The following is a 94,579-nucleotide window of genomic DNA, read 5'->3' on the forward strand; positions in this document are numbered from 1 at the left end:
AATAGGCTGAACCCAGGCCCACGACATTTCAACTTCATCCCAATGCGCAAAAAACGTAGGGTTGCCGTTCAAAGCATCGTGAATCAAATTTTCATAAGCTTCTGGAAGCTCTTCCTTGTTCGGGTGAAAATCGATTTGAATCGGCTTGAATTCACCATTTTGCTGCGAATCCTTGGAATTGAGCTGAAGCGTAATGCTTTCATTAGGGCTCATTTCAATGACGAGCAGATTCGGAGCCACCCCTTCTTCGTTTACGGAAGGAGCTTGTTTTAACGGCTCTTTAAATTCAATGACGATTCGCGTCGATTTTTCCTTCATTCTTTTGCCGGTACGAATGTAGAAAGGAACGCCCCGCCAAAAGAAATCATCAATCTGCAATTTTGCTGCGATAAAGGTGTCATTCATCGAAGTTTCGGCAATCCCCGGCTCAGACTTATAGCCGACAACCGGCTTGCCCTGAATGCTGCCAGCGCTGTATTGTCCGCGAACGATGCTGAGGGCAACATCTTTCTTTTGCAGCGGTTCAAGAGCTTCCATCACCTGTTTCTTCTTAGAACGAACCTTTTCAGGGTCGCTCTTCTGAGGAAGCTGGATCGCCGTCATCATAAGCAATTGCAGCAAATGGTTTTGGAACATGTCTCTTAGTGCGCCGACATGATCGTAATAACCGGCTCTTTCCTCTACGCCGACCGTTTCATTCGCTGTAATTTGCACATTGGCAATGTAATGATTGTTCCACAGCGCCTGAATGACCGGGTTCGTCTGCTGCAAAGCCTCAAGACGCTGCACCATCGGCTTGCCGAGATAATGATCGATCCGAAAAACTTCTTTTTCCTCAAAAGACCGGCTAAGGCTTTCATTTAAATCGCGTGCAGATTGCAAATCATGGCCGAAAGGCTTCTCAATGACGAGACGCTTCCAGCCCTGCGCAGAGCCAAGCCCGCTAGCCTGAATGTTGGAGGCAATCGTTTCGAAAAATTCAGGCCCAACCGATAAATAAAACAGGCGATTCGGGGCAAGATTTAAAGCTTCCTCCCGCTGTTCAATCATGTGAAGCAGCTTCTGGTAATCTTCCTTATGGTCTATGTTCAGAACTTGGTAACGGAAAGCTTTTAAAAAAGCTTTTACGCTCGCCTCGTCCTTTATTTCCCGTCTGGAAAAATCACGGAGAGATTGCTCGACATTTGCCTGAAAGGTTTCATGCGTCAGCTCTCTTCGTCCAAGGCCAATCAAGGAGAATGCTTGCGGCAGTTTCTGCTCGATGAACAAATTATACAAAGCGGGGTAGATTTTTCTTTTCGCTAAATCCCCTGTCGCTCCAAACAACACAAAAGTGGTTGGCTCCATCTTCCGTTCTCCTTCCAATTCGTTAGCTATGGTTTCTTTTTCTTAGTTACACTATAATACGTTTAAGAGCCATACAAGTAATTAATATATTTAAGAGGAGGTATAGACCACATCTATGATCAATAATTACGAATTATATAAGGTTTTTTATTGGGCCGCTAAAACAGGCAGCTTAACGAAAGCTGCTAATGCGCTGTACCTCACGCAACCGAGTGTCAGCCACGCCATTAAGCAGCTGGAAAACAGCTTCGGCATCACTTTGTTTTATCGAAATTCCAAAGGAGTTGCGCTAACGCAGGAAGGTACGATCTTGTACTCCTACATCGAGCAGTCGCAAATATTGATAACCCTTGCAGAGGAAAAAATGGCTGCACTGAAAAATCTAGAGAGCGGCGAGCTGCGTATTGGCGGCAGCGATTCGCTGTTCAAGCATTACTTGCTGCCGTATTTGGAAAACTTTCATTATATGTATCCCGAAATTAGGCTTCATCTTAATCACGGCACGACGCCGGAAGTGATTTCTTTCCTGAAGGAAGGCAAAATAGACCTTGGTGTCGTTCGCATGCCGATTGTCGATTCCCAGCTGGAAGTGCGTGAAAGCATTCAACTGAAGGATTGTTTTGTTGCAGGGGAGCGCTACGCGAAGCTGAAAAATGAAGTTTTGACGCTGGACCAATTGTTACAGCATCCCGTCATTCTTTTCTCCCGCAATAGCCGGGCGCGAATGGCCATTACAGAGCTTTTTCAAAGCTTCGGTTATATGCTGAAGCCTGAAATCGAGGTCGGCAGCGTCGATTTGCTGATCGAATTTGCCCGGAGAGGACTCGGCATTTCGTATGTAACGCGGGAATTTGTATCGAAGGAGCTAGAGGAAGGCTCGCTCTTCGAAATTCAATTGGATGTGCAGCTGCCTCCCTCCCATGTCGGCATAATGAAAATGCGGAATTTGCCGCTGTCGAGTACAGCTAGCCGATTTATTGAGCTTGTGCATTAAAGCTTTGTATATAAAATAAAAAGAGAAGAATTGAAAGTTAACTTTCGCTCCTTCTCTTTTTGAGTCCTCTTGCAAATTTAATTTGTTCCTTTTTTGCCTGATCATTTAAAAGCCCGATGGATTTATAAGATAACTCCCGCAGCGACTCTTCGTCCATTTTGGCAAGTACTCGCATAGCTGTGTCCATAATGTCGCTTTCCTCATGAGCAAGTTCGTTTTCTTTCATGAATTTTTCTAAATCATTGCGATTAATTGGATTTTCAAATTTCAGTCCAAAATGTTGGGCGGCGTATACAAAATCTTTATCGTTATTACTATAAAGCTGTGCATCTAAATCAATGCTTGTGGCTGCAATAATAGCGTCAGGCGATGGAAGCTTTTTGCCTTCTGACTCGAACCACAATATACGAATATCAGCTGCATTTTTAGCAACATTATCATTAATATGAACCATCAAACCCTCAGACCCTCAGACTTTGGGTATTCAATATATTCTTTAATAACATCCTTATACGATAAATCTTTTTGTGTTCTGGGAATGGACAATAGTTCTACTTGGACGATTGTAGGCATTAAAAGCTCTATATCATCATCAAAGCGAAGTTCGTTAATAAGTTGAACAGCAGGTTGATATCCCCATGAAGCATAGATATAAATATTCGTGTCACAAATAACCTTCTGCTTATTTGACATCAAGTTCCTCCATGTCCGCATCTTCATCACTGATAGGATAAAGATCCTCGTCTTTCTCGGCCGGTTTTACTTTACTAAGCGCTTCTTTGGTTCGACGTACTGCTTCAATTTGTTTTTGATATTTGGGCACAGCAAATTGAGAGCGCACAATTAAATTTTTGCTGCTTCCAGGTGTCTCAAGCTTCTCAGTATCTATCTTCCCAAGCTTGATCCATTTGTAAACACCTTGGACGCTAATTCCGAACATCTCGGCGACTTCATCGGCACTGACATATTTGCTATTCTTCTCTTGATGCTCTAACGGGACGGCTAGTACATTTCGAGCTTGAATATAATCTTGTGCCTTCCTGATTCGAATAATCGCAGCGGCTCTTCGTAACGTTTCAAGTTCTTCTTCAACTAAAGTAACACTCGTTGTGAATACTTCAATCTCTTGAGCCAGCTCTTCACTTGTTTTTGCCATGCTGTTCACCTCCCATTCATTTTACTATACTTTTCAATCAATATAAATATTAAACCAAACAAACGAATTAAACTTATTAAACCAGCACTTTAAAGATCAAATATACCGAATTTGGCTTTGTTTCTAATCTTCCCCTCGATTAATCGCCCAAATATCCTCCACCATTACTTTGTATTTCAAGCAATCCCGCCCTCTTAAGCTCCTCGGCGTGAATTTCTGACAATGCTTCCAATAAACCCATGCCACGCTCAGTCACCTTTATAAAAATGCTTCTTTTATCCTCAGAATTCGGGAACCGGCTTACGAGCTCTAAATCTTCACAGCGCTTAATGAGCTCCAGGCAGGCATGCGGCGTAATTTGCAAACGCTCGGCCAGCTCTTTCGGCGTCGCATAGTCCCTCTCTGGAAATCCCATGATAGCTAACATAAGTTGATGGTATTGGGGAGTTAAACCTTTGCTTCTCGCTGCCTCTTCACTAAACCGAATAAACTTGCGAATGCGATATCGAAATAAAGCCAATTCTTCATAAACCTGCTTGGACAAACGGTTATTGGTCATATAAGGGCTCCTGCTTTTCTTCTAGTCTATCCCATAGCTGTCATTCATTCAATCACAACGATGAAGTAAAAATCATACCCTGATAAAGTCAAGTTTCCTCACCCAATGTAGAGTCAAACAAACAAAATTAAAATAAAAACGTTTTCATGTTATATAACATAACACAAACTCATTGACTTAGATCGTAGTGCGATATATATTGAGCATATCTAGTTATAATCCGTTAAGTTTGAAATCAAAAACTCACTTCTTTATCACACTCCTATTAACTTCTAACGCTGGTGGTGAACCTGCTTGCCTACTGAAAAAATAAAAAGCGTCTGCCCTTATTGCGGTGTTGGATGCGGCATTATACTTGAGGTATCGGAAAATCGTGTCATTAAAGTAACGGGAGACAAAGAGCATCCTACCAATTTCGGGCGATTGTGCACGAAAGGCAACACGTGCGCCGAAGCGATTTCGGAGTCAGGACGAATGGAATACGCTTATGAACGCCTCTCGCGCAAGGGCGAGCTGCAAAAATTAGCTATTGACGAAGCGATAAGCAAAACAGCAGCACAGCTGCGTTCCATACTTGACGAGCATGGGCCAAATGCCCTTTCCTTTTATGTATCCGGCCAGATGTCACTGGAGTCGCAGTATTTAATTAATAAGCTCGCCAAAGGCTTCGTGGGCACGAACAATATTGAATCCAATTCCAGGCTCTGTATGGCAAGCGCCGGCAGCGGTTATAAGCTGTCTCTTGGAGCGGATGGTCCGCCAGGCTCCTATCAGGATTTTGACCAAAGCGATCTTTTTTTCGTCATTGGCGCAAATATGGCTGACTGCCACCCTATTTTGTTTCTGCGAATGATGGATCGAATAAAAGCGGGTGCGAGGCTCATTGTCGTTGACCCGCGCCGCAATGCTACGGCCGATAAAGCATCCCTATATATGCAAATAAAACCGGGAACCGACCTGGCTCTGCTAAACGGACTTTTGCATCTACTGGTGAAAAATAATGATATTGACGAAGCATTTATTGCTGACTTTACTTCCGGCTGGGAACCGATGATTGCGTTTTTAGACGATTACCCTCCGGATAAAGTAGCTGAAATAACGGGCATCCCGGAGGAACATATTCGCAAGGCCGCGGCTTGGATCGGCGAATCGCCGAATTGGATGAGCTGCTGGACGATGGGCCTCAATCAAAGCACACACGGTACTTGGCACACGAATGCAATTTGTAATTTGCATTTGGCTACCGGCAAAATATGCCGTCCAGGCAGCGGCCCCTTCTCCCTCACCGGTCAACCTAACGCAATGGGCGGCCGCGAGATGGGCTATATGGGACCCGGCTTGCCCGGCCAGCGTTCCGTCCTCGTAGAAAAGGAACGTGATTTTATCGAGAGCCTGTGGAGGCTGCCATCAGGAACCCTTACAACCGAGGTAGGTACAGGAACCGTCTCGATGTTTGAGCAAATGCAAGCTGGTCAAATTAAGGCATGCTGGATTATTTGCACGAATCCCGTAGTGACGGTTCCCAATCGAAGAAACGTCATTGCCGGTTTAGAGAAAGCCGAGCTTGTCATTACACAGGATGCTTTCCTTGAAACGGAAACGAATGCCTATGCGGATATTATGCTGCCCGGCGCGTTATGGTCTGAGGCTGAAGGCGTGATGATCAACTCCGAGCGTAATTTGACGTTGATGCAGAAGGCGGTAAAGCCGCCCGGCGACGTGCTGCCCGATTGGCAGATCATCGCTCGTGTAGCATGTGAAATGGGCTTTGCCGACGCTTTTTCATATAGCAGCTCCGAGGAGGTTTATCAGGAAATTCAACAGGCTTGGAATCCCAAGACCGGCTACGATATTCGCGGCGCATCCTATGAGCGGCTACGCAGTACACCGCTGCAATGGCCGTGCGCTCCTGAAAGCGAAGCGGATCGCAACCCTATCCGCTATATCAACAATGGAATCAGCCAAACGTTGAAGCTCAAGGAAGATGGCAGTTTGCCGAGACTTGTATTTCCGACCGAAAGCGGCAAAGGCATCTTTCTCGCCCGCCCCTTTTTGCCTCCGGCTGAGCTTCCCGATATGGAATTCCCCTTTATCTTGAACACGGGACGCGTACAGCATCAATGGCACACAATGACGAAAACCGGTAAAATAGCCAAGCTGAATAAACTGAACCCAGGTCCCTTCGTGGAAATTCATCCCGAGGATGCGGCCACTCTTGGCATTACAGCTGATAATCAAGTCGAGATTCGCTCTAAGCGGGGGGTTGCTATTTTACCAGCTGTCATAACCGATCGGGTTCGTCCCGGCAATTGCTTTGCCCCGTTTCATTGGAATGATATTTTCGGCAAAAATCTGGCTATTAATGATGTGACCAACGATGCTATTGATCCGATCTCCTTTCAACCTGAATTTAAATTTTGCGCAGTGTCTCTTATTCGAGTCGCCGCTTCCGCAGAGGCTGCGCCGATTATTCATTCTGATGAGGAAACAACAGCCTCCCACTCGGCATTCCGCAGTGCGAGCAACGTTTATGAGGAGGAGATTTACATGTCTAAAGTCGATACGCTCGCCAGTATGCTTGGCATTGAATCAACATCTGTTATGACGCTGGAAAACCATGAAAAAACGTATGTGACCGGTTTTATTGCCAGCCTAAAAACGAGCGAGCTCCAGAGCGCGCCTGGCATCCCTGTTCTTCCTCCATCCGCGCCGCTGGAAGCCTCCAAAAAGCTATTTCTCGATGGGCTGCTCGCAGGCATGTTCTCCCGCACTTACTTGTCGGAATCCGGCGCAGCCTTGAGCGCTGCGGCAAGTACCGGGCAAGCGACGCTAGAACCGCCTGCACCTTTTGTCCACATAAAAGATGCAGAAGCTTTGCGGATTACGATTGTATGGGCGTCTCAAACCGGAAATGCCGAGGAAGCCGCTCAAGCTTGCGCCAAGCAATTACTGGCAGCGGGTCATCATGTCCAGCTGTTAAACATGAATGACTACGATATAAAGAATCTTGCTAATGAACAGTATGTGCTATGCATCGCGAGTACATTTGGGGCAGGCGACCCGCCTGACAATGGCACCGGCTTCTGGCACTCCCTTCAAGCTGACGATGCACCTAAGCTGCCGGGAGTGACATTCGCTGTACTCGGCTTTGGCGATTCCAGCTATGATTTATTTTGCGGGTTTGGACAACAACTGGATGCCCGATTCGAGCATTTAGGAGCCAAGCGCCTAATGCCGCGAACAGATTGCGATACGAATTTTCAAGAGCAGGTATCCGCATGGATCCTATCGCTCGAAACAGCTTTGCAAAAAGCTCAGAAGGGCACCAGAACAAATGGCGCTGCGTCTTCTTCTGCACACGAGACTGCCATAAAGGTTCACTATGATCGGAACCAGCCGCTTACAACCGCCTTGCTGGCCAACAAGCCGTTAAGCAAGGAAGGCTCTGAGAAAGATACCCGCCATTATATTTTTGATTTGAAAAATACGGGGCTGCACTACGAGTCCGGTGACGCTTTAGGCGTTTGGCCAACTAATGCTCCTGCACTTGTGGATGAGGTATTGGAAGCTGTAAAGCTGAGCCCTTCCGAGAAAGTGTCCATAAAAGATATCGGAGAAATTTCATTGAGCCTCGCCCTTACCCAGCATTACGATATTACCCGAATCACTCCGAGCATTTTGCAAGCTGTACATGAACGCACAAATAACGATGTTTTATCCCGGCTTTTAAGGAAGGAAAATCAGGAAGAATTAAAGCAATGGCTGTGGGGACGTCAGCTCGCCGATCTGCTGCAGGAATTCCCTTTCCCGATTCAAGCAGCTGAGCTTGTTCAACTGCTGAAGCCGTTGCAGCCGCGACTCTATTCCATTTCTTCCAGTTCAAAAATGAATCCGGATGAAGTTCATATTACCGTATCCACCGTTCGTTATCCGTTCAATGGCAAGCAGCGAAATGGCTTATGCTCCACCTTTCTGGCTGACCATGCGGAGAAAGCAGCTGGCGTACCCATCTTTGTTCAGAAAACCTCCCATTTCCGCCTGCCAAGCGATACTGATAAACCCGTCATCATGGTTGGCCCCGGAACAGGCATCGGCCCCTTCCGCGGTTTTTTGCAGGAGCGTCAAGCGACAGGCGCCAAAGGGAAAAACTGGCTGATCTTCGGAGAACAGCGCGCGGAATGCGACTTTTATTATAAGGAGGAGCTGGAAGCGATGCAGCAACGCGGCATTCTCCATCGTTTGGATACCGCCTTCTCACGAGATCAAGCAGAAAAAATATATGTACAGCATCGCATGATTGAGCACGGCGCTGAATTATGGTCCTGGCTGCAGGCAGGTGCCTATTTCTATGTATGTGGGGATGCCAGCAAAATGGCAAAGGACGTAGACACCGCACTGAAACAAGTCATTGAGCAGCACGGCGGAAAATCGGCGGCTGAAGCGGAGCAATATGTGAAGGAAATGGCCAAAGAGCAACGATATGCCCGCGATGTTTATTGAGCTAGTGCATACAGGGAGAGACGACCGCAACTATTGGCGGTCGTCTTTATTTTTCACACCTCCTATACTCTATCAAAATTACAAAAACTAGAATACTTGAATTAGAGTATAAATTTCTGGTATATTTGTAAATAACAATGGTAATTTGAATTGACCTGATGACTCTCTATTCCAGCAGCCTTACTATTGCGATGAATCAAAATCGTACGACAGGCTTCACCGCAGCGACTAAAGGAGGAATATGCAATGAATAACCATGTCATTTCTTTAGCTGATATTACGAGCTTTCAGTCTAAAGAAGAAGAGTTCAGCCCTTATAGTTGGTATCGCCGCATGTTGAATCAAGACCCGGTCATTTTTAATGAAGGATCAAATGCCTACCATGTATTCAAGTACGATTATGTGAAAACGGTGCTTAGTGATTTCAAAAACTTTTCCAGCGTTAGAACACGCAGCATCGTCCAGGTCGGTTATCAGAGCAATGACGACAAAGATAAAGAAATGGTCAAAACGTTTCCCGATCAGCTTGATATTCACAATGTTGATCCGCCAGAGCATCGCAAACGGAGATCCCTGCTCGCCGCTGCTTTCACACCAAGAAGCCTGCGGTTATGGGAACCGCGCATTCAAGCTGCTGTCGATGAATTAGTGGCCCAATTTGCCGATCAATCACAGGTGGATATCGTTGAAGCCTACACAAGCGTATTGCCAGTTGTCGTCATGTCCGACCTGCTTGGCGTCCCTTCCAAGGACCGCCTCTTATTCAAAGCATGGGTAGACAAGCTGTTTTTGCCGACAACTCATGAAAACTTCGATGAGATTAATGAATTGAAAAAGAAGGCCGGCGACGAATATTATCAATACCTTTATCCGCTCGTTGTAGCGAAGAGATCCCATTTAGAAGACGATATTATATCTGACTTAATTAGAGTAGAAGTAGATGGCGGGCATTTTACAGATGATGAGATTGTACGCACGACGATGTTTTTACTTGGGGCGGGGATTGAAACAACGAGTAATTTGCTGGCTAATTCCTTTTATGCTTTTTTATACGACCAGCCCGAGCTGTATCAGGAACTCAGAAATAATCCCGAGCTCGTTCCAGACGCGGTTGAAGAGCTGCTCCGGTTTCGGTTTCACATTAGCAAAATGGACCGGACTGTGAAGGAGGATAATGATGTGCTAGGGGTTCCGCTCAAAAAAGGGGATACCATCGTGGCTTGGATGAGCGCAGCGAATATGGATGAAAGCATGTTTGAAGATCCTTTTACATTGAACATTCACCGGGAAAATAGCAATAAGCAGCTCGCATTTGGCTATGGCGCCCACTTTTGTCTAGGAGCACCTCTAGCAAGGCTGGAAGCCACTCTCGTTCTTACTACCTTTTTAAAAACATTTTCCAAAATTGAGCCCGATACAACCTTTATTTTGGAAGACAGCCTTGTTCCTAGTGCTGCCGGACAAAGCTTGACTCGATTGCCTATCCAGCTTTTTAAATAAAAAATACCGTTTGATGCTGCTTCATTCGTTTCATGCAAAAAAAACTGCCTAAGCAAGCTGCCTTCGATATGGAATCGGAGTCAGCTTGTCCCCGCAAACCTATACATAAACCTCATCTTCGAGTGAAGATAAAATGCCTTCATTAAATAATTCAATTAAAACATTAGCAATTTGTGGATCAAAATGCATGCCGCTTTGCTTTTTCACTTCTTCAATCGTCTCCTGAATCGTCCAGGCTCTCTTATAGGGACGTTCATGTGTGAGCGCATCATAAAAATCGGCAAGCGCTACAATTCGTGCTTCCAGAGGTATTTCTTCCCCTTTCAGACCAAGCGGATAGCCGGAACCATCCCATTTTTCGTGATGGGATTTCGCTATAATCCCCGCCAGCTTCAGGATGGAAAATGTGCTTCCTTCCAAAATGCTGGACCCAATAATCGTATGAGCCTTCATTTGCTCAAATTCATGAGGCTCAAAACGCCCGGGCTTCAGCAAAATCTCATCAGGAATACCGATTTTTCCGATATCATGCAGCGGTGCCGCTTTGCGAATACGATCAGCGTCCTCTTCCGAAAGCCCCAAACGGCTGGCAATAAGCTCCGCAAGCCGTCCGACCCGCAGCGTATGCCTGCCCGTCATATCATCGCGATATTCTCCCGCGCGCCCAAGCAGCAGCAACATTTCCAGCTTTGCCTTTTGCAGCTCCTCCGTCCGCTCCAACACTCTCATTTCCAACGTATTTTTATGCTGTTGAATCTGATTGTGCAGCTGACGGGTTTTGAGCAAATTATTAATTCGCAAAATGACCTCGGTCCGGTCATACGGTTTAGTCAAAAAGTCATTCACTCCCGCCTCCAGGCAGCGCCTCTTCACTTCAGGAGTGACATCAGCGGTAAGCATCAAAACGGGCAAATAACTGTCGGCCGAAAGCTGCTCACGAATGAGTGTCAATACCTGCAGTCCATCCATGCCCGGCATATGCATGTCCAACAGGATAATGTCCGGCTCAATTTCCAATAGCTTTTGCTGAATCTGGAGAGGATCCATTATACTATATATATGAGTAAACCCTGAGCGGACCAGAATCCGTTCTAAAAGCGTAATGTTGAGCTCCTGGTCGTCCACGATTAATATTTTTGCGCGTGAAATGTCCTCCATCGTTCTTCTCCATTCTGTATTCGTGAAATGCCTGCTTACGCTTTTTCTTTCTCCAAAGCAGCCTTCATCTTCTCTAGCAGCCGCTCAAGCACAACCGGTTTCGTATCAAAATCGTCACAGCCCGCCTGATAGGCCTTATCCTCATCGTTCGTCATCGCATGAGCGGTCAAGGCGATAACGGGAATATGCTTCGTAAGAGCTGAGCTTTTGAGCATGCGGGTTGCCTCCCATCCATCAAGCACCGGCAAGCTCAAATCCATCAATATTAAATCCGGAAGCACCTCTTCAGCGAGATCTACCCCTTGCCTGCCGTCTTCAGCCGTTATGATGCGATACCCTTTGCGCTCCAGCCGCCGGGATAACATATCGCGATTCATCTCATTATCTTCAATCAGCAGAACGGTGTTCATCGTTTAGCAGCCTCCCCATTACACCATTTGATTGAGCACTTTAGCCTGCCCTTCCAGCTTGCCTGCCGCCTCGCTAATTCCTGTAAAGTCCCCTACAGCCTGCTGGATTTCATGCTTGCTGCTTATAATTGCGTCTCTGGAGCTTTTTGAGCTACCGCTAACCTTGTCCACCTGCTTTGATATTCCTTCCAGCGAATTTTGAATTTCGCTAGCAGCCCCTTGAACATGCTGGGCAAGCTTTTTGACTTCCATCGCTACAATATTAAACCCGCGGCCATGCTCCCCTGCGTGTGCAGCTTCAATCGCTGCATTCAAGGCAAGCAAATTCGTCTGTGACGCAAAATCCCGAATCGTCTGGACAATCCCTCGCACGGCTTGCGTTTGCTGCTCCAGCGTTTGCAGAAAATCGATTTGAATCGCATTATCGCTCACAACATGCTCAATAACCGAGGCGACTTGCTCGCTGCGATTGATGCCTCTTTGGGTCCGCTCCAGCAAATCCGCTGCCATCTGCTGCAATTCGTCGGTCATTTTGACTACGGCCTGCTCGCGCGCAGAAATATCTGTTGCAACCTTTACGACGGCAAATGGAACGCCCTCTTCATCACAAACAGGCATATAGGTCGCTTCAAGCCAAATACTCGCTCCGTCCTTTGCCAACCGAACAATTTTCTCTTGAAAGGCTGTGCCTTTGCGCAAATTTTCCCAGAACTGCTTGTATTCAGCACTATTGGCAAACTCGGGCCTGCAAAACTGCCGATGATTTTTCCCTGGCAATTCATGAGCTGCATAACCCATCGCCTTGGCAAACTGCTCATTTGCCCACAGCACCTCTCCTTGCAAATTAAATTCGATCATCGCCAGCGACTGCTCTAATGCGGATAGAACCGCCTTCCCATCAAGCACCTGCGTACTTTGGGAAACTAATTTCACAACGTCATTCACTTGCTATTCCTCCTATTAAAATTATCTATCAGGTTGATTCATGATTCGCTTGCGGTGCAGCCTCTGTTTTATTCTCCTTGGCAAGAGCCATCAATCGGCGAATTTCCGAAAGCAGCGAATGGTATTCGAGTTTTTCTTTTTGGATAATATTTTTGGCATAGCTGTTTAATTTTTGCCGTTCTTCCTGTGTAATCGACTTAGCTGTCACAACGACAACCGGAATCTCGTTCCATTCCCCGTGCTTGCGCAGCTCCGAAATAAATTGAAAACCATCCATTTCCGGCATCATAAGATCTAGTAAAATAAGGGAAGGCATTTCTCTTGCCATATGCTCTAGTGCGAGCCTCCCATTACGGGCTTGCGCAACGACATATCCTTCTCTCTGTAAAAGCTTGGTCATCAGCTCGCTTGTCGTCGCATCATCCTCAATGACGAGAATTTGGTGATCGTCGCTTTGCTTAATATATTTGTCCATCACCCGGATCATCCGTTCCCGTTCAACCGGCTTGGTTAAATACTCGGAAACGCCCAGCGTGTAGCCCTGCTGTCTGTCGCTAGTCATCGACCAGATAACGACGGGTATATCGGCAAGTTCGGCATCATTTTTAAGGGCATTAAGCACACTCCAGCCATCCATATTGGGCATAAGAATATCTAAGCAAATGACTTTTGGCCGCAGTTTTTTGGCCAGCCGCAGCCCCTCTGAACCATTATTCGCAAATGCTAGCGTCCACCCTGTTTTGGCTAGGTAACGCTCCATCAGCTCCCGATTAAACACCTCGTCATCAATTAGCAAAATGCTCGTTTGTCCATGCTCATCTACCGTATGTACAGGTAGTTCAGCTATAGGATAAGACAAATGAACGAGGGTATCCTCCATCGTATTCGGCAGCCAGCAAATAAACGTTGTCCCTACGCCAAAGCTGCTTTCTACCTGAATATCGCCGCCCATAATTTGGCTAAACCGCTGGCTTATAGCTAGTCCAAGCCCTGTGCCGCCATATTTGCGGGTAGTAGAAGCATCGGCTTGGGTGAAGGGTTGAAACAGCTTTTTCAGTTGATCTGGGGTCATGCCTATTCCCGTATCCTGAACGATAAAGCTGTAGCCTTCTCGCTGATTGCGCGTTTCCTTCCGCACCTCAAAGGTAATAAACCCCGATTCCGTAAACTTGTTGGCATTGCTCAGCAAATTAAAGAGAATTTGCCGCAGCTTTGTAATGTCGGCGGTAATGTCGCCATTTTCTCCGCAATTCATTTGCAGCTTATTTCCCTTCCCAATCGCAAGCGGACGTATCGTAGTCAGTACATCCTGCATTAAGCTCGGCAGGCTGCAGGTCTCCGGGTGCAGTTCCATTTTGCCGGCTTCAATTTTAGAAATATCTAAAATATCGTTAATGAGCGCCAGCAGATGGTTACCAGCCTTGCTGATTTTAGAGAGGTCCTCGACGAAAACAGACTCGCCAAGCTCCTCCGCTTCTTCCTGAAGCATCTCGCTGTAGCCAATGATCGCGTTCAGTGGAGTACGAAGCTCGTGACTCATATTGGCCAAAAACTGGCTTTTAATCAAGCTCGCTTCAATCGCCTCGTCATGCGCTTTGGCAAGCTGTTCCGTTCGTTCGGCAAGCGCAGTTTCTGCCTTGACCCGATCGGTAATATCGGTACGAATGGAGATGAACTGATGAGGAATGCCATCTTCACCGAGAAAAGGCACAATCGTCGTATTCATCCAATATTCACTGCCGTCCTTAGCGCGGTTTTTGACCTCGCCTTTCCATACATGGCCTTGTTTAATCGTTTCCCACATCACTTTGAAAAAAGCTTTCGGATGAAAACCCGAATTAATGACCCGATGCGTTTTCCCGATTAATTCTTCTCGTTCATACTTGGAAATGACACAAAACTTCTCATTTACGTAAGTAATAACTCCCTTATTGTCCGTAATGGCAACAATTGAGGATTCGTCCAATGCATTTTCAATATCGCGCAAGCTTTCCATGTTTTGCATTAATTTCAGTTCATTGTGTTTGCGTGTCGTGATATCGCTGCCAATCGCCATATATTTATAAACAATGCCGTCATCATCAGTGAACGGCAGAATCGTCATATTCACCCAATATACGCTGCCATCCTTGGCCCGATTTTTCACTTCTCCCTTCCACACTTGCCCGTCGCTGATCGTTGCCCACAGCTCTTTAAAAAACGCTTGTGAATGAAAGCCGGCATTTAAGACCTTATGGCTGGAGCCGATCATTTCATCTCTCGTATATTTTGAAATCTCACAAAAATAATCATTGGCAAAATGGATGATACCTTGTGCATCCGTTATCGAAACGATCGAGGATTGTTCTAGAGCAGATAAAGCGTAGTTTATATCTTTTATGTCTTTGAGTTCTTTTAACATCTGTGTTTCTCCCATCCTACGCAAGTAAGTCTACTCATTACTATACGACAATATTTTGAAACATTTTTGAAACATTTTTGAAAGATGAGAATTGCCCTGCTTTTTTAATAGGAGAGGCTTGATCAATAGAGCTTTTCCTGTCTCAGTCCATCTGTTCATACGCTTCTCCAACGATCAAACCACAACCGGATAGAGTCGTGCGGCTCCATATCCAGCTCCTGTAGCAGCATTTTTCGCAATAGCTCATACTGGGCTTCGACCGAACGCCGATCCTCAAGAGAATCATAAATGCGCATCAGCTCAAAATAAAGACTTTCTTCCGTTGGAAGCACACTTTGCATTTCTAAATAATGTTCGGCAGCCGCTGGGAGATTATTGCTTTCAATAAAATAATTCGCAATTTGTTTGGCATGCGACAGCCATTTCATCCGGAGCCGCTGCTTCTCGGTCTCTGCCCACAAGTAAGCATATTCTGCGAGATAATCGCCTTTATACTGGGCGGACAATTGCTTATGCTGCTCCAGCGATTCGCTCGTCAAAGGCGGAGCAGCATCCATTTGCCGCTCCCATTCCTCAATATCAAGCGGGAAGCCGTTTAAATCCAGCCGGTAGCCTTCATCGACGTTTTCAATGCGAATGTTCAACTGCTCATCCTGTAGCAATTTGCGAATTTGATAAATCGCCGTATATAATTGCGTAATTCCTTTTTTCCAATCAATATCCGACCATAATTGGTCGACCAGCGTCTGTTTGCGGATAGGCTTTCCGCGCAAATGCAGCAGCAAGCTGAATAGTTCCTGAGCCTTTAACGTCTTCCAGCGCAGCGTTGCCGAGCCGCCCGTCGCCCGCTCAAACTGCAAAGAACGAAAGCATTGAACCCGGACCCAGTCCTGACGGGGCGCAGCGGGCAGCTGACTGCCTGCTCTTTGCAGCAGCCGTTCGGTTGTTTGAGCTAGGCGCTTCAGCTGAATGGGCTTCAATAGATAGTCTACAGCGTTAAGATCAAATGCCTTAACCGCATATTCTTCATATACGGTTACAAATACAATTTGCGTATGCGGGCGCTGCTGCAAAATTTTCTCCGCCAGCGCTATGCCGCTCATCTCCGGCATTTCAATATCCAGAAAGACAGCATCCGGTGCCAGTCTGCTGATATCGGCAAGCGCCAGCCTTGGATTGCGATAGGAGCCGATCATTTCAAGCTCTGCAAAGCACGCAAGCTCCTCGGCCAAATGACTTAATGCTAGCGGTTCATCATCAACCAGTATAACTTTCATGTATACCTACCTTCTCCATGGGCAATCGGATGCATATTTCCGTACCTTCTCCCGGACGGCTGGAAATCGTTAATCCGTAACCAAATAATTGTTTCATCCTGCGGTCAATATTGGCCAGGCCAATTCCACCAGTTAGGGGCGCTGCTTCCGCATGGGGCGGCAACTCAGCTGGCATGCCAACCCCATTATCCTTCACCGTAATCAGGATGTCTCCGCCTTCCTGCCAGACACAAATTTCAAGATGCCCGCCATCCGCTCTGCGCATAATGCCATGCCGAACCGCATTTTCCACCAAAGGCTGAATCGTCAAGGGCGGAATCCAGAAAGACAGCTCTGTCATCACTTGAATATCAAACGTCAGCCAATCCTCGAAACGAACCTTCTCAATATGCAGGTATGATTTCACCAGCTTCAGCTCACGCTCAAAAGGCACCAGCGGCTCGGAGCTGTCAAAACGAAAGCTTTCCCGCAAATAATGCCCGAATTCCGTCAATAAATCCGTCATTTTCTCCGGCTGTTTTTTACTTAAAGCGGCAATCGAATTTAACGTATTAAATAAAAAATGAGGCTTGATTTGCGCCTGTAAAAAGGCCAGCTCCATCTGAATACGCGCGCCGACCGAGCGCTTCAATTGCACCAGCGTCAAAATCCGCACTCGAAGCTCTGACCACTCGACAGGCTTCACCAGAAAATCATTCGCTCCCGCTTGGCTCGCCGCTATCGCGTGATCGGAATAGCCAGCGGACGTCATGAGAAGAATGGGAAGCTCAAAGCTGGTAAAATGCTCACGGATATTCCGGCATACGTCAAGCCCCGACATATCCTGCAAGATGCGTTCTACAATTACGAGATCCGTATCCCGCATATGGTGAAGCCGCTTAAGCGCTTCTCTGCCTTTTTTAACAACGGTTACTCGGTATTGATCCATGGCAAGCAGCTTCACCAAAACATTGATGTTTAATGAATCGTCGCTAACGATCAGAATTTCAGTTCTTTCTGTTTCCTGACTCTGATATAGCTTGCGACTTCTTAATCGCTGATCCACTAGCCCCTGTGCCTGCAAGGACAGATCCACACTGTTTCCATGAAATTCAGGAAAGCTGCCGGCATTGGACCCTGCCAATAGCTCTATAGCAATCGGAAGCGATAGACCGATGATAACCTCCTGGGGCAAGCCAGAGGCGATGCTGATTCGCCCTTGATGCAGCTTAACGAGCGCATGGACAAGGAACAGTCCCAGATGCTCATCATAGGGCAGCGGTCTGCTCGCTTCGTCCTCCAGATGCAGCATGTTCACAAGAGTCGCGGCAGTATCGTCCGTTATTCCCGTTCCCTGCATGATGATTTCAAGTTCCATCCGATTGCTAACCACGCTTGCCTTCGTTGTAATCGCACCTTCAATGGTCAACTTCAGAGCAGACTGTATAAGTCCGGACAATATTTGCTGCAAACGCTGCTCATCCGCTACAATTGGCGGCAAGCCCTGTGGAATCGTATTCATTAATGTAATCGAATCGCTAAATACCAAGTCGCGGGTGCGTTCAATGACTTCACCTACAACAGATGGCAAATGAATCGGACGAACCGTAAGCGCAATGCCCGCTTCAAGTAAACGGGCAAAATCCATCATATCGTCTACCAGCCTTCTCATCGTCCAGCCTACTGAAGTAATCAGCCGCAAATCATGAATTTGCTCCTCAGACAAGCTCTCATCCGCATGCAGGCGTGCTTCTGCAACGCCAATCATGGCATTTAAAGGCGTAATCATCTGTTCGGAAATACCCTTCATAAATTCAGACTTAAAGCGATTCACCCGATGGAGTTCCAAAGTAAGCGCCTCATTTTTTTGATAAGCCCGAAAAAACTGGTGCAAAAACAAATACGAAATTGCGATGCTAAACCCGATCATTTGTACAAAATACCATAGGGTTAACTCACCAAAGCCAAACAGCACTAGCGAATTAAGCAAGGCTTGTGCCGAAAACAGGCAAAACGACCAAAACTCATAGCGATTTTGCTCGTCCCCGCTACGTAAGTTTCGTAAAACTACGAGAAGGATATATATATGTACAATAAAAGAGACCATTAGCCACAGAGGCAGCAAGCGGGTAGAAATAGCCGTCGGCATGACGAGTATACAGGCAGCCATTGCGGAGGAGATGACGAGCAGACCTCTCTTGAACAGGCGGTTGACGCGCTGCTCATGTCGTACAGCTAAGTACATGAACATGCCTACCAATATGGAGATTGAACATAGCCAATATACGGTGACCGTCATTCGGTAAGGCATTTCCGGCCAAATGGCCAGCAGCCACCTCGTCCCTTGAACAGAGTTTAATAGCGCCGTACATAAGAAAAAGAAGGATAAATAGATCCAGCCGCTGCCCCGGTCCTGTAGATGCAGCACACCAAAATAAAGGCCAAACACGATAAAAAAAGCAATGGTGCCAAATTCGAAAGCGGCAAATTGCTGCTGCTCCTGAACGATTAAATCCGGCGGCCCCATCCGAATCGCTTGAATGATACCCCCACTTGTTGCATGATCGAAATTAGCTACCTGTACGAAAATATCTATGCTATCCGTTCTAATTTGCGTATAGGCAATATACGGCTTGATTTTCCCCTTATACTGCTTTAAACCATCATCAAGGGCGCCGCTCGCTCCAATTTCTTCTCCATTGATCAACAACCGATGCGCGCTGCGGATAAGCGATACCTGAAAGGCTTGAAGCTCTGGCTGATGCTCGCCAAATTGTATGCGAAGATGATAGGTGCCATATCCGAAAGCTTGACTATCGTACATATTCAAGAGCATATTGCTCCAATTTCCAGGAACATGCGCCTGTTTGGATAACGGGCCTGTCTTTGCTTCTGCCATGTCCCCCCACAGCTGCTCCGGATAAAAGTCCCACTCCCCCTTCAGCTTAATGACCTTCTGACCGAACCCGTCCCATTTACTTAAGTCGAGCACGCCATTTCTAGCTTCCGGCTGATCATCCCACTTCAATTGAGAGGCAACATTAGCCCCAATAAGCAATAGCAGAATAAATCCTAACATGCCAAATAATGCTTTGTTTTTCATATTTCAATTTCTCCATATATAAAGTTCCTTGTTTATGTTTCATCATAACATGATTAATGTGATAACACACCGCCATACTATAGCATTAAAAAAGCATCTGATCCGCAGATCAAATGCTTGGATTCAACCATCGTTAAGGAAAGCTTCCATGCTTCATTGCAGCTTAAAAGCACTTCTCCAGCACAGCCCGATTTTTCCCGGCTTGCTTCGCTTTGTACAGCACAAACGTCCCGCCTTCCAGCCTTCCCGCAACGACTTCTCCCTGCCTTCCCATGACCGATAGCAAATCGGCTATATACTGAAGACAGGAGTCGCCAACGTTAAAGCCCTGCAGGGCATTATAAATACGCAGATCATCCATATCAACCATTAAAAGGGCCACCGAATAGCCGCGCTCTGCGCCTTCTCTCACATCGTCAGCCAGCTCCTTATAAAAGCTTGGCGATTAGGCAGTTCGGTTAAAGGATCCGTTGTCGTGAGCGATTGCAGCTGCGTTAACATGTCGGAATACACATTTTCCATATTGGCATCTGTTTGATATTCCCGGGCAATGGCCATGATGGAGTTCTCGCCTCCATACACGACTGATACGAGCATGAACTCAAGAACGATCATTTGACCATCCGACTTGTTTATCCGGCCGATAACGGTTGTTATGTTTAAAGGGTCCTGTTCCAATTCTTGAAACTGCGCCTCAAACTCGGCCTGGGAGCTGTCATGCACGAAGGACATAAACGGGCGTCCCATAAGCGTTTTGGCAGCGACTTCTCCGAGCAGTCTCGCCGCCTGGCTGTTCGCGTAAACAAATGCACGATTGGTTAAGGTGAAAAAGGGTACAGACGATGCTTCCATGAGCTGAATATAGCGTTGTTCGTTTTTGCGGACAATGGCGGAATTGTGCATAGCTAAATATTGGGCTTGACGAAGCTGCTCCTCCGTATGCCTCATGACGATGCTCTTAAGCTCAGGCAGCATTCGCAGCTCTTGATCCGACCAGGATAGCGCCGTTGACTCAACGACCTGTCTCCATTTCTCGAAAGATTTACGCGGTGACAGACGAATGCCGTCATCGCCTTGAATAACCGCTTTTGCCGGATCGCCAGCCCAGTGAACGACTTGTACTTGCTCGGGCCGGAACCACATAATAAAGTTTTCATGTCCTGGAGACAACGCCAAATATAGTACGCCCGAAGCAAGCTCTTTGTAGCTTTTCGCCAAATCAAGCACCACACTAAGACTTGAAGTCTGATACACATGATCTAACGATTGCTCGGCCAGCCATTGTGCCAGTTGCTCCACCTGCGCTTCCGTCGGCGTCTCCCCAAGCAGCAGCAGCTTTTCCTGGTAACAGACCGCCGCTCCTGTTGCGCTCATCAAATTCAGCAGGTTCGATTCCTCTTGCTTCAACTGGTCCATAAGGCGAATGGGATTATTATCCCCCACAAAAATACTGGCAAGATGGGAAGCCCATTTCCGCAATCTCGCTTCACGCTCATATTCGTCAAGCTGCTGCCGCTGAAACCATTCACTGGAGAAAAAAGAACCGAGAAAATTACACAAATTGCGGACCCGATGAGAAATATATTTACGCGAATAATGATGGCAAGTAATTAATCCCCACAGCTGATTATCATGAATCAACGATATGGTCATCGTTGCCCCACACCCATGTTTTGCAAATATTCAATATGCATGGGCGATACGCTGCGAAGCACCGACAGGCTAAGGTTAAGTGATTTGCCCGTGAGCGGTTGAACGGCAGGCACAATTTCTACTGGATTATAAGCTACATCTACGATGACGCGAAGCCAGTTGCGCAAATACAGCTCCCTCGCCTGCTTGGGAATATCCGATGCGGGATAATGGTGGCCGAAAAAAGATTCAAGTCCCTCATCCTTGGACTCGGCGATCACCTTGCCGTTCCATTCCTTATCGAACTCATAGACCATGACCCGGTTATAATCCAATATTTTGCGGATTTCCTCAGCAGCTACCTGGCTCGCTTCCGCCCGATTCTCTGCATGCTTTAGTTTTCCGAAAAAATGGCGGATCCAGCCAAAATCATCATGATCCGGCCCCTGATCTTCCGATACCGGCTCTAGTTCCACGATAATGAGCCCTTCGCTTTCGTGGACAACACAGAAAAAGTCGGACGGTTTCCCGCCGACTTCAATTGTAACATTCAAATAATTTAAGTCAGATGTGTTAGATGCTGCCAGTTCGCGATCCGAAATCTCCTTAACCGACTGCTTTGCACAATCTCGTTAGGAGCATCCATTCTAGCTGCCAGCAGCACGCCATGCGGTTGAATATAGCCTGGAATATGTATCGGTTCCTTATCGCAATTCGTCAGGTCAATGCTGTCTTGGGTGACAAAATTTTCACCTGTCAATAACGTGCGGTTTAAGGCAGGAATGTCTAGCTTTCGGTTAAACATTAAACCAAACCTCCAGAGTCAGAAACGTTTGCTTCGCCGTCTCAACGACCTGAGTAGCCTCTTCTTCCGTTAATACAGACTCGCTTACAAATTGGCTGAATTCCGCCCATTTCGCTCTCGTTTCGGTACCATAAGCGTTAAAATACGCCGTGCCTTCGCTTGCGTTGTCCGTAAGCGGCAGAAATTTGCGAACCTGCTTCGTAATAATTTGCCCACCCATTGTGGAGCCTTCAATGACATACATATAACCAAGCATCTGGGCCACTGTAGCTAGTTTAGGAAGCTGCTGGCATTCCGGTAGCTGCTGCAGCTGCTCTTCGCTTAAACCAAGTGCCAGCAAATCGCGTTCCAACAGCGGGGATTTGGCCCGGTTTTGAATAAACTCGCCAAGCTCGTGCACGTTTTGCGCTTCTGATAGAGCGGCAATATGGCGTTCTACCGGCTTAATAAAACCGTAAAACTTCTGTAAGTAAAGGGAATAGTCCGTTACGTTTAAAGTTTGATTCATAATGGCTTTGGCAAAGCGGTTGTCCTCGATCTGCTTGTGATTCACAGCAGTCTCTTCCTTCAATCGAGCCATGACGTTCATATGGGCGTTCACTCCTATCCATTTATAGGCTTTTCGCCTTAAAGAAGAAACACTTGTCTGCATAAACATCGCTGTGCTTCACGCTGAAAATATGATTTTTCACCTTATAATCAATACATAATTATAACTGAGAAAATTAATATAATCAAAGTGTTTCTCCATGGATTTTTGTAACAAGGCCTACTCGCTAGCCGTTATAACATCCTTTTTCGAACGGGTTAAATAGACAATCATGCCTAAGATGCAAACCAGGAAAATCGCGCTTGTTCCTACAGTTCCAAAGCCTAATCCGCCGTCATCCGTTGACTGGGACAAATAATCGCCAAGCGATGCTCCTAATGGCCGCGTAACAATATAGGCGATCCAAAATGCCAACACCGCATTGCATTGATAACGGTAATAGGCAGACGTTACAGCGCCAATAATGGCTGCGAATATAAGTGCCGAAGTCAAATAGCCAAGCTGCGTCCAAGCATTTTTTTCTTAGCATAGGTAAAGCTAATTAATTATTAGTTAACCGGTTATTAAATTTCTATATATTAAAAAATAAAAAAAGCCTGGAAAACCAGACTTTTTCGTCAAACATTTTTATACATTGGGGTGTGTATGCATACGTGAGTCGGCCAGTTGTTCCTGGCTTAGCGCTTATTCGCGGCCAATCTCTTCTGACGATTCAAGGCTTAAGGAACCACAGCATCCGGTTGTGGCTGGGACCACTGATGCTGAGGCTACTGTTGCTGAGACTGCTGATGAATCCACTGTTGCTGAAATCACACAGCTCCGGGCTTTCCCTCCTCCTTTGGAGGACTGAGGTTCCGCTATTTTGGCTTTTCCTTCGATTTCAGGCCGCACGCGGACAGGAAAGCCGCTATTGCCCTCATCATCCCCTCAAAATGGCGATGGGCAGTGTAATAGCGGCTCCTGTGTCCGCCGCCGGTGCCATAATCCACGATTCGGTGAAAATAGCGGCTGCTGTGTCCACCAAATCTGCCTTGGTGTCTTGGTGTCTTGGTGTCTTGGTGTCTTGGTGTCTTGGTGTCTTGGTGTCTTGGTGTCTTGGTGTCTTGGTGTCTTGGTGTCTTGGTAGGATTTGCTCACGGAGCAAACCCCTGAAACGAGGAGCACAACGTAACTTTTCGGGTAAGCAGGTTCACATTCTTGAGGAGAGATATTCCTTTTCACTCAGAATTTGGATCTGGATTTGGATCTGGAACTGGATTGTTTACTTTTGCACACACGCTCAAGTGGAATCCTATTACTTGAACACCGTTACACCTTATAAATATCTATCGTATGCAAAATGATACTGGCCAGAGCCCAGCTCCAGCGTAACGCTTCCCGCTTCTTCATGAATCGCGGTGATGCCCGCCGCTTGCGATAGTGCAATGCCATTTTCCAGCACATCGGCTGCCGCATGCGCTTCTGGAAGCTTTAGCGTCGCACGGGCATTGCCCGGCACCGTCACTTGAATTTCCATTCGCCCTGCTTCCATACGGCGCCAAGAGGAAACGACTACCCCATACATCGTTGTAAGCCTTGCTTCCGCCCATGTTAAACCTGGTCCCGGCTGCGGGCTGATTTTCACATGCTTGAATCCCGGCTCCTCCTCGTCTGGCTGAATGCCAGCCACGTAGCTGTACAGCCATTCTCCGATTGCACCGTAGGCATAATGATTGAAGGAATTCATATCCTCGCTCCAGAAGCTGCCGTCTTCCTTGATGCCATCCCAATGCTCCCAAATCGTCGTCGCGCCTTTCGTAATTTGATAGAGCCAGGAAGGATAATCCTCCTGCAGCAGCAAACGGTAAGCTAGATCATTGCGCCCAGCTTCGCTAAGCACTGGATTCAAATAAGGCGTACCGACAAATCCTGTCGTCAAATGGTCATCTTGTTCCTTTAGCAGCTCGGCAAGCTTCTGCTCGGCCCTCTCTTTCGCCGCCCCTGACACGAGGCCGAAGCGCAGCGCCAGCACCTGCGCCGTTTGTGTCGGTACAGACAGCCGCCCGGACGGGGTCAGAAACTCATGCTGGAATGCGGCAATAATTTGTTTATGCCAAGCAGCAAGATGCTCCACTTCCGTTTCTTTCCCTAATGCTTTCGCCGCTTTAGCGACAAGCGATACCGAATAAGCGTAATAGGCCGTTGCAATAAAATCTCTGTCCGTGGCCCCGACGTAGCTGTTCGGCTTGGAATCAAGCCCCAGCCAATCGCCAAAGTGGAATCCCGTGTTCCACAAATAAGGGTTGCTCCCCTGCTCATAAATGTACTGAATCCATTGGTTCATGCTGTCATATTGCGCCTCCAGCAGCCTAGCATCGCCATACGCTTCATACATCGTCCATGGACAAATAACCGCCGCATCGCCCCAAGCCGCAGAGGAATGGCTTGTGTCTCCCCAGCCTTCGGAAAACTCAGGCTTCAGATTAGGGATGTAGAACGGAATGCCCCCTTCCGGCGTCTGATCCGCTTTCAAATCTTGCAGCCATTTAGTGAAAAATGGGGCAACATTCATCACATAGGAAGCCGTTCGAATGAACATTTGCGCGTCGCCCGTCCAGCCTAGCCGCTCATCGCGCTGCGGGCAGTCGGTCGGCACATCGACAAAATTGCCCTTTTGCCCCCAGACGATATTATGATGCAGCTGGTTCACCTTGGCATCCGAGCATTCGAAAAACCCTGTACGCTCCATATCCGAATGCAGCACAATTCCACGGAAAGCTTCGAGCTCAATCGGCGCTTTAAACCCCGTCAGCTTCACATAACGGAAGCCTTGAAAGGTGAAATGCGGCTCAAACGATTCCTTCCCATTCCCTTTCAACGTATATTGGATACGCTGCTCGGCCCGGCGAATATTGCCCATATAGAAGTTTCCATTCTGATCTAGCACCTCCGCATGCTGCAATTCAACCCTATGTCCAGCGGCGCCTTCGACTTCGAATTTTACCCAGCCGACCATGTTTTGGCCAAAATCAATCACCGTATCGCCCTCTGGCGTTTGGATTACAGCAATCGGCTTCAGTGTTTCGGCGGGGCGAACAGGCTCATTTACCTGCTGGGTTATGATCGACTTAGGATGTATAATCGTTTCAACTGGCTGCCATACGTCTGAATCCGCCGTTTGGCTGCTATGCCAGTCCAATTCCAGACGGGCGTCATAACGCTCGCCATGATACATTTCGGACATTAGAATCGCGCTTCCAGCCGCTTGCCAATCATTATTCGAAACGACAACTTCCTCCGTACCATCCTCATAGCTAATGTGAAGCTGGAAGAGCAGCGCAGCGCGTGAACCATAAGTCTCTTTCTCCTGCTTCCAGCCGAGTTCCCCTTTGTACCAGCCATTGCCCAGCAGCGCGCCAATCGCATGCGTGCCAACGGCCAACTGGTTCGTTACATCATACACCTGATATTGCAGCCGTTTGCCGTAGCTGGTCCAGCCCGGTGTAAAATAGTCGTTGCCAATGCGATTGCCATTCCATTGCAGCTCATACATGCCTAGTGCCGTAGCGTAAATCCGGGCGCTTTTGACCGTTTTTTCAACGGTGACAAAAGTTCGGAGCAGCGGAATGCGCTCCGCATCCTCTTCCGTCGCAGCGAAATCGGAAGGCGCGCTAATCCACTCCGCTGTCCACGCGCTGTAATCCAAGAGACCGGTTTCAAAATAGGCCGTTTCCGACCAAGCGCTGCCTTCCAAAGACAACTCGGTAGTCCACACCTTGACCCGATAATAATATCGCGTACGCGCTTGCAGCTCGATTTGATCCAGCACAACATGAACGGATTGACCAGAAGCGTTCCGGCCAGAATCCCATAAAATTTGTCCAAACTTTGGCTCCAATGAAACTTGCAGCTGGTAGGCCTGCTGCTGAATGCCTCTTTCCTCTGATTGGATTTGCCAGCTGATTCTAGGATGCGGCACATCAATGCCAAGCGGATTTTTCAAATATTCACATCTGACTTTTGCGATCTGGACCATGGGACGACCTCCTCTAATCAGGAAAAGCTGCTGTTCATCACTTACCCTGTTATCGTATAATTATAGCGTCCATTTTCGGCAAAAATCCTTGTAAAAAGGCCAACATATCCCGGTCATTCAGCCAACTATTTAAGGGGGAGCATATGATGAAAAAACCTGTGCAATGGTATAAAGGCGATCATTTTTTTGGCAATCAGCTTCCGATTTTCGTCAATCGCTACCAGGAGGATTTCAAGGTTCCCCTCCATGCGCATGATTTTATAGAGTTCAACTTTGTTGCCGAAGGGAGAGGCTTTCATCATATTGGAGATGATATTGTAGCCGTGAGCAAAGGGCTGTTTTTCACAATACCAGTCGGCATTCCACATGTGTTCAGGCCTACCTCTACGGATCCCTCCCAGCATCCGCTCATCGTATATAATTGCTTATTTGCACCTCAGCTGCTGCTTTCAATGTCCGCCTTGTTTACCGATCCGCTGCTGGAGCAATATTTAGCTGAGCTGCAAAATGGTCAAGCCACCTATCATTCGATTCAGGATCACGATGGTTCAATTGAAAAACTGCTCGTGGCGATGTATCAGGAGTTTTCTTTCTTGGCAGCAGGAGCGGACACTTATCTATACACGCTATTCCTGCAACTGGTCATAACCATTCACCGACTGCGAAGCGACAACCGCCCGTTGAAAATAAAAGATGTGTCGCACTTCAACCTGCTCATTCAGTTTATGGAGCAGCACGTTCATGAAGAGCTGACACTCGCGAAGCTGGCCACAAGATCCGGCTGGAGCATTCGGCATTTACAGCGTCTATTTCTCCAGCACACCGGACAAACGTTTGGCAACTATTTGAACCAACTGCGCATACAAAAAAGCTGTGAGCATTTACGCTTAACACAGCTTAAAATTAGTACGATTGCCGAAATGGTCGGCTATAGCCACATTGATTCGTTTAATGCGCTTTTCAAGAAAAGAGTCGGCCAGACGCCTGGCCAATATCGCAAGCAGTTTAGATGAAACTGACAGCTTAAAGCAGGCTTTTAATAATTTGCATCGGATTTCCCGTATCACCATACGTGTCACTCATCATCGTATTGACGGTTTCTTCAGAGGGTACAACGCCAATATACGGCTATGGTATCGGCAGTTTATTGTCCCCTCTCTTGCTTCATTCCTTCGAAAGCGCCCGTTATTAATTGCTTAATCACGCTTTCCTCCAGCCCATCTCCTGTAACTAACAAGCGATAAAAAATCGGCCCATAAAGCAAATCAATACTCAATTCAATATCTAGCTCCCGTTTCAGTTCCCCCCGCTCTACCCCTCGCATGAGCAGCTGCCTTGCTTCCAATCGGCGAGGACGGACATACTCCTCCCGCAATGCAGCAGCAAGCTTCGCATCAAATTGCCCCTCTCCGATAATTTCCGTAATCACCTCTCCTTCACGGCTCGTTAAAAATCGGGATAAATTAGTCGCATGAAGCAAAATATCTTCATATACAGCGCCCGTATCCGGTATTGGCAGCCTTGCAGTGATGGCATACATAAAACCAGCCATTACAACGGCTCCTTTATTAGGCCACCATTTGTAGATCGTCGCTTTGCTCACCTGTGCCTGCTCGGCAATTTTCTCAACGGTAACGCCGCCAAATCCGATTTCAAGCAGCAAGTTGTAGGAGGCCGTTAAAATAGCACGCTCCGCTTCAACGTTGCGAGGTCGCCCTCTTTTTATATTCAATGGTCATAGCTCCTTTTGTGGACTTTCTTTACATTATATAAAATTTTGGGCGCGTTGAAAAAAAACATTTTAAATACTGTACGTTTAGTATATAATATAGCCATAATTAAAAAAAGGATTCGCACCACCCATTTGAGCAGAAAGAAGGCATGATGTTATGAACAACTTACAGTCCAAGGAGAAATCCATTCCGAACTGGCTTATGTTTCTTTTAGCCGCTGCTTGCGGTCTTATTGTAGCTAATCTTTATTATGCCCAGACGTTAATCGGGCCGATCAGTTCCTCCATCGGAATACCCTTAGGAGCAGCAGGACTAATTGTAACGCTAACTCAAGTAGGCTATGTGGTCGGTTTATTATTTATCGTCCCACTCAGTGATTTGATCGAAAACCGCCGATTGGTTACCGCCTCACTAGTTGTCGTCATTATCGCGCTAATCGGAACGATATTCGCCCCTAATACAGCCACCTTCCTCATCTCCGCTTTATTTATAGGAATAGGCTCGGTTGCTGCGCAAATTCTTGTCCCCTATGCCACTTTCCTTGCAGCGGATGAACAGCGCGGTCGTGTTGTAGGCAATGTAATGAGCGGTCTGCTGCTAGGCATTATGTTTGCTCGGCCATTAGCCAGCCTCATAACGGAATATTGGGGATGGCGGGCGGTATTTATTTTATCTGCTATCGTGATCATATTGCTCGCAATTGTTCTATCCCGTGCGCTTCCACAGCGGAAACCAACACCGTCCCTCCAATATGGGGCATTGATCCGTTCTTTAGGCTCGCTTTTGAAAGCAACGCCTATTTTGCGCCGCCGCGCCTTTTATCAAGCTTGTTTATTTGGCTCCTTTAGTTTGTTTTGGACCGTCATTCCACTGCGTTTAACCGAATATTTTCATTTGACGCAGCAAGGCATCGCTTTATTCGCTCTCGCTGGTGTAGCAGGAGCCGTAGCGGCGCCTATTGCCGGCAGATTGGCTGATCGTGGTTTGACTAAATTGCTGAGCGGCATCGCGATTGCCGTTTCTGCCCTTGCTTTTTTGACAGCCTATCTCGTCCGAGGGGATTCTTTCGCCGCTTTGACGTTACTGCTGGTTGCTGCTATCGTTTTGGATATGGGGGTGTCAGGAAATCTTGTGTTGGGCCAGCGCGTTATCTATTCGCTAGGCAGTGAGATGCGCGGACGCCTTAATGGCCTATTCATGGCTATTTTCTTCATCGGCGGAGCCGTGGGGTCTTTTTTGGGAGGATGGGCCTATGCTTATGGGGGATGGGCTTTAGCTTCCCTGATCGGTATCGCTCTGCCGGTACTTGCCTTTCTATATTACTTAACCGAGGCAAAGCAGCCATCAGGGAATGCATAAAACCTTCGTGCTTGGTAAAAAGAAATTTCTTACAGCGGAATTAAAAAATAAGGGGAAGCGCTGCTTGAACCAGTCTTGTATTGGCAAGTCCAGCGCTTCCTTTTTGTGGACCTATAACAACTCACCCTCCGGTGGATGCTATAGCAGTTCCCCTTCATAGGCGGTTACAGCTTTTTCTCATATAAATTTGCGCTCCAGCCCTCTGCATCGTATCTGCCGCATAAGCTCAAGCCTTGGCTAACATAAAAAGCGTTAAGCGACGGATTTTCCGCCATGCAATCAAGGCGCATCCAGGTTTTTCCACGCCCGCGAATATATGCTTCCGACCACGCAAGCACTTGACCGCCAAGACCTTGCCCTTTGAAACTGCGAGATACAGCCAGCCGATGCACATAACCGGCATCCGTATGAAAATGCTCTCCCCAGATCGGCTCGTAGCCCCACTCGACCGAAAAACAGCCCGCAAGCTCGCCCCGCAAGTAAGCGACGAACACTTCTTTTTCCCTAATGAATTTCTCTAAATATTCCATTGTAAAAGAATCCTCGCTCCACTGGCGCAAGCCTTTCGCCTCATATATCCAGCGGGCTGCTTCCTTGTATAAACGAAGCATCGCTTCCAGATCATCAGATGCGGCGCGTTTAATTTCAAGCTCGGCTTTCGATGCAGACACTGCCAAGTGGAGGCTGTTTTGTACTTTCTCTTCATGCCAATCATATTCAATAGTAGCTGCTGTTTGCTCAGCCCGCTCCTGACCGTGCAGCCTTGCCACGACATAAAGTGCAGCATCCATGCCAGCCGTCACTCCTGCGGACATGACGATTTTTCCGTTATCCACATAGCGCACGTTCTCAACAATCGTCACACTGGAAGGCGCAAGCTCACGCAGCAGATCAAGTGCCCGGCGATTCGTTGTAATCTGGAGTCCATCCAGCAAATTCGCTTTGGCCAGCAGCAGCGCACCTGTACATACAGATAAAATAAGTTCAGCATGCTGTGCCGTTTGGCGAATCCAGCTCGTAAGCTTCTCATTATGAATCTCCGTACGCGATCCCATGCCACCAGGAACGATTAATATATCAGGCATAGGACAATCGTCGAAGCTATGCGCTGGTGTAATCGCAATTCCGCTAAGCGTATGCAAAGCTTCCTTCGTCTCTCCAACCGTGTATACGTTAAAATCCCTATCCTTGCCGCTCGAGATGGCGAATATATCAAACGGACCAGCAAAATCAAGTGTATCCACTCTCTCATAAACTAACACCGCTACATTTCTCGTCTGCTTCAATTCGACCTCTCCTTAAAATAGAAAAGTATTTGGTCATTTGACCAAATACTTTGCCCAGGCGAACGGCTGCTATGACATATGCGCTCCACCGCAGTGCTCTGCGTTTTCGCCAGTTACGCATACCAAATAATTAATGCTAGTATAGCGGAAAGCCGTTATTTGTCAACAACTAATTCCGACTTTTTAAATCGGCATTGCATTACCTTCATGATCGACGAACATAAAGCGACCGTCCGGCGTGCGGCGCTGCTCCAATAGCTCAATAATGCCGCGCGCGCTGTGGCTCGCATCCAGCGGCGCTTCTCCACCGCCCATATCCGTCCGCATCCAGCCAGGATGAATACTGAGCACCTGAATGCCCCGCTTTTGCAAATATACATGAAGCTGCTGCGTGAACATATTGAGCGCTGTTTTGGATATCGCATAAGGATAATCGCCTGGATAAGCATGCGTGATGCTGCCCGCTTCAGAAGAAATATTAAAAATGGCAGCGTCCTTCTCCGTTAATAAAGGCAGCAAATGCTTCACGACACGCATAGGCCCATATACATTAATATCCATCGTCAGCGCAACTTCCTTAAAATCCAGCTGTTCGATGTGTGTATTTCGAGAATTGAGAATCGCTGCATTATTAATGATTGCTCCAAGGCTCACGTTCTGCTCCTTCAATTGTGAAGCGAGCGCTGCAATGCCTTCCTCATTCGTGACATCCAGCTCCACAATCGACAGCCGCTCACCATACTTCTCAGTAAGTGCCGATAGCTTTTCATTAGTCTCATTAGGTGATCGAACTCCCGCCACAACCGCATGTCCGCGCTCCAGCGCCTCACTCGTCAACTCGTAGCCAAGTCCTCGCCCTGCACCTGTAATTAAAATGTTCATGCTCCCAGCTCCCTCTATTTAATTTCTTTCCCGAAGGAAGCTTCCGCTTCCTTAAGCGACTGCTCCAATCTGCTACGCAGCTGCACCATCCACTCCGACTCATTGTCCCACGTTTCCGCTATCGCCCTCCTTACACGAGCGTAGCTGTACACGCTGTTAAAGCCTTGGCAGCCAGGCAACATCTCCTCATCGGAATCATAATGTATGAGACCAAAATGCTTATCAGAAACCGACCACGTCTGAAAATAGCTCCTTAGCTGCTGCACTTCAAAAAGCATTGCTGCTTTAACCAGCTCAGTCTCTTGCTTTAATGCAATCGCTTCCAGAACAATGAAGCCATTGTCCTTCAAATAGGCGCTAAATGCAAGCTCCGCTCACATATTTCCCTTATTTTTCTGACGAAAGAAAATATACGGGGATCACGATTTAAGCTTGACACGTTTCGTTTACACTTGTAAACTTTAAATATCGTTTACAAGTGTAAACGAATAAAATCAAGAAGGGTGAATACGATGCACGAGTCCCCACACATTACCGAGGCCGAAAGCGAAGTGATGAAGCTACTCTGGCAAAAGGAGCCTTTGTCCGCCAGTGAGATTATTTTCAAACTAACCCAACAAATGCATTGGTCGGATCAGACGATTAAGACCTTCCTGAATAGGCTTCACAAGAAAAAAGCGATTCGATTCGAAAAGTCCGGCCGGAACTACCTCTACTATCCGCTGGTTTCGCATGATGAATACTTAAAGGCCGAGAATCGTTCATTTCTGAATAGAGTTTATAAAGGAGCAGTAGGGATAATGTGCGCGAAATTTCTCGAAGAAGAGACACTATCGGATAAAGATATTGAGGAACTTCAACAAATTTTGGAGAACAAGAAGAAGCTATGAAGTATCTGGAAACGGTCTTTTCTCTTCTGTTCACTGCGTCAGCCGCATCGACGGTAATTCTATTAATATTACTCTTGATTCGGAAGCTGTTCCAAAAGCACCTTAAACCTAGAGTTATCCATATATTGTGGTTTCTTGTGTTAATTAAGCTGCTGGTTCCCATTGCTCCACAGAGTCAGTTAAGCTTGTTTAATGTGCTGCCGCAAACGTTCCCGCTGGAATGGAATTCAGATCAGAAGAGTAAGCAGCTCACTCCCTTTACTAAGATCGGTTCCAACTTGGAAATTCAATCCAATTATATGGATATAAAAAAGCAGCCTCCCGAGTTCATCACGAACCAAGCAGACGAAACAGGAACTTCAGTCGCCACACGTTCTTCTCAAGACCATATTCCAGAAAGCACAGATGGAATGACCTGGCTATCGATTGGCTCGCTGGTATGGCTTATAGGGCTTCTATGCTTGGGTGGATATTATCTGTTTAGCGCGCTGATTTTCAGAAAAACAGTCGGAAACTCAGTGAAAATTGAGGATGCTGAAGTACTCATGGCTCTTGAGGCATGCAAACAGAAGCTGAACATTAAAAAAAGAGTATACGTCTATGAAACTAGCCATCTTCGCAGCCCTTGTCTTTATGGTTTATGGAAGCCGCGGATTTATTTGCCCGAGGATATCAGCACGATCGCCGATTCAAACCAGCTAACGCATATCCTGATGCATGAACTCATTCACTACAAACGCAAGGACTTATGGTTCAACTCCCTGTGGGCTCTTTCCGTAGGGATGCATTGGTACAACCCTTTGGTGTGGCTTTCCGTAAGAAAGATGAAAGCCGATCAGGAGGTGGCCTGCGACGCTCGTGTTCTTGAAGCGCTGGGCGAGCGTGAAGCTTTGTCCTATGGCAGAACCTTACTTATGCTGTCGCGTTTATTTGCCCATCCCCCCTCTTCTCAGGTCAACCTATCGTATTTTGGGGACAACAAAAATGAAGCAAAACGGAGAATGATAATGATTACCAAGTTTAAAAAAGGTTCGTACAAGCTCTCGGCCGCCGCTATTCTCTTGGTTATTGTCTTGAGTGCCATCTTGCTCACCAATGCGTCGGATTCAGAGAATGGTACCGAGCTCGATATGGTTGCCCAAGCAGCAAACCCTAGTTTGGATCTATATCCTATATACAACGATTCATTCAGATGGTTTCATAGTCTCGATCGGGCACTCGATTTTCCGAAATATAACTTTAAAATACCGGATTATCTTCCTGAAGGTTATCAGTTCGAGAATGTATTATATTATAAAAATTTCACCAGCGCCAACGATGACGATCTTATTGATGTAGCATCCATTACTTTTGTATCTAACTTTGGCAAAAAAAACAAACAAATTATAGAAGTCAAAGCTTCTATGGGAAATGGCAATTTGTTGGAGCACAATCAATTACGGGGGGCGGCTCACTATCCCCAAAGTGCAAACGAGACTCCTCAGTACCGACAGGAAACTATGACGATCGGCGATGTCAAAGGCACTTTATTCACGGATAAGAGACGCGACAAACAAAGGCCAGAAACGGGCACAAGCTTCTACTGGCAGGATGACAATATATGGTACGCAATCGATTATTATAGCGAGTATTTTTCGCAAGAAGAGCTCGCAAAAATGGTGAAATCCTTTGTTTTACCGCAGAAAGTTCAGCATGTCCGCTACGACGGAGCTGGAAATTCGTTTCCCCTTTATGATGGAAAGGATTTGCTTGCGGCGGAAAACATTCTTGACTTTACGGTGAAAATTCCTTTGGAATTGCCGGGGCTTAAGCTGAGCGGTTCAATATTACTTAGGGCCGGCGATCAGAATACTGAGTATGCGTTTAAACAAGCGACCGACGCTCTATGGACGACCTATCGAGCATCGTACGATTCCTCAACCTATAATATAGAGGATACTTTCTCGCTTTATCAGAGCAAGGAGCCGCTTTTCGACACATCTAAGCTCACATTCACTCGGAAACTGGAGATTAATGGCGTCGAAATTTCGGCTTATAATGACCAGAACCAAATCTACGTATCACCCACCATGCCTTATTACTTGTGGAAGCAGGACAATATTTATTATACTGCCGTTTTCTCTGGTATGGACAAGTACCAAGAAGACAACCTGAAAGCTATGATTTCGGCTCCCGAGAAATAGACCCGAGGGCGAGAGGGGATGCTTCTGGATATCTGCTTTATTTTTAGGAAAGAATCGCTTCTCCTTCTAGCTTTACCGGCCTGTCTGGGCGGGGCTCCAACTGCTTGCGCCTTGCCGTAAAACCGGCAAATGCAATAAAGCATAGGCTGAACATAAGCAAATACAGCTTATTGACACCCCAATGTGAAATGACCACGCCGCCCAAGGCACTGCCGATAATTCCGCCAATGCCGGAAGTAAGCGCCACAAACAAGGTCTGATACGTCGCTTTCGCATAGCTCGGCGCATAGCGGTTAATCACCTCAACCGAGGCGCTTGCCATGAACGCAAAGGCTATGCCATCAAACAGCTGCACAGCAAGCACCAGTCCCACTTGAGTGGAGAAAGCCATAACGAGACATTTCACGCTGTAGCATAAGGCCGCCAGCATCATCATCGGAATTAAGCCAAAGCGTCTATGCAGCTTAACCGCAAGCCAGAACATCGGCACTTCAATAATGGCGGCAATGCTGTAAGCTGTTCCTATCCAGCCTTTATTAAAGCCTGCTTCCTTGAAGTAAATCGGGAGAAAGTTAAAATTAATTGCAATCGAAGTGGCGATGAGAAAGCTAAACAGCACGAAGGTTAAAAAGCTTTGATGCCGCAAGATTTGCGCAGTATGCTGCTTCAACGACACTTTAGCTCTCGTCACAGCCTTATTAAATCGCAAATGAACTCGCCATAAAACAGGAAAAGAGCCGGCCCCGGAGGCCAGCTCTTATATCCCGCGCAATATTAGATTCGTTCATACAAATGAATTAGGACGTGTAGTTTTTGCCTAAACCCAGCTCTGTCAACAGCTGGCGATAAGCGATAGAGGTACGGTCAGCCGGAATATGGGCCTCAGCTTGAAGATCAAGCGGCAAATCCTCAGGCGTCTGCGCTTCGACCATTTCGGCATCCTCTTGGAACACCTTTAAGTTAAAATCTATCGTATCTTGAATCGGAGCGTTCTTATCGAAATTACGCGATATTGGGCAGAAAAGTCTTGTATATCGGGCCGATACTGGAGATGCGCAGTTTAAAATATTCAATCTCCCCTCATCTGGAAAATAAACGGTGAGCGATGCAGCGAATGGCGGAAACACGCGGAATTCGCGCAGCCACATAAAGTCATCAGGAGCCGGATTCTCCTGTCCCTTGCCATAGTTGCTGACCGTGCTCCAATATTCCGCAAGCAGCTCCTGTCCTTCCCGCTTCACCTTATATTGCGGCACCTCGGTGTTGTTGCGGTCGCCGAACGTTTCCGTATGCACATATGCAAAATGAGATACGTCCAAGAAACCTTCCATTTGGCGGCCAGCAGAGCCGGCAATATCAAAGCTCGGCGGCAAAACGTTCAAGTAATCGGGATCTTCCCAGCCGGGGAACGGCGGAATATTTTCCTCCAAGGACATCAGTGACGTCCAGATCAAGCCGTAACGCTCTATGGCCGGATACGTGATGAGCTTTAGTTTAGGCGAGATGCGCGAATCGGGATGCGCAGGCACCGCCGTGCATTTGCCTTCGCAATTGTAGCGGAAACCGTGATACGGGCATACGATTTCGCCATTTTCAATCCAGCCCTTGCTGAGCGGGGCTCCGCGGTGAAAGCAAAGGTCACGGGCGACGACGACCCGGTCGCTGCTGCGGTAGCAGACAAGCTTCATATCCAGCAGGGTTACCGCCACCGGCTTATCTGCAATTTCGCTTGCAATCGCGATCGGATACCAATATTGCGCCAATACATGCCAATCCTCAGCAGAAAAGGTACAGTTCCGCGGCAGCTCGCTCTCTTCTCTTTTTTTAGCTGCCGTCCTTGTGTTTTGCTCCATAATCGTCATATTGTCCACCTCTTTATCGTAGTTAACCGCTTTGACTTAAGCGTATATGGGCTATGTTTGTCGCTTTTTGCATTTAAACCTGGCTAAGAATGCGCACCGGAACGTTCAAGTCTTCCTCCAGCTTGCGGTAATGCTCGCCTTTGGCAATGATCGCCTGCACGCCGACAAGCTTTACGCCCATCTCTTCCATCTGCACAGCAATCGAGCGGATCGTTGCACCGGAGCTGATTACATCATCAACGAGCAGAACACGATCACCTTTCTGAAAGTCGTCAAAGCAAATGCGATTTTCGTTGTATGCCGTTTCGCGCTTGGCCTCCAGATGAATATCTTTATACAAATCCGTGCTCAGCCTTAAAATGTTAATCGGCTTCAGCAGCTTATACGCCGCAAGCATCCCCCATGTGTGGCCTCCAGGCTCTGGCGATACGATATAATCGTAATTGTGAAAATGGTCCTCGATGCTCACCGCCAAATTATCGGTAATTTCATTGATAAGCTCTGGAGCGATATAGGTTCCCCGCTCGCCGAACGGATATAGTTTAAAGTCATAAAAGGTATCATTTCGTTTCTGAATTTTGACTGTTCTGGCATTAGCAATGGAATCGGAAAGTCTGGTGTTTGTGAGGCTCATATGCTTCTCTCCCTTAAATTTCTCTATTGTCGCCCTAAGTGTGAAACTTATAAGCTCTTATATTTCAAAAAACCCAGACTTAAGAGACTTCAGCTTCATTTCCCTGCTGCGATCAGCCCTAGGGCATCGCTAGACAGGAAAAATGCGTCGCTTTCAGTCTCTTGTAGCCTGGGGCAATTCACGGTTGCCTGTAGAAACGCCCATCCCTTATTAATGGGCTTATACAAGAATAACGCTTTTATAATTTAATGTTAACTTATCTAACATTAAAAGTTTTAATTATAATAGCACCACCCTTTCCCACTGTCAACAACGAATTCAGTGTCACTTTATCTATCATTAAAATACTAGAACTATTTTAGCAATAAAAAATAGCGGCAGCCTTGGACAAGTCAATACCGTCCTAGACTACCGCTATTTAAACATCTATCGCGCCTTGCGAGCTTTCGCGTTTGTATTTTTCATCTTACATCTCAAAGCATATATGGCTGAAGGTTCCCATTTCATATCCTCTGTAGATGATTTTGGGCTGTTCCACCCCAGACGAACTTCCTAAAGCATGAAGGATCGGAACGAAATGCTCCGCTCTCGGGACAGCCCGCTTGGCATGTGGCGCTAATGTTTCATATTGCAAAAATGCGGCTATGTCGCGTTGAACGATCTTATCCGCTATCCAATCATCAAATTCAACCGCCCACGCTTCAGGATACGCTTGATTCATTTTGATTTCATTAAAATTGTGGACGGTCGTTCCGCTGCCAATAACCAAAATATTTTCCTCGCCCAAGCCTTTAAGCGCTTCGCCTATTTGGAGCTGTTCATTCGCAGATAGAAAAGGGTTTACCGATATCGTCACAATTGGAATATTTGCCTCTGGATACATGTATCTTAGGAAAATCCAAGAGCCGTGATCTAATCCCCGTTCATCATCCCTATCAACCGTTATGCCATTTCGTCTAAAACGATCTTCTAATTTTGCAGCCAGCTCAGGCGAACCTGGGGCAGGATAAGTCAATTGATACAATTCATCCGGAAAGCCATAAAAATCATAGATCGTGTTTAATGTCCCCTCAGCGAACGAAATCGTCGTATTCCGCTCCTCCCAGTGGGCACTGAACAGCACGATCGCTTGCGGTTTATACTTTTTCCCAATATCGGATAAAAACCGGGTGTAATCCGATTCAGCCATCGCGGACAACGGTGAGCCGTGGCAAATAAAAAGGGATAGCAGCATGCTTTTTCGCCTCCTTATTGTCTGTTATTGGCAAGCAGCTTTATTTGGCCAAAAAGCACGATCAAAGCTAAAACCAGCAAAATCAATGGCATGCCTGCTACTTCAAAGCCTTGGCCTGCCTTTAAATGTGTAAATACAGCTCCAGCCATTACAACCGCTAATACTCCGCTAAAAATAGGAATCAGCTTATTTCTCCAATAACCAATCAATAACCCGACAGCCCCCAAAATCTCAACAATCCCCACAACGTACATGAACGCTGTGCCATATCCATAAATGTCATTAAAGGCTTCCACTTGGGTAGGATCTCCACTAACCTTCATAAACCCAAACATTAAAAATCCAAGCACTAGCAGTCCTTGCAATATTCGCACAAGCCATTTCACTGTAATGATTCCTCCTTGAGTATGTTTAAATCATAGATGTATAATAAGCTCTAGAGTTATTTATTAGAAGTAGGAACTTTAATTAAACCTAGTATACAAAAAGATACCATAGGAAACGAAAGGGGAAAACGATCAAATGCCTGAGGAATGCAAAGTGGAAACGGCTTTAGAAATTTTAGTTGGCAAATGGAAGCCTATTATTTTATATCAGCTTTTTTCGCAAGGTACGATGAGATTCAGCGAATTGCAAAAATCATTGCCGGACATCACCAAAAAAATGCTTACCTCCCAATTGCGGGAATTAGAATATCATGACATCGTTCATCGTGAAATTTATTTGCAAATCCCCCCTAAGGTCGAATACTCCATTACGGAATACGGCATGAGAATGGCGCCTTTATTGCAGGCCATGAATGAATGGGGAATGTCTCATATTGAGCATCTCAATGAGCTATATGGAGAGGAAAGCAAGTCAAACGATCTGTAAGTGTAAACAAACAACCGACCTTTGAGGTCGGTTGTTTGTTTCGTCCGGTTAATTCAGATACGTACCGCCATTTAAATTGATCGCTTCGCCGGTAATAAAATCAGACATGGACGAAGCGAGGAATAATACGGCAATGCAGCCCGGCAAAAGTATAAGGTGCTGTTTAAATTGACATCCATTACCTCCTGCCAGTCATCAATCCCCATCTCAATCATAGAGCTGCGGTTATTGATGCCAGCATTATTGACGAGATTGTCAATTTTGCCGAAATGACTTACGGCTGCCTCAATAACACAGCTTGCTACCCTCTGTCTTATGCCATATTTCATAGCAGCTCTGATTCGTTTGCCTTTATTCCGCAATATAAGGCTCAGTTAGAACAACGTATTTAATCGCTTGCCGGAAATAAGTGTAAGCGATATGAAGCTTGCCATCCTTCGATTGCTTTATCGTCGGATACGAATATTCACGATTTAGACGCTCCTTGGAATTGTTCGTCATCGCATACCCATCGCCCACTTCAATATTGCGTTTAATCGGCCAAGTCAAGCCATTATCCTTGGAAATTGCCAGCGTCATTGGCGCACGAGGTGCGCCCCAAAATGCTTGCCGTTCCTCGCCGGAAGGAATCTCTGTCAGGATAGGCGCTGCAGCCTCCAGTTCATCCGCTTCCTCGTCTTCTATTTCATCGTACAGCGAAGCACGGCGCTCCATTGAATCACTTGCGCTTTTATGATTGTATACTAGCGCCAAATCGCCATTCGCAAGCTTCGTGAATTGAATGGAGGAATTGTTGTTAGGCAGCGATGTCGGCACAGGCTCGCTCCACGTTCTGCCGTGATCTGCCGAAGCGCTTCTATAAATATAATCCGCCCAGCGGCTGCGATAGAGCGCAAGAAGCGTGCCATCATCCAGCTTCTCGATATTCATATGCACGCAGCCAACACTGCCCGGCACCGTTACTTCCTCCCATGTTTTCCCTTGATCGGACGAAATTTTCACGGCGCTCACATCTTTGTTCCCTGTCCATTTCTCGCCCGGATTCGTGCAGCAGTACCAGATCGGCAGCAGCCAATCGCCATTGTCCAACACCGTAATTGGCTGTCTGATAAAGATGCCTGGCGTATCGAACAGCGTATCAATGTCGCTCCACGTATAGCCATTATCGTCCGATATGCGGCGTCTAATGATCGCCGTATCCTGATTGCCAGATTTTTGCGCGGTATAGAGCAGCCACAGCTTGCCGTCTGGGAGGGAAAACAATACCGGGTTTTGCTCTGAGCGTGTCGGATCATCCGATAGCTTGACCGGCTCCGTCCAAGCCATTGCTCCTTTATTTAGTCGGGACAAATAAATGGAGATGTCCGGAATGCCTTCCTGTGTTCCTGCAAACCAGACGCAGAGCACATCGCCATTATCTAAAATATGAAGAAAGGAAGCATGATTTTGCACCTGATGGGATGGAATATAAGCATCGGAGCGATACGGTTCTCTCGGTGTTGCTGTCATTTCATGGTAGAAAGCAGAATGTTGTTCACTCATTGGCAATAACCCTCCTAAAAGCAATATAAGCTCGAATTCATGTAAGCTTATTTATTCGACCCAGCTGCAGCTTTGCTGATCCAGCGGTCAATAACCACAACAATGTAAGGCGCGACGACTGCAATATACATATTATCAATGCCGAATGGACCATCCAGTAAATACCATACCATTGTGCCTAGTGTTGTAGATAAAGCTACAGTGGAAACCCCGACAAAAATTGAAGCGACCAGCGATGTAGCGACAATGGCACTGAGAATCGGGTGTATATGCTGCATAAACACCGGGAACGCATAAAGCGGATCTATATCCGGGTACAAATAGCGCGCGCAAACGCCGATGATCGCTACAGCAACAGCAAGCAGCAGAAACAGCAGTCCAGCATAAATCGTAGCGCGTTTAGCCGCCTTCGCATCTTTTGTGGAAGTAATGGCCTGGATAATGAACTATGTGGAGAAAAGCGCAATAAAGGCTGTCAGCGAAATTCAGCTTCGGATACCATCATTATGCAGGATAACGCTTACATTTCAACTCGAAGGGGACCGAACGAAGCCGATCATCCCTTCTCTCAAACTCATTGGCAAGGGCCGCGCTTATTTCGGCGACAGCTCGACAGCAGATGCAAGGGCGGCAAGCATGCTTCTCTCATCGGCTATATTTTTCCCTGCGATATCAAAGGCCGTGCCGTGATCCACAGAAGTGCGGATAAATCCGCCTTTTAAGCCAACCGTAATGTTGACGCCTTCCTCCAGCCCAAGCACTTTGATTGGCACATGGCCTTGATCATGGTAGCAGGCAATGACGATATCAAAGTCTCCGCGCACCGCCCGGTAAAACAGCGTATCGGCCGGATAAGGACCGCTTGCGTTAATGCCCTCTTCAATCGCTTGACGAATGCCGGGAATAAGCTTTTCTTCCTCTTCCCCTTCACCAAACAAGCCATTCTCCCCCGCATGCGGATTTATGCCGCATACCGCAATCCGCGGACGGTCATAACCCGCTCTAGTCAACGTAGCATGAGCGAGGCGAAGAACGGTGAGCGTTCTCTCTGGCGTTATATTGTCAATCGCTTTTCTCAGCCCGACATGCGTCGTGAGATGAATCACCTTCAGCTTCGGCGACGATAGCATCATCGAATAATTTTGCGTATCGGTCAGCTCGGCGAAAATTTCCGTATGCCCCGGGTACAAATGTCCGCCCTTGTGCAGCGCTTCTTTATTCAATGGAGCGGTACATACGCCTTGCAGCTCGCCGGCCTGCGCCAGCTCAACCGCTTTTTGAATAAACTGGAATGCAGCATCACCCGCAACCGCCGATACTTCGCCCTGCTTTAAATCCGCTGGCAGCAAATTTAGATCAAAGCAGTCAATGACGCCTGGCTTAAATTCGCATTCCGCTGTGCTGCTTACCGTGTGAACCGTAAATGCTGCACCGGTTTGTTCGATAGCCCTCTGCATGCTCTTCGCATCACCGATTACGACTGGGCGGCATTTATTCAGCACTTCCTCATGCTGCAGCGCCTTCACAATAATTTCCGGACCGACGCCAGCGGCATCCCCCATTGTAATACCGATAATCGGCTTGCTCATGTCCATTCGCCTCCATGCAATTTTTTGATGACATGCTCCATCGTTCGATCTGAACCAAAATTTCCAGCCTTCGTCACCATATAAAGGCCGCGAGCTTCATATTTGCCTAGCAGCACGCCCGGCTCCAGCTCCTCCATAAGCTCGACCGCCGTTATGCCAAGCTGCTCCAACACCTGATAAGCGGTATCGCCGCCTGTCAAAAACAGCTTATGGATTGCTAGCTTGTCGAAAAGCTTAACGGTTATGCTGCCAAGAGCGGCAGAAATGGCATCGCTAATTTGGATCGGTGTCATGCCTAGCCATTGGCCTGCCGCTTGTGTGTCGGCGATATTGTCTGAGGCGACGATAACGGTATCGCGACCGTCTGCCAAAGCACGATTCGCCTCGTCGATGACGCGATCCAATTCCCCCTGCTTACCAGCCTCGTCAGCGAGCAGCTTCTCGGAACGGGCAATGATTTGCACTGCCAGATTCTGATTCATTAAATTGCGCAGCTGCTCGCGCCCCATCTTGCTCACGCTGCCTACGACGAGCAGAACGGGATCATAACTAACTGGCAGCGGAATATGCAGCGGCTTGTCATTTTCAGCCACAGCATATGCTTTCGGAAGATGGTTCATCAGGCCAGCTGAGCCAACCCAGACAAATTTATAGGACAGCTGCGCCAATGCATTCGCCAGCCTCTCCAAATCCCCCTCTGTAACTGAATCTGCGACAATATAGGTCATATTTTGTATTTTGCATGCTTTAAGCCTGTCAGCTAGATGCGCCTTTCCTTGGTCAATATCTGATACGGAAAGATGGGCAACTGCCCGTCCCGTCTGGCTAGCTACCAGCTCTACCACATCGGACTGGAGCACCGACGTCTTCGGATCACGGCTTACCTCGGTCTCATGCAGCAGCTTGCCATTCAAATGATGAACACGTTCAATAATTTGCCGACCGTTCTGCGGATAACCTGGGGCGATAATCGTAAAGTCCGGCTGAATGACATCGGACATCGCATTTAGCTCAGCACCGATATTTCCACGAAGCGTGCTATCTATTTTTTTATAAATCAGGTCAAAGGGCTGCTCATTAATATATTGGCTAATCTGTTTGACGATTGACGAAGCTTCATTCGCAGGCAAGGAGCGGCTTACCGTGTTGAATACAACAGCATCATAATGCGGCTCCTCCGCCATAACCGGATTAATTCGAACCGATACGCGCATGCCATAACGCACCAGCTGCCCTCCGCAATCGCATGCGCCCGTCAAATCGTCGGCGACAATCGCAATTTTCACGGTAATCCTCCCTTATTTCACAATCAGGCTGCGATAAATCATTTTCATATCGTCCAGGCTTAGCACCTTCGGGTTGTTGTTTAACAGTCTCGTAACCTGCGAAGCAGCTTGCGCTAAGGCCTCGACATTTTCCTCCTGTACGCCATAGGCGGTTAAATCCTGCGGTATTTCCAGCTTCTCTGTCCACTCGCGAATTTTCTCGATGACACGGTATGCTGCTGCCTCTGGCAAAAGCCCTTCTGTCTCAATGCCCATTGGCCCAGCAACGAGATGGAGCCGATCTACACAATGATCCATATTAAACGCCATCACACCAGGCAGCAGCATCGAATTGGCGACGCCATGAGGAATGCCATATTTGCCGCCAAGCGGATAAGCGAGCGCATGAACCGCCGCCGTTCCCGCTGCCGTAAGCGCCATTCCGCCATACGTTGAACCAAGCAGCATTTTCTCACGCGCCTCTAGTGACGAACCATTCTCGTAAGCTTCAATAATGCTTGAAGATATGAGACGGATGGACTCCAAAGCGAACATGTCACTGAAATAATTAGCTTTGTTCGAAATAAAAGATTCCAGCGCATGCGTGAACGCATCCATGCCTGTTGCAGCCGTTATCGGCTTCGGCAGCTCCAGCGTCAGAACCGGATCAAGAATAACAAGCTTCGGCAGCAGATAAGGGCTGACAATTCCGATTTTCAGCTCCTGATCAGGGAAAGTAACGATCGCATTCGGCGTCACTTCTGAGCCCGTGCCAGATGTCGTCGGGATCAATACGGTGGCCACTCCTGACTTAGCCACTACATTTGTGCCAAGCATGTCAGCGATTTTTTGCTCATTCGTCATCAGCACCGATAAAATTTTAGCCGCGTCCAGCACGCTGCCGCCGCCAAGGCCGATGATGATTTCATAGTGATTACCGTGATATGCCGCGAACGTTTCTTCTATGTTTTGCACCGTCGGCTCTGGTAAAATCGCTGTGCATACGTCAAAGGCGATGCCTTGCTCCGTTAACTGCTGCTCGATGACGCCAGAGTAGCCCTTGCGCTGAACCGTTGGCTGCGTAACAATCAAGGCGCGCTGAATGCGAGGATGAACAGCAGGCAAATGCTCCTTCAGCTGCGACAAGGTGTTCGCACCGGCAATGATACGGTCTGCTGTCTGAAAGTGATAAACATTCAGCATTCGTTATCCCTCCTGATTCGTTTTATAAAATTGAACGGCTGCTTCAATCTGCTTGAACGCTTCGCCTGTCGGCTCTTGAATCGGCGCTCTGGCAGGGCCGACCGGAACACCAGCTTTCCAGTTGTTATAAATCGCAACAACCGTTTCCGGGAGCAAATTCGCCGTTGCAGCGACAGCACCACTACCGCCAGCTTGAAGCGTTTTCAAAATAAGCGAGTCAGTACCCGCAATAACGGAAAAATGCTCGCCGCGTGTATGCGCTATATATTGCTCAATGTTGCTAAAATCCCCACTACTATCCTTAATGCCGGCGATATTCGGCAGTTTAGCCAAACGCCCCACCGTCTCAGGCGCAAGGGAAAATCCTGTTTGCGACGGGATATTGTACAGCACGACCAGAAGCGATACAGCCTCCGCTACTTTACGGTAATGCTCTTCAGCTTCCTCCTGCGTTGGCGGAATAAAATATGGCGTTATAACCGACAGCGCATCGACACCAAGCTTCTCCATCGCTTGCGAAAGCTCAATGACCTCGCGTGTGCTGTTTCCACCGCTGCCCACCATGACTGATACACGGCCTGCCGTTTCCTCGACAACGATTTTGGTTATGTTTAATTTTTCCTCGCGGGACAGAACATGAAATTCCCCATTCGATCCTAATGCGAAGATACCGTTCACTTTTGCAACAATCAATCGATTGACAAGCTGTTTTAATGCAGCCTCATTTACCTCTTCATCTTTTGTAAAAGGAGTCAATAATGCGGGATAAATTCCCTCAATTGCTAGTGGCATCTCGTGGCATCTCGTGGCATCTCGTATCCTCCCAAACTTTTCATCCGTATAATGCGAAGCGTTTACATTAGTGAGTGTAAATCAATATGACCTTTTTAGCAACAGTTATTTTAATAAACTCAGAAAATTCGACTAATTAGTTGCATTTTAAAACACTTTTATGATAGGAAAATAGTTTGAACGTATTTTTTCGCATCACTTAGTTTTAGGCAGCGTAAAAAAGAGCATTCTCATTTGCGAGAATGCTCTTTAATGACGCAGCTTATATTTTAATAAACATACATTCAGCTGCTCAGGTTAGTTACATCCGTTAAAAGTCTTATCTTACTATTTCTCCGATACCATTTGGCGAATGCGTTCGCCAGCCTCTTCGATCGTGATGAGCTCTTTCTGATTGCCCTTGCGCTGAACAAATTCAACTTTCCCCTGCTCCGCGTCTTTGCCAATAACCACTCGCAGTGGAATGCCGATCAGATCCGAATCCTTGAATTTTATGCCTGGCCGCTCTTCCCGGTCATCAAGCAATACTTCCACCCCGCTGCTTTGCAGCTCATTGTAAAGCTGCTGGGCTACCTTCATATGCGTTTCATCCTTCACGGATATCGGAATCAGATGTACGTGGTACGGAGCAAGTGCCAGCGGCCATACTATTCCTGCCGCATCATGATGCTGTTCTATCGCAGCGGATAACATGCGCGATACGCCAATCCCGTAGCAGCCCATAATCATCGGCATGCTTTTGCCTGCTTGATCGAGAAAAACAGCGGCAAGCTTTTCGCTGTATTTGGTGCCCAGCTTGAACACATGCCCCACTTCAATGCCGCGGAAAAATTGCAGCTTCCCTTCGACACAGCGCGGACAGCCGTCTCCTTCGGCCGCGCTCCGGAAGTCGCCAATATGCTGGGGAGCGAAATCCCGCGCAGGAACGATGTGACGATGGTGGTAGTCCCGTTCATTCGCCCCGGCGATGGCAGCCGTCATTTTCATAACCGCATCATCAATGAGCAATGGAAGATCGAGACCGATCGGGCCAATAAAACCTACAGGCGCTCCTGTCAGCCGCTGAATGGTATCGGCATCGGCAATAGCTGCGTTTTCGGCGTCAAGCGCATTTTTCACTTTAATATCGTTCATTTCATGATCGCCTCGAATGAGAACGGCAACTAAGCGGTCATCGACGAGACAAATTAGGGTCTTGATGATATCAGCTGCTTTAACGTCCAATTGTTGAACCAATTCATCAATCGTCTTCATATTAGGGGTATGAAATTTTTCCACTGGCTGCTCGCTATTCATAGTCTCGGCCTCTTGCTTCGCCTCAAACGACGCGGCCGCCGACTCCGCCTTTTCTAAATTGGCAGCATAAGCGCAGCTGTCGCACACCGCAATCGTATCTTCGCCAATATCCGCAAGCGCCATAAACTCATGCGTGCCGCCTTCTCCTCCGATGGCTCCAGCATCCGCCTCCACTGCACGGAAATTAACGCCGCAACGATTGAAAATTCGTTCATAAGCACGGTACATTTTCCAATAGGAAGCGTCCAGTCCCTCCCAATCGGTATCAAAGGAATAAGCATCCTTCATTAGAAATTCCCGGCTGCGCAGCAGGCCGAAGCGCGGACGCCGCTCATCCCGGAACTTCGTCTGAATTTGATACAAGGTGACGGGCAGCCTCCGGTAAGAGCTGATTTCGTTGCTTACTAAGGAAGTAATAACCTCCTCATGTGTTGGTCCTAATACAAATTCACGCTCGTGGCGGTCCTTCAATCGAGTCAGCTCTGGGCCGTAGGCGGTGTAGCGCCCGGATTTCTGCCATAAATCAGCCGGCTGCATCGCAGGCATAAGCAGCTCCTGAGCTTCTTCCCTGTCCATTTCCTCCCGCACAATCGTCTCTACTTTGCGCAGCACGCGCCTTCCAAGCGGCAAATATGTATAAATTCCCGCAGCAAGCTGGCGAATGTATCCGGCGCGCAGCATCAGCTGATGGCTCATCACCTCGGCGTCCGCAGGTGAATCTCGTAAAGTATGAAGCAATAATTGACTTTGGCGCATGAGCCGCACTCCCCTTTTTTCGACCATCATTTAGTATGAAAAAACAAAAAAGACACATCGTCAGGGACGAATGTGTCGTGATACCACCCTAGTTTGACCACAAAGCCAACAGCAAGCCTGGCGATCCTCAAACATGATAACGGCATGTACCGGCAACGGTTGAATTCCCGTCACAGCTCGCAAGGCAGGAGAAGGCTCGTTCGCAGCGAGAAACCTTGCAGCCGGTGGGTTTCTTCTCTGGACAGCGAAGCTGGAGCGCTTCTTTCTTGGTCAACGCTATTGCATGATGTTTATGATAAAAGCTTTATAATTTACATTACAATAACTGAAATGATTAAACGAGTCAAGAGGTTGGCTTTTTTTAAAAAAACTTTATTAAGACAAGCGTTTAAGAAAAAAGGAGTGGCCCTCTGGCCCTCACCAGGACCGCTCCTTTTGCTTTAGACATTTAAATTGCCCAGTTGCCACCCCGGAAAATAGGCTCTGCCGATCCATCCTGCGTGATGCCGTCAATGTTCATCTCAGCTGAACCGATCATAAAATCTTCATGTACCAAGCTGCGATTCGCTCCATGTGCAAGCAATTCTTCCGGTGACATGGTCGTGCCGCCGCTAAGATTAACCGGATAAGCCTGCCCCAGCGCCAAATGGCAGGAAGCATTTTCATCATAGAGGGTATTAAAGAAAATAACATTAGAATTGGAAATGGGCGAGTTATGTGGCACAAGCGCCACTTCACCGAGCTTCGCCGCCCCTTCATCCGTTCCGACCAAATGCGATAACGCCTCATAGCCCTTCTCAGCCGAATATTCCGTCACCTTGCCATCCTTGAACGTCAAGGAAAAGCCGTCAATAACCTGGCCGTTGTAATTGAGCGGTTTTGTGCTGCGAACCGTGCCATTCACGCCATCCTTATGCGGCATCGTAAATACTTCCTCAGTAGGCATATTCGGATTGAACAGCACGCCTTTGGCATTTGCCTTGGCTCCGCCTAGCCAGATGTGGCCTTCCGGCAAATCTATCGTTAAGTCCGTACCCGGCGCCTGATAGCGCAGCTGACGATAACGCTTGCCATTAAGCAGCTCCACCACTTGCAGCAGCTTGGCATTATGCTCGCTCCAAGCCTGAATCGGGTTTTCCAGGCCAATGCGTGTCGCCTCAATAATTCTTTCCCACAGCTTCTGCACCGCCTCCTCCGGCGATACATCCGGGAACACTTTAGCTGCCCACTCTGGTGTCGCGTAAGAAATAAGCGTCCATGCGTTCGAATGATTCATCAGTGCACCGCGATAGCCGCTGAGCGCAGTCGATGCGGCTTTCGTTGCTGTCGCCACCCGATTGGCATCCACTCCCGTGAGCAGATCAGGATTCGGCGAATAAATAGTAATAAACGCCGCCCCTTGCTCCACATACCCTTCCCACGCCTTGGCGCGCCACATTGGGTATTCGCCAAAAGCCTCTTCTGGCGCCAGCTTATACTTAATGCGAGCTAGCTCCTCATCGTTATACTCCACTTGTACATGCTTCGCTCCTGCTTCATAAGCCTTCATGGCAATCAGCCGAGCCAGCGGAGCTGCGCTTATTGGCGTCATCAGGACAACCGTCTGTCCTTGTTGGACATTGACGCCCGTTCTAACGGCCAGTGCCGCATAATTTTCTAATTGCTGCTGTGTAGGATACATATGTAAATTCCCCTTTTCATTTGGATAATTGTGTAAAGCACATTTGTAAAACAATCGCGAACTTACTTTCATTATAATCATCTTTACGGATGATCTCAAATGCGGCCAGCCTACGGCCGTTCCGCAAGCATTAGAAGCTTATGCGCAAGCTGGGACGTCGAACAGTCGGCAAATACCTCAACTGAAAAGGAGCGATTATTAATCGTGATGCTGCGAATGTCTTTCTTGACAATCCCCATCCATAAAGGCGAGTGCCACGTTTTACGGCAAACTAAATAACTGTTCCCATTAGCGACAACCTTCCACTTCATACGCGAACCCCCAGCCCCTTCCCTTATCACAAGCGTAAACGGCTGTCGCCGTCCTCTGGCGGCAAAGCCACCGTTTCGCGTAGAAATATAGAGAAAAGATGGGAACATCATATCCTTTCTCTATATTTTAAAAAAAGAGATCGAGGTACAAGTCTCATCCCTCAATCTCCTGCTGATTTATGCTTTTATTCGTTGCTTGTACCAAAACGTTTGGCCGATTTGGCGCGGGCGCGCTCCATCTCGATTTCACGATTGCGCGGCTCGGCATTCGTCACAAGCGAACTCATCAGCTTCTCTGCCGCAGCCGCCACTTCTGCAACAGCGATGCGGAAGGCTTCTTCATTCGCTTTCGAGGGTGCGTTATAGCCGGATATTTTGCGGACAAATTGCAGCGAGGCTGCCATAATTTCATATTCTGTTGCTGGAGGGTCAAAGTTAAACAAAGGCTTAATGTTTCGGCACATTTTCATTCTCCTCCTGTCATTGATTGCATACTAGCTCTGGCAATAAGCAACAACCTGCTCGTAAGGCAAGGCACCGCCATATATATCTAATGCGCTGCCGATTGTAATATCCAGCTTACCGCCAGAGAGGCTCTCGAACAGCTCTAGGTCAGCCAGCGAACGAGCGCCGCCCGCATAAGTACAAGGGATTGTCACCCATTGCGCCAACGCCTTCACCAAGCTTTGCTGGATGCCGCTCTGCTTGCCTTCCACATCAACAGCATGAATGAGAAACTCATCGCAAAATTGCTCCAGCATGCGAATATTAGCTTCATTCACTTCAAAATTACTGAACTGCGTCCATTGGTTCGTCACCACATACCACTTGCCGTCACGCTCTTTGCAGCTCAAATCAATAACTAATCTGTCTTTGCCAACTTCAGCGACGATCGTCTCCAGGTTGTCTTTATTAAGCTGTCCATTGCTGAAAATGTAAGAGGTCACAATGACATGCGATGCGCCTTGAGCAAGGTAGTGCTGGGCATTGCCTGCATTAATGCCTCCGCCAATTTGCAAGCCGCCCGGATACGCCTGAAGGGCGCGAACCGCTTCCTCTTCGTTGCCGCCGCCCAGCATAATGACATGCCCGCCAACGAGCTCGTCCTTCTTGAACATTTCGGCATAATAAGCGGAATGATGGCTGGAAACGAAATTTTCCACGACCGCCTGCTTGTCCGTACTGAGCGTCTCGCCCACAATTTGCTTCACTTTTCCATCATGCATATCTATGCAAGGTCTGAATTTCAATGTGATTCCCCCAAAGTTGAGACGAATTATAAATTCGTATTATTTTTCATTGCACATGCCTTAAAGCTGTTATTCCTTCCAGTAACCATCGTTTTTGATCGTATCGATGCTGATTTGCGCGCGATTGTTAAGCGACCTCTTGTCTCTCAGCTGAAAAAGGGACAGCTCATGCCCCGGATCAACAACCAGCGGCTTTTTCATAATATCCTCTAGCAAATGAAGCACTGCTTCATAAGCCTCAAAGCGGACGGAATCGGAAATCGTTTGGCGCATCGCCTTAATCATTTCAATGATATGCTCGGCGTACATCAGCTTGACGATGCTGTCCGCACTCATTAATTGCTTCGTAACGAAGGCGACCACATTTTTTATGATTCGCTCATTATTGTGTACCTTCACAATGGCCAGCAGCGATGCAGCCGCATCCCAGTCTCGAATTGACAATTGCTTCGTGCAGCTGTCTATACATTCGTTATACCACTCGATTTCTACTTCCCTATCAATCTCGAACTGCTTGTACGCTTCATAAACGCCTGCCTGGCGCATGCTCATAAAGCTGCCGAAATGCAGAAGGAACAGCTCCTTCGCTCTTTCCATCATTCATTTCCTCCTACATGTATAGAGGCGCTTGCCTTGTCCCTTCCATTATAAATTTTATTGGACGGGATTCCAACCGACTAATCCGAATTATTCCGCTTTTATGGCCAATTATTTGAATAAAACGGTAACCTTTTGGCCTAAATTACGTCTAGTAATTATTGGAATTATTTAAACTGAAAGTGAGGATAACTTATGAAACGACGTTTCTTGCACGTAACCAAGCTTGCTGGTCTGACGTTAGTCGCCACTGTAACCGCATTCACCGCTGTGTCTGACGTTTCTGCCAGCATGTCCAGCCCATGGACGGACGATACCGCTTCTGAAAATAATACGGCGCGCTCGCAAGTTTCCGTCTCTTTTCAAAATACGACTGTCAGCCTTCCTCTTCCTCCGCGAATGATAGAAGGAACAATAATGGTTCCCGGAAAAGCCGTTCTGGAAGGATACGGCTACAAGCTCACCTGGCATGCTGGTGAGAAGCGGTTAACCGCCGAACATCCGAGCAAGCTGGGGCTCGTATTTTGGGCGGATCGCAAGGAAATGGAGATCGGTGGCAAACGGATAAACCATTTGAAAACAGCCCCTTATTTGGACAAAAAAATGATTTGGCTGCCGCTGAGGCTCGTTGCAGAAGCATCTGGCCTCAGCGTCACCTGGGACGCCTTCCATCGAACGGCATTTGTGAGCGATCCGCATGCTCTCCCGCAATTTAGCGTGATGACAAAGCCAAATGACGGCACGGTAGCCTCACCTATGCCGCTGCTTAAATATATGCAGGAAAATATGAATGTCGATGTGCGGCTGCAATTGGCTGATCCGGAATTTTATAAGGAAAAAACAACCGTCCTGTTCGCTGCGGGTGATCCCGCTTCTATCATGCTGCTTGAAGATCCGTACCAGTACAACGATGAGCTGCTGGAGAGCCTTGCGGTTGATTTGACGAAGCAGTTGGATGCTTATCCGCGCTTAAAGGCGCTTGCGGGCAATAACGCCTTGGGCGGCCGAGTCATTAATGGCAAGCTTTATGGCATTGCCCGCCCTGGCGATCAGCATGACGCGCCCTTCCCAGCCATTAGGCAGGATTGGCTGGATAAGCTGAATTTAGCCCAGCCCAAAACGATGGATGAACTATATGAGGTATTAAAGCAATTTACGTTTAACGATCCGGATGGCAATGGCAAACAGGATACAATCGGATTATCGGGCTATACCTTTGCCGCCGGACTAGGTACGCTAACTTGGGTCGAGCAAGCTTTTACAGGAAGCCCTGACCGTTTCTCCATGAAAGACGGCAAGCTGATTGATCATGCCGCTGCGCCTGAACAAGCACAGGCGCTGAAATGGCTCGCTCACGCTTACCGCGATGGGCTGGTGGACAAAGAATTCGCCGTTAGAACTGGGGAACAGACGCAAGACCGCTTGAGTGAAAATCTCACTGGCCTTGCTGCCATGAGCGTCACCGAAGCAGCCCAGCTTTCTGCTGGACAAGCGGTGTGGGTGCCGCTTTCCGGCATTCAGGCTACTTCAGCAAGCCCAGCGATTGCCCCATGGAAGCTGGAGGGAAATGGGATGTATATCATTAGCGCCATGACGAGAACCGAACCTGGGCTGATGCTGAACTGGCTGAATCGCGGCTATGAAATGACGGAGAAAAACGAATGGGGAGCGATTGCCGAGCTTGGTGCCGCGGACTATTCTGCCATCAATCATCTGTTCGGACAAACCGATATGCTGAAAGGCAATCAAAGTGTAGCAGCGTTGCCTGCCAATGTAAGGAGCACTTATGAAGCTGCCGTTGCCGAGTGGCGTAAAACCTCTTATGCCGACACGACGCTGCCTCAGCTTAACAGCTTCTGGAGCCAAGGCAAATATGCCGATCTAAACAATAAGCTGGTGATGTTTAAAATTAAAGTGATTATGGGGGCAGCAACGATTGAGGAATGGGAGCGTTATATCGCCACTCTTGTCGCGAGCGAAGAATATAAGCTAATGATCGCCGATATCCATACCCATCTTGCAGTCCCAGCCAAGTGAGCGGCTGGCTAGTCGCATTTTCACAGGCAGCTAGTCTTGCCGAGCATTAACCTATTTACACGTCTGGGCATATAGTGGAGCATCTTAGTCTGAGAGGAATATGAAGATGAATGCTACTTATGCAAGCTATAATCGCGATCCTTATCGCACGTATCCGATGAATGGCTGGCAAGCCCAGCCTCATCATGCCGCGATGCATATGAAAGTACAAACAGCCGAACCACAGCAGCCGCTTACCTTTGTGCTTATTCACGGCTCTTGGGCGGATGCCAGTTTTTGGGACGAATCAGCTGCTGAGCTGCGCAAAATGGGCCATACCGTGTATACGCCAGAGTATCCCGGACACGGCAAGGATCCGAACAAAGCCGTGACCCACGGGATGTTATCGCGCTCGATTGCAGATTTCATTATCGCCCATCATTTGCAGCAAATTGTCCTAGTGGGACATAGCTTTGGCGGCTCTTTAGTTCAAAAAGTGGCAGAGTTTGTACCGGACCGCCTGAAACGGCTCGTATTTTTCAATGCCTTCGTGCTGAATGACGGGGAAATGGTCGCGGACGAGTTTCAGCCGGCTGCCCAGGTCTTTTTTCAACAGCTGAGAGAAAGCTCCAAGGATAATACAATTATGCTGCCATTTCCCTTTTTTCGAGAAACCTTCGTCAATCTTGCAGGCCTCGGTTTTGCCAAACATGTGTACAGCCAAATTACACCGGAGCCCGCTGGCCCATTTTATGAAAAGCTGGATCTCAAAAAATTTTACAGCCTGACTACCCCCAGAAGCTATCTGTACTTCACGGTAGACAACGTTATGCCGCAATATAATCAAATGTATGGCTGGCATCCTCACATGTCGAGCAGACTGGGCTTATTCCGACTAATTTATGGGCATGGCGATCATTTTTCTACCGCAAAAACCGAGCCGCGCATGCTGGCGCAAAAGCTATATGAGGCGGGAAGAGACTAACCTGTACCAAAGAAAAAAAGGCAGCCATCCGGCTGCCCTTCCCTCCATACTTTATTAATAATTTTCCTGCTTTAAATGAATGGAGAACAAGCGTCTCCCGCTATCATCAGCTTCCCTATACTGAACGATCTGCCACTGCCGATGGATAAGAGCTTGCAGCTCATTTGCTGCGTGCTCATCCAGTACAAAACCCCGCACTCCATCATCCACGCTTCTGTAATCCCGCTCCGCTTGAAGGCCGAAGCGGAAACGAAGCAGCTTCTTCAAACCATTTAAATGCAAAAAACCGAATTCATAGCCGCTGCGGAAAGCTTCCTCCAAATCAATATGCAGCTCCTCTGCAAGCTGGACCCGCTCTACGAATGCCATTGAAGGCTCTGCCGTTCGATCGATAATGGAGGAGAAATCCTTGCTTCGTATACAAGCCGCAATATGCGCATCCGATTCGCCGCTAGTCCGGCAGTTTTCAATGAGCAACGCAATCGGCAGCGGCAATTGTATTTTATGCTTCATCTGGCGCGCCCCCTGTTTGAGCAGTTGCGGCAAGATGCTTGCCCAGCCAAGCGTTTACTTCACGGAGTGCCTCCACGCGATAAGAGGGCTTGCCGCTTTTAAGGAAGGCGTGATTAGAGCCTGGATAGCGAATGAGCTTCGTTTGCTTGCCTAACCGCTTAAGTGCGGTGTACCACTCGTCAGATTGGCCGACTGGACAGCGAAAATCCTGCTCACCATGCATAATAAGCACCGGAGCCTTCACTTGGCTCACATAGGTCAGTGGCGATTTTTCCAACAGCAAGCCCTGCTGCTCCCATGGGTTCCCACCTACGATGCCTTCTGTGTAGGAAATGCCAATATCGCTTGTCCCGTAGAAGGAAAGCCAATTTGAGATGCAGCGCTGTGACACAGCCGCTTGGAAACGGTTATTTTGGGAAATGATCCAGTTGGTCATTAGCCCTCCATAGCTTCCACCCATGACACCCAAGTGCTCAGGATCGATAAAATCAAAGCGTTCAAGCGCCGCATCGACGGCGTCCATTAAATTGCGGTAGTCTCCGCCACCGAAATCTCCTCGGCAGCTCTGCGCGAAGCGCTGGCCATAACCGAAGCTTCCGCGTGGATTTACATAGAGAACTGCGTATCCTGCGGAAGCTAGCGTTTGAAGTTCATGGCTATAGGTTGGCGCATACATCGCATGCGGGCCGCCATGAATGACGAGCACCAGCGGCGCCTTTCCGCCTTGAGGGAGTGCTGGCGGGCGCATCATCCAGCCTTGGATACGGTCGCCATCCGTGGAATCGAACCATAACGTCTCAGGAATGCTAATGTCCAGCTCCTCCATTGCCGCCTTATTCCATGACGTCAACCGCAGCTCCTCTCCGCTCAGTCGATCCAAACGGTAAAGCTCGCCTGATCCATGAGCATCCATAGACAGCATAATAAAGTAACGGCCATCTATGGTTTCCTCTAGCTGGTAAATGTCGCGTTCCCCCGATGAGACCGGCTCCGGTGCTCCAGCTTCTCTGAACCAATAAAGCTGGGCTTGTCCATGATGCGTACCTAATGCGAATACACTCGTTCCATCCTTAGCAAACAACGGGCCGGGCATAACCGCAGCCGTGCGCATGTCGTTCAAAATATAATTGCCGACCTGAACATCCGTCTCCTGCCATGCGACAGGAGCTCCACCGCTACTTGGCACTGTATAAATGTTGCTTTGAGTGCCACTGCCATACTTGCGGTCTTCGGCAATTAACGCAATCATGCTGCCGTCCGGCGAATAGCTGAACTGGCTGATGCTCAGTGAACGATCCGTAATCCGGCAAAGCTCTCCGCCAACTGCCCTGACTGTAAACAAATCCTGATAGGCGATTAAATCCGGGTCAAGCTCGGGATCATCTATTTTTTTGCTTAAAAAAGCAAGCTTGCTCCCATCCTCCGTCCACACGGGCTGTGATACATTAAACCTGCCTGACGTAAGCTGCGTCACTTCTCCGCTTGTTACCTCAACCCGAAACAGCTGGCTGTATCTGCCATCCCACCAGCCTGATCCTTCCGCTTTCGGAATCGTCCGCTCGTAGCTTCGGCCGCGGCGGCTTTCCTGCTTGACGATTTCTTCCTTTGTGAGCTTTCCCTGCGCCTCTTCCTCGCTTATTCGGCTCGTATAGGCGATTGCGCTCCCATCTGGCGACCAGACGAAAGCAGCAACGCCATGCTTTGCCGAAGTAAGCTGGGCAGCAGTACCTGCGCTCACATCTGCCAGCCACAGCTGCTTGCCGTTTTCGTTCACCCGCAGAAAGCCCAGCTTCAGCCCATCCGGCGACCAGCTCGGTGCGAAATCCTTGGAACCATCCGTTAATGAAGCATCCTCTTGGCCATCTATCGTTACGACGCGGATATGCGTCTTATAATCATTTTTATCTTGATCGATTTCTTTGTACACATAAGCGACTGAAGATGTCACCGGATGAATGGACGGATCGCTGATCCAGCTGTAATGGTATAAATCCTCAGGCTCGATTAAGCGTTTAGGCTCAGGCATATAAGCGCCTCCTCTTGATCTTAGCTTTAGTCTAGTTAAGCGGAAAATGGCAGGCCGCCATATGTCTGGAGCCGGAAGGCTCCAAGGCAGGCGCTTCAATTTTACATATAGGCTGCACATAAGGGCAGCGAGGATGAAAGGCACAGCCAGTCGGCGGATTAACAGCGCTCGGAAGTTCGCCAGACAACACAATCCGCTCCTTGCGGATCGTCGGATCAGGTACAGGAACGGCCGACAGCAAAGCCTGCGTGTACGGATGCTTTGGCCGCGCAAACAAGTCGTCACGGTCAGCAAGCTCCACAATCCGCCCTAAATACATGACCGCAATGCGATCGCTAATATGCTTCACGGAAGGCAAGCCGTGGGCGATGAAAATATAAGTGAGTGAAAACTGCTGCTGCAGCGATTTCAGCAAATTTAAAATTTGCGCTTGAATCGATACATCCAGCGCCGATACGGGCTCATCGCAGACGATCAGCTTCGGCTTAAGCGCGAGCGCTCTTGCAATACCGATTCGCTGGCGCTGTCCGCCGCTGAACTCATGGGGATAACGGTCCAACTGATGGGCTCCAAGGCCCACAGTCTCCAGCAGCTGGGCTACCTCACTTTGCAGCTCGCGCCCTTTCGCCAGACCATGAATTTTGAGCGGCTCACCAACGATATCTTTAACGGTCATTCTTGGATTCAGAGAGGCGTATGGATCTTGAAAAACAATTTGCAGCTCTCGCCTTACCTGTCGGATGTCCTGCTCATTCATTCCCGTAAGACGCCTGCCTTCAAACCAAATCTCGCCAGACGACGGCTCAAGCAGCTGCGCTACCATCTCGCCCGTTGTTGATTTGCCGCAGCCGGACTCCCCGACGATGCCCAGTGTTTCCCCTTGATTAATCGTGAAATTGAGGCCATCTACTGCTCGGACATACTCATTGCCTCGGGCAAACAAGCCCCGCTTCAAGGGGTAATGCTTTCGCAAATCTTTCACTTCCAGCAGGGGCGCCGCATTAAAGCCACTCTGGTTCATCATGACACCTCCTCGCTTTTCAGGCATCTCGCATAATGACCATTGCCAACTCGCTCAAGCTCCGGTTTTATTACCATGCATTCGCTGCCTGCATAGGAGCAGCGAGGGTGAAAAGGACAACCACTTGGCATGTCCAGCAAATTAGGTACCATGCCGGGTATTGACGCTAGCTGCTCCCTCTGCTCATCCATTCTTGGCAAAGAACCGAGCAGACCGACTGTATAGGGATGCTTCGGAGCAGCAAACAGATCGATGACCGATGCTTCTTCGACAACTTCCCCTGCATACATAACGACGACCCGATCCGCCATTTCCGCAACAATGCCTAAATCATGCGTAATTAAAATAACGCCCGTCTGCTGTTCCTTGCTGAGCTTTGAAATTAAATCTAAAATTTGCGCCTGAATCGTCACATCCAGCGCCGTTGTCGGCTCATCGGCAATAAGCAGCTTCGGCTCACAGGCAAGCGCCATCGCAATCATAACCCGCTGCCGCATCCCTCCCGACAGCTGATGGGGAAATTGGCGAACCAGCTTGGAAGCATTAGCTATGCCTACACGCTGCAGCATATCTATACTTTTCTGCTTGGCCTCCGCTTTGCTTGTGCCTTGGTGGACGCGGAATACTTCCGCCAGCTGATTGCCAATTGTAAATACAGGATTAAGCGATGTCATCGGCTCTTGAAAAATCATCGACATTTCGTTGCCGCGCAGCTTTCTCAGCTCCTTGCGAGAGAGCTTTACCAGATCGCGCCCTTGGAATGTAATTTCCCCGCCCGTTATAGTACCTGGAGATGCGATAAGACCCATAATGGAAAGCGACGTAACGCTTTTTCCACAGCCTGATTCCCCTACTATAGCTAGCGTTTCCCCCGCTTCGACGGAGAAGGAAACGCCGTTCACTGAAGGGATAACGCCCTTGTCCGTTTTAAAACTCGTTTGCAAATGTTTAACTTCCAGCAAAGGTGTCGGCATATTGCTCCCTCATTTCCCTTCTTATTCCTTCGATTTCATGCGAGGGTCCAGCATATCGCGAAGCCAATCTCCGAAAAAGATAACGCCTAGAACCGTAATCGTAATGGCAAGCCCCGGAAAAGTAGCAACCCACCAGCTAGTAGCCAAATATTGGCGACCATCGCTCAGCATCCCGCCCCAGGAAACGGCAGGCGGCTTAATGCCAAGCCCTAGAAAGCTAAGTGACGCTTCCATAATAATCGTTGTAGCCACGCTCATCGTGGAAATAATGATGAAGGATGACAATACATTCGGCAAAATATGGGTGAAAATAATCCGCCCATTCCGTGCGCCTAGCGCTCTCGCAGCTTTTACAAAATCCCGTTCCTTCACGCTGAGCACTTCCCCGCGGACAACCCGCGCATAGGAGACCCAGTTAGTTACGCCAATAACGAAGATTAGCGTTCCAAGTCCCGGTCCAAGTACGGCGAGTACAACGAGCATAAACAAAATCGCCGGAATAGCAATAAAGGCATCGGCGACCCTCATAATAATGGCATTTACCCATTTGCCATAAAAGCCTGCAAGCAAGCCCAGAAGCGCTCCGATTGCACCTGACAGCATAACGGCACCAATGCCGACGATTAAAGATACTTGCGAGCCATAAACAATTCGGCTCCAAATATCTCTGCCCAAATTATCCGTCCCCAGAAAATGCTCATGCGTGCCGCCCTCCAGCCACATCGGCGGAAGCAGCCGCTGCGCCGGGCTGATCTTCGCTGGCTCATGGGTGGCAAACAATGGCGCGCCAATAGCAATGATGCACACGGCGAGTACAATCAGAATACCGAGCGTACCGGTCTTGCTTTTCAAAAGCGACTTTATGCCTTGCCGCCACCGGCTTTCCGTTTCCTCGGACCGCTTGCCCAGCAAGCCATCCGCTTGCGATTTGGATAATAACGACATCTGCCTCACCTCTGGCTTTAACTGTATTTAATGCGTGGGTCCAGATACCGGTATACAATATCCGTTAATAAATTCACAACCAATACGATGATGGCAATGACGAATACGGCTGCCTGTACAATCGACATATCATGCGTATTGACGGCCGACACGAGCAGTTGTCCAAGCCCCGGCCATGAGAACACGGTCTCGGTTACGAGCGTCCCGCCGATCAGGCTTGTAAATTGCAGGCCCATGATTGTAACGACGGGAATAAGTCCATTGCGCAGCGCATGCTTGAAAATAACGATCGTCTCCAGCAGCCCCTTGCTTCTCGCCGTACGAATATACTCCTGATTCAAAATCTCCAGCATGCTTGCTCGAATGAGCCTCGTCATTTGCGCCGCAATGCCGGCTCCAAGCGTTATGGCCGGAAGGACAAGATGCTCCGGCCCGCCCTTACCGGAAACGGGGAAAATGCCTAATATGACCGAAAATAATAAAATCAGCATAATGCCCGTCCAGAAATTCGGCATCCCTTTGCCAAGCGCAGACAAGCCTGAAATGAATAGATCCAAATAAGTGTTGCGCTTCAGCGCCGAAATAATGCCCAGTGGAATCGCAATCAGCGTTGCAATCAGCATTCCCGCTCCAGCAAGCTGGAAACTTGCAGGCAACCTTTCCAGCACAAGCGGCAAAGCTGATTGTCCGTAATGGAAGGAATGTCCGAAATCTCCCTGGATTGCCTTAAAGAGAAATAGGCCGAATTGAACATATAGAGGCCGGTCCAGACCCAGCGCCTCAGACAGAACGGCCCGATCCTCCGCTGTTGCCGTTTCCGGCAGCATCAGATTGACCGGGTCACCCGTCACATGCACAAGCACAAAAACGATGGCGGATATGAGAAATAGAACCGGCACCATTTGCAGCAAAGATTTGATCAAGTATTTGCCCACTGAACGGCCCCTCTCCCTGTAATAGATTAAAGCAAAAGGAAGGGAATAGAACGCTATTCCCCCCTTTATAGTTGATGCTATTTTAGCGTAATGTCTTCCGCATAATACATTTCATCGAGCCTTGGCGTATAGCTGATGCCTGCTCCGACGCCGTAAATGCCTTTCATTTGATACAAATAAATAGTAGGACGGTCAACTGTAAATTGCTGTTGAACCTTCTGGTATTGTTTCTCACGGTCAGCTAAATCCATGTTTTGCAGCGCCGATTGCAGCAGCTCCTCTACTTCTGGGTTGTTATAATCCGTCTCGCCTGCCGCATTTTCTTTCTTGAAGCGATTGTAATTGTTCGAGGCATCAAACAAGGAATTTCCTACGCCCAGCAGGAACAGCTCGTTGAATTTCTTCGAGTTCAGCTTTTCGCTGAAGCTGCTGGCTTCCAAAATTTCCAAATTAACTTCAAAGCCTACATCCGTAAGCATCGCTGCTACGACCTCGGCCACCTCTTTGTATTGTACAGAAGCTGAGAACGATACTTTCGCGCCATTTTCATAACCAGCTTCTTTCAATAAAGCTCTCGCACGCTCTTGGTCGTACTCAAACGTATCATACAAGCTCGGATCTGAACCGAAGTTGCCAGGGGTAACCGACGTTCTAGTCGGAATGCCTGCGCCGCCAGCGATGCTGTCGATAATAACCTGATTGTCGATCGCAAGATCAATCGCCTCGCGAACCTTCGGATCAGCAGTAATCGAACCTTCAGTCATGCGCATAATGATATGAAGCACACGCTGAATTTTCGCTTGTTCTACACTCAGGCCATCGACGCCGTCAATACGGGCAATGTCCGTTGCCGGAACGCCAGCAGCAATATCAACGCCGCCTGTCAGCAGCTCGGATACACGAGTGGACGCTTCAGGAATGGAGCGGAAAACAACATTTTCCCATTTCGGTGTTCCACCGAAATAATCGGCATTTTTCACCAGCTCAATGCGGTCATCTTTCGTCCATTTGGAAAATTTATAAGGGCCTGTGCCTACCGGAGCTTTCAAGAAAGCTTCCATGCCGTTCTCCTCAATATATTTGGAAGGCAAAATGCCTGCACCCATACGGGACAAACGATTAAGCATAATCGGGTCTGGCGTTTCAGTGATAATATCAACCGTAAAATCGTCAATAACATTGACTTCTTTAATATGCTTGTAATAGGTGTTTTGCTTCAAAGTGGTATCCTTTGCGACACGCTCAAGCGAGAACTTTACATCCGCCGCTGTGAATGGATCGCCGTTGTGGAACTTGACGCCTTCGCGCAGCTTCAATCTCCATGTTGTATCATTGACCTGCTCCCACGAAGTGGCAAGCACGGGCACTTTGTTTTGCTCGTCGTCATTTTTCAGCAAATAATCAAACACATTGACGAGTACCGCTTCGCTCATCGTATTGTTGTTGTTGTGGGTATCGAAGCTTTCGATATCCGTCGAGTTAGCGATCGTTAAAGTCGTTTTGTCTGCACCAGCTGGAGCGCTAGCCGTCCCGCTATTCGTTTGCGTCTCATTTTTCGTCTCTGCGGCATTGCCGCATCCTGTAACAACCAGCATAACCGCTATTATTGCTGCAAAGCCCTGTACATACCATCTTTTCAAATCGCACAGCCTCCTGAAATTCGTTTTAGTTTGTTTGTTCAAATATAAGAATGTATAAGTTTCACCTTGCCGTTCACAATTGCGGATCAGCCAAATAGTTAAGTGCAAGGGCCGACAGCATTGCAGCTCCATAAGGGAGAGCAGCTTCATCCAAATCAAATTGGGGATGATGCAGCGGGTAGGATGTATATGCCTCTCCGCTTCCAACCCCCAAGCGGAAAAACACGCTTGGCACAGCCTCTGAATAAAAAGCAAAGTCCTCGCCGCCCATCGACGGCTTTACATAAATCCATTTTTTCCCGCCGAGTACCTGCTCGCTTGTCGAGGTAAGAAAATCAACCATCGCTTCATCGTTTTGCACAACCGGATAGCCCATCTGGTAGTTCAATTCGTAATCCGCGCCAAAGGATGAGGTCACGCCGCGAATGATGTCCTCAAGCAGCTGCGGCATCCGATCGCGTACTGCCGGTGTCAGTGTCCTAACTGTGCCGACCATCTCCACTTCTGGCGCAATCGCTGCTCCCATGTAGCCTCCGTTGATTTTGCCAATGGTCACGACCACCGGCTCAAGCGGATCAACCAGACGGCTCGCTACATGCTGCAAGGCTGATATCACCTGTGCCGCTACCGTAATCGCATCTACTCCCTCATGAGGACGGGCAGCGTGACCGCCTTTGCCGATCACCTTGATCTTAATGCTGTCCGCTGAAGCGAAGGCAACTCCCTTCGTTACTGAAATGGAGCCTGTCGGCAGCGCAGGAAAGACATGAAGCCCTGCCATTACGTCCACAGCGGGATTTTGCAGCACACCGTCGTCCATCATCGCTTTCGCTCCAGCAAGCCCTTCTTCGGCAGGCTGAAATACAAATTTGATATTTCCGCTTGCCGGCTTCCCTAAACCTGCTAGCAGCTGGGCTGCGCCCATAAGCATGCTCGTATGAGCATCATGGCCGCATAAATGTGCTTTTCCCGGTATTTTCGATTTATAAGGAACGCTCTTCAAATCCTCGATCGGCAAAGCATCCATATCTGCCCGAAGCGCGATGGTGGGACCAGGCTTTTCGCCGCGAAGCAGTGCGACAACGCCTGTTTTCCCAATATTCGTCTGAACCTCCAAGCCTAGCTGCCGCAAATGCTCGGCGACGATTCCCGAAGTTCTTACTTCCTCAAATCCAGTTTCAGGGTATTGATGGAGATCTCTGCGCCATGCTACTAGTTGTTCCTTCTGCTGATTTGCAAGAGCAAGAAGCTCATTTAATTTCAATTTGTTCACCCTCCTACAGTGCCGGTTGACCAGTTAACTGTCTCCTTCGACAACGACACGCGCATAAATCGCATGTACGGTTTCGTCGATATGCTGATTCATCGCTTCTTTCGCGCCGTTTCCATTGCCGGCTTGAAGCGCTTCGAGCAGCAGCATATGCTTGTCATAACTTGTCCGTCTGACGTTCTCGTTATAGGGCATCAGATCCAGTGCAGGATTAATTTTGGTGCGAATTTTCCTGACTGCCTTCTCGAAATAATCGTTGCCGGAAGCTTTCGCAATCGACAAGTGAAATTTGACGTCCAAGGAACGGAACATTTCACGCGTGCAATCCTCCTCCATGCTCGTTTCAATAAAACCCCGCAGCAGTTCGAGCTCTGCCGTGCTTATCCGCTTAGCAGCAAGGTAAGCCGCTTCCGGCTCTATAATGGAGCGATATTCGAATACTTTCAGCATATCGTCCCAGCCGCCGCGCACCTCCTCGCGTGTTCTCTGGTGCGAGTTTATCGTTAAAGGAAGAACGAATGTGCCGCCCTTGGCTCCAATCCGCTTCTCGATTAGCCCTTTGCCTTCAAGGTCGGATAATGCTTCCCTGACCGCAAGTCTGCTAGCCTTGAATACTGCTGCAAGCTCACGTTCCGTTGGCAGTTGCTCCTCCGCCAGAAAATCTTTAAGGATAATCGCTTCCTCTAGCTGCTCCAAAATAAAATCGCTAACTTTTTTAGCGGATACTTTTTCGAACTGCATTTGACCCCTCCAAATCAACAGAAAAACATTAAGGTTCAAACCTTAGACCAAAACTACCATATCAATCCCTATCTGTCAACTTGGTATTTGAATTTTCTTCGACAACGGCTCCCTTTATCCGACAAAATCCACCTAGCGCAAGCGTAAACGGCTGTTGCCGTCCTCTGGCGGCAAAGCTACCGTTTCGCGTAGAAATATAGAGAATGGATGGAATAATCATATCCTTTCCTATATTTCAAGCGTAAACGGCTGTAGCCGTCCTCTGGTGGCAAAGCTACCGTTTCGCGTAGAAATATAGAGAATGGATGGAATAATCATATCCTTTCCTATATTTCAAGCGTAAACGGCTGTTGCCGTCCTCTGACGGTAACAGCCGTTTCGCGATGAAATATAAGCCGATTATAAGTGTGAACCTGATAAATTCTTAAATTTCAAAGAAGACCGCCGAGTGGCATTTGGACGTATGATCCAAACCCTTTGGCGGTCTTCTATACTGCTTCCTATTATTTTGGGGTGCTTTTTGGTCGCTTTAAGCAGCTTTTACACGAGTGAAATATCGCGAGCACTGAATGACGACAATGAGCCAAACCAGGCTAATCAAATAAGCACCTACAACATCACTCGGATAATGCACGCCTAAATAAATTCGGCTGATCCCTATGCTGGCAATCATAATCGAGCTGAAGGCGAGCAGCCATATCCTCGCCTGCTCTAACGGAATATGACGCCAGCATAAGTATGTAACGATTCCATAAAAGGTAAACGCACTCATGGAATGACCGCTCGGAAAGCTGTAGCCTGCTTCAACAATAATCGCATTTAAACTCGGCCTTGCACGTTGAAACAATAGCTTTAGCCCAAGATTCAGCAGCGCGGAGCCAATTACAGCTGTTAAAAACACGATCGTCTCCCTGCGGCTCTTCCAAACAAGCAACAAAAAAAGCGTAATGGGAACCGCTAACAGAGACACGATGTACACAGACCCAATAAAAGATAGAAACTTCATGATGCTTGTCCAGATCGGAGCATGGAGCAATTGAATGTAATGGATTACCTCTTGATCCAGCATCCTCACCAGTTCAGTTTGAACGGATAGCCCAATTGAAATAAATAGAACGAAGCTCGCAAGCGCAAGCACATTCAACTTTGAAAGAGAGAACACAACCACTTCCTTACTATCGTGACCTCTTGCCCTTTGTAAACATATTGCAAAATTAAGGACGATAACAGTATACTACTTTTTTCTTTATGAATGGAAACGCAGGGCATTCACCACCTATTGACAGAACAAATAAATCATCAAATTACAACCAAAAGCCTGCTTAAACAGGCTTTTTTCCTGTATGCATTCGCTTATTGTTCCCTCTCTTCAATTATAAATTCAGGGGCGTTTTCGGATTAGGCGATTAATTGCTGTGGAAATCGCTTTCTGGTTATTGCTTTCCTCTTCCGCTTTTTTTAGAGCAAGCAAGGCCAAACCATCACCAATCAACGACAACGAAGCAGAAATTTTAAACAGATCGTCAGAGGTTATTTTTTGTTCATTAGCCATTATTTACTCCTCCTCAATAGATGATTATATTCATCAGCCTTATATAAAGCGGGATTGTTCAAAACCTCGTCAGGAGTTATCATCTTTCTCCGCTCTGGCTTTTAAAACGGCAAATAGCCCAAAAAGATCGCCAACCACTAATATTACAGCAGACCATAAGGCGAGATCATCAGCTGAAGGTTCATTCGATTCCGGTTTTGTAGTGGTTTTTGACATCCGGATTAAGCTCCTTCGTTACTTTGTAATGATAACAGCCTATGCAAAAGGTCACTATGTGGTATAGGCATATGTAATGCATTCGGAAATTTTCGCCCTCACTTGAACGTAAAAAGACCGTCAAAGCGCACTTTGACGGTCTCGTATACGTCTCAACCTAATATTGCGGTTCTGCCGCCAGCACATCAAAATTCTGTATGTTCACAAGCGCCTTCTTGCCGCGATTTCCTCTCTCAACCACCTGCTTACCAGCCTCTTCATCCCATGTTTTTTTCACGAAATCACCTGTCAGCAAATTATAATCATCCTCATCGGCATTATCTATAAGCTCATTGCCCGTAAAATACGAGCCCGTTGTGGCCCCAATCAAATACCAGGCCTCATCCTGATAACGAAAACGATACGTATTGTACCATCTCCAGTTGCTCCCGCCGACATGACGAAGAACAAGAACGCCCTTCTCAATCGTCAAGCCTTCAAACGGGTCGCCGTAAATGCCGCCTTCATTAGCGCTCATTACCGCATGCTCTGCAATAACAGACCGCTTGTATGTATGATCCTCTTGTCCAAAAGCAACCATAATGGCGCGATCCGGCGCTTCTTGCGAGATGTCTTCCTTCTCCAGCACAGCGGCGATGTCGACAAGCCCATCGTTGTTCAAATCTCCTTCTGCTTGCTCAGGCTCTCCCTCAAAAATCTCCAGCACCTTCCATCCAGTTGGAACGAGTGACTCGAAATCTGCTGCTTCAGCCCCGTCATCCGTGGCGCTTGCTATTGGCGATTCCGAATCACCCTGACTCATATCCAATGCATGATCCTGACTGAACAGACTAGGCGCTGCGCTTGCCAAAATAGGATCAGCTTCAGGCTCAATGCTCCCAGTATTCGTATTCGTGCCGCCGCTGCATGCGCTCATGAACAGCAAGCAGATAATAATCAGCGTGTAACAAATTCTCAAACATTTTCCCCTTCTCTATCTCCATCCAACCGCTTTAGTTCCTCATCGGTAAAATGCTTGATCGCTTTCTCTTTGGCAAATTTTCCGGCATTGTATTGCTTCGAGCCGTTTCTTGGCACGGACAGGCTGTTCCACTCGTTTTCCTTCAACCCTTTTGCAGCGTAAACGATTTGCCCAATATGATAGGGGTAATGCGCCAGCTGACGGTTGATCGCCTCCAAAACGGTATGCCCTTCGTTGCGTATATAAATAATTTGGCCAAGCTGCTCTGGCTGGAGCGAATCTATCGCCTGAAAAAAACAAGCCCATGCTTCGTCCCAGCTTGCGAGCAGCTCTTCCTTATTCGCCCAGTCATTTTCAAACTCGGCGTCGCGATCCCGCCAATCCTTCTCGCCGTCTGCTGTCAGAAAATCCGTCCATCTGGACAAAATATTGCCGCACATATGCTTGACGATCGTGCCAATGCTGTTTACATCCTCTTTAGGCTGCACAAACAGCTGCTCCGGCTCGACCTGATTCATTGCTTTTTCAGCAAGCTTCTTGTAGTAGTGGAACTGTGATTGAATGCTATCCAAATAAACACGTTGTAAATCCATTCCAACGCCCCCTTTTTTACGAGTAAAAAATAATTCTTCCGCCGCTTTATGCTAGTTTCCAACCTCCTGCAAGCATCATGATGCTATCTTCCTCATTCTTATTAAAATTATAATAGCATTTCCACTTGTTTGGAAAGGCATTTATATTCGTGCGGGATGTTTTCCGTCAGTTGAATGGCCTTTCAGACAAATGGGATAGGAGCGATTTGGTCATTATAAAATCTATTTGTTCTTCATCACCCATATAGAAAGAGTGGGCCCCTGTTTGAACAAAGCCGATTTTTTTATAGAAGGCAATTGCGCCCTCATTTTTTTCCCAAACCCCTAGCCAGATCTTCTCTTTGTTCCGCTCTATCGCTACATGCACAGCTTTATTTATTAGATGTTTGCCTAGCCCCTGCTTATGAAATTTGTTCCTTATATAAATTCTCTCGATTTCAAGCGAATCGCTGCCCATTATTTCAGTTTGAGCATCGTCGGTGTTTTGCTTTAAATACCCGGCAATTTCCTCATTAGAATAAATAAAAAAGAATTCCGAAGAGCTATTACATAATTCTTTTTCTAATTGGTTAAAGTTAAATGCTTTTTCCAGGTAGGCTTTCATATTTTCCGGCGAATTTTGATGGCTAAATGTCTCAATAAATGTTTCAACACTAACTTCTTGAAGCAATCTTACATCTTCAATTGTGCACTTTTTTATATTTATACTCATTTTATTTTTCCTCCTGTTACTAGATCAATCATTTCTCGCGCTTCCCTTATTGTAAAGGGCAAACCGTCTTTTCTTGCTCTGCAGAAAATAGTTTTTTTATTTTTTGGTTATATTATTTTTCAAATGAGTTAAAAAAATAGTACACTATTTTTGTTGCATTTACAACAAAAATCAACATAGCATTTTCCACAGCTACAACTTTTTTTCTTTCCGTATCAGAAATACGATAGATATAAGCGAGCTGGCAAATGAATAAGCTTTATAAGATGTCAGCAGCTCCTTGACACCCGGCAGCACCAGCGATCCAGTCGAATCATTGCGGTAATAATGTTATGTTTAATAACACAAAAAATCTAGATGACGAACATTAAAGTTATATATATTGACATGAAAAGTAGTGTTGCGTTACTCTAAGTAGCAGTGATTACTGATCAGAACGGTGGTAAAGCGATGCGTTTTAAAAATGTATTTTCTATAATCGGGCCTGCCATGGTCGGCCCCTCCAGCTCGCATACAGCAGGCGCCGTCCGGATTGGCCGCGTAGCGAGGCAATTGCTCGGTACGGTTCCGAACAAAGCTGCTATTACGCTGTACGGTTCTTTTGCCGAAACCTACCAAGGACATGGCACTGATCTCGCACTCGCGGCAGGCTTGCTTGATTATGATACAGATGATGCCCGAATTCGCCATTCGCTTAAAGATGCTTGGTCATCTGGCGTGGAAATCAACTTCAGCCTGGGAGTCGGACATGTTCCGCATCCGAATACGGCGAGAGTTGAGCTGTGGGCAGGCGATCGATATGCTGAAATTATCGGCGCATCTATCGGCGGGGGCAATATTATGATTCATCAGATGAATGGATTTGATGTTCAGTGTACGGGGGAGTTTCCAACCCTTGTGCTTCTTCATGGCGATTTCCCCGGCGTACTCTCCGGCATCACACATGTGCTCTGCGAGGATGGCGTCAATATAGGTTACATGGATGTGGATCGGAAAGCGAGGAATGGCGAAGCGATGACCGTTATTGAAGCCGATACGAAAATAACAGCAGCGACGCAGCTCAAAATCCAGCAGCTGCCCCATATGATCAAAAGCTCTGTCATTGATCTCACCTTAAGGAGCTGAGCCGCATGAAATATCGGTTTTTGCATGAGCTGGCCGCAGCGGGACAGCAGCAAGCCAAGCCTATATCGCAAATTATGCTTGAGGAAGAAATCGCAGAGTCCGGCCAAACCGAGGAGCATATTTTTAGGCAAATGGCCGACTATTACCAAGTTATGAAGGAGGCCGTGCATAAAGGGCTAACTGCTAATACGCAATCCAAGAGCGGGCTTACCGGGGGCGATGCTAAGCGCGTGCAATCCTTCACCGCTAATAACGCTCCCTCCTCTGGGGAGCCGGCAAGCAGAGCAATGGCCTATGCCCTCGCCGTTTCCGAGGTCAACGCTTCCATGGGCCGGATTATTGCAACGCCGACCGCAGGCTCATGCGGCATTATTCCTGGCGTATTCGTGAGCACGCAGGAGCGCTTTGGGTGGAGCGATGAGCATATGGTTAGAGGTTTATTTTGCGCAGGCGCGATTGGCTATGTCATTGCGAATAATTCCTTTATTTCCGGTGCGGAAGGCGGCTGTCAAGCCGAGGTCGGTTCAGCGATCGGCATGGCGGCCGGAGCTATGGTTGAGCTGCGAGGCGGCACGACAGACCAAGCGGTTCACGCGGTTGGGCTTGCCCTTAAAAACTCGCTTGGGCTCATTTGCGATCCCGTTGGCGGTTTAGTAGAAATTCCTTGCATTGTACGCAACGGCTTTGGTGCTGTCACCGCTTTAGCGGCAGCAGATATGGCAATGGCTGGCGTCCGCAGCATCATTCCCTCCGATGAAGTCATTAACGTCATGCTGGAGGTCGGCAGCGCCATGCCGAGCAAGCATAGAGAAACGGCGCAGGGCGGTCTCGCCCAAACGCCGACAGGCCGCAAAATTATGGAAAATTTAAAGAAACGAAAATAAATAGAGAAGCCCTAAAGTGGATTAATTGGATTTATGGGAGCCCGGCGCACAAAGGATAATTCCTTCCGACTCCAGCAGCTTGCGAATCTGCTGGACGAACAAGAACGCCTTCTCGCCATCACCGTGGACACATATCGTATCCGCTGCAATCGGAACCTTTACGCCCTGCGTCGACCATACAGCTCCTTCTCTTATCATCTGAAGGAGCTGCTTCAGCGCTTCATTCGGCTCCTCTATTAGCGCGCCTTCGTGACTGCGCGGTGTTAGCGAGCCGTCTTGCTGGTAGGTACGATCTGCGAATACCTCGCTCGCTGTGCGCAGACCCCGCTTTTTCCCCGCATGAATCAATTGGCTGCCAGACAAGCCATATAATATAAGCTCCGGATTCACCCTGTACACCGCCTCAGCAATCGCTTCAGCCAGTTCCACTCGCCTAGCCGCCATATTATATAAGGCGCCATGAGGCTTCACATGCTGCATGACGCCGCCTTCGGACACAACGAAGCCATTCAGCGCGCTAATTTGATACACGGTCAGGTCATACGCTTCCTCAGGTGAAATCGCCATTTCACGCCGTCCGAAGCCGATTAAGTCCGGCAGCCCAGGATGGGCGCCGATGGCAACGCCATTTTTCAGCGCCAGCTTTACTGTCCGTCTCATCGTTCCCGGATCGCCAGCATGAAAGCCGCAAGCTATATTGGCCGATGTAATGAGCGGCAGCAATTCAGCATCCTGCCCCAGCTCATACACGCCATATTGCTCGCCCAAATCACAATTCAAATCGATAGCCAGCGTCATTCTTCTACCTCTCCTCTCTATAGCGTATTTCAATAAACATGGAAAGCCGCTGCATTTGAAGCTCGTGCTTGATATAAAGCTCTTCCGATTTTTGCCTAGTAATCTGCTTGAATCTAATCGTCTCTCCCGGCTTCGCTTGCGCCAGCAGCGGCAAATCTACCGTCGCCACTTGGGCGATTTTCGGATAGCCGCCAATCGTCTGATGGTCCGCCATCAAAATAATCGGGCTGCCGCCAGCAGGCACCTGAATCGTACCCGTGGATACCGCCTCAGAAATAGGCTCAAGCGCTGCAACTGTACTAAGACGCGGCCCTTCCAGCCGATAGCCCATTCGATCCGATTGCGACGAAATACGAAAATCGCTCTGCAAAAAATGCTTCCTGCTCCCTTCGGTAAACGCATCAAAATGCCGTCCCGGCACAAAACGAATGACTGGGTTTTTCCGATAAAAGGGACGTCCCTCTGAGCCAATCGACCAGCTGGTTGCAAAAAATGGCGCGGCATCCTGCCTGTCTTCAGCTTCCTGCTCCCAATAATATAGCGTTTCCGAGGCTCCTTCACCAATCGCCAGCACATCGCCCGCTTTTAAAGCCCGGCCTCCAAAGCCGCCTATAGCCGCACGTGTGTACGTGCTTCTGCTGCCCATAACAAGCGGCACATCAATGCCTCCAGCCGCTGCTATATAAGCGCGAGCGCCCGCGACGCAATTTCCGAACGAAAGCTCATTCCCTGCTTTTATGTACACCGGCCGCCACAGCGGAACGGCTGTTCCTTGCACAGCAGGCGACAAATTGCCCCCGCATATAGCAATTAACGCATCCTGCTCAAAAATCAGCTTTGGGCCGATAAGCGTAGCTTCCAGCACCGCTGCTCCCGCATCGTTACCAACGAGCAAATTAGCCGCGCGAAGCGCAAAATCATCCATCGCCCCTCCGGCAATAATGCCCTGCTGCCTATATCCATGACGTCCCCGATCCTGCACGGTCGTGAGGAGTCCGGCATGTTTTATTCGAATGCCCATTATGCCTGCTCCTCCCATGCGATAAACGCCTCATAGCTAATCGGCTCAAAATAAACCTGATCTCCCGCCCGCAATAAACTCGGCTGCTCATGCGCTGGGCGGAACAGCGCCACTGGCGTTCGCCCGATAATTTGCCAGCCGCCAGGGGAGACAATCGGATAGACCCCAGTCTGCTTGCCGCCGATGCCTACGCTGCCTGGCTCGATCCGCAAGCGGGGCGTGCTCCGCCGAGGCGTAGCGATTTGCTCAGGCAAGCCTCCCAAATATGGAAAACCGGGGGCAAAGCCGACCATATGGACGAGATAAGGCTGCGCCGCATGCATGGCGATGACCTCGCTTTCCGAAAGTCCGCTATGCTCCGCAACTGCTGCAAGATCCGGCCCCAGCTCTCCGCCGTAGCAGACGGGAAGGGTTACGATTCGCGGAGCAGCTGCCTGCTCGTCCTCCAGCTTGCTGACCATGTCCAAGAGCAGCTGGCAGACCCATTCATAAGGGGAAGCAGCCGCTTCAGCCTGCGGATTCCAGTTGTTTTCGGCTAGCGGCGCCAGCAGCTTCATTGGATCATAAAAAATCGTCAGCGTTACATACGCTGGTACAAGCTCAATAAAACCGGGAAAAGGCTCGCGCCGCAAATAAGAGCTGAGTGCTTGCACGCGCTCATGCGTCTTGCGGTCAATCGCGCTGCCGAGCTCGACAATAATTGCCGTATCTCCAAGAGGCAAAAGCTTTACTTCAAAGACTGGATTGACTGGAGCAATAGACATGCCCTCACCTCTTTTTTTCAAAAATAATATTTAAACTCTTATTTCTTATATCGGTCGCTAGTCGGCATAATCATATGCCAGCCTAGTATATATTTGCTTCGCCGCTTTCCTCATCATCTCTCCTAAGCCCAGCAGGCGCCCTTGCTATACATTCGGCAAAACACAACGCTCCTCCTTCCTTCACCCCGCAGCCAAAAATCAGGCCTCAGCATGCTGAGGCCACAAAAAAACTGCAAATCGCCCTATGGCGATTTACAGTTTCGTTAACCTTTTATGTTTCGTGCTTAGGGCGTCCTATAGACCCTCCGCCAGCTCGCATGCTTATTTGCCTGCGGTCCAGTTGAAAGGCGATGACACTTAAAACAATCAAGCCCGCGGAAAAGGCTGCCAGCAGCCATACTGACTGGTTCACCTCCAAATGATCAAGCCCCCAGCCCATCGTTAGCGGAAGCACGGCGCCGCCGACACCGCCTGCTGCAATCATAAAGCTAGGGGTAGATTCCTCTGCCCCTGGAAGCAGCTTGCTCGAAAAGACGAGCGCAATAGAGAACACGCCGGACATGGCGAGTCCCAGCAGCAAAATGACCGCGAACGCCGACCATACCTGGTTCATAAACGGAAATAAGATGAACAGCAGCACCGTCGCCCCGCAGCTCGCCATAATGTACACCCGGTATTTGATTTTCTCGGCAATGACGCCAGCGAACAAACGACCGAAAGCCATTGCAATCCAGAAGCAGGTTACACTGAGCGTTGCTCCTGCCTCCTTCATGCCTAGCTTCTCAATGAGAATGGCTGGCATAAAGTTTGCAAGGCTCATCTCCGTCCCTACATAGAGGAAGAAAAACACAATAAATAAGGAAAAAATAACCCATTCCTTGCCTTGATAAAGCGGCTTGCCTGCGCGCTTCGCTTGCTGCCGTTCCGCTGCGGCGGCTGCGACTGACTTCTTCAGCACCGCATCCAGCTCGCCGAAGGAGCCTTTTGCCCATAAGAACAAAGTCAAAATTGCAAAAAAAGAAACGACCAAAAAGGACAGCTTCCAATAATTGGCCCAAATCAGGCCGCTTGCTATAAGTGGCATGACCATGGCGCCAACGCCGAAAAATACCTCAAGCCGGCTCATCGCGACGGCCGTTTGATTTTTGACTGCTGCGATTATAATCGTTCCGATTACCGCTTCAATCATGCCAAACCCAAAACCGGCTACGATGGCAATTGCATACAGCCAGCCCCAAGGCGGCAGCAGCATAAACATAAATTCAGCGGCAAACAGCATGCCAAATGCCAGCAGCAGTCCGCCTCTTTTGCCCAAATGCCGATTCAGCCACGGCGAGAGCAGCACTCCGACTAGAAATCCGCCGAACTGTGTGAAAATGAGTGTGCCGCCCTCGCTGTAGGCTTTACCATAATGCTCGAGCGTAACGGGCAATACAGAGCCCAGCACAACATGGGCAAGCCCGATAATGAAATAAGATAAACAGCCTAGCCAAATCAATCGTTTCATCATATACTCCTTCTGGAAAATAAGATTACCAGAAACAATTGTATGATAAATGGGAGCTAAGAGCTAGCAGATTCAGTAATTTACTTTAGCGTAGATTTTCGTTGCAGCACGTTTAAAGTCTTCACTAGAAAATGAGATAGACTTACCCCTCCTTGTTTGATTTGATATTGGAAAGCTGTAAGTTTATGCAAAGCTATGGCATTCCATGCTGTAGCCCCGATCAGTACGCCCCCTCCAAAATAAAGCTCCGCTCGACTATCGCTGAATTTGCCCGCGATCATCAACGCGGACGAAACGAATGCCAGAGCAACCGAGCCATATCCATTGCGTTCACGCGCACGATACGCCATCGCAGCAACTGTTGCCATCATCATTAGAGCCATAAGAGGCAATAGCCAAGGACGTTCCAACCCTCTCCCAACACCTAAACCAATGATTTCGAACAGTCCCATATAGGCGGAACCGCAAATGGCACATTTTGGCAGCACAATGAGCGCTATTCCTGGTACTACAGATGTAAAAAAACGATAAGACAACCTTCGTCTGCCCTTAGGCTCAGGGATTGCTGATAATTCAGCAATCCTCCGGGACAGGAATGCAGCATCATAAACGTCAGCACCAGCCTTCAGGCTTAATACCCGAATTCCATTAATATACAGCCCATGCTCTTTTTTTCGTTTGATATACGAAGGTATTCTCGGATCTCCCGCCAACCATTCCGACCACGTGGATAGTTTGTTTTGGTTATCTAAAGCTTGTTTCAGACACTCCCGCAGCCTCCCCAGCACAGCATTATCCTCTGATCGAACGATATCGATTCGCAACCCTATCCCTCCATGCCCAAATGCCGGATTTTAAAGGGGCGAGTCGCCATATGGGGATTGGTGATGAGTGTATCTGCAATACCCGCCATTGGACGGTCAAAAGGATAGCCCAACGCTCTGCTGTCTGGATACGGCTGATTTTGATTCGTTACACCACAGAAGCTAATTGAACCGCAGGTGCTCTCACTCACCTTGTCTTCATTCCAATCTGTCAGCATAACCATCATCACATACGGCATTCCCTCCTCGTTGCCGCGGGGCAGCAGCAGCGTATAAGGCCAACCACACTGACAGCCTCTATCTCCTTGTGTTCTTTCAGGATTAGGCTCTAATACCGCTGGTTTTTGAATAACAGAAGACTCTTTAGCATTCTGATAAATGACATTTTTACCAGGGGAAAGCTTGGAGACAAACTTATCCATTTCAATCCATGAGCGGTAGTCCTCTTGCGTTTGCTCAGGTGCAATAAAAATACGTACGGTCGATTCGATATCACGCGAGGATAAGTTTTCTACACGTAAAAAATAAGCAAACCCTTTATGGGTCAAATATTTAATTTGTTCATACATTTTGTAAACCGTTTGAAGCTCATCCGTCGTTGTAATGGTGGCTCCTCCACCTTCAAACGGTCCGTCCTGGAAAGCTGCTTCCCAATCGGCGAAAGCCTCTTTTCCAATCTGCTGCAAGTCTCCTACTGTTGGCAGACCATCTTCCCTGCACAAAATAATTTTATTTATTCTTACTTCGGGCCCGCCTCCGAAAGCATTAACCGGCATTCGCTGGAGAAATTCGTCGTAAAGATTATCAACTTCCTTGTGCCAACGCCAAAAGAACGCGTGACGGCAAGCTGTTGCCGGATCTCCCATAAGCTCATCCTCTACAGTTGAGGTTGCAACAGACAAATTCACAACAGCCCCATGCCCTGATCCGTGAAAATTATTTTCTCGTTGGGAATCATTCAAATTTTCCGGCTCATTTGACGCTCTCCATTCCGTATCATTGCCAAGCAGATCTACCGCTTTTTTCGGATTGTTGAGATAAAGCTCGAATTTGCCTTTTATGCCTGTGCGGCCATTTTTCAGCTTGGTAACATCTTCTACTGCAAGTTTTCTGTTCCCGCTCGAAGGAAGGCCCGGATCATACGGATCAACTGGCCCCTCATATTGACTAAAGGCTTCTACACGTAAAAGATTGACTGACAATCTTTCCGCATCATATCGGGCTAGCATTTGCCGATGCATATATAAGAACATTTCTCCGCCGCGATCCACAATCTTACGGCGATCATAGACAACATGCCAATGAATATGATGCTCATTGAGTAATATATCCTCGCGAAATTGCTTAATATCAGGCTCGCCTGTACTCACAGCAGCTTCAAATGAAATGGCCCCTCCGGCACCCCGCATTTCGAGTAGAATTTGATTTTCCACATTTAGCTTAATAAAGTCAGGATATTGTTTTTCTAATGCTGGAAGCTCGAGTCCGCGCACATCAGGATGGTGAACTAAAAACAATCTCATGCCATACTGCGCAGCCAAAACATCTTTACTTGCTGTATCCTGCGCAAACGCTGCTACGATTTGTGCAAGCCCACTTTCATGATCACTCGCAACTGCCAAAATATGCTCATATTTTCGGGCAAAATCGCCCGCCACTTCCAACTGTTCATTATCAAATGGCGAAAATGGATGGATGGCCCCTAATTCTCTTCGAGCTATGTTTGACGGGGCAATCCTTTCAACTCCTAAAGAAAAAGGTTCCGATTCCAAATTTTCAATTTCAGCATGAAGGGGATTTACAAACAACTCCTCAAGCTTGCGATTTAATTCCTTTACGTTGATGTCTGACACAGGCACACTCTCCTTACAATACTTATTGCATTTTTATTTAATCTTATTTTTTCGAAGAGTTTTAAAATTTATACATTTTTATATTTATGGGAAAATAAAGAAAATAATCATTTCCTCCTCATGCTTACTGCGTTCATAGAATCAGTAAAATGAAAACAAAAAAAGCCGCTGTCCAGATCATGGACAGCGGCTTCATACTTTGACTAAAAGACACAAAACTATTTAATTAGATAACGCCAGTAAGCTATGAATGCGTGCTCCGCTATGATTGCCATCCAATTGCAGAGCGGCGCCAAACTGCTCCGCCGCCTGTTTACGCTCCCCAAGCCCAAGAAGGCCTAATCCCATCATATAACGGCAATGAATTTCGTTGCGTTTGCTCAGATCATCCTCGAAAACGAGGAAATCTGGCAGCGAAACGGCAAAATAATCAAATTCGACCCGGTCGAAAATATGCTTTTCCGCATAATCGAGCAGCTTATGGAAGCGTCGATTTGCCTCCGGGTCGTTGCCCAGCTTTAACCACGACAACCCTTGATAAAAAATCATATCTGGCGGCTGGTCATTGTAATACAGCGCGCTAGCAGGCTCCTCCAGCCCTTGAGAAGCCTGCTTAAAGCAATCTTCCGCTCTAAGCGGATCATTCAGCGCTTCATACGCACAGCCTAAATAATAATAAATATTGTTTTCCTGTGCGCCATGCAGCTTGCCTTCCCCATAATGCTCCGGATAGACGAGCGCCATGTTCAGCAATTGTATCGCATGGGACGCATTCCCCTGCTGGAGCGCCTGTTTGGCGAGTTCAACATGCGTGAACACATGCTGTCCCGTCACTTTTCCTTCCCCGCCCTCCCAAGGATGGAACTGGCGTGAAGCGAGCGCAGCTACTGCTTGACCATGCTGCCCTGTCGCATTGAGCAGCGTGACATATTCGATGTACAGGTCGTCGCGGAGCTCGACAAGCGTCCGTTGCTGTTCCAGCTTGGCGAGCCGCTGCTGAGCAGGATGCCCTAGCTTTTTATATAGCTGATCCAGCTCATAGCAGACGCGGGCGTCGGTCTGATCGAGTGTGAAAGCCTGCTCGAGTGCTTCAAGCGCAGCCGCCTCGTCGCCACGTTTATTGTAGTAGGCGAGTGCTAAGTTGCGATGGACGGTAGCAAAATTAGGTTCTGCTGCGCGCGATGCTTCCCAATGGGCAATCGCATCGCAATGCCGTTTCTTGTCATACAATAAATTGCCCAAATAATAATGCGCCTTCGCATCGTGCGGATTGGCCGCAATCGCTTGCTCCAGCACGATCAGCTCAAACAAGCTGTTCGGGAAGCAATAATGGGGAGCAGCAGCTTCCGCAGCTTGGCGCGAGGCAGCCGCGGCTTCCGTGTGGCCTGACTGCTCATACGCATAAGCAAGCGTATAATGCAGCATCGGGTAGACCGCTGCCGCGCCATCTGCTGCTGCAACCTCTAGTGAAGACACGATGCACGCAAGCACCGCAATCGCTTCCTCATGCAGCCCGCTGCCGATATAGTCGGCAGCTAAATTCAAATAATTGTGCGCATCGCCGCGTATAAGCCGCTGCAGCTCGGCGCGCGCCTGATCCGCCAGCTGCTGCTGCCCCCCAGCAGCCAGCGCCAAGCAGCGCTCGTTGGCCGATCCGAAATCGGCCACATCGAGCCCGAGCGTTTCCGCCGCGAAGGCTATCGCCTCATCGCTGCGTCCAAGCTTGCGCAGCAGCGCCGCCTTCAAATGGCGCGCTTTATAATTGCGAGCGTTCCGCACGATGGAACGCTCCACCAGCTCCAGCGCATCCGCAAGCGCGCCTTCCGCGCAAGCGATCTGCGCCAGCGAGAAGTAGCTGGCATCCTGCCAAGCCGCTGACCATGTTGCCTTGTAGAAAGCAGCGAACGCTTCTTCGCGCTTCCCCTGATGCTTCAAGGCAACACCAAGCTGATAAAGCGCCTCGCTGTCATACGGATTCGGGTTGCGCGACGTCAGCGACTTAATGGCGGTGCGGAAATACCCTTCCGCCTGCTGAATTTTCCCCTGCCGCAGCAGCAGCGTGCCATAGGCGACATTAATCCGGCTATCGCTGGCATCGCGCTTTAGCCCTTCCAGATAATACGCCTCCGGCTCAAAGGTCGCGTGGCGATATTGCTCCAAATGAAGCCCCGCCAAATACAGCTGCTCATTGGTTTTGAGCGCAGCAGGCGCTTCAAGCGGCATAGCCGCATCGGGTATTTGCTCAAGCGAAGGCTTGGCAGGCTGGTAAGAAATGAGCAGCTTCCCTGCCGAATCACGGACCGACAGCAACAAATCAAAAGCCTGATCCGCTTCATCCCATGTGATGATTGACTTGAATATGTCGTTCGGTGACAGCTTCACCTTCTTTTGAATATAGCTGCGTCCCCGTCCACGCAGCTCGATCTGGGCATCCTCGAACACAGCTGTTGCATAAACGTAAACGACAGCTTCCCGCGCCTCTTCATCGACCTCCAAATTAACAGCGGCATCGATGGACGCATTTTTGACGACCCCAATATTTTTGTAGGGCATAAAATATTGCTTGAACGCCTTCTCCTCATACGGCTGAAGCCAGGTGAAATCCGGCTGATTGTCCGTATATACGCCCGTCATCAGCTCAATATAAGGCCCGTCCTCATCGGTCAGATTGCGATCCCAGGCGATGCCGAACTCGCCATTTCCCCATGTCCACTGCTTTTTGCCGGGGGAAATATGATGGTTCGCCACATGCAGCAGCCCCGCCTGCACCCCATGGTCATAGCCTCCAACAAAATTATAGTCGGATTTGTAAGCCATATAAGAGGTTGGCACAGGAATGTTGCGATAGCGGGAAATATCAACGCCGGCGGAATAATCCATTTTATAATACGTGCCGGTCGCTATTGGAAACCGGCTTACGTCCCGCTTGCCGTGGTCGAACACCGCTGTGACGTCAGGAGGAAATACCGACTGCGTATGCTCATTAACCGCTACGGCCGGATTGGCCCACCATAAAAAAGTTTGCGGCTGAGGCGTACGGTTGTAAAGCTGGGCGGAAATTTCCAAATACGCCTTGCCTGGATAGAGCGTAAAGCCAGCCGTTACCTTCGTTCCATACATGCGGTCAATTTCGCTGACCCACACCGTAGCGCTGCCGTCTTTATTTTCAGCCAGACGATATTCTACAGGCCCGTAGGTGTTTGGACGATGATGCTGCGGCCAGTTGAATTCAATGCCCCCGGAAATCCAAGGTCCCGCGAGCCCCACCAGCGCAGGCTTGATCACCTTGTTGTAATAAACGAAATCATAGTCATTCGTCTTATCCAGCGCCCGATAAATGCGGCCGCCCAGCTCCGGCATCATTTCGATACGCACATATTCATTTTCGAGAATGACGAGCTTGTAGGGCTGAAGCTGCTTTTCATTTTCGATTTTATCAATTACGGGATGCGGGTACACCCGGCCCGAGCTGCCCTGATATACTCTTTTTTCTAAAAACATCGGATTTCGCTCTGGTTTGCCTACGCCATATGTCGGTATGGAAACCGTCTCTTCCCAAATCTTCACTTGCTGCTCCAACGTGATTCCTCCCTAGCTTTAATGCTTTAACTTTAGCGCCTGGGAGCAGGAGATCCAATTCACGATACACTTGTTCTAATGGACTATATTCTGATTTCAATAGACACCGATAGAACTGACTTTCGCGCCAGCTCTTCACCTCCATCTAGGCAGCTGCATACACTGCTGGAAAAACTAAGATTCTGAAAGGCAGGCCGATCATGAGTACAGAATATGTAGACCTCACATCACCCGCATTAAATTTGTTTTACGATGTCAATTGCGCCCCCTTGTTCCATAAGGACTCCTGCAATTACTTAAACCAATTAACTGCACATGAATTGCCTGTGCTAAGAAGCACGTCGTTTTTCGATGCGCATATGACCAAAAATCATATTGTTGAGCCCCATTGGCATCCCAATACGACGGAGCTTGTATTCGTCACGCATGGTGAAATTGTCGTTTCGATTTTGAATCCTTTCACAAAGCAGCTGCTTACTTACCGGGTGTGCGATCACCAGGCCGTATACATTCCAATGGGCTGGTGGCACTGGATTATTGCGTGCAGCGAGTATACGCATTTTATTACGATTTTTGATGACCGCTGTCCACAAACGGTATTTGGCTCTGACGTGCTGCGCATTACCCCGAAGGAAGTATTCCAGCTCGCCTATTGCGTTAATGCCGGACAGCTCGCCCATGTGCTGTCGCCGATTCAAAATACGACTATTATCGGACCAGCCTGCGTTAATGCCCAAGCTGGCGCGAGTGGATACGGAGGCTACGGCCACGGATCGGCGCAAGGCGTACAATGGCGAATTGGCAACCCGCCGCCGCAAGCTTTGGATGAAGAGGAAGAACAGGAGCAGGAGCTGCAAAGGTAACAGCAGCTTCCTGTCCCCGCAAACCTAGCAAAACACCAAAAAGGCACACAAGCTTCACCTTATTAGGTGCAAGCATGCGTGCCATTTGTATTGTCACAAAGCCCCAAAACAATTAAAGCTTGTAATTAGGAAGGATTTTTGTATAATTCGAGGGATAAGCTGCCCCTATATCCAATCTTTTTTTAAAAATCATTTTAAAAAAAATCATTCTTTCCAAAATCATTCATTGTGAAATGGAGTTCATTACATGTTAATTGAAACAGAGCGGTTGCGTATTCGCGCTTTTAAATCCGACGATTGGAAGGCTGTGTGGGCCTATACCTGCGATCCTGCTGTTATGACTTACATACCCGGAGGCGTGCAAACAGAAGAAGGCGCTAAACAGTTCGTTCTAGATAATATCGGAGACCAGACGCAAAATTACGCTGTACTGTTGAAAAACGGCGAACCGCTTATTGGGCATCTTGTGTTCCATAACTATTTTGGAAATCATACCTATGAAATTGGCTGGGTATTCAGCCCGCATTATCGCAATCAAGGCTATGCCTCGGAAGCCGCACGCTCCATGCTGAAATATGGGTTTGAGGAGCTGCAGCTGCACCGAATAATTGCCACCTGCCAACCCGAGAACATCCCCTCCTATCGCATGATGGAGAAAATAGGCATGCGCAGAGAAGGCTTTTTCAAAAAATGCATTCCTAATGGCGCCCATGCTTGGTGGGATGAGTATTACTACGCTATTTTGCATGAAGAATGGCTCAGCCTCACTTGCTAATCAACAGCGACAGCAGCCCAGCCGCAATAAGCGGACCGACTGGAACACCTTTAAAAAAAGCAACGCCCATGATCGTCCCGATAATAAGCCCGGTCACGATCGTCGGCTGGCTGGACATGAGATGAAAGCCGCGCCCGCCCAAATAAGCAACCAGCACGCCGACGACGATGGCCGCTATCGATTTCCAATGGAGAAACGATTCATAGACCGATTTCATACTGATCGTCCCGCTTGCCAGCGGCGAGAGAATACCAATCGTCAATATGATGATGCCCAAAGTCAGGCCGTGTTTCTCGATCCACGGGAAAGCCTGATGCACATTCGTTACCCGGAGAAGCAGCAGAAATACGGCAGCGATGGTGATGGAGTTGTTTTTGCTCAATATGCCCAGAAGGGCGAAAAAAAGCAGCAGGACAGACGGCGTGTCGATTTGCGGCATTTGCTGAATCCCCTTTCTCTTAATAAGCAATAGTTTGTCATTCTCCAGGCTCTATTACTCCTTGCAAGGATTAGCGTCTTCGATTGCGACGTTTGTTCCATTCCAACAGCTCCATACAGCCGATAAACAACGCGAATAAAATGAACAATGGAATCGTCTTGCCGAACTCCATTAATTTGAACAGAGGAGCGACAATAGCGGTTGTCCCCACAATAATTAGTCCCAGCACCGAAAGGCGCCATCCCGTAAACATAAACGAACTTCCTCCCAATCCTTTAGCAAAATGACCAAAGAGCCTGCCCACGGCAAGCTCTCTCGTCCTGTACGGCTATGCAGCTAGCCTTGAATAATCGCAACGGCAAGAATGGCCCAGCCGATCAAAAAACAAAGTCCGCCTAGCGGAGTAATCGCACCCAGCTTCTTCACACCGCTGAGGCTAAGGGAGTAAAGGCTGCCGCTGAACAAAATAATGCCGGCAAAGAGAAACCAGCCTGCGGTTACGACGAGCCCACTCGTCAATACCCCGCCCGCTAAAATGCCGGCAAGCAACAAGCCAAGCGCGTGGGCAATCTGGTATTGCACCCCCGTCTGAAAAATAGCCAGCATGTCGGCGGAAAGCTTCTTCTTCAAAGCATGCGCGCCGAATGCGCCGAGCATTACCGATAAAAACATATTGATGCTGCCAAGCAGCAATAAAGTCGTCATTTTGCCCTCCCGCATCTTCCTATTATTCACTATAGCTTTGACTATTGTATCATTATTACTAGTAACAACCTAGATTAAATATTATGCGCAGGCGACTGGCATGGCCACGTATAAGCGAGCAGCTCAAAGCCTCGCTTCGCCAAAATCGGACGGCTCATTGGACTTGCATCCACCGTCATCAAACGAAAGCCCGCCTGCCAGGCAGTCTGTGCCCGAACAGCCAACAGCGCTGAATAATGCCCTTTGCCGCGGTATTCCGCAAGCGTAGATCCGCCCCAAATGCTTGCGAAGGACGTTCCTTCGTGCAAATACATCCAGGCGGTACTGACCATTTGGTCTCCGTCATAAGCTGCGTAGATGTGCAGTCCGATTTGCTTATCCTGCAAATCCTGCTTTAATCGCTCGCCATGCTCGGCATGCGGCACGCCCCACACCGCTTCTTCCAGCGCGACCAATGCATCAATGCCCGCTGCATCCGTGACAGGGCGAATCGAAGGCGGAATTTCATACTGAAGCAGTTCATGTCCATCAGCAAGCTGAATGACCATCATGGCCTCTTCTTCGCCGATGTCGAAGCCATGCGCCAGCAACCGTTCTTTGAGATTACTAGGCTTGTCATCGCTATACACCTTCCACTCAAACGATTGCCCCAGCTCGCGGAAATACGCCAATTGCTCTGCAATGGCTTCATCAACGTTATTTTCGTTCAAATCTGTATACAGGACGAAGCCGCCTTCGCTCTCATTTTCCAGCGCGATTTGCCGGATGACTGCGCCTTTCTGCTCGCGACGATAGCCCGGAAACGTAATATCGATTCGCTGCTCCTTCGTGAATAAAGCTATTAGCTGCTCTTGGTTCATCGTCCGCTCCTTCTTCTTGCCTTGTCTTCAAGCCATCATTTTTCAAAATCAATGACATCATGCTTTATATATATCGTCTTGCGTTGTTTTCCTTCTTGGCCCAGCCGAATGTTGAATGAATCTGTTTTGGCAAGCGCCGCATATTGCGGCTCGCTAATGGCCCTTGGAATGGCGCTGCGGATTAGCCCGACCGCAAACTGATGAAATAAAACCAGCTCTCCCCGCATCATATCCTCAATATCGCCGCCCAATATTTCCCCCCCATAAGCTTTGCGCTGCTCGTTCAAATTCGTCATCAGCTCCGGAACGAACTGATACAGCCAGGCGGTATTATAGTTCTCGAAATAAGGCTCCGAATCATCGTATCCTTGCTCGCCATAGGCCTCTACCCGATAGGCAAATAATTCGTCCGCGTTGGAAGATGCCTGCAAGCTATATTCAATAATGCTAATGGCTCCAATCAGCCGCTCCTGCTGCCTGGCATAAAGCCGATGGCATAACTGGCGAAAAGAAGACAAAAACAGCTCAATCAGCTGTTCTTGATGGATGTGGTAATAACGATTTTCCTGAAACACCGTTTGCTCAAGAGCAGGTATAAAACAGTTTTTATAAAAATGACGGAGCATCCGCGCTTTCCGGGTATCCTTCCGCTCTCGCCGCCTGCACGACTCTTCTCGTCCAAACCCTGTTAGCCTGATCCACTTGAAAGCTGCCCCCTCGGCATCTTTGCTGCTGTGGCCTGTACCGCTCAAAGCCTTCCCTCCTCCAACCATTATCCCATGCGCGCATGTATATCGCTTTTATATATGTACACGGCGCAGCCCGTCTTAAATGACATCGTATTTATCTTTTAATTATATCGGTGGGAAATGTTGGATTGTTAAGAGGATATTTCAACAGATGCCAAGAAACCTTGTGTGGCGCAAAAATATAGCAGCTGGCGAAATGGTTAATTTTTCTCGATTGAAGCTTGCAAATGATGATTAATCCGCAGCAGCAGCGAAATCATCAGCTCGTACTCCTCTGCGGAAATAACCTTCTTCACTTCATCGTTTACCGACTCATTAATAGCGGTTGTTTCATTAATAAGCTGCCGTCCCTTGTCCGTAATATAAACAGCAAAGCTGCGGCGATCCTGAACGCCAGGCCGCTTATGAATCAGCTGCTCCTTCTCCAAATGGTCGATAATCCGGGTAACGGTTGGATTTTCCTTGCTTGTCCGCAAAGCAATTTCCTTCTGAATCAAGCCATCCGACTTGCTAATTTGAATGAGTACCGACCACTGCTCTGGCGTAATCGCATATTCTCTCAACCGTTGCTGAAATAAATTAGTCAGCTTGCGATAGGTCATTCCCATTGTAAAACCTATCGATTGCTCAAGTCCCTGATAGGGCATAATCCTGTCCTCCCACTCTAAAATAACTCCAGCTGCTCTACCGCTGGCGGCTCTGGCTCATTTCGAACAAAATAAGGCCCCTCCCCATCGGGGCAGTTCATTCCAAGCAGGTCCATCAGTTCTTTGGCATTATCAGCCGCGTCCCCGCCGGAGTTATTGTTAAAAATAATGCAAATATGCTTGCTCTGCTGCTGCAGCTCCTTGATGTTGTCTGCCCATTCTCGCAGCTCATTGCTGTTATAGCGATACAAATAACGAACCTCTCGCCAATTCGGCGCTCCGCTCTGATTCCAGCCAGCTGCATTTCGGCCATGCAGCCTAACCAGCGTCAGCTCCTGATCGGTCGCTTGCAGCACGGTCGGCACCGAGCCGACACCCGCCTGCGGCTCATCGCATACGCTGTGGATCCAGCCCTCGCGCTCCATAAACGCCAGCGTCTTCGCCCGAAACTCCGGCATAAACCAGCTCTGATGGCGGAACTCCAAAGCGCAGCGAATGCTGCCCATTCTGAGCTTCGTCTCGCGAAGCAGCCGGACATTGTCCTGCGTGCAATCAAACCATGGCGGATATTGAAAAAGCACAGCAGTCAGCCGCCCAGCCTCCATAACCGGCTCAATGGATTCGCGAAAAGCGGCGAACATCTGGCCCGTGTCATTTAATGCCGCAGCTGCTGCTGCCTCACCGCGCTGATGCCCCGTCATGCCCTGATACGCTTTTATCATAAAATGGAGCGAGTCCGGCGTTTCCGCTACCCATTTGGCGAACCGTTCCCGAGATTGAATCGCATAGAAGGAGCTGTCTACTTCGACGACGGGAAAATATTTGGCATATTGGCCCAGCCTGTCCTTCGCCTTTGAACCGGGAATATAAAGCGAATCATGGTCACCCCAGCCTGTAAGTCCGATTTGAACAGCCATCATTCGGCTCCTTTCTTATGTCCTTGGCATGTTATAGGTCTGATGAAGATGTCTTTTTTATGATAAAGCAACTGTAGTTGCTTTGACAACTTTTGCACGTATTCACAAGATAATGGGCTGCGCAATGCCCTTCCTTTATCTTCATTCAGGTCCCCATAACAAAGAGAAACCACAAACGTCTTGAGACAAGACGATCGGGTTTCTCGTCAATCTGAAAGCCTGATTATTCATGCTTCCCGTTAAGCAGACAGGTTTAATGAATAAACCGACTGCTTAACAAGGAGCATCTCATGAATAGGGTTGACCTTTTTTACGGGTCACCTTTAAACAGTGAAATTTTCAAGTATAGTTTTTATAAGTAAGGCGTTGGTTGAAGCATAATCTCTTTCCAGCATCTGCTCATGTTTGCCGTTTCCTAAATAAATGTGCAGTTGCCCCGTTGTTAAAGCGCTCCAGGATTTCCTTCTCCATTCCTCTTCTCCTATGGGATCTGCTGATTGGATCAGATGAATTTCAGCCTGAACTTCTCCATTTGTTTGCATCCCATCAATCCATGCTGTGTAAGCTAGGATGTTTTGTTTAACTTTTTCTGCCGTCTCCCCGGGAACATGGCGAATGAACATCGAAATCTCTTCTTTTAGCGTCTCCAGATACTCTTCTTGCTGCATATTAGATGAAGACATTTCTCTCGGATAGGCGTCAAACATAAGGATAGCCGCTACTACTCGACCCTGTTCCTCCAGTCGCTTGGCTACTTCAAATGCAAGGTTTCCTCCGGCAGAGTAGCCCAGCAAATAAATGGGGCCCTGAGGCTGCAATTTTTGAACATGTTGTGCAAAGTATTCCGTTGTATCGTCGCAAACGATGAAATCATAGGCATATATAGATGCCGTATCCTGCAACGATTGTGCCATCATCGTGAACACTTGCCCATAGCCTACGATTGGCGGGAAGCAATGCAAAGTTAAGCCGTTTCCTTTGCTGCTGTTCCATACAGATACCCCTGTACCTTGCTGCTCTGTAGAATCATCAAAGTGGTTTCGGCTTCCCAGCTGCTCGGCAAGCTCCATGACCGTCGGGTAAGTGAAGGCGGTGCTAAACGATATTTCCACATCCAGCCTGCTGCGAGCTTCCCCGATCATATGAATCAGCTTCAAAGAATGTCCGCCTGCATCGAAGAAATTATCGTGAATGCCAACCCGTTCTATGCCCAGAACCTCCTGCCAGATGTCAGCAAGCGCTTGTTCCAGCTGATTCCTTGGCGCAGTGTAATTGGCTTGAAGCGGCTCATTTTGCTGCAAAAGAGATAAACGTCTGCGATCGACTTTGCCATTAGCTGTAAGCGGCAATTTATCCAGTTGCACGAAGCGGTTTGGAATCATATAGGCTGGGAGCTTCTGCAATAACGCTCTCCGCAGTTCCCCGGCCGTAAGCTCGCTATCCGCTACGTAATAGGCATATAGCTGCTTCTCTTTCGCGTCGTTTTCGCGAGCGATGGCCGCGGCTTCCTTCACCGCCTCTACTTTCATCAGTTGCGCCTCTACTTCGCCGAGCTCAATACGGAAGCCGCGTATTTTTACTTGGTCATCTGCGCGGCCTAAATATTCCAAGTTTCCGTTTGACAGCATTTTGGCCAAGTCCCCTGTACGGTACATCCGCTTCCCAGGAACGAATGGGTGGTCAACGAACTTCTCCGCGGTCAAGTCGGGACGACGGAAGTACCCACGCGCAACTCCATCTCCAACGATGTATATTTCTCCTGGTACTCCAATCGGCACTTGCTTACGCTCAGCATCAAGCAAATAAATGCTGACATTCGCAGCCGGTACCCCAATGGGAACGGAACCGCTCGTATCCGTTTCTGGATCGTAACGATAAATCATGCAGCCGACAACGGTTTCTGTTGGTCCATATTCATTGAATATCGTGATATCTCCGCCAAACTTGTCATGGATGCTTCTCGCTATATCCGCGCCAAGATTGTCACCTCCGACAATTAGCTTACGGATATTTGAGCCAGCCCTTATATTCATTTCTTTGATTATACTTAAATGGGCTGGTGTCAATTTGATAATGTTGACTTGGTTATCTGTTACGATCCGCTCGATTATTAGCGCCTTGTCTTCTCCACTGTAAATGCGAATAAGGTTGCCTGTTAGCAGCGGCGTGAATATGGATGTTACCGTCAGGTCGAAGGAAATGGATGAGTACAGCGGAAAATCAAGCTTTTCCCCAGTGACATATACCTCTTGTGCCCACCACAAGTAATTCGTCAGCCCTTGGTGGGTAATCATCGCGCCCTTCGGATTTCCCGTCGTTCCCGACGTATAGATCACATAAGCAAGATCATGCGCGCCAGATATCGGCTCTATATTCGACTCTTCTTCGCTAAAGACCTCCGGATCATTCAGATTGATAAGCTTTCCTTCAAAATGTACGTGATTCAGCAAATGCTGCTGCACTAGCAGCACCTCCGAGCCAGCGTCCTCCAGCATGTAACGTATGCGTTCCTCAGGATACTCCGGATCTATTGGCACGTAAGCCCCACCAGCTTTTAGCACGGCCAGTATGCCTATAATCATTTCCACGGATCGATCAGCCAGTATGCCAATCAAATGATCCGGTCGCACGCCGGATGCTCGCAGCGTCCTTGCCAAGCGATTGGAACGGGCGTTTAGCTCGCCATACGTCACTCGCTCTTCATCATGAACGACGGCTACCGCTTCCGGTGTTTTTTCCGCCTGCTGCTCAAACAAATGGTAGACTGTTTTTTCGCTTGGGTATTCCGATGCTGTCGCATTGAATGCTGCAAGCTGTGCGTGCTCCTCCGCTGTTAGGATATCTAACGACGCTAGCCTTGCATACGGATTTGCCGTAACGGATTCAACTAGCTGTTCGAATTGCTTCGCCATCCGGAGCACCGTCTCTCGCTTGAATAAACCAGAAGCATATTCGATGCTGCACGAGATACCATTTTCCATTTCCTCTAACTGGAAGGTTAAGTCAAACTTCGCCGCGGTATGTTCATTTGCATATGGCTGAATCTGCAAGCCGTGCATTTGTAAATCTCTTTGTTCCATATTTTGCAAAACAAACATCGTATCAAAAATCGGGTTGCGGCTCATGTCCCTGCTGACCTGCACCTTCTCCACCAGTTCCTCAAATGGGTAGCCTTGATGCTCGTAAGCGCCTAGCATCGCTTCCTTGATTTCTTCCAGGTACGATATAAATGTTTTCTCGCGCGCCGGATAGCTGCGAATCGCCAATGTGCCTACAAACATGCCCACCAGCGACTGGAAGTCGCCATGTGTTCTGCCCGCAATTGGCGTACCGACTACAATATCTTCCTGCCCCGAATATTTATGCAGTAAGGTTTTGTATATCGCCAGCAATATCATATACAGCGTTGATCCGCTTTCGGCCGCTATGCGCTGCAAACTTTCACACTGCTCAGCGCCAAGCATAAATGACAGCTCTTCACCCTGGAAGCTTTGCACCGCAGGCCGCACATAATCCGTTGGCATTTCCAGAACCGGTAAATCCCCGCTAAACACATCCAGCCAGTACGCTTCCTCCTGAAGCTGACGCTTCTTCTGCTCCTGAGACTGCTCCCATGCCGCATAGTCTTTGTATTGATTACGCAATGGAGGCAGTTCTTCCCCGGCATACATGCGTGCAAACTCTTCCACCAAAATGCCCATCGAAATACCATCGGAGATAATATGGTGCATATCGAGTATGAACAGATGGCGCTCAGATGCAAGCTCGATGAGTCCGGCGCGCAAGAGCGGCGGCTGCTCCAGATCAAAGGTGCGAACGAATCGCCGCATCACTTCTGCTGTTTCCTCTTCACTTGCCTGGATATATTCCACAGCAAAGCGCACTTCATTGTGCACGCGCTGCACCGATTCACCTTCCGCCATATGGAAGCTCGTCCGCAGCGTCTCGTGCCTTGCAATTAGCTTGTTCAGCGCGGCCTCGAACAGCTTTCGGTCCAGCGTTCCTTCCAGCAGCATGGCTCTCGGCAAATTGTAGCTCAGTCCCGTCCCTTCAAGCTGGTGCAATATATACAGCCTCTTCTGAGCTGAGGAAACGGCATAATACGCTTTTTCTTCGATAGGTTGGATAGCCTGGAACGCCTGTTGTTCCATGTCTGCAATTGCTTTGGAAAGCTGCTCGATGGTCGGGAACCTGAAAATGTGTCTAAGCGGCACATTAATTTGCATTTCTTTATGCAGACGGCTCACCATTGCCGTTGCCCGCAAAGAGTGACCGCCAATCTCAAAGAAGTTGTCGTACACGCCTACACGTTCAAGACCGAGAACGTCTTGCCAAATACGGGCAAGATGCGCTTCGATGTGCGTGCGCGGCGCTGCATATTCGACCGCAGCAGGAATGATTCCTTCTGGCGCTGGCAGCGCCTTGCGGTCGATTTTGCCATTTGGCGTCAGCGGCATGCGTTCGAGTTGCACAAAGTACGTTGGAATCATATACCCCGGCAATTGCTCGGCTAAGTGCCTTCTTAGTTCACCAGCAGCCAGCTCCCGATTGGCTACAACATACGCACAAAGCTGCTGTATTGCGCTGTTATCGGCCTTTGCGACCACAACCGCTTCGCGCACCGAAGTAATTCGGCCAAGCTGTGCTTCTATCTCCCCAAGCTCGATCCGGTACCCGCGAATTTTCACCTGACTGTCCATACGCCCTACGTATTCGAGCGTACCATCCGGCAACCAGCGTGCAAGATCACCAGTCCGGTACATTTTTTGCCCTGGTACAAAAGGATTATCAACAAATCTCTCCGCCGTCAATTCCGGTTGATTCAAATAACCGCGTGCCACACCGTCTCCAGCCGCATACAACTCTCCAATTGCGCCTTGCGGCAGCAGCATGCCTAATGGATCGAGCACATATACTTGCGTATTTCCGATAGGACGGCCAATTGGAATCAAGGCACGATCCATATCCTCCAAACGGATTGTATGGCAAGTTGTAAATGTCGTGTTTTCCGTCGGACCGTACCCATTGATCAAACGCAAGTGCGGATAATGCTCCATCGCTTTCTTCACATGCGCTCTGGATACCACATCGCCTCCGACGAGCAATTGTCTGATTCCTGCCAATCCTTCAAGCTTGTGTTCTACCATAACCGTGAACCATCCTGACGTGAACCAAGCAATCGTAACCTGATGCTTTCGGATCGCTTGCGACCAATCCTCAAGCGATAAAGTGACAGGAGGCAGAAGCGCCAATACTGCTCCATTCAGCAAGCTGCCCCAAATCTCAAACGTCGCGGCATCGAAGGAAATAGTTGATCCCTGCAAGAAAACGTCATTCTCGCAAATATCCATATAATTTGCATGTGTCACAAGTCGAACAACCCCGCGATGCGTGACGCACACTCCTTTGGGTGTTCCTGTCGAGCCGGAAGTATAGTTTACGTACGCCATCTGAGTTGATTCTGTGGCTGATGCCAGATTTGAACCATCCTTGTCATAAGCCTGCTCAGCATCAAGCAGCACAACCATCGCATCCGTAAACACAGGTCTTTGTAAATGGCTCTGGATCAGTACAGTTCTCACATTTGCATCCTGCATCATATAGCGAATGCGCTCTTCCGGATACTCCGGATCAATAGGCACGTAGGCCCCTCCAGCTTTAAGAATCGCCAATATGCCGACAATCATCTCAAAGGAACGCTCTGCTACAATGGCTACCAGTTGTTCCGCTTCAAGTCCCGCCTTCTGCAGTGTCCGTGCCAACCGATTGGCCTTATCGTTTAGCTCGCCGTAAGACCATTGCGACTCTCCAAATAAAATGGCTGGTGCATTCGGCCTTTGTTCCGCTTGGTCCTCAAACAGTTGATGAATGGCCAGCTCTCGCGGATACGCTGCCCTTGTATCATTGAACACGTCTATCAGCCGCGTTCGTTCCTCATCCGTCACCATTTGCAGCATCGCAAGGCTTGCCTGAGGGTGGGCGATCATCTCATCAATCAACCGGACAAAGTGCCCCGCAATCCGCTGTATAGTTTCCGGCTTATACAATGAAGTTGCGTACTCCAAGCTGAAAGCGACCCCAGCCTCACTCTCTATTGCCTGCAAGGTCAAGTCAAATTTCGCTGTCCTTTGTGCGCTGGCATACGGCTTCATTTGGAGCCCATCCAGTTCAAACTGCTTGCTTTCCGTATTTTGCAGGACAAACATCGTGTCAAACACTGCATTACGGCTTAAATCACGATTAACTTGCACATTCTCAAGCAGTTCTTCAAACGGATATTGCTGGTGCTCATAGGCGTTAAGCATCGTTTCCTTGACCTCATTTAAGTAAGCCGATAACACCTTTTCACCCGCTGGATAGCTACGAATGGCCAACGTGCCAACGAACATACCAATCTGCTCTTGCAAGTCGCTGTGCGTTCTGCCCGCAACAGGCGTACCGACGATAATGTCTTCTTGCCCGGAGTATTTATGCAGCAAAATCGTATACGCCGCGAGCAGCACCATATACAGCGTAGATCCATGCTGAGCAGCAAGCTCATGCAGCGCATCCCTCTGATGCGAATCGAGCTCAAAGTCAAACGCGGCTCCATCGGACTGTCTTATCGCAGGACGTGCTGCGTCCGTCGGCAGCTCCAGCACGGGCAATTCTCCATCCAATGCCTTCAGCCAGTAAGCTTCATGCTGCTTCATTTGCTCTTTATAGGCTTCAGACTGCTGCCAAACCGCATAATCCTTGTACTGAATCCGCAGCTCAGGCAGCTTCTCCTCCCGATATAGACGGGCGAATTCCTCCACCAAAATATCCATCGACGCCCCATCAGAAATGATGTGATGCATATCCAGCAGCAGCACATAGCGCTCTTCCGCCCATTCGATTAATTCCACCCGCAGCAGCGGCGCTTCGCTGAGGTCGAACGGCTGCACGAAATCGCGCACTCGGGCTTCGACCTCCTCCATGCTTGCCTCTACATAGGCAACCTCAAAGTCAACCGCTTCCTTTACCCGCTGCATCGGTTCGCCCTGCACCAGCTCAAAATCGGTACGCAGCGTTTCATGTCGGGCAATCAGGAGCCGGAACGCTGCTTCAAAACGCGCTCGATTCAGCGCCCCTTCCAGCATCAGCATCCCGGGCATATTGTAGCTTTTCCCCGCTTCTTCAAGCTGCTGTAAAATGTACATCCGTTTTTGCGCTGAGGACAGCGGATAGTAGTCTCTGGCTTCCACCCGTGGAATAGCGGCATACGCCTTCTGTTCCCGTCGGCTAATCACCACTGCCAGCTCTTCAACGGTCGGATAAAGAAACACCTCTCTTAACGGCACCTCAGTCTCCAATGCTTGATGCATGCGCGATACAAGCGTCATCGCCCGGAGGGAATGGCCGCCAAGCGCAAAGAAGTTGTCGCGAATACCAACACGCTCAAGTCCCAGCACCTCCTGCCACAGCCGCGCGACTTCCGCTTCGACTGGTGTCCGCGGCGCTACATACGCCGCCTCGCTCTGCGCCCCAACTTCCGGCTTCGGCAGTGCCTTGCGATCCAGCTTTCCGTTAGGCGTTAGCGGCATCTCGGGCAGGGATATGAAATATGAAGGGAGCATATACGAGGGAAGTCCCTCTGCC

At 48.4% G+C, this 94,579-nt stretch carries 82 protein-coding genes, 2 pseudogenes and 2 riboswitches (1 of these 86 running past the window's edge); of the genes and pseudogenes, 14 read left to right on the plus strand and 70 right to left on the minus strand.

The window, feature by feature from the left end:
* Positions 1–1,347, minus strand: partial view of a glucose-6-phosphate dehydrogenase gene (gene zwf / locus AC50Y5_RS11200; protein ID WP_494860557.1) — the 5' portion only. 180 nt of this gene lie to the left of the window's left edge; 1,347 of the gene's 1,527 nt are visible here — the first part of the coding sequence; its start codon is at positions 1,345–1,347; its stop codon lies beyond the left edge, outside the window.
* 115 nt (positions 1,348–1,462) lie between these two features.
* On the opposite strand from zwf, the gene AC50Y5_RS11205 reads away from it, so the two are divergent.
* Positions 1,463–2,341, plus strand: coding sequence for a LysR family transcriptional regulator (locus AC50Y5_RS11205; protein ID WP_056035684.1), 879 nt, complete (start codon positions 1,463–1,465; stop codon positions 2,339–2,341).
* Between the two features lie 37 nt (positions 2,342–2,378).
* Here AC50Y5_RS11205 and AC50Y5_RS11210 read toward each other — a convergent pair whose 3' ends face one another.
* The 4 genes from AC50Y5_RS11210 to AC50Y5_RS11225 form a co-directional block, all read right to left on the minus strand.
* Positions 2,379–2,798 (minus strand): type II toxin-antitoxin system VapC family toxin, encoded by a 420-nt coding sequence (locus AC50Y5_RS11210; RefSeq protein ID WP_494860559.1) that lies wholly within the window; start codon positions 2,796–2,798, stop codon positions 2,379–2,381.
* Positions 2,795–3,034, minus strand: coding sequence for a hypothetical protein (locus AC50Y5_RS11215; RefSeq protein WP_494860561.1), 240 nt, complete (start codon positions 3,032–3,034; stop codon positions 2,795–2,797). The genes AC50Y5_RS11210 and AC50Y5_RS11215 overlap by 4 nt, the downstream gene beginning before the upstream one ends.
* Entirely contained in the window at positions 3,024–3,497 is a 474-nt protein-coding gene (locus AC50Y5_RS11220) for a helix-turn-helix domain-containing protein (RefSeq protein WP_494860562.1), read from the minus strand. The genes AC50Y5_RS11215 and AC50Y5_RS11220 overlap by 11 nt, the downstream gene beginning before the upstream one ends.
* Positions 3,498–3,636: 139 nt before the next feature.
* Complete coding sequence (locus AC50Y5_RS11225) at positions 3,637–4,056, minus strand: MarR family winged helix-turn-helix transcriptional regulator (RefSeq protein WP_056035674.1); 420 nt, start codon at positions 4,054–4,056, stop codon at positions 3,637–3,639.
* 294 nt (positions 4,057–4,350) lie between these two features.
* Between AC50Y5_RS11225 and AC50Y5_RS11230 the strand changes: the two genes are divergently transcribed.
* Positions 4,351–8,556 (plus strand): sulfite reductase subunit alpha, encoded by a 4,206-nt coding sequence (locus AC50Y5_RS11230; protein WP_494860564.1) that lies wholly within the window; start codon positions 4,351–4,353, stop codon positions 8,554–8,556.
* Between the two features lie 246 nt (positions 8,557–8,802).
* Positions 8,803–10,056, plus strand: coding sequence for a cytochrome P450 (locus AC50Y5_RS11235; protein WP_494860566.1), 1,254 nt, complete (start codon positions 8,803–8,805; stop codon positions 10,054–10,056).
* Positions 10,057–10,155: 99 nt separating this feature from the next.
* Here AC50Y5_RS11235 and AC50Y5_RS11240 read toward each other — a convergent pair whose 3' ends face one another.
* The 13 genes and pseudogenes from AC50Y5_RS11240 to AC50Y5_RS11300 form a co-directional block, all read right to left on the minus strand.
* Positions 10,156–11,214, minus strand: a complete 1,059-nt coding sequence (locus AC50Y5_RS11240) for an HD domain-containing phosphohydrolase (RefSeq protein WP_494860568.1) — start codon at positions 11,212–11,214, stop codon at positions 10,156–10,158.
* 35 nt (positions 11,215–11,249) lie between these two features.
* Entirely contained in the window at positions 11,250–11,624 is a 375-nt protein-coding gene (locus tag AC50Y5_RS11245) for a response regulator (RefSeq protein WP_056035662.1), read from the minus strand.
* Between the two features lie 18 nt (positions 11,625–11,642).
* The gene (locus AC50Y5_RS11250) at positions 11,643–12,569 is read right to left on the minus strand and encodes a methyl-accepting chemotaxis protein (RefSeq protein WP_494860570.1); all 927 of its coding nucleotides are present in this window, start codon (positions 12,567–12,569) and stop codon (positions 11,643–11,645) included.
* Positions 12,570–12,597: 28 nt separating this feature from the next.
* On the minus strand, positions 12,598–14,970 hold the full coding sequence (locus AC50Y5_RS11255) for a hybrid sensor histidine kinase/response regulator (protein WP_494860571.1): 2,373 nt from the start codon (positions 14,968–14,970) through the stop codon (positions 12,598–12,600).
* Between the two features lie 155 nt (positions 14,971–15,125).
* Entirely contained in the window at positions 15,126–16,247 is a 1,122-nt protein-coding gene (locus AC50Y5_RS11260) for a response regulator (protein ID WP_056035653.1), read from the minus strand.
* Complete coding sequence (locus AC50Y5_RS11265; protein WP_494860574.1) at positions 16,228–19,329, minus strand: hybrid sensor histidine kinase/response regulator; 3,102 nt, start codon at positions 19,327–19,329, stop codon at positions 16,228–16,230. The genes AC50Y5_RS11260 and AC50Y5_RS11265 overlap by 20 nt, the downstream gene beginning before the upstream one ends.
* Positions 19,330–19,492: 163 nt before the next feature.
* Complete coding sequence (locus AC50Y5_RS11270) at positions 19,493–19,741, minus strand: diguanylate cyclase domain-containing protein (protein ID WP_494860576.1); 249 nt, start codon at positions 19,739–19,741, stop codon at positions 19,493–19,495.
* Positions 19,738–20,982 carry a PAS domain S-box protein gene (locus AC50Y5_RS11275; RefSeq protein WP_494860577.1) on the minus strand — a complete coding sequence of 415 codons (1,245 nt, stop codon included), beginning with the start codon at positions 20,980–20,982 and terminating at the stop codon, positions 19,738–19,740. Before AC50Y5_RS11275 ends, AC50Y5_RS11270 begins: the two co-directional genes overlap by 4 nt.
* Complete coding sequence (locus tag AC50Y5_RS11280; protein ID WP_494860579.1) at positions 20,979–21,437, minus strand: hypothetical protein; 459 nt, start codon at positions 21,435–21,437, stop codon at positions 20,979–20,981. The genes AC50Y5_RS11275 and AC50Y5_RS11280 overlap by 4 nt, the downstream gene beginning before the upstream one ends.
* A gap of 83 nt (positions 21,438–21,520) precedes the next feature.
* Positions 21,521–21,766 (minus strand): hypothetical protein, encoded by a 246-nt coding sequence (locus tag AC50Y5_RS11285; RefSeq protein ID WP_494860581.1) that lies wholly within the window; start codon positions 21,764–21,766, stop codon positions 21,521–21,523.
* Entirely contained in the window at positions 21,759–22,355 is a 597-nt protein-coding gene (locus tag AC50Y5_RS11290; protein WP_494860583.1) for a biliverdin-producing heme oxygenase, read from the minus strand. Before AC50Y5_RS11290 ends, AC50Y5_RS11285 begins: the two co-directional genes overlap by 8 nt.
* A 180-nt stretch (positions 22,356–22,535) precedes the next feature.
* Positions 22,536–22,817 (minus strand): annotated as a pseudogene (locus AC50Y5_RS11295) (COG4705 family protein); the annotation flags it as partial.
* A gap of 814 nt (positions 22,818–23,631) precedes the next feature.
* Positions 23,632–26,331: a family 78 glycoside hydrolase catalytic domain gene (locus AC50Y5_RS11300; RefSeq protein ID WP_494860585.1), complete on the minus strand. Its 2,700-nt coding sequence runs from the start codon at positions 26,329–26,331 to the stop codon at positions 23,632–23,634.
* Positions 26,332–26,474: 143 nt separating this feature from the next.
* Here AC50Y5_RS11300 and AC50Y5_RS11305 point away from each other — a divergent pair, with 143 nt between their 5' ends.
* Positions 26,475–27,344, plus strand: coding sequence for a helix-turn-helix domain-containing protein (locus tag AC50Y5_RS11305; protein WP_494860587.1), 870 nt, complete (start codon positions 26,475–26,477; stop codon positions 27,342–27,344).
* A gap of 131 nt (positions 27,345–27,475) precedes the next feature.
* Here the strand turns inward: AC50Y5_RS11305 and AC50Y5_RS11310 are convergent, their stop codons facing one another.
* On the minus strand, positions 27,476–28,063 hold the full coding sequence (locus AC50Y5_RS11310; protein ID WP_056035627.1) for a TetR/AcrR family transcriptional regulator: 588 nt from the start codon (positions 28,061–28,063) through the stop codon (positions 27,476–27,478).
* Between the two features lie 157 nt (positions 28,064–28,220).
* Between AC50Y5_RS11310 and AC50Y5_RS11315 the strand changes: the two genes are divergently transcribed.
* The gene (locus AC50Y5_RS11315; protein WP_056035622.1) at positions 28,221–29,423 is read left to right on the plus strand and encodes an MFS transporter; all 1,203 of its coding nucleotides are present in this window, start codon (positions 28,221–28,223) and stop codon (positions 29,421–29,423) included.
* Positions 29,424–29,587: 164 nt separating this feature from the next.
* Here the strand turns inward: AC50Y5_RS11315 and AC50Y5_RS11320 are convergent, their stop codons facing one another.
* The 3 genes from AC50Y5_RS11320 to AC50Y5_RS11330 form a co-directional block, all read right to left on the minus strand.
* Positions 29,588–30,709, minus strand: coding sequence for a GNAT family N-acetyltransferase (locus AC50Y5_RS11320; RefSeq protein ID WP_063892563.1), 1,122 nt, complete (start codon positions 30,707–30,709; stop codon positions 29,588–29,590).
* 45 nt (positions 30,710–30,754) lie between these two features.
* Positions 30,755–30,836, minus strand: a riboswitch (ZMP/ZTP riboswitch).
* A 56-nt stretch (positions 30,837–30,892) separates the two neighbouring features.
* Positions 30,893–31,591, minus strand: coding sequence for an SDR family oxidoreductase (locus AC50Y5_RS11325; protein ID WP_494860590.1), 699 nt, complete (start codon positions 31,589–31,591; stop codon positions 30,893–30,895).
* A gap of 14 nt (positions 31,592–31,605) precedes the next feature.
* Positions 31,606–31,941 (minus strand): hypothetical protein, encoded by a 336-nt coding sequence (locus AC50Y5_RS11330; RefSeq protein WP_494860592.1) that lies wholly within the window; start codon positions 31,939–31,941, stop codon positions 31,606–31,608.
* Between the two features lie 162 nt (positions 31,942–32,103).
* Here AC50Y5_RS11330 and AC50Y5_RS11335 point away from each other — a divergent pair, with 162 nt between their 5' ends.
* Positions 32,104–32,481: a BlaI/MecI/CopY family transcriptional regulator gene (locus AC50Y5_RS11335; protein ID WP_056035614.1), complete on the plus strand. Its 378-nt coding sequence runs from the start codon at positions 32,104–32,106 to the stop codon at positions 32,479–32,481.
* Positions 32,478–34,664, plus strand: a complete 2,187-nt coding sequence (locus tag AC50Y5_RS11340; protein ID WP_494860594.1) for a M56 family metallopeptidase — start codon at positions 32,478–32,480, stop codon at positions 34,662–34,664. Before AC50Y5_RS11335 ends, AC50Y5_RS11340 begins: the two co-directional genes overlap by 4 nt.
* 43 nt (positions 34,665–34,707) lie before the next feature.
* Here the strand turns inward: AC50Y5_RS11340 and AC50Y5_RS11345 are convergent, their stop codons facing one another.
* From AC50Y5_RS11345 to AC50Y5_RS11365, 5 genes are all read right to left on the minus strand, one after another.
* Positions 34,708–35,355 carry an MFS transporter gene (locus AC50Y5_RS11345; RefSeq protein WP_494860735.1) on the minus strand — a complete coding sequence of 216 codons (648 nt, stop codon included), beginning with the start codon at positions 35,353–35,355 and terminating at the stop codon, positions 34,708–34,710.
* Positions 35,356–35,461: 106 nt separating this feature from the next.
* Positions 35,462–36,517, minus strand: coding sequence for a Rieske 2Fe-2S domain-containing protein (locus AC50Y5_RS11350; protein ID WP_494860737.1), 1,056 nt, complete (start codon positions 36,515–36,517; stop codon positions 35,462–35,464).
* 82 nt (positions 36,518–36,599) lie between these two features.
* On the minus strand, positions 36,600–37,160 hold the full coding sequence (locus AC50Y5_RS11355; RefSeq protein WP_494860596.1) for a phosphoribosyltransferase: 561 nt from the start codon (positions 37,158–37,160) through the stop codon (positions 36,600–36,602).
* 144 nt (positions 37,161–37,304) lie between these two features.
* Positions 37,305–37,407, minus strand: a riboswitch (purine riboswitch).
* A gap of 219 nt (positions 37,408–37,626) precedes the next feature.
* On the minus strand, positions 37,627–38,394 hold the full coding sequence (locus tag AC50Y5_RS11360; protein ID WP_494860598.1) for a DODA-type extradiol aromatic ring-opening family dioxygenase: 768 nt from the start codon (positions 38,392–38,394) through the stop codon (positions 37,627–37,629).
* 14 nt (positions 38,395–38,408) lie between these two features.
* Complete coding sequence (locus AC50Y5_RS11365) at positions 38,409–38,780, minus strand: DoxX family protein (RefSeq protein ID WP_056035594.1); 372 nt, start codon at positions 38,778–38,780, stop codon at positions 38,409–38,411.
* A gap of 136 nt (positions 38,781–38,916) precedes the next feature.
* Between AC50Y5_RS11365 and AC50Y5_RS11370 the strand changes: the two genes are divergently transcribed.
* On the plus strand, positions 38,917–39,267 hold the full coding sequence (locus AC50Y5_RS11370) for a winged helix-turn-helix transcriptional regulator (RefSeq protein ID WP_056035591.1): 351 nt from the start codon (positions 38,917–38,919) through the stop codon (positions 39,265–39,267).
* 71 nt (positions 39,268–39,338) lie between these two features.
* On the opposite strand, the gene AC50Y5_RS11375 is transcribed toward AC50Y5_RS11370, so the two are convergent.
* The 13 genes and pseudogenes from AC50Y5_RS11375 to AC50Y5_RS11435 form a co-directional block, all read right to left on the minus strand.
* Positions 39,339–39,596 carry an SDR family NAD(P)-dependent oxidoreductase gene (locus AC50Y5_RS11375; protein ID WP_235533161.1) on the minus strand — a complete coding sequence of 86 codons (258 nt, stop codon included), beginning with the start codon at positions 39,594–39,596 and terminating at the stop codon, positions 39,339–39,341.
* Positions 39,597–39,618: 22 nt separating this feature from the next.
* Positions 39,619–40,809 (minus strand): sialidase family protein, encoded by a 1,191-nt coding sequence (locus AC50Y5_RS11380; protein WP_494860605.1) that lies wholly within the window; start codon positions 40,807–40,809, stop codon positions 39,619–39,621.
* 47 nt (positions 40,810–40,856) lie between these two features.
* Positions 40,857–41,255, minus strand: a pseudogene (locus AC50Y5_RS11385) (sodium:solute symporter family protein); the annotation flags it as partial.
* Positions 41,256–41,402: 147 nt separating this feature from the next.
* On the minus strand, positions 41,403–42,398 hold the full coding sequence (gene pdxA, locus AC50Y5_RS11390) for a 4-hydroxythreonine-4-phosphate dehydrogenase PdxA (RefSeq protein ID WP_056035579.1): 996 nt from the start codon (positions 42,396–42,398) through the stop codon (positions 41,403–41,405).
* Positions 42,395–43,684: a four-carbon acid sugar kinase family protein gene (locus AC50Y5_RS11395; protein WP_494860607.1), complete on the minus strand. Its 1,290-nt coding sequence runs from the start codon at positions 43,682–43,684 to the stop codon at positions 42,395–42,397. The genes pdxA and AC50Y5_RS11395 overlap by 4 nt, the downstream gene beginning before the upstream one ends.
* Positions 43,685–43,696: 12 nt before the next feature.
* Positions 43,697–44,866: an iron-containing alcohol dehydrogenase gene (locus AC50Y5_RS11400; protein WP_494860609.1), complete on the minus strand. Its 1,170-nt coding sequence runs from the start codon at positions 44,864–44,866 to the stop codon at positions 43,697–43,699.
* A 3-nt stretch (positions 44,867–44,869) separates the two neighbouring features.
* Positions 44,870–45,658: a 4-hydroxy-tetrahydrodipicolinate synthase gene (dapA, locus tag AC50Y5_RS11405; protein ID WP_494860610.1), complete on the minus strand. Its 789-nt coding sequence runs from the start codon at positions 45,656–45,658 to the stop codon at positions 44,870–44,872.
* A 327-nt stretch (positions 45,659–45,985) separates the two neighbouring features.
* The gene (locus AC50Y5_RS11410; protein ID WP_494860612.1) at positions 45,986–47,710 is read right to left on the minus strand and encodes a proline--tRNA ligase; all 1,725 of its coding nucleotides are present in this window, start codon (positions 47,708–47,710) and stop codon (positions 45,986–45,988) included.
* A gap of 448 nt (positions 47,711–48,158) precedes the next feature.
* The gene (locus AC50Y5_RS11415) at positions 48,159–49,391 is read right to left on the minus strand and encodes an aminopeptidase (RefSeq protein ID WP_056035566.1); all 1,233 of its coding nucleotides are present in this window, start codon (positions 49,389–49,391) and stop codon (positions 48,159–48,161) included.
* Between the two features lie 110 nt (positions 49,392–49,501).
* Complete coding sequence (locus AC50Y5_RS11420) at positions 49,502–49,702, minus strand: hypothetical protein (protein WP_056035559.1); 201 nt, start codon at positions 49,700–49,702, stop codon at positions 49,502–49,504.
* A gap of 185 nt (positions 49,703–49,887) precedes the next feature.
* A complete protein-coding gene (locus AC50Y5_RS11425) occupies positions 49,888–50,166 on the minus strand; it encodes a DUF2277 domain-containing protein (RefSeq protein WP_056035556.1) in 279 nt (92 codons plus the stop codon).
* Positions 50,167–50,196: 30 nt separating this feature from the next.
* Entirely contained in the window at positions 50,197–50,952 is a 756-nt protein-coding gene (gene hisA, locus AC50Y5_RS11430) for a phosphoribosylformimino-5-aminoimidazole carboxamide ribotide isomerase (RefSeq protein WP_494860615.1), read from the minus strand.
* A 69-nt stretch (positions 50,953–51,021) separates the two neighbouring features.
* On the minus strand, positions 51,022–51,552 hold the full coding sequence (locus tag AC50Y5_RS11435) for a hypothetical protein (protein WP_494860617.1): 531 nt from the start codon (positions 51,550–51,552) through the stop codon (positions 51,022–51,024).
* A 192-nt stretch (positions 51,553–51,744) separates the two neighbouring features.
* On the opposite strand from AC50Y5_RS11435, the gene AC50Y5_RS11440 reads away from it, so the two are divergent.
* Together AC50Y5_RS11440 and AC50Y5_RS11445 are read left to right on the plus strand one after the other, a co-directional pair.
* A complete protein-coding gene (locus tag AC50Y5_RS11440) occupies positions 51,745–53,586 on the plus strand; it encodes an extracellular solute-binding protein (RefSeq protein WP_494860618.1) in 1,842 nt (613 codons plus the stop codon).
* 106 nt (positions 53,587–53,692) lie between these two features.
* Positions 53,693–54,550: an alpha/beta hydrolase gene (locus AC50Y5_RS11445; protein WP_494860620.1), complete on the plus strand. Its 858-nt coding sequence runs from the start codon at positions 53,693–53,695 to the stop codon at positions 54,548–54,550.
* A gap of 54 nt (positions 54,551–54,604) precedes the next feature.
* On the opposite strand, the gene AC50Y5_RS11450 is transcribed toward AC50Y5_RS11445, so the two are convergent.
* The 15 genes from AC50Y5_RS11450 to paiA form a co-directional block, all read right to left on the minus strand.
* Entirely contained in the window at positions 54,605–55,063 is a 459-nt protein-coding gene (locus AC50Y5_RS11450; protein WP_494860622.1) for a hypothetical protein, read from the minus strand.
* Complete coding sequence (locus tag AC50Y5_RS11455) at positions 55,053–57,089, minus strand: S9 family peptidase (RefSeq protein ID WP_494860623.1); 2,037 nt, start codon at positions 57,087–57,089, stop codon at positions 55,053–55,055. Before AC50Y5_RS11455 ends, AC50Y5_RS11450 begins: the two co-directional genes overlap by 11 nt.
* A 31-nt stretch (positions 57,090–57,120) precedes the next feature.
* Positions 57,121–58,110 carry an ABC transporter ATP-binding protein gene (locus tag AC50Y5_RS11460; RefSeq protein ID WP_494860739.1) on the minus strand — a complete coding sequence of 330 codons (990 nt, stop codon included), beginning with the start codon at positions 58,108–58,110 and terminating at the stop codon, positions 57,121–57,123.
* Positions 58,110–59,084, minus strand: a complete 975-nt coding sequence (locus tag AC50Y5_RS11465; protein ID WP_056035532.1) for an ABC transporter ATP-binding protein — start codon at positions 59,082–59,084, stop codon at positions 58,110–58,112. The genes AC50Y5_RS11460 and AC50Y5_RS11465 overlap by 1 nt, the downstream gene beginning before the upstream one ends.
* Positions 59,085–59,105: 21 nt before the next feature.
* On the minus strand, positions 59,106–60,029 hold the full coding sequence (locus tag AC50Y5_RS11470) for an ABC transporter permease (protein ID WP_056035529.1): 924 nt from the start codon (positions 60,027–60,029) through the stop codon (positions 59,106–59,108).
* A gap of 17 nt (positions 60,030–60,046) precedes the next feature.
* The gene (locus AC50Y5_RS11475) at positions 60,047–60,964 is read right to left on the minus strand and encodes an ABC transporter permease (protein WP_494860626.1); all 918 of its coding nucleotides are present in this window, start codon (positions 60,962–60,964) and stop codon (positions 60,047–60,049) included.
* A gap of 77 nt (positions 60,965–61,041) precedes the next feature.
* On the minus strand, positions 61,042–62,559 hold the full coding sequence (locus tag AC50Y5_RS11480) for an ABC transporter substrate-binding protein (protein ID WP_494860741.1): 1,518 nt from the start codon (positions 62,557–62,559) through the stop codon (positions 61,042–61,044).
* A 118-nt stretch (positions 62,560–62,677) separates the two neighbouring features.
* Positions 62,678–63,868, minus strand: coding sequence for a M20 metallopeptidase family protein (locus AC50Y5_RS11485; protein ID WP_494860628.1), 1,191 nt, complete (start codon positions 63,866–63,868; stop codon positions 62,678–62,680).
* A gap of 33 nt (positions 63,869–63,901) precedes the next feature.
* Entirely contained in the window at positions 63,902–64,615 is a 714-nt protein-coding gene (locus AC50Y5_RS11490; RefSeq protein ID WP_056035523.1) for a FadR/GntR family transcriptional regulator, read from the minus strand.
* 529 nt (positions 64,616–65,144) lie between these two features.
* Positions 65,145–65,777, minus strand: a complete 633-nt coding sequence (locus AC50Y5_RS11495; protein WP_494860631.1) for a phosphatase PAP2 family protein — start codon at positions 65,775–65,777, stop codon at positions 65,145–65,147.
* A 219-nt stretch (positions 65,778–65,996) separates the two neighbouring features.
* Positions 65,997–66,167: a hypothetical protein gene (locus AC50Y5_RS11500; protein ID WP_155973149.1), complete on the minus strand. Its 171-nt coding sequence runs from the start codon at positions 66,165–66,167 to the stop codon at positions 65,997–65,999.
* Positions 66,168–66,236: 69 nt separating this feature from the next.
* Positions 66,237–66,383 carry a hypothetical protein gene (locus tag AC50Y5_RS11505; protein ID WP_155973146.1) on the minus strand — a complete coding sequence of 49 codons (147 nt, stop codon included), beginning with the start codon at positions 66,381–66,383 and terminating at the stop codon, positions 66,237–66,239.
* 157 nt (positions 66,384–66,540) lie between these two features.
* The gene (locus AC50Y5_RS11510; RefSeq protein ID WP_494860634.1) at positions 66,541–67,341 is read right to left on the minus strand and encodes a hypothetical protein; all 801 of its coding nucleotides are present in this window, start codon (positions 67,339–67,341) and stop codon (positions 66,541–66,543) included.
* Positions 67,338–67,937, minus strand: a complete 600-nt coding sequence (locus tag AC50Y5_RS11515; protein ID WP_056035518.1) for a DUF1572 family protein — start codon at positions 67,935–67,937, stop codon at positions 67,338–67,340. The genes AC50Y5_RS11510 and AC50Y5_RS11515 overlap by 4 nt, the downstream gene beginning before the upstream one ends.
* 166 nt (positions 67,938–68,103) lie before the next feature.
* Positions 68,104–68,649, minus strand: a complete 546-nt coding sequence (gene paiA / locus AC50Y5_RS11520) for a spermidine/spermine N(1)-acetyltransferase (RefSeq protein ID WP_056035515.1) — start codon at positions 68,647–68,649, stop codon at positions 68,104–68,106.
* Between the two features lie 450 nt (positions 68,650–69,099).
* Between paiA and sdaAB the strand changes: the two genes are divergently transcribed.
* A complete protein-coding gene (sdaAB, locus tag AC50Y5_RS11525) occupies positions 69,100–69,774 on the plus strand; it encodes an L-serine ammonia-lyase, iron-sulfur-dependent subunit beta (protein WP_494860639.1) in 675 nt (224 codons plus the stop codon).
* Between the two features lie 5 nt (positions 69,775–69,779).
* Entirely contained in the window at positions 69,780–70,658 is an 879-nt protein-coding gene (gene sdaAA / locus AC50Y5_RS11530; protein WP_494860641.1) for an L-serine ammonia-lyase, iron-sulfur-dependent, subunit alpha, read from the plus strand.
* A 21-nt stretch (positions 70,659–70,679) separates the two neighbouring features.
* On the opposite strand, the gene AC50Y5_RS11535 is transcribed toward sdaAA, so the two are convergent.
* The 7 genes from AC50Y5_RS11535 to AC50Y5_RS11565 all read right to left on the minus strand — a co-directional run bounded on the left by AC50Y5_RS11535 (position 70,680) and on the right by AC50Y5_RS11565 (position 81,004).
* Positions 70,680–71,456, minus strand: coding sequence for a 5-oxoprolinase subunit PxpA (locus AC50Y5_RS11535; RefSeq protein ID WP_494860643.1), 777 nt, complete (start codon positions 71,454–71,456; stop codon positions 70,680–70,682).
* Positions 71,457–71,460: 4 nt separating this feature from the next.
* The gene (locus tag AC50Y5_RS11540; RefSeq protein WP_056035503.1) at positions 71,461–72,477 is read right to left on the minus strand and encodes a 5-oxoprolinase subunit C family protein; all 1,017 of its coding nucleotides are present in this window, start codon (positions 72,475–72,477) and stop codon (positions 71,461–71,463) included.
* The gene (pxpB, locus tag AC50Y5_RS11545; RefSeq protein WP_494860650.1) at positions 72,477–73,241 is read right to left on the minus strand and encodes a 5-oxoprolinase subunit PxpB; all 765 of its coding nucleotides are present in this window, start codon (positions 73,239–73,241) and stop codon (positions 72,477–72,479) included. The genes AC50Y5_RS11540 and pxpB overlap by 1 nt, the downstream gene beginning before the upstream one ends.
* Positions 73,242–73,512: 271 nt before the next feature.
* Positions 73,513–74,748: an MFS transporter gene (locus AC50Y5_RS11550; RefSeq protein ID WP_494860743.1), complete on the minus strand. Its 1,236-nt coding sequence runs from the start codon at positions 74,746–74,748 to the stop codon at positions 73,513–73,515.
* Between the two features lie 80 nt (positions 74,749–74,828).
* Positions 74,829–75,572, minus strand: coding sequence for a hypothetical protein (locus AC50Y5_RS11555; RefSeq protein ID WP_494860652.1), 744 nt, complete (start codon positions 75,570–75,572; stop codon positions 74,829–74,831).
* Positions 75,573–75,574: 2 nt separating this feature from the next.
* Positions 75,575–77,425: a hypothetical protein gene (locus AC50Y5_RS11560; RefSeq protein ID WP_494860654.1), complete on the minus strand. Its 1,851-nt coding sequence runs from the start codon at positions 77,423–77,425 to the stop codon at positions 75,575–75,577.
* A gap of 222 nt (positions 77,426–77,647) precedes the next feature.
* Entirely contained in the window at positions 77,648–81,004 is a 3,357-nt protein-coding gene (locus tag AC50Y5_RS11565; RefSeq protein ID WP_494860655.1) for a DUF5107 domain-containing protein, read from the minus strand.
* Between the two features lie 200 nt (positions 81,005–81,204).
* Between AC50Y5_RS11565 and AC50Y5_RS11570 the strand changes: the two genes are divergently transcribed.
* Together AC50Y5_RS11570 and AC50Y5_RS11575 are read left to right on the plus strand one after the other, a co-directional pair.
* Positions 81,205–81,867 (plus strand): cupin domain-containing protein, encoded by a 663-nt coding sequence (locus AC50Y5_RS11570; RefSeq protein WP_494860656.1) that lies wholly within the window; start codon positions 81,205–81,207, stop codon positions 81,865–81,867.
* Positions 81,868–82,114: 247 nt separating this feature from the next.
* Entirely contained in the window at positions 82,115–82,642 is a 528-nt protein-coding gene (locus AC50Y5_RS11575) for a GNAT family N-acetyltransferase (protein ID WP_494860658.1), read from the plus strand.
* Here the strand turns inward: AC50Y5_RS11575 and AC50Y5_RS11580 are convergent.
* From AC50Y5_RS11580 to AC50Y5_RS11615, 8 genes are all read right to left on the minus strand, one after another.
* Positions 82,632–83,081: a DUF441 domain-containing protein gene (locus AC50Y5_RS11580; protein WP_494860745.1), complete on the minus strand. Its 450-nt coding sequence runs from the start codon at positions 83,079–83,081 to the stop codon at positions 82,632–82,634. The two genes, AC50Y5_RS11575 and AC50Y5_RS11580, sit on opposite strands and share 11 nt — an antisense overlap.
* Before the next feature lie 70 nt (positions 83,082–83,151).
* A complete protein-coding gene (locus AC50Y5_RS11585; protein ID WP_056035480.1) occupies positions 83,152–83,334 on the minus strand; it encodes a hypothetical protein in 183 nt (60 codons plus the stop codon).
* Positions 83,335–83,417: 83 nt separating this feature from the next.
* On the minus strand, positions 83,418–83,786 hold the full coding sequence (locus tag AC50Y5_RS11590) for a DUF423 domain-containing protein (protein ID WP_056035479.1): 369 nt from the start codon (positions 83,784–83,786) through the stop codon (positions 83,418–83,420).
* 74 nt (positions 83,787–83,860) lie between these two features.
* Positions 83,861–84,646: a GNAT family N-acetyltransferase gene (locus tag AC50Y5_RS11595; protein WP_494860661.1), complete on the minus strand. Its 786-nt coding sequence runs from the start codon at positions 84,644–84,646 to the stop codon at positions 83,861–83,863.
* 35 nt (positions 84,647–84,681) lie between these two features.
* Entirely contained in the window at positions 84,682–85,398 is a 717-nt protein-coding gene (locus AC50Y5_RS11600; RefSeq protein ID WP_494860663.1) for a hypothetical protein, read from the minus strand.
* A gap of 197 nt (positions 85,399–85,595) precedes the next feature.
* A complete protein-coding gene (locus AC50Y5_RS11605; RefSeq protein ID WP_056035471.1) occupies positions 85,596–86,042 on the minus strand; it encodes a MarR family winged helix-turn-helix transcriptional regulator in 447 nt (148 codons plus the stop codon).
* Positions 86,043–86,059: 17 nt separating this feature from the next.
* Positions 86,060–86,962 (minus strand): DUF72 domain-containing protein, encoded by a 903-nt coding sequence (locus AC50Y5_RS11610; RefSeq protein WP_494860665.1) that lies wholly within the window; start codon positions 86,960–86,962, stop codon positions 86,060–86,062.
* Between the two features lie 320 nt (positions 86,963–87,282).
* On the minus strand, positions 87,283–94,579 hold a 7,297-nt coding region (locus AC50Y5_RS11615), incomplete at its 5' end, for an amino acid adenylation domain-containing protein (RefSeq protein ID WP_494860668.1).

It is taken from the genome of Paenibacillus sp. JT22N7, assembly GCF_059383875.1.

Bases quoted from the DNA above. Each gene is read 5' to 3' on its own strand.
- AC50Y5_RS11205 (WP_056035684.1), top strand. From the start codon at position 1,463: ATGATCAATAATTACGAATTATATAAGGTTTTTTATTGGGCCGCTAAA.
- AC50Y5_RS11215 (WP_494860561.1), bottom strand. From the start codon at position 3,034: ATGTCAAATAAGCAGAAGGTTATTTGTGACACGAATATTTATATCTAT.
- AC50Y5_RS11220 (WP_494860562.1), bottom strand. From the start codon at position 3,497: ATGGCAAAAACAAGTGAAGAGCTGGCTCAAGAGATTGAAGTATTCACA.
- AC50Y5_RS11225 (WP_056035674.1), bottom strand. From the start codon at position 4,056: ATGACCAATAACCGTTTGTCCAAGCAGGTTTATGAAGAATTGGCTTTA.
- AC50Y5_RS11235 (WP_494860566.1), top strand. From the start codon at position 8,803: ATGAATAACCATGTCATTTCTTTAGCTGATATTACGAGCTTTCAGTCT.
- AC50Y5_RS11240 (WP_494860568.1), bottom strand. From the start codon at position 11,214: ATGGAGGACATTTCACGCGCAAAAATATTAATCGTGGACGACCAGGAG.
- AC50Y5_RS11245 (WP_056035662.1), bottom strand. From the start codon at position 11,624: ATGAACACCGTTCTGCTGATTGAAGATAATGAGATGAATCGCGATATG.
- AC50Y5_RS11255 (WP_494860571.1), bottom strand. From the start codon at position 14,970: ATGTTAAAAGAACTCAAAGACATAAAAGATATAAACTACGCTTTATCT.
- AC50Y5_RS11260 (WP_056035653.1), bottom strand. From the start codon at position 16,247: ATGAAAGTTATACTGGTTGATGATGAACCGCTAGCATTAAGTCATTTG.
- AC50Y5_RS11265 (WP_494860574.1), bottom strand. From the start codon at position 19,329: ATGAAAAACAAAGCATTATTTGGCATGTTAGGATTTATTCTGCTATTG.
- AC50Y5_RS11275 (WP_494860577.1), bottom strand. From the start codon at position 20,982: ATGACCATATCGTTGATTCATGATAATCAGCTGTGGGGATTAATTACT.
- AC50Y5_RS11285 (WP_494860581.1), bottom strand. From the start codon at position 21,766: ATGTTTAACCGAAAGCTAGACATTCCTGCCTTAAACCGCACGTTATTG.
- AC50Y5_RS11290 (WP_494860583.1), bottom strand. From the start codon at position 22,355: ATGAACGTCATGGCTCGATTGAAGGAAGAGACTGCTGTGAATCACAAG.
- AC50Y5_RS11300 (WP_494860585.1), bottom strand. From the start codon at position 26,331: ATGGTCCAGATCGCAAAAGTCAGATGTGAATATTTGAAAAATCCGCTT.
- AC50Y5_RS11305 (WP_494860587.1), top strand. From the start codon at position 26,475: ATGATGAAAAAACCTGTGCAATGGTATAAAGGCGATCATTTTTTTGGC.
- AC50Y5_RS11315 (WP_056035622.1), top strand. From the start codon at position 28,221: ATGAACAACTTACAGTCCAAGGAGAAATCCATTCCGAACTGGCTTATG.
- AC50Y5_RS11325 (WP_494860590.1), bottom strand. From the start codon at position 31,591: ATGAACATTTTAATTACAGGTGCAGGGCGAGGACTTGGCTACGAGTTG.
- AC50Y5_RS11335 (WP_056035614.1), top strand. From the start codon at position 32,104: ATGCACGAGTCCCCACACATTACCGAGGCCGAAAGCGAAGTGATGAAG.
- AC50Y5_RS11340 (WP_494860594.1), top strand. From the start codon at position 32,478: ATGAAGTATCTGGAAACGGTCTTTTCTCTTCTGTTCACTGCGTCAGCC.
- AC50Y5_RS11350 (WP_494860737.1), bottom strand. From the start codon at position 36,517: ATGGAGCAAAACACAAGGACGGCAGCTAAAAAAAGAGAAGAGAGCGAG.
- AC50Y5_RS11355 (WP_494860596.1), bottom strand. From the start codon at position 37,160: ATGAGCCTCACAAACACCAGACTTTCCGATTCCATTGCTAATGCCAGA.
- AC50Y5_RS11360 (WP_494860598.1), bottom strand. From the start codon at position 38,394: ATGCTGCTATCCCTTTTTATTTGCCACGGCTCACCGTTGTCCGCGATG.
- AC50Y5_RS11370 (WP_056035591.1), top strand. From the start codon at position 38,917: ATGCCTGAGGAATGCAAAGTGGAAACGGCTTTAGAAATTTTAGTTGGC.
- AC50Y5_RS11375 (WP_235533161.1), bottom strand. From the start codon at position 39,596: ATGAAATATGGCATAAGACAGAGGGTAGCAAGCTGTGTTATTGAGGCA.
- AC50Y5_RS11380 (WP_494860605.1), bottom strand. From the start codon at position 40,809: ATGAGTGAACAACATTCTGCTTTCTACCATGAAATGACAGCAACACCG.
- pdxA (WP_056035579.1), bottom strand. From the start codon at position 42,398: ATGAGCAAGCCGATTATCGGTATTACAATGGGGGATGCCGCTGGCGTC.
- AC50Y5_RS11400 (WP_494860609.1), bottom strand. From the start codon at position 44,866: ATGCTGAATGTTTATCACTTTCAGACAGCAGACCGTATCATTGCCGGT.
- dapA (WP_494860610.1), bottom strand. From the start codon at position 45,658: ATGCCACTAGCAATTGAGGGAATTTATCCCGCATTATTGACTCCTTTT.
- AC50Y5_RS11410 (WP_494860612.1), bottom strand. From the start codon at position 47,710: ATGCGCCAAAGTCAATTATTGCTTCATACTTTACGAGATTCACCTGCG.
- AC50Y5_RS11415 (WP_056035566.1), bottom strand. From the start codon at position 49,391: ATGTATCCTACACAGCAGCAATTAGAAAATTATGCGGCACTGGCCGTT.
- AC50Y5_RS11420 (WP_056035559.1), bottom strand. From the start codon at position 49,702: ATGAAGTGGAAGGTTGTCGCTAATGGGAACAGTTATTTAGTTTGCCGT.
- AC50Y5_RS11425 (WP_056035556.1), bottom strand. From the start codon at position 50,166: ATGTGCCGAAACATTAAGCCTTTGTTTAACTTTGACCCTCCAGCAACA.
- AC50Y5_RS11435 (WP_494860617.1), bottom strand. From the start codon at position 51,552: ATGATGGAAAGAGCGAAGGAGCTGTTCCTTCTGCATTTCGGCAGCTTT.
- AC50Y5_RS11440 (WP_494860618.1), top strand. From the start codon at position 51,745: ATGAAACGACGTTTCTTGCACGTAACCAAGCTTGCTGGTCTGACGTTA.
- AC50Y5_RS11445 (WP_494860620.1), top strand. From the start codon at position 53,693: ATGAATGCTACTTATGCAAGCTATAATCGCGATCCTTATCGCACGTAT.
- AC50Y5_RS11450 (WP_494860622.1), bottom strand. From the start codon at position 55,063: ATGAAGCATAAAATACAATTGCCGCTGCCGATTGCGTTGCTCATTGAA.
- AC50Y5_RS11455 (WP_494860623.1), bottom strand. From the start codon at position 57,089: ATGCCTGAGCCTAAACGCTTAATCGAGCCTGAGGATTTATACCATTAC.
- AC50Y5_RS11460 (WP_494860739.1), bottom strand. From the start codon at position 58,110: ATGAACCAGAGTGGCTTTAATGCGGCGCCCCTGCTGGAAGTGAAAGAT.
- AC50Y5_RS11465 (WP_056035532.1), bottom strand. From the start codon at position 59,084: ATGCCGACACCTTTGCTGGAAGTTAAACATTTGCAAACGAGTTTTAAA.
- AC50Y5_RS11470 (WP_056035529.1), bottom strand. From the start codon at position 60,029: ATGTCGTTATTATCCAAATCGCAAGCGGATGGCTTGCTGGGCAAGCGG.
- AC50Y5_RS11480 (WP_494860741.1), bottom strand. From the start codon at position 62,559: ATGCTGGTTGTTACAGGATGCGGCAATGCCGCAGAGACGAAAAATGAG.
- AC50Y5_RS11490 (WP_056035523.1), bottom strand. From the start codon at position 64,615: ATGCAGTTCGAAAAAGTATCCGCTAAAAAAGTTAGCGATTTTATTTTG.
- AC50Y5_RS11500 (WP_155973149.1), bottom strand. From the start codon at position 66,167: ATGGCTAATGAACAAAAAATAACCTCTGACGATCTGTTTAAAATTTCT.
- AC50Y5_RS11505 (WP_155973146.1), bottom strand. From the start codon at position 66,383: ATGTCAAAAACCACTACAAAACCGGAATCGAATGAACCTTCAGCTGAT.
- AC50Y5_RS11515 (WP_056035518.1), bottom strand. From the start codon at position 67,937: ATGGATTTACAACGTGTTTATTTGGATAGCATTCAATCACAGTTCCAC.
- paiA (WP_056035515.1), bottom strand. From the start codon at position 68,649: ATGAGTATAAATATAAAAAAGTGCACAATTGAAGATGTAAGATTGCTT.
- sdaAB (WP_494860639.1), top strand. From the start codon at position 69,100: ATGCGTTTTAAAAATGTATTTTCTATAATCGGGCCTGCCATGGTCGGC.
- sdaAA (WP_494860641.1), top strand. From the start codon at position 69,780: ATGAAATATCGGTTTTTGCATGAGCTGGCCGCAGCGGGACAGCAGCAA.
- AC50Y5_RS11535 (WP_494860643.1), bottom strand. From the start codon at position 71,456: ATGACGCTGGCTATCGATTTGAATTGTGATTTGGGCGAGCAATATGGC.
- AC50Y5_RS11540 (WP_056035503.1), bottom strand. From the start codon at position 72,477: ATGGGCATTCGAATAAAACATGCCGGACTCCTCACGACCGTGCAGGAT.
- pxpB (WP_494860650.1), bottom strand. From the start codon at position 73,241: ATGTCTATTGCTCCAGTCAATCCAGTCTTTGAAGTAAAGCTTTTGCCT.
- AC50Y5_RS11550 (WP_494860743.1), bottom strand. From the start codon at position 74,748: ATGAAACGATTGATTTGGCTAGGCTGTTTATCTTATTTCATTATCGGG.
- AC50Y5_RS11570 (WP_494860656.1), top strand. From the start codon at position 81,205: ATGAGTACAGAATATGTAGACCTCACATCACCCGCATTAAATTTGTTT.
- AC50Y5_RS11575 (WP_494860658.1), top strand. From the start codon at position 82,115: ATGTTAATTGAAACAGAGCGGTTGCGTATTCGCGCTTTTAAATCCGAC.
- AC50Y5_RS11580 (WP_494860745.1), bottom strand. From the start codon at position 83,081: ATGCCGCAAATCGACACGCCGTCTGTCCTGCTGCTTTTTTTCGCCCTT.
- AC50Y5_RS11585 (WP_056035480.1), bottom strand. From the start codon at position 83,334: ATGTTTACGGGATGGCGCCTTTCGGTGCTGGGACTAATTATTGTGGGG.
- AC50Y5_RS11590 (WP_056035479.1), bottom strand. From the start codon at position 83,786: ATGACGACTTTATTGCTGCTTGGCAGCATCAATATGTTTTTATCGGTA.
- AC50Y5_RS11595 (WP_494860661.1), bottom strand. From the start codon at position 84,646: ATGAACCAAGAGCAGCTAATAGCTTTATTCACGAAGGAGCAGCGAATC.
- AC50Y5_RS11605 (WP_056035471.1), bottom strand. From the start codon at position 86,042: ATGCCCTATCAGGGACTTGAGCAATCGATAGGTTTTACAATGGGAATG.
- AC50Y5_RS11610 (WP_494860665.1), bottom strand. From the start codon at position 86,962: ATGATGGCTGTTCAAATCGGACTTACAGGCTGGGGTGACCATGATTCG.